Origin of the sequence: Arthrobacter sp. NtRootA1 (assembly GCF_019976975.1) — a bacterium.
GTDB classification, from domain to species: Bacteria; Actinomycetota; Actinomycetes; order Actinomycetales; family Micrococcaceae; genus Arthrobacter; species Arthrobacter aromaticivorans.
In genome coordinates this window covers 1-112,610 of sequence record NZ_AP024630.1, presented here as the reverse complement: position 1 = coordinate 112,610, position 112,610 = coordinate 1, and the positions used below count along the sequence as shown (strand labels likewise).

The 112,610-nt window shown below is 62.3% G+C and carries 109 protein-coding genes, 3 tRNA genes and 1 pseudogene (1 of these 113 running past the window's edge); 49 read left to right on the top strand and 64 right to left on the bottom strand.

The features are described 5' to 3' along the window. The 4 genes from hpt to dacB all read right to left on the bottom strand — a co-directional run. A protein-coding gene (hpt, locus tag LDN90_RS00565; protein WP_216924216.1) for a hypoxanthine phosphoribosyltransferase crosses the window boundary here: on the bottom strand, window positions 1-279 show its 5' portion. The gene continues 273 nt to the left of window position 1, outside the view; the window shows 279 of its 552 coding nt (coding positions 1-279); its start codon is at window positions 277-279; its stop codon lies beyond the left edge, outside the window. 31 nt (window positions 280-310) lie between these two features. Further along, a complete protein-coding gene (gene tilS / locus LDN90_RS00560) occupies window positions 311-1,381 on the bottom strand; it encodes a tRNA lysidine(34) synthetase TilS (RefSeq protein WP_346347011.1) in 1,071 nt (356 codons plus the stop codon). Window positions 1,382-1,518: 137 nt separating this feature from the next. Continuing rightward, a complete protein-coding gene (locus LDN90_RS00555; RefSeq protein WP_223947512.1) occupies window positions 1,519-2,640 on the bottom strand; it encodes a zinc-dependent metalloprotease in 1,122 nt (373 codons plus the stop codon). A gap of 82 nt (window positions 2,641-2,722) precedes the next feature. Next, entirely contained in the window at window positions 2,723-4,174 is a 1,452-nt protein-coding gene (dacB, locus tag LDN90_RS00550; RefSeq protein ID WP_223947511.1) for a D-alanyl-D-alanine carboxypeptidase/D-alanyl-D-alanine-endopeptidase, read from the bottom strand. 143 nt (window positions 4,175-4,317) lie between these two features. Between dacB and LDN90_RS00545 the strand changes: the two genes are divergently transcribed. The 6 genes from LDN90_RS00545 (at window position 4,318) to LDN90_RS00520 (ending at window position 8,791) form a co-directional block, all read left to right on the top strand. Beyond that, window positions 4,318-4,806: an inorganic diphosphatase gene (locus LDN90_RS00545; protein ID WP_144663396.1), complete on the top strand. Its 489-nt coding sequence runs from the start codon at window positions 4,318-4,320 to the stop codon at window positions 4,804-4,806. Between the two features lie 279 nt (window positions 4,807-5,085). Further along, window positions 5,086-6,066, top strand: coding sequence for a hypothetical protein (locus LDN90_RS00540; RefSeq protein ID WP_223947510.1), 981 nt, complete (start codon window positions 5,086-5,088; stop codon window positions 6,064-6,066). Continuing rightward, on the top strand, window positions 6,063-6,839 hold the full coding sequence (locus LDN90_RS00535; RefSeq protein ID WP_223947509.1) for a hypothetical protein: 777 nt from the start codon (window positions 6,063-6,065) through the stop codon (window positions 6,837-6,839). The genes LDN90_RS00540 and LDN90_RS00535 overlap by 4 nt, the downstream gene beginning before the upstream one ends. Before the next feature lie 3 nt (window positions 6,840-6,842). Then, complete coding sequence (locus tag LDN90_RS00530; protein ID WP_223947508.1) at window positions 6,843-7,478, top strand: RDD family protein; 636 nt, start codon at window positions 6,843-6,845, stop codon at window positions 7,476-7,478. Between the two features lie 202 nt (window positions 7,479-7,680). Continuing rightward, window positions 7,681-8,100, top strand: coding sequence for a hypothetical protein (locus LDN90_RS00525; RefSeq protein ID WP_223947507.1), 420 nt, complete (start codon window positions 7,681-7,683; stop codon window positions 8,098-8,100). A gap of 91 nt (window positions 8,101-8,191) precedes the next feature. Then, window positions 8,192-8,791 carry a hypothetical protein gene (locus tag LDN90_RS00520; RefSeq protein WP_216924227.1) on the top strand — a complete coding sequence of 200 codons (600 nt, stop codon included), beginning with the start codon at window positions 8,192-8,194 and terminating at the stop codon, window positions 8,789-8,791. Window positions 8,792-8,896: 105 nt separating this feature from the next. Here the strand turns inward: LDN90_RS00520 and LDN90_RS00515 are convergent, their stop codons facing one another. Genes LDN90_RS00515 through LDN90_RS00505 form a run of 3 tightly spaced genes read right to left on the bottom strand, consistent with a single transcriptional unit; the run spans window position 8,897 to window position 10,928 of the window. Then, a complete protein-coding gene (locus LDN90_RS00515) occupies window positions 8,897-9,472 on the bottom strand; it encodes a DUF3618 domain-containing protein (RefSeq protein WP_223947506.1) in 576 nt (191 codons plus the stop codon). Beyond that, complete coding sequence (locus LDN90_RS00510; RefSeq protein ID WP_216924230.1) at window positions 9,469-9,900, bottom strand: phage holin family protein; 432 nt, start codon at window positions 9,898-9,900, stop codon at window positions 9,469-9,471. Before LDN90_RS00510 ends, LDN90_RS00515 begins: the two co-directional genes overlap by 4 nt. Beyond that, window positions 9,897-10,928: a hypothetical protein gene (locus LDN90_RS00505; RefSeq protein ID WP_223947505.1), complete on the bottom strand. Its 1,032-nt coding sequence runs from the start codon at window positions 10,926-10,928 to the stop codon at window positions 9,897-9,899. The genes LDN90_RS00510 and LDN90_RS00505 overlap by 4 nt, the downstream gene beginning before the upstream one ends. A 162-nt stretch (window positions 10,929-11,090) precedes the next feature. Here LDN90_RS00505 and LDN90_RS00500 point away from each other — a divergent pair, with 162 nt between their 5' ends. After that, window positions 11,091-12,173 carry an aromatic acid exporter family protein gene (locus LDN90_RS00500; protein ID WP_223947504.1) on the top strand — a complete coding sequence of 361 codons (1,083 nt, stop codon included), beginning with the start codon at window positions 11,091-11,093 and terminating at the stop codon, window positions 12,171-12,173. Between the two features lie 16 nt (window positions 12,174-12,189). On the opposite strand, the gene LDN90_RS00495 is transcribed toward LDN90_RS00500, so the two are convergent. Both LDN90_RS00495 and rfaE2 read right to left on the bottom strand, forming a co-directional pair. Next, window positions 12,190-13,224 carry an NAD-dependent epimerase/dehydratase family protein gene (locus LDN90_RS00495; protein ID WP_223947503.1) on the bottom strand — a complete coding sequence of 345 codons (1,035 nt, stop codon included), beginning with the start codon at window positions 13,222-13,224 and terminating at the stop codon, window positions 12,190-12,192. 33 nt (window positions 13,225-13,257) lie between these two features. After that, window positions 13,258-14,835 carry a D-glycero-beta-D-manno-heptose 1-phosphate adenylyltransferase gene (gene rfaE2, locus LDN90_RS00490; RefSeq protein WP_223947502.1) on the bottom strand — a complete coding sequence of 526 codons (1,578 nt, stop codon included), beginning with the start codon at window positions 14,833-14,835 and terminating at the stop codon, window positions 13,258-13,260. Window positions 14,836-14,949: 114 nt separating this feature from the next. On the opposite strand from rfaE2, the gene LDN90_RS00485 reads away from it, so the two are divergent. Continuing rightward, window positions 14,950-16,116: a glycosyltransferase family 9 protein gene (locus LDN90_RS00485; protein WP_223947501.1), complete on the top strand. Its 1,167-nt coding sequence runs from the start codon at window positions 14,950-14,952 to the stop codon at window positions 16,114-16,116. Here the strand turns inward: LDN90_RS00485 and LDN90_RS00480 are convergent. The 7 genes from LDN90_RS00480 to LDN90_RS00450 all read right to left on the bottom strand — a co-directional run bounded on the left by LDN90_RS00480 (window position 16,082) and on the right by LDN90_RS00450 (window position 23,023). Then, on the bottom strand, window positions 16,082-16,777 hold the full coding sequence (locus LDN90_RS00480) for an SDR family oxidoreductase (protein WP_223947500.1): 696 nt from the start codon (window positions 16,775-16,777) through the stop codon (window positions 16,082-16,084). The genes LDN90_RS00485 and LDN90_RS00480 overlap by 35 nt on opposite strands. A 41-nt stretch (window positions 16,778-16,818) precedes the next feature. Then, complete coding sequence (locus LDN90_RS00475) at window positions 16,819-18,246, bottom strand: PfkB family carbohydrate kinase (protein WP_223947499.1); 1,428 nt, start codon at window positions 18,244-18,246, stop codon at window positions 16,819-16,821. After that, complete coding sequence (locus tag LDN90_RS00470) at window positions 18,243-18,860, bottom strand: SIS domain-containing protein (RefSeq protein ID WP_223949376.1); 618 nt, start codon at window positions 18,858-18,860, stop codon at window positions 18,243-18,245. Before LDN90_RS00470 ends, LDN90_RS00475 begins: the two co-directional genes overlap by 4 nt. Window positions 18,861-18,958: 98 nt before the next feature. Next, window positions 18,959-20,230: a glycosyltransferase gene (locus LDN90_RS00465; protein WP_223947498.1), complete on the bottom strand. Its 1,272-nt coding sequence runs from the start codon at window positions 20,228-20,230 to the stop codon at window positions 18,959-18,961. Beyond that, window positions 20,227-21,363, bottom strand: a complete 1,137-nt coding sequence (locus tag LDN90_RS00460) for a glycosyltransferase (RefSeq protein WP_223947497.1) — start codon at window positions 21,361-21,363, stop codon at window positions 20,227-20,229. Before LDN90_RS00460 ends, LDN90_RS00465 begins: the two co-directional genes overlap by 4 nt. Continuing rightward, on the bottom strand, window positions 21,360-22,448 hold the full coding sequence (locus tag LDN90_RS00455; RefSeq protein ID WP_223947496.1) for a glycosyltransferase family 9 protein: 1,089 nt from the start codon (window positions 22,446-22,448) through the stop codon (window positions 21,360-21,362). The genes LDN90_RS00460 and LDN90_RS00455 overlap by 4 nt, the downstream gene beginning before the upstream one ends. Beyond that, a complete protein-coding gene (locus tag LDN90_RS00450) occupies window positions 22,445-23,023 on the bottom strand; it encodes an HAD-IIIA family hydrolase (protein ID WP_223947495.1) in 579 nt (192 codons plus the stop codon). Before LDN90_RS00450 ends, LDN90_RS00455 begins: the two co-directional genes overlap by 4 nt. A gap of 108 nt (window positions 23,024-23,131) precedes the next feature. Between LDN90_RS00450 and LDN90_RS00445 the strand changes: the two genes are divergently transcribed. After that, a complete protein-coding gene (locus LDN90_RS00445) occupies window positions 23,132-24,082 on the top strand; it encodes a glycosyltransferase family 9 protein (protein WP_223947494.1) in 951 nt (316 codons plus the stop codon). Window positions 24,083-24,117: 35 nt separating this feature from the next. Here LDN90_RS00445 and LDN90_RS00440 read toward each other — a convergent pair whose 3' ends face one another. Further along, the gene (locus tag LDN90_RS00440; protein WP_223947493.1) at window positions 24,118-24,891 is read right to left on the bottom strand and encodes a sigma-70 family RNA polymerase sigma factor; all 774 of its coding nucleotides are present in this window, start codon (window positions 24,889-24,891) and stop codon (window positions 24,118-24,120) included. Between the two features lie 142 nt (window positions 24,892-25,033). On the opposite strand from LDN90_RS00440, the gene LDN90_RS00435 reads away from it, so the two are divergent. Both LDN90_RS00435 and LDN90_RS00430 read left to right on the top strand, forming a co-directional pair. Beyond that, a complete protein-coding gene (locus tag LDN90_RS00435; protein WP_223947492.1) occupies window positions 25,034-25,774 on the top strand; it encodes a GAF and ANTAR domain-containing protein in 741 nt (246 codons plus the stop codon). Window positions 25,775-25,816: 42 nt separating this feature from the next. Next, window positions 25,817-26,266, top strand: coding sequence for an SRPBCC family protein (locus LDN90_RS00430; protein WP_216924254.1), 450 nt, complete (start codon window positions 25,817-25,819; stop codon window positions 26,264-26,266). 33 nt (window positions 26,267-26,299) lie between these two features. On the opposite strand, the gene LDN90_RS00425 is transcribed toward LDN90_RS00430, so the two are convergent. The 3 genes from LDN90_RS00425 to serS form a co-directional block, all read right to left on the bottom strand. Further along, complete coding sequence (locus LDN90_RS00425) at window positions 26,300-27,145, bottom strand: HAD family hydrolase (RefSeq protein ID WP_223947491.1); 846 nt, start codon at window positions 27,143-27,145, stop codon at window positions 26,300-26,302. Between the two features lie 158 nt (window positions 27,146-27,303). Next, window positions 27,304-27,915, bottom strand: a complete 612-nt coding sequence (locus tag LDN90_RS00420) for a hypothetical protein (RefSeq protein ID WP_223947490.1) — start codon at window positions 27,913-27,915, stop codon at window positions 27,304-27,306. A 611-nt stretch (window positions 27,916-28,526) separates the two neighbouring features. Next, entirely contained in the window at window positions 28,527-29,807 is a 1,281-nt protein-coding gene (gene serS / locus LDN90_RS00415) for a serine--tRNA ligase (RefSeq protein WP_223947489.1), read from the bottom strand. Between the two features lie 112 nt (window positions 29,808-29,919). Here serS and LDN90_RS00410 point away from each other — a divergent pair, with 112 nt between their 5' ends. Continuing rightward, window positions 29,920-30,981 carry a diacylglycerol kinase family protein gene (locus tag LDN90_RS00410; RefSeq protein ID WP_223947488.1) on the top strand — a complete coding sequence of 354 codons (1,062 nt, stop codon included), beginning with the start codon at window positions 29,920-29,922 and terminating at the stop codon, window positions 30,979-30,981. Here the strand turns inward: LDN90_RS00410 and LDN90_RS00405 are convergent. The 3 genes from LDN90_RS00405 to LDN90_RS00395 form a co-directional block, all read right to left on the bottom strand. Beyond that, window positions 30,978-31,208: a hypothetical protein gene (locus LDN90_RS00405; RefSeq protein WP_216924263.1), complete on the bottom strand. Its 231-nt coding sequence runs from the start codon at window positions 31,206-31,208 to the stop codon at window positions 30,978-30,980. The genes LDN90_RS00410 and LDN90_RS00405 overlap by 4 nt on opposite strands. Before the next feature lie 119 nt (window positions 31,209-31,327). After that, on the bottom strand, window positions 31,328-32,257 hold the full coding sequence (gene pheA, locus LDN90_RS00400; protein ID WP_223947487.1) for a prephenate dehydratase: 930 nt from the start codon (window positions 32,255-32,257) through the stop codon (window positions 31,328-31,330). 46 nt (window positions 32,258-32,303) lie between these two features. Beyond that, a complete protein-coding gene (locus LDN90_RS00395; RefSeq protein ID WP_216924267.1) occupies window positions 32,304-32,630 on the bottom strand; it encodes a rhodanese-like domain-containing protein in 327 nt (108 codons plus the stop codon). A gap of 141 nt (window positions 32,631-32,771) precedes the next feature. Here LDN90_RS00395 and LDN90_RS00390 point away from each other — a divergent pair, with 141 nt between their 5' ends. The 3 genes from LDN90_RS00390 to LDN90_RS00380 all read left to right on the top strand — a co-directional run bounded on the left by LDN90_RS00390 (window position 32,772) and on the right by LDN90_RS00380 (window position 36,501). Beyond that, entirely contained in the window at window positions 32,772-33,515 is a 744-nt protein-coding gene (locus LDN90_RS00390; protein WP_223947486.1) for a peptidase E, read from the top strand. Then, window positions 33,508-34,938 (top strand): amidase, encoded by a 1,431-nt coding sequence (locus LDN90_RS00385; RefSeq protein ID WP_223947485.1) that lies wholly within the window; start codon window positions 33,508-33,510, stop codon window positions 34,936-34,938. Before LDN90_RS00390 ends, LDN90_RS00385 begins: the two co-directional genes overlap by 8 nt. A gap of 63 nt (window positions 34,939-35,001) precedes the next feature. Further along, window positions 35,002-36,501, top strand: coding sequence for a peptide MFS transporter (locus LDN90_RS00380; protein WP_223947484.1), 1,500 nt, complete (start codon window positions 35,002-35,004; stop codon window positions 36,499-36,501). A 167-nt stretch (window positions 36,502-36,668) separates the two neighbouring features. Here LDN90_RS00380 and LDN90_RS00375 read toward each other — a convergent pair whose 3' ends face one another. Further along, window positions 36,669-37,307 (bottom strand): DUF4190 domain-containing protein, encoded by a 639-nt coding sequence (locus LDN90_RS00375; RefSeq protein ID WP_223947483.1) that lies wholly within the window; start codon window positions 37,305-37,307, stop codon window positions 36,669-36,671. A 256-nt stretch (window positions 37,308-37,563) separates the two neighbouring features. Here LDN90_RS00375 and pgm point away from each other — a divergent pair, with 256 nt between their 5' ends. Then, window positions 37,564-39,225 carry a phosphoglucomutase (alpha-D-glucose-1,6-bisphosphate-dependent) gene (pgm, locus tag LDN90_RS00370; RefSeq protein ID WP_223947482.1) on the top strand — a complete coding sequence of 554 codons (1,662 nt, stop codon included), beginning with the start codon at window positions 37,564-37,566 and terminating at the stop codon, window positions 39,223-39,225. 16 nt (window positions 39,226-39,241) lie between these two features. On the opposite strand, the gene LDN90_RS00365 is transcribed toward pgm, so the two are convergent. Beyond that, on the bottom strand, window positions 39,242-39,760 hold the full coding sequence (locus LDN90_RS00365) for a 2'-5' RNA ligase family protein (RefSeq protein WP_216924279.1): 519 nt from the start codon (window positions 39,758-39,760) through the stop codon (window positions 39,242-39,244). 177 nt (window positions 39,761-39,937) lie between these two features. Continuing rightward, window positions 39,938-40,543, bottom strand: a complete 606-nt coding sequence (locus LDN90_RS00360; RefSeq protein ID WP_223947481.1) for a malonic semialdehyde reductase — start codon at window positions 40,541-40,543, stop codon at window positions 39,938-39,940. 254 nt (window positions 40,544-40,797) lie between these two features. Between LDN90_RS00360 and LDN90_RS00355 the strand changes: the two genes are divergently transcribed. After that, window positions 40,798-42,150, top strand: a complete 1,353-nt coding sequence (locus LDN90_RS00355; protein WP_216924282.1) for a solute carrier family 23 protein — start codon at window positions 40,798-40,800, stop codon at window positions 42,148-42,150. A gap of 4 nt (window positions 42,151-42,154) precedes the next feature. Here the strand turns inward: LDN90_RS00355 and LDN90_RS00350 are convergent, their stop codons facing one another. Together LDN90_RS00350 and LDN90_RS00345 are read right to left on the bottom strand one after the other, a co-directional pair. After that, complete coding sequence (locus tag LDN90_RS00350) at window positions 42,155-42,385, bottom strand: helix-turn-helix transcriptional regulator (RefSeq protein ID WP_223947480.1); 231 nt, start codon at window positions 42,383-42,385, stop codon at window positions 42,155-42,157. Continuing rightward, window positions 42,385-42,876, bottom strand: coding sequence for a DUF2975 domain-containing protein (locus tag LDN90_RS00345; RefSeq protein WP_216924285.1), 492 nt, complete (start codon window positions 42,874-42,876; stop codon window positions 42,385-42,387). Before LDN90_RS00345 ends, LDN90_RS00350 begins: the two co-directional genes overlap by 1 nt. Window positions 42,877-43,087: 211 nt before the next feature. On the opposite strand from LDN90_RS00345, the gene LDN90_RS00340 reads away from it, so the two are divergent. Further along, window positions 43,088-43,654 carry a type 1 glutamine amidotransferase domain-containing protein gene (locus tag LDN90_RS00340; protein WP_223947479.1) on the top strand — a complete coding sequence of 189 codons (567 nt, stop codon included), beginning with the start codon at window positions 43,088-43,090 and terminating at the stop codon, window positions 43,652-43,654. 76 nt (window positions 43,655-43,730) lie between these two features. Next, complete coding sequence (locus tag LDN90_RS00335) at window positions 43,731-44,282, top strand: dihydrofolate reductase family protein (RefSeq protein ID WP_223947478.1); 552 nt, start codon at window positions 43,731-43,733, stop codon at window positions 44,280-44,282. 76 nt (window positions 44,283-44,358) lie between these two features. On the opposite strand, the gene LDN90_RS00330 is transcribed toward LDN90_RS00335, so the two are convergent. The 4 genes from LDN90_RS00330 to LDN90_RS00315 form a co-directional block, all read right to left on the bottom strand. Further along, a complete protein-coding gene (locus tag LDN90_RS00330; protein WP_223947477.1) occupies window positions 44,359-45,657 on the bottom strand; it encodes an MFS transporter in 1,299 nt (432 codons plus the stop codon). After that, the gene (locus tag LDN90_RS00325; RefSeq protein WP_223947476.1) at window positions 45,654-46,739 is read right to left on the bottom strand and encodes a TIM barrel protein; all 1,086 of its coding nucleotides are present in this window, start codon (window positions 46,737-46,739) and stop codon (window positions 45,654-45,656) included. The genes LDN90_RS00330 and LDN90_RS00325 overlap by 4 nt, the downstream gene beginning before the upstream one ends. 111 nt (window positions 46,740-46,850) lie before the next feature. Beyond that, window positions 46,851-48,347 (bottom strand): PLP-dependent aminotransferase family protein, encoded by a 1,497-nt coding sequence (locus LDN90_RS00320; RefSeq protein ID WP_223947475.1) that lies wholly within the window; start codon window positions 48,345-48,347, stop codon window positions 46,851-46,853. A 22-nt stretch (window positions 48,348-48,369) separates the two neighbouring features. Beyond that, window positions 48,370-48,813, bottom strand: a complete 444-nt coding sequence (locus LDN90_RS00315) for a YdeI/OmpD-associated family protein (protein ID WP_223947474.1) — start codon at window positions 48,811-48,813, stop codon at window positions 48,370-48,372. Window positions 48,814-48,907: 94 nt separating this feature from the next. Between LDN90_RS00315 and LDN90_RS00310 the strand changes: the two genes are divergently transcribed. Beyond that, entirely contained in the window at window positions 48,908-49,165 is a 258-nt protein-coding gene (locus tag LDN90_RS00310) for a DUF2630 family protein (RefSeq protein ID WP_223947473.1), read from the top strand. Window positions 49,166-49,186: 21 nt separating this feature from the next. Here the strand turns inward: LDN90_RS00310 and LDN90_RS00305 are convergent, their stop codons facing one another. Both LDN90_RS00305 and LDN90_RS00300 read right to left on the bottom strand, forming a co-directional pair. Beyond that, window positions 49,187-50,329 carry a glycerate kinase gene (locus tag LDN90_RS00305; RefSeq protein ID WP_223947472.1) on the bottom strand — a complete coding sequence of 381 codons (1,143 nt, stop codon included), beginning with the start codon at window positions 50,327-50,329 and terminating at the stop codon, window positions 49,187-49,189. Window positions 50,330-50,383: 54 nt separating this feature from the next. Next, window positions 50,384-51,346, bottom strand: a complete 963-nt coding sequence (locus tag LDN90_RS00300) for a D-2-hydroxyacid dehydrogenase family protein (protein ID WP_223947471.1) — start codon at window positions 51,344-51,346, stop codon at window positions 50,384-50,386. Window positions 51,347-51,489: 143 nt separating this feature from the next. Between LDN90_RS00300 and LDN90_RS00295 the strand changes: the two genes are divergently transcribed. Next, complete coding sequence (locus LDN90_RS00295) at window positions 51,490-53,316, top strand: sugar-binding domain-containing protein (protein ID WP_223949375.1); 1,827 nt, start codon at window positions 51,490-51,492, stop codon at window positions 53,314-53,316. On the opposite strand, the gene LDN90_RS00290 is transcribed toward LDN90_RS00295, so the two are convergent. Next, window positions 53,313-54,110, bottom strand: coding sequence for a glycerophosphodiester phosphodiesterase (locus tag LDN90_RS00290; protein WP_223947470.1), 798 nt, complete (start codon window positions 54,108-54,110; stop codon window positions 53,313-53,315). The two genes, LDN90_RS00295 and LDN90_RS00290, sit on opposite strands and share 4 nt — an antisense overlap. Window positions 54,111-54,123: 13 nt before the next feature. Further along, window positions 54,124-54,393 carry a hypothetical protein gene (locus LDN90_RS00285; RefSeq protein ID WP_223947469.1) on the bottom strand — a complete coding sequence of 90 codons (270 nt, stop codon included), beginning with the start codon at window positions 54,391-54,393 and terminating at the stop codon, window positions 54,124-54,126. A 133-nt stretch (window positions 54,394-54,526) separates the two neighbouring features. Here LDN90_RS00285 and LDN90_RS00280 point away from each other — a divergent pair, with 133 nt between their 5' ends. Beyond that, on the top strand, window positions 54,527-55,387 hold the full coding sequence (locus tag LDN90_RS00280; protein ID WP_223947468.1) for an NAD-dependent epimerase/dehydratase family protein: 861 nt from the start codon (window positions 54,527-54,529) through the stop codon (window positions 55,385-55,387). Between the two features lie 10 nt (window positions 55,388-55,397). Here LDN90_RS00280 and LDN90_RS00275 read toward each other — a convergent pair whose 3' ends face one another. The 4 genes from LDN90_RS00275 to LDN90_RS00260 are packed head-to-tail and all read right to left on the bottom strand — an operon-like array spanning window position 55,398 to window position 58,635. Next, window positions 55,398-56,207 carry an HAD family hydrolase gene (locus LDN90_RS00275; protein WP_223949374.1) on the bottom strand — a complete coding sequence of 270 codons (810 nt, stop codon included), beginning with the start codon at window positions 56,205-56,207 and terminating at the stop codon, window positions 55,398-55,400. Between the two features lie 40 nt (window positions 56,208-56,247). Then, window positions 56,248-56,775 carry a YbhB/YbcL family Raf kinase inhibitor-like protein gene (locus tag LDN90_RS00270; protein ID WP_223947467.1) on the bottom strand — a complete coding sequence of 176 codons (528 nt, stop codon included), beginning with the start codon at window positions 56,773-56,775 and terminating at the stop codon, window positions 56,248-56,250. A gap of 55 nt (window positions 56,776-56,830) precedes the next feature. Beyond that, the gene (locus LDN90_RS00265; protein ID WP_223947466.1) at window positions 56,831-57,772 is read right to left on the bottom strand and encodes a carbohydrate kinase; all 942 of its coding nucleotides are present in this window, start codon (window positions 57,770-57,772) and stop codon (window positions 56,831-56,833) included. A gap of 41 nt (window positions 57,773-57,813) precedes the next feature. Beyond that, a complete protein-coding gene (locus LDN90_RS00260; protein ID WP_216924308.1) occupies window positions 57,814-58,635 on the bottom strand; it encodes an alpha/beta hydrolase in 822 nt (273 codons plus the stop codon). A 109-nt stretch (window positions 58,636-58,744) separates the two neighbouring features. On the opposite strand from LDN90_RS00260, the gene LDN90_RS00255 reads away from it, so the two are divergent. The 4 genes from LDN90_RS00255 (at window position 58,745) to LDN90_RS00240 (ending at window position 63,813) form a co-directional block, all read left to right on the top strand. Beyond that, window positions 58,745-59,851, top strand: coding sequence for a RelA/SpoT domain-containing protein (locus LDN90_RS00255; protein ID WP_216924310.1), 1,107 nt, complete (start codon window positions 58,745-58,747; stop codon window positions 59,849-59,851). A 7-nt stretch (window positions 59,852-59,858) separates the two neighbouring features. Then, window positions 59,859-61,355 carry a SulP family inorganic anion transporter gene (locus tag LDN90_RS00250; RefSeq protein WP_223947465.1) on the top strand — a complete coding sequence of 499 codons (1,497 nt, stop codon included), beginning with the start codon at window positions 59,859-59,861 and terminating at the stop codon, window positions 61,353-61,355. 93 nt (window positions 61,356-61,448) lie between these two features. Continuing rightward, on the top strand, window positions 61,449-62,444 hold the full coding sequence (locus LDN90_RS00245) for a bile acid:sodium symporter family protein (RefSeq protein WP_223947464.1): 996 nt from the start codon (window positions 61,449-61,451) through the stop codon (window positions 62,442-62,444). A gap of 112 nt (window positions 62,445-62,556) precedes the next feature. Next, entirely contained in the window at window positions 62,557-63,813 is a 1,257-nt protein-coding gene (locus tag LDN90_RS00240; protein ID WP_223947463.1) for a D-arabinono-1,4-lactone oxidase, read from the top strand. 61 nt (window positions 63,814-63,874) lie between these two features. On the opposite strand, the gene LDN90_RS00235 is transcribed toward LDN90_RS00240, so the two are convergent. Genes LDN90_RS00235 through LDN90_RS00220 form a run of 4 tightly spaced genes read right to left on the bottom strand, consistent with a single transcriptional unit; the run spans window position 63,875 to window position 69,489 of the window. Next, window positions 63,875-65,650 (bottom strand): biotin carboxylase N-terminal domain-containing protein, encoded by a 1,776-nt coding sequence (locus LDN90_RS00235; protein ID WP_223947462.1) that lies wholly within the window; start codon window positions 65,648-65,650, stop codon window positions 63,875-63,877. Between the two features lie 7 nt (window positions 65,651-65,657). Continuing rightward, window positions 65,658-67,325 (bottom strand): 5-oxoprolinase/urea amidolyase family protein, encoded by a 1,668-nt coding sequence (locus tag LDN90_RS00230; RefSeq protein ID WP_223949373.1) that lies wholly within the window; start codon window positions 67,323-67,325, stop codon window positions 65,658-65,660. 18 nt (window positions 67,326-67,343) lie between these two features. Further along, on the bottom strand, window positions 67,344-68,678 hold the full coding sequence (locus tag LDN90_RS00225; protein ID WP_223947461.1) for an MFS transporter: 1,335 nt from the start codon (window positions 68,676-68,678) through the stop codon (window positions 67,344-67,346). Between the two features lie 52 nt (window positions 68,679-68,730). Further along, complete coding sequence (locus LDN90_RS00220; RefSeq protein ID WP_223947460.1) at window positions 68,731-69,489, bottom strand: 5-oxoprolinase subunit PxpA; 759 nt, start codon at window positions 69,487-69,489, stop codon at window positions 68,731-68,733. Window positions 69,490-69,599: 110 nt separating this feature from the next. Between LDN90_RS00220 and LDN90_RS00215 the strand changes: the two genes are divergently transcribed. Beyond that, window positions 69,600-70,298 carry a GntR family transcriptional regulator gene (locus tag LDN90_RS00215; RefSeq protein ID WP_223947459.1) on the top strand — a complete coding sequence of 233 codons (699 nt, stop codon included), beginning with the start codon at window positions 69,600-69,602 and terminating at the stop codon, window positions 70,296-70,298. 105 nt (window positions 70,299-70,403) lie between these two features. Here the strand turns inward: LDN90_RS00215 and LDN90_RS00210 are convergent, their stop codons facing one another. Next, the gene (locus tag LDN90_RS00210; protein WP_223947458.1) at window positions 70,404-71,129 is read right to left on the bottom strand and encodes a LysR family transcriptional regulator substrate-binding protein; all 726 of its coding nucleotides are present in this window, start codon (window positions 71,127-71,129) and stop codon (window positions 70,404-70,406) included. A 33-nt stretch (window positions 71,130-71,162) separates the two neighbouring features. Here LDN90_RS00210 and LDN90_RS00205 point away from each other — a divergent pair, with 33 nt between their 5' ends. Further along, window positions 71,163-71,612, top strand: a complete 450-nt coding sequence (locus LDN90_RS00205; protein ID WP_216924330.1) for a DUF5997 family protein — start codon at window positions 71,163-71,165, stop codon at window positions 71,610-71,612. Window positions 71,613-71,662: 50 nt separating this feature from the next. Here the strand turns inward: LDN90_RS00205 and LDN90_RS00200 are convergent, their stop codons facing one another. Continuing rightward, a complete protein-coding gene (locus LDN90_RS00200) occupies window positions 71,663-72,055 on the bottom strand; it encodes a VOC family protein (protein WP_216924331.1) in 393 nt (130 codons plus the stop codon). Window positions 72,056-72,168: 113 nt separating this feature from the next. Here LDN90_RS00200 and LDN90_RS00195 point away from each other — a divergent pair, with 113 nt between their 5' ends. Next, window positions 72,169-72,732, top strand: a complete 564-nt coding sequence (locus LDN90_RS00195) for a hypothetical protein (protein ID WP_223947457.1) — start codon at window positions 72,169-72,171, stop codon at window positions 72,730-72,732. Window positions 72,733-72,800: 68 nt separating this feature from the next. On the opposite strand, the gene LDN90_RS00190 is transcribed toward LDN90_RS00195, so the two are convergent. Next, the gene (locus LDN90_RS00190) at window positions 72,801-74,228 is read right to left on the bottom strand and encodes an NAD(P)/FAD-dependent oxidoreductase (RefSeq protein ID WP_223947456.1); all 1,428 of its coding nucleotides are present in this window, start codon (window positions 74,226-74,228) and stop codon (window positions 72,801-72,803) included. Window positions 74,229-74,284: 56 nt separating this feature from the next. Here LDN90_RS00190 and LDN90_RS00185 point away from each other — a divergent pair, with 56 nt between their 5' ends. The 3 genes from LDN90_RS00185 to LDN90_RS00175 all read left to right on the top strand — a co-directional run bounded on the left by LDN90_RS00185 (window position 74,285) and on the right by LDN90_RS00175 (window position 76,962). After that, window positions 74,285-75,031 carry a TetR/AcrR family transcriptional regulator gene (locus tag LDN90_RS00185; protein WP_216924337.1) on the top strand — a complete coding sequence of 249 codons (747 nt, stop codon included), beginning with the start codon at window positions 74,285-74,287 and terminating at the stop codon, window positions 75,029-75,031. Between the two features lie 94 nt (window positions 75,032-75,125). Beyond that, on the top strand, window positions 75,126-76,253 hold the full coding sequence (locus tag LDN90_RS00180; protein WP_223947455.1) for a mandelate racemase/muconate lactonizing enzyme family protein: 1,128 nt from the start codon (window positions 75,126-75,128) through the stop codon (window positions 76,251-76,253). Window positions 76,254-76,263: 10 nt separating this feature from the next. Continuing rightward, window positions 76,264-76,962, top strand: coding sequence for an FCD domain-containing protein (locus tag LDN90_RS00175; protein WP_223947454.1), 699 nt, complete (start codon window positions 76,264-76,266; stop codon window positions 76,960-76,962). 130 nt (window positions 76,963-77,092) lie between these two features. Here the strand turns inward: LDN90_RS00175 and LDN90_RS00170 are convergent. Further along, window positions 77,093-77,175 (bottom strand) — tRNA-Leu (locus tag LDN90_RS00170). Window positions 77,176-77,561: 386 nt separating this feature from the next. On the opposite strand from LDN90_RS00170, the gene LDN90_RS00165 reads away from it, so the two are divergent. The 7 genes from LDN90_RS00165 to pknB are packed head-to-tail and all read left to right on the top strand — an operon-like array spanning window position 77,562 to window position 87,130. Then, complete coding sequence (locus LDN90_RS00165) at window positions 77,562-78,311, top strand: DUF3662 and FHA domain-containing protein (RefSeq protein ID WP_216924342.1); 750 nt, start codon at window positions 77,562-77,564, stop codon at window positions 78,309-78,311. Window positions 78,312-78,316: 5 nt separating this feature from the next. After that, window positions 78,317-78,796 (top strand): FHA domain-containing protein, encoded by a 480-nt coding sequence (locus tag LDN90_RS00160; RefSeq protein WP_216924646.1) that lies wholly within the window; start codon window positions 78,317-78,319, stop codon window positions 78,794-78,796. Between the two features lie 3 nt (window positions 78,797-78,799). Further along, a complete protein-coding gene (locus LDN90_RS00155) occupies window positions 78,800-80,491 on the top strand; it encodes a PP2C family serine/threonine-protein phosphatase (RefSeq protein ID WP_223947453.1) in 1,692 nt (563 codons plus the stop codon). After that, on the top strand, window positions 80,488-81,918 hold the full coding sequence (locus LDN90_RS00150; protein WP_223947452.1) for an FtsW/RodA/SpoVE family cell cycle protein: 1,431 nt from the start codon (window positions 80,488-80,490) through the stop codon (window positions 81,916-81,918). Before LDN90_RS00155 ends, LDN90_RS00150 begins: the two co-directional genes overlap by 4 nt. Next, window positions 81,915-83,372: a penicillin-binding protein 2 gene (locus tag LDN90_RS00145; protein ID WP_216924348.1), complete on the top strand. Its 1,458-nt coding sequence runs from the start codon at window positions 81,915-81,917 to the stop codon at window positions 83,370-83,372. The genes LDN90_RS00150 and LDN90_RS00145 overlap by 4 nt, the downstream gene beginning before the upstream one ends. Next, the gene (locus LDN90_RS00140; RefSeq protein WP_223947451.1) at window positions 83,369-85,219 is read left to right on the top strand and encodes a protein kinase; all 1,851 of its coding nucleotides are present in this window, start codon (window positions 83,369-83,371) and stop codon (window positions 85,217-85,219) included. Before LDN90_RS00145 ends, LDN90_RS00140 begins: the two co-directional genes overlap by 4 nt. Window positions 85,220-85,228: 9 nt before the next feature. Continuing rightward, window positions 85,229-87,130, top strand: coding sequence for a Stk1 family PASTA domain-containing Ser/Thr kinase (pknB, locus tag LDN90_RS00135; protein ID WP_216924350.1), 1,902 nt, complete (start codon window positions 85,229-85,231; stop codon window positions 87,128-87,130). A gap of 31 nt (window positions 87,131-87,161) precedes the next feature. Here the strand turns inward: pknB and LDN90_RS00130 are convergent, their stop codons facing one another. Beyond that, window positions 87,162-87,803, bottom strand: a complete 642-nt coding sequence (locus LDN90_RS00130; RefSeq protein ID WP_216924352.1) for an aminodeoxychorismate/anthranilate synthase component II — start codon at window positions 87,801-87,803, stop codon at window positions 87,162-87,164. A 170-nt stretch (window positions 87,804-87,973) separates the two neighbouring features. Beyond that, window positions 87,974-88,750, bottom strand: a complete 777-nt coding sequence (locus tag LDN90_RS00125) for a class E sortase (protein ID WP_223949372.1) — start codon at window positions 88,748-88,750, stop codon at window positions 87,974-87,976. Window positions 88,751-88,956: 206 nt separating this feature from the next. Between LDN90_RS00125 and LDN90_RS00120 the strand changes: the two genes are divergently transcribed. From LDN90_RS00120 to LDN90_RS00090, 7 genes are all read left to right on the top strand, one after another. After that, complete coding sequence (locus tag LDN90_RS00120) at window positions 88,957-89,211, top strand: cell division protein CrgA (RefSeq protein ID WP_216924354.1); 255 nt, start codon at window positions 88,957-88,959, stop codon at window positions 89,209-89,211. A gap of 45 nt (window positions 89,212-89,256) precedes the next feature. Next, a complete protein-coding gene (locus tag LDN90_RS00115; RefSeq protein WP_216924356.1) occupies window positions 89,257-89,766 on the top strand; it encodes a methylated-DNA--[protein]-cysteine S-methyltransferase in 510 nt (169 codons plus the stop codon). Next, window positions 89,766-90,344 (top strand): RNA polymerase sigma factor, encoded by a 579-nt coding sequence (locus tag LDN90_RS00110; RefSeq protein ID WP_223947450.1) that lies wholly within the window; start codon window positions 89,766-89,768, stop codon window positions 90,342-90,344. Before LDN90_RS00115 ends, LDN90_RS00110 begins: the two co-directional genes overlap by 1 nt. Then, window positions 90,341-90,970, top strand: a complete 630-nt coding sequence (locus tag LDN90_RS00105) for a methylated-DNA--[protein]-cysteine S-methyltransferase (protein ID WP_216924360.1) — start codon at window positions 90,341-90,343, stop codon at window positions 90,968-90,970. The genes LDN90_RS00110 and LDN90_RS00105 overlap by 4 nt, the downstream gene beginning before the upstream one ends. Further along, complete coding sequence (locus LDN90_RS00100; protein WP_223947449.1) at window positions 90,967-91,680, top strand: alpha-ketoglutarate-dependent dioxygenase AlkB; 714 nt, start codon at window positions 90,967-90,969, stop codon at window positions 91,678-91,680. The genes LDN90_RS00105 and LDN90_RS00100 overlap by 4 nt, the downstream gene beginning before the upstream one ends. A gap of 121 nt (window positions 91,681-91,801) precedes the next feature. Then, window positions 91,802-92,419, top strand: coding sequence for a DNA-3-methyladenine glycosylase I (locus LDN90_RS00095; protein ID WP_223947448.1), 618 nt, complete (start codon window positions 91,802-91,804; stop codon window positions 92,417-92,419). A gap of 755 nt (window positions 92,420-93,174) precedes the next feature. Next, window positions 93,175-93,813, top strand: coding sequence for a GyrI-like domain-containing protein (locus tag LDN90_RS00090; protein WP_223949371.1), 639 nt, complete (start codon window positions 93,175-93,177; stop codon window positions 93,811-93,813). Here LDN90_RS00090 and LDN90_RS00085 read toward each other — a convergent pair. Together LDN90_RS00085 and LDN90_RS00080 are read right to left on the bottom strand one after the other, a co-directional pair. Continuing rightward, window positions 93,800-94,654, bottom strand: a complete 855-nt coding sequence (locus LDN90_RS00085) for a rhomboid family intramembrane serine protease (RefSeq protein WP_223947447.1) — start codon at window positions 94,652-94,654, stop codon at window positions 93,800-93,802. The genes LDN90_RS00090 and LDN90_RS00085 overlap by 14 nt on opposite strands. 9 nt (window positions 94,655-94,663) lie before the next feature. Beyond that, window positions 94,664-95,206, bottom strand: coding sequence for a peptidylprolyl isomerase (locus tag LDN90_RS00080; protein WP_216924370.1), 543 nt, complete (start codon window positions 95,204-95,206; stop codon window positions 94,664-94,666). A gap of 153 nt (window positions 95,207-95,359) precedes the next feature. Here LDN90_RS00080 and LDN90_RS00075 point away from each other — a divergent pair, with 153 nt between their 5' ends. Both LDN90_RS00075 and LDN90_RS00070 read left to right on the top strand, forming a co-directional pair. Next, window positions 95,360-96,325 (top strand): hypothetical protein, encoded by a 966-nt coding sequence (locus LDN90_RS00075; protein WP_223947446.1) that lies wholly within the window; start codon window positions 95,360-95,362, stop codon window positions 96,323-96,325. Between the two features lie 143 nt (window positions 96,326-96,468). Next, window positions 96,469-97,344, top strand: a complete 876-nt coding sequence (locus LDN90_RS00070; protein WP_223947445.1) for a glycosyltransferase family 2 protein — start codon at window positions 96,469-96,471, stop codon at window positions 97,342-97,344. Window positions 97,345-97,376: 32 nt separating this feature from the next. Here LDN90_RS00070 and LDN90_RS00065 read toward each other — a convergent pair whose 3' ends face one another. After that, on the bottom strand, window positions 97,377-98,285 hold the full coding sequence (locus LDN90_RS00065) for a DMT family transporter (protein ID WP_223947444.1): 909 nt from the start codon (window positions 98,283-98,285) through the stop codon (window positions 97,377-97,379). 161 nt (window positions 98,286-98,446) lie between these two features. On the opposite strand from LDN90_RS00065, the gene LDN90_RS00060 reads away from it, so the two are divergent. After that, on the top strand, window positions 98,447-100,411 hold the full coding sequence (locus tag LDN90_RS00060; RefSeq protein ID WP_223947443.1) for a beta-N-acetylglucosaminidase domain-containing protein: 1,965 nt from the start codon (window positions 98,447-98,449) through the stop codon (window positions 100,409-100,411). Between the two features lie 55 nt (window positions 100,412-100,466). Here the strand turns inward: LDN90_RS00060 and LDN90_RS00055 are convergent. The 11 genes and pseudogenes from LDN90_RS00055 to dnaA all read right to left on the bottom strand — a co-directional run bounded on the left by LDN90_RS00055 (window position 100,467) and on the right by dnaA (window position 112,610). Then, a tRNA-Ala gene (locus LDN90_RS00055) sits at window positions 100,467-100,542 on the bottom strand. A gap of 70 nt (window positions 100,543-100,612) precedes the next feature. Continuing rightward, on the bottom strand, window positions 100,613-100,732 hold the full coding sequence (locus LDN90_RS00050; protein ID WP_223947442.1) for a DLW-39 family protein: 120 nt from the start codon (window positions 100,730-100,732) through the stop codon (window positions 100,613-100,615). Between the two features lie 46 nt (window positions 100,733-100,778). Continuing rightward, a tRNA-Ile gene (locus LDN90_RS00045) sits at window positions 100,779-100,852 on the bottom strand. 113 nt (window positions 100,853-100,965) lie between these two features. Then, the gene (locus LDN90_RS00040; protein WP_216924384.1) at window positions 100,966-101,670 is read right to left on the bottom strand and encodes a DUF3566 domain-containing protein; all 705 of its coding nucleotides are present in this window, start codon (window positions 101,668-101,670) and stop codon (window positions 100,966-100,968) included. Then, the gene (gyrA, locus tag LDN90_RS00035) at window positions 101,667-104,336 is read right to left on the bottom strand and encodes a DNA gyrase subunit A (RefSeq protein WP_216924386.1); all 2,670 of its coding nucleotides are present in this window, start codon (window positions 104,334-104,336) and stop codon (window positions 101,667-101,669) included. The genes LDN90_RS00040 and gyrA overlap by 4 nt, the downstream gene beginning before the upstream one ends. Window positions 104,337-104,397: 61 nt before the next feature. Next, window positions 104,398-106,476 (bottom strand): DNA topoisomerase (ATP-hydrolyzing) subunit B, encoded by a 2,079-nt coding sequence (gene gyrB / locus LDN90_RS00030; RefSeq protein WP_216924388.1) that lies wholly within the window; start codon window positions 106,474-106,476, stop codon window positions 104,398-104,400. 338 nt (window positions 106,477-106,814) lie between these two features. After that, window positions 106,815-107,369, bottom strand: coding sequence for a DciA family protein (locus LDN90_RS00025; protein WP_216924390.1), 555 nt, complete (start codon window positions 107,367-107,369; stop codon window positions 106,815-106,817). Next, window positions 107,356-108,549 (bottom strand): DNA replication/repair protein RecF, encoded by a 1,194-nt coding sequence (recF, locus tag LDN90_RS00020; protein ID WP_223947441.1) that lies wholly within the window; start codon window positions 108,547-108,549, stop codon window positions 107,356-107,358. Before recF ends, LDN90_RS00025 begins: the two co-directional genes overlap by 14 nt. 23 nt (window positions 108,550-108,572) lie before the next feature. Further along, window positions 108,573-109,478: pseudogene (gene gnd, locus LDN90_RS00015) on the bottom strand (phosphogluconate dehydrogenase (NAD(+)-dependent, decarboxylating)); the annotation flags it as partial. 21 nt (window positions 109,479-109,499) lie between these two features. Further along, window positions 109,500-110,624 carry a DNA polymerase III subunit beta gene (dnaN, locus tag LDN90_RS00010; RefSeq protein WP_216924394.1) on the bottom strand — a complete coding sequence of 375 codons (1,125 nt, stop codon included), beginning with the start codon at window positions 110,622-110,624 and terminating at the stop codon, window positions 109,500-109,502. 564 nt (window positions 110,625-111,188) lie between these two features. Then, window positions 111,189-112,610, bottom strand: a complete 1,422-nt coding sequence (dnaA, locus tag LDN90_RS00005; protein ID WP_216924396.1) for a chromosomal replication initiator protein DnaA — start codon at window positions 112,608-112,610, stop codon at window positions 111,189-111,191.

The following is a 112,610-nucleotide window of genomic DNA, read 5'->3' as shown; positions in this document are numbered from 1 at the left end:
GTCGGTATCGAGGTCCTTGAGGATCCGGACAACGCCCGAGGACTGGGTGCCGGAGCCATAGGAAGAGACTGCCATCCAGTCCATGCTGACGTGGCTGTGCAAGGCCCGCGCCAGGTCCGCCATGACCATGACGGCACCCTTGAGGACACCGACGATCAGCAGTTCGCGGCCTTCGTAGTCTTTGTCGATCTGCGCCGCCAGTTCAGCGATTCGCGTTTGGATCTGCTCTTTGGTGTAAAGAACGTGCTTGAGATCTGCCTGGACGTCGTTTGAATCCACCAATGGCTCCTGTTTTGATGCTCGGGTGCGGCTACTGTTGGGGCGATTTCTGATGCCGGAATACTAGCTTCCCACAGGGTGCGGCTTCCCGGGGACCGCCGGTGGTCGAATCACCCGTCCCGGCAGCAGGCGACGCAATGGAAGAACCCGCCCGTTCCTGCTCCAAATCACTCAGCGACAGGCGATAGACACTGACGTGGCCGGGAAGTTCCACAGGACCGGCAGAACCCTGGCGGCGAAGCAGCGCTTCCGCGGCCTGGAGCCGTCCGTAACCGGGTTGTTGGCCCCCGACGTCGGCAGCTGCCTTGGCGATGACTCGGAACCTCAGCGCTGCAGGAAGTCCGCGGACGGCATCCTCTGGCAACCACGCGCCGTCGTCGGTTCGCTGGACCAGCGAGAGATACGTCTCGTTTGCGAGATCCTCAAGGAAATCCGCGTCCTGCTGAAGGATTGCGGCTGTCCGTGCCAAAGACTCGGCAACGCCCGGCCCCAGCTTTTCTTCGAGGACCGGCATGACCTCGACGCGTGTCCGCGAGCGCGCGAAGGCAGAGTCACTGTTGCTCGGATCATGCCACGGCTGCAGTTCCTCGACCTCGCAGATTTCCAGGGTCTCTTCCCGCCGCAGGCCAAGGAAGGGCCTCATCAGGCGTCCCCGGATTGGCCTCATGCCGGCCAAAGAACGGGTGCCGGAACCACGGGCCAAGCCCAGGAGCACCTGTTCGGCTTGGTCGTCCAAGGTGTGCCCCAGCAGGATGTGATCGCAGCCAAGGTCATCCGCAGCCGCCTCGAGGGCTGCGTGCCGGGCATCGCGGGCCGCAGCTTCGGGCCCGAACCCAGTGGACGCGACCTCCACCGTACGGACTTCCACAGGTGAGAGGCCCAGTTCCCCCAGGACAGCTGCCGTCCGGGAAGCTACGTCTGCCGAGCCAGCCTGAAGTTGGTGGTCGACAACCACGCCGGCCACCGAAATAGGATGCCCGTCCACGTGGCCGCGCCGGGCGAAGTATCCAGCCACCGCGGCGAGCGCAAGCGAATCCGGTCCTCCGCTGCAGGCTACGAGCACACGTTCCGGGTAACCCGCAGCGGCCAAGGCGTTTTGCAACTGCTTCCGCGCCTTGCCGACGACTGGCGCCAAACGGCCGGGCCGGCGTCGGCCCTTGCCTGTTGCTGCATGCTCGGAACCGTTGTCAGAACCACTGCTGGAACCGCCATGTGAGGGGCCATCAAATACGGGTGCGCTCAAAGCCCCATCCGCTCGAGCCACATCCTGGAATTGTGGATCTCTTCCTCGGTGGGGAGGTTTTCGGCCGAGTTCCACACCCGGTTGAAGCCTTCCATGCCGCCTACCGCAACAACCTCGCGCACGAACTTTGCACCATCTGTGTACTGGCGCATCTTGGCGTCGAGACCGAGGAGGTTACGGATGAACTTCTCGATGATGCCGCGGTCCTTGCCGCGGTCATTGAACCGCTGGCGGATCGTCTTCACGGACGGGACGATGCTGGAATCCACCGCATCCATCACCACATTGGCATGACCTTCGAGGAGGCTCATGACGGCAGTGATGTGGGATAGGGAAGCCTTCTCCTCGGGATCCTGCAGCAGGTCCAGAATTGCGCCCCGGCTGGGCACGTTCCCGGATGCAGCACGGTCCTTCAGGGATTTGGCCACCGCGGCCGCCCGTTCAACCAGGGAATCCATGTTGCCCAGCAGATGGCTGCTGAGCTTTTCGATTTCGGCGAGCATGTGGTCCCGCAGCCACGGTGCTGCGGCGAACTGAACGCGGTGCGTTTGCTCGTGAAGGCATACCCAGAGCCTGAAGTCGTCCGGGTGCACGTTGAGTTCGCGTTCGACGGAGATGATGTTGGGTGCAACAAGGAGTAGCCGCCCGCCCGAAGGAACGCGGGCGCCCGGGGCCAGGGCCGCGAACGGATCGTATTGGCCCAGGACTTTACTGGACAGGAAAGCAAGGATGGCGCCGAGTTGGCTGCCGGTGATGGCTCCGCTGGCTGCAGCCGCAGCAGGTGTCATGGACAGGCTGCCACGGGACTCCAGCATTTTCTCCAGAATAGGCTGGAGCATGACGGAGAAGCTCTGGGTGTTGGCCTTGGACCATGAGGCACGGTCCACCACGAGAACGTGCGAGTCCCGCAGGTCCCGCGCCGCTTCAAGCCCCGTGATGTCATGGACATGTGGCACGGAGATATCGGCGTTGAAGCGCAGGTTCTCCACCGCCTTGCCGATTTCCCCGGCGCTCAGCGCTGGACCGGGCGGGGTAAGCCGGGCAGCCGTGGAGGCGGCCAGGTCCCAATTGATCAGGGACGGGGCCCCTGCTGACGAATCTCGGGCAGATGACACCATACGGTCCATCACACCACATGAGGCTGGCAATGGGCCTTTAAGTTCGCTCCGCGCTGACCCTCACTCCACCCGAGTAGGTGAGCTAGCGGCAGCCGCACGAGGCCAGCACCGATGCCGAACGGTCCATCGCCTCCTTGTTTCCAGCCGCACCCGGTTCCAGGCCATTGCCGATGAACGAGAACACCAGCAGGCGTCCATCAGCGTCCACTACGTACCCGCTCAGCGCGATGACAGTGTTGAGCGTCCCCGTTTTGGCGCGGACAAGGCCCGCACCCTGGGCTGTACTCGGATCCACGTACCTGTCGTCCAGGGTGCCCGTAAGGCCCGCCACCGGGAATCCGTCCAGGGCCGCCCGAAGACTCAGGTCCGGTCCGCTGGTGATGGCACGGACTACCTCGGCAAACTGGCGGGCAGTGACCTGGTTCTCCAAGGCAAGGCCCGAGACATCGGCCAACTGCATCTGCTTGGGATCAGTGGCGATTCCCAACTCTCCCAGCCGTTGGCGCACGGCTGAAGTGGCGCCGTCGTACGTCGCTTCCTGTCCGGACGCAATGGCGGTCATCCGCCCAAGCGCCTCAGCCAGGAAGTTGTCCGAGGTCTCCAGCATGAGGTCCACCTGCTCGCTCACAGTCGCGGATTCAGCGGCGGCCAGCACCTTGGCGGGGACGCCCTTGCCGCGTTCGACGCCGGGACGCACCTGCACGCCGACAGCGGCCAATTGTTCGGCGAAAGCCTGGGCGGTGGTGACGGCCGAATCCTGCGGACGCGGCCCAGTGGTAAGCGTGGGTGAGTAGCGCCCGGAATTCAGGGCAAGGGAAAACAAGGGGGCAGTTTCGCCAGCCGCGACGTCGTCCAGGCTCCACGCAGGATTGAGGGGCGCACCGCTGAACAGCGAATCATCCACCTGCACCGTCACGGGCCCTTTGACCCCGGCGGTAGCCAAGGAAGCGGCAGTATCGGAGGCCAGGGTTGCAAGTCCTGACCTGCCCATCACGGCCTCAGGATCCGAGGCACCTGCGCCGAGGAGCACGTCCCCTCCCCCCGTCAGCACCACGGTTGACGCATCGGAACCGGCCAGCACACGGGTGGTAAAGCGGGATTCGGGACCGAGCGCCTTCAAAGCAGCGACGGCGGTCAAAAGCTTCATATTCGACGCCGGGATTCGGTTGGCGTTGGCATCGCGGTCGAACAGGACCGTGCCTGTGGAGGCGTCCATGACAATGCCAGTAATGCTGCCGGCGCCGGAAGGTTTCAGGGCGCCATTCAAAAGGCGCGAAAGCTCAGCCGGTACGGGCACAGGGGCATCGGGATCCAAAGGAAGCACGCCGTTGGCCTCGGAAAGGTGGTCAGGCTCCTGCTGCCATGGCGGCGCGGATGGTGACGGCTTGGGTGCGCTGAGGAGCCCTGGCACCATGCCGGCCACCACGATCGCCCCCAGACACAGGAGGACCAGCGTCAACAGCATCGGCCATTTCAAGCGCCCCCACGCCGTGGACACCCACTTCCGGGCACCCCCGTTTTTAACGCCCTTCATGCAGTTGCTTGGTCCTGTCAGTCCTGAAAATGTCCCGCCGGTTCAAGAAACCCGGGCCTCTCGCTATATCCTCAATAGTAGTCGGCGGCGCTGGCTGCACTTTCGCCTGCCGCGCCCCACCCACACCCGTCAAGGAGCACGCCATGAAGCACGACGTGACCATCGAGATCCCCAAGGGATCGCGCGTCAAGTACGAAGTTGACCACGAAACCGGCCGCGTCCGCCTGGACCGCGTCCTCTTCACCTCCATGCAGTACCCCACGCACTACGGTTTCTTCGAGAACACCCTGGGCGAAGACGGCGACCCCCTGGACGCACTGGTGCTCCTGCAGGACTTCGACCTCCACCCGGGCGTCATCGTTGAGTCCCGCCCCATCGGCGTTTTCAACATGACCGACGACGGCGGCGGAGACGCCAAGGTCCTCTGCGTCCCGGTTGATGCACGTTTCGACCACATCCAGGAAGTCAGCGACGTCAGCGAATTCCTGATCAAGGAAATCGAGCACTTCTTTACCCGTTACAAGGACCTGGAGCCCGGCAAGTGGGTCAAGGCTGAAGGCTGGGGCGATCGCGCCGCTGCCGAAGCCGAGCTGGAAGCTTCCATCAAGCGCTTCTCGGCCGAAGGCCACTAATTCCCATCTGAGTAGCACTTAAGCGCGTTTTGAACGCTCAAAACGCGCTAAGTGCGACCTAGTTGGGCTCGACGGCGGCTGGTGCTGTTCCCTGTGAACCGCACCAGTCGCCGTCGTGCTTTAAGCAACGCGGGGTCAGATACGGCCCATTGTTGGCTAAAACATGGGCCGTAAGTGACCTCGCGTTGCTTTGATGGGCACTGCTCCCCATCGCGCCACCTTCAGGGTCCGCCTAGGCTTGGACGAGACTTTACGACGCATGTACACAGGGGGTTCCACATGGCTGGGTTCTACGGCGCGGACATTGCGCAGCTTCGCAGTCTGGCCGGCGTCATGGGCAAGGCTGCTGACGCCATCAATATGCAGAGCGCACAGTTGTCCAACGCCATCAACTCTGCAACGGCGTGGCAGGGGCGCGATGCCACAGTCTTCAAGAGCGATTGGAACAGCCAGCACAGGCAGAGCCTTATGAAGGCCGCCAACATGCTGAGGGACAACGCGGGCCAGCTCAAAAATCACGCCAACCAGCAGGAATTTGCCAGCCACAATGACGGCTCAGGTACATCGGTGGGCGTCCTGAAAGACGTCTATGACACAGCAACGGGCGTCAAGGAATTGGGCGCGCAGCTCTGGACTGCCTACAAGTACGGCAAGCTCGGTCATGCCGAATGGGTCAAGACCCGCGAGGTACTCACCAACTGGCGGGCTGGCGGTACGGTGCTGCGGGATGCTTTGAGCGCGTTGCGCAGCGGTGAGAAGGTCACTGACGTCATCACCGACCTCAAGGCGAACATTCCCTACAGCCAGGCTTTCCAAGACGCCACAAAATTCTCCAAGGGCCTTCGAATCGCGGGGGCCTTGGCGGCGCCGTTGAACATCGTTGGCGGTATCAGCGACATGATCAGCCCGGAGCACGACGGCTGGCGCGGTACAGGCGACCGGGTAGCCGGCGGCCTGTCCGTAGTGGGCGGGGTGGGCAGCATCATGCTCATGACGGCCGGTGGCGCCGCCTTGCTGGGGCCCATTGGCGCCCCGATCGTGATCGGCGCGGGCATCGTTGCCGGCGCCTGGGCATTGGGCAACCTGGTGGCGGACAACTGGGATTCGATCAGCAACTTCGCCCGGAACCCTGGCAGCTACATCGCCGACGGCGCCCGGGAAGTAGGCAATTTCGCCAAGGATGTAGGCAGTAAGGTGGCAGACGGGGTCGGTAATGCCGCCAAGTCAGTCGGGAACTTTGTCGGAGGGATATTCGGATGACCACCAGCACCATGAATTGGACCGAGCGGGACGTACAGGCTGCGGCAAAGGTCCTGGCGTCGGCCAGCGCCACAGGCAAGGCCTTGCCGACGTTGACCGATGAAGAGGTTGTTGCCTTGGACGGCGTCCAGCACGAGCAAATCGTGGCCCTTCCGTGGCTCACAGCGCAGGACGCCAGCAAGGAGCTGATGTGTGCTGTGGCCCTGCGTGGACTGCTTGCCAAGGAACTCGTCTACCCCGTGATCTTTGAAGGCGAGACCGAACCCACCCGGCTGCACGCCACCGAGGAAATAACCGGTGCCCTGACACTGCGCCGCAGTGGCAGCAGCGTGGTCTCCGTGGAACGCACCGTTTCCACTGGCAAGCGCTGGCTCTACGGCTACCTCCACGACGACGGCGTGCTGCTGGAGGAAGTGGACGAAGGCGGGCTGCACGGCTTCACCGTTGTCACCCGGGATCAGTTGGCTCCGCGCCTGGCTGAATTCGTTGACCCGAACACAGCGGCCAACCGCGACACCGATCCCACTGTTTACTCTGAGGCCGGGTTCGAAGAATACGCCGCAACGGCCCTGGCCGATACCCAGGCGGCCAGCAACGTGGTGGTCTTCAATTCTGATAAGAACGACTTTCCAACTGTCACCGTGTACACCGGCCCCACCAGCGTGCACGTGCTTACCCCCCGCGTAGAAGACGAATCAGTCTCCCTTGAGCTGAAGGAGACGTCCGCCCCCACCCTTGCCCGTGTCCTCGGCGGGCTGGCTGGGCTGGCCTGATCCATGAGCAATTCGAAGTCCCAAACCGCTACTGGCTTGGTTGATGCCCTCAATGGCCGCCCTGTACGCCGCCATCCCGAGACCGGCGCATACTTCGTGAAAGCATCCGGAGGAGCCCACTTCTGGGGTCGCGTACTTGACGCAATCGTGTTCCTTGCCGGATATGGCATCCTGGCCGCGATGGTGGCCGTTGCACGCAATGCCCTGATGAACAGTGGCTCGCTTCTGGCCTTTAACGACGGTTTTTGGCTGACGCTCTACGCTGTTCTCTGGTTCGTTGCTTTGTTCGTTTACGGCATGATCTGGGGTACTGCGGGCAGCGTTGGCGATGCTGCCGCGGGCATGCGTTCGGTACGGATCAAGGACGGTACGACGGCGGGCGCCTGGCTGGGCGGCTGGCGTGCCATCTGCTGGTCCTTCTTCCCGTTCTTCGTGGTGATGCTGATTCTGGCGGCGTTCAGCGGGAGCTCGGGCGATACGTGGGATCCAAAGTTTGCAGCTTTTGATCGGCGATCCGGGATGGCGCAGGGCCGCCAGCCGGTCCCGGACCCCAAAGTGGTCGCCGCACACCAAGCCGCCGAGGCAGAAAGGCAGAACCTGCCAAATCTCTACGGCCAGCGCCCTGATGCGCGGCCGTAACTGGCTGGTAAGGCGCACTGAGCGCAGGCTCGGACCCGAGCTTGGACAGCTACGTCATATTGCGTCCTCGCGCCGCATCTTTTGGAAGCTCCTCATCCCCTGCTTAGCGGTTGGATTCCTTTTCGGCGCAATAGGTGAGTTCATCAGTCCCGCCACCTCCACGCGGGAACCCGGCCGCTTCGAGGATCCAGTCCTGTTCATCGTGGCAAGCACTCTTACAGGCCTGGTCCTCTGGTCAATGACGCTCTTGGGCAGCTTCCGCAAACTCCTGGTGTTCGACGGCGGGATCGTGGCCAGGTATTCCCAGCAGTACACCACTTTGGAGTTTCCGTGGGCGGAGATCGCACCTGCCTACATCAAGGCGGTGACCACGGCGGATGGCACTGATCCTGACCGCCGTTTGGTGGCTCGGCAAAAGACATCCCTGGGAGTGGCCGGAAAGAACGCGCTGGTTTTTCAGGCACGCGATACATTCTGGGTATTCTCCACCAATGAAGATCCCGTCCCTCTGGTGGAAGCCATCCAGGCGGCGATGCGCGACGCCGGAATACCCGACGCGCGCCGGTTGGCGGCAGGTGCGCTGCCCGCCGTCGTCGTAACCGGACGCACCGCACTGGACTAGCTGAAGGTGGATTGGATCAAGGGAAGGGCGAAAGAAATAAGAAAAACAAGCCCTTGCACAGCGGCTACCAGCCGGTAGCATGTGATCCACTATGTTCACTCTGACCATCAACCAACGCGACAGCCGCCGCGACGGCGACCTCGTGCCCCAGCTCCTCAAGGACTTGCGGCACGTTCCGGCACGGCTCGACTTCGACCGTTCGGTTGAGGACGAGGTGCAAGGCATCGTCGAGTCCGGCCACCACGCTGTTGATACAGCGCTGATCGCCCTCCGAACCGGTCAGTGGTACGTGGGAATCGGTGTGGGGCCCATCAACGAACCCCTTCCAAACCTTGTCAAAGACGCTTCCGGGCACGGTCTGGTCTATGCCCGGCGGGCTGTCGATCGTCTCCGCAGCGGGAAGGAACGAGTCCCTGTTGCCGTTGATGGTCCCTTCACGGCTTTGGCAGCAGAAGCCGAAGCGGTCCTTCGACTCCTCGGACACATCGTGCAGCACCGCAGCGTGGCCGAGTGGCGGGTCCTGGACCTCCTCACCCCCGGCGTCCGCGGGCAGCAAAAGGCTGTGGCCCAGGAACTCGGCATCACCACTCAGGCTGTCAGCAAAGCACTTGCCCGCGCACAGTGGGTGGAAGAACATGCTGCCCGTCCCGCCGCAGCACGTCTACTGCAAATGATCCTCGAAGTGCGCTAGCCAGCAGCCGCGAAACAGCCCCGCGAACCCAACTGAGTCGCAGTTAATGCCGTTCTGAGATCTCAAAACGGGCTTAACTGCGACTCAGTTGGGCGGGTAACGCGATTACTGGTTGCCGAGGTTGTCCTTGGCCATCGCGGCGCGGTCCTGCACATCTGCAGCAGCGGCCTGGCCTTCGTCCTTGACGTTGGCGGCTGCTTCAGTGGCGCTGTCTTTTACGTTCTGGACAGCGTCCTGTGCCGGCTCCTTGAGGTGTTCGGCCATCTCCTGGGCGGCGTGTCCCAGTTCCTCGGTCAGTGGCTGGGCTGCTTCCTTGATTGCGTGGGCAGCCTCGCGTTCCTTGTCCGACGGCGGAATCAGGGCGGACACCAGCAGACCGGCACCGAAGGCGATCAAGCCGGCAGCAATGGGGTTGCCTTGGGCTTTTCGTGTGATCACCTGTGGTGCGTCGCCAATGTCATCGACCACACCGGAAACAGCGTCCTGGGCCTGGTGGGCTACGTGGCCCGCCCTGTCCTGAACGTCGTCGCGGGCGCCAAACACCGCCGTCTTGATCCTGTCTACCCTCCGGTTGACGATGTGCGAGGGCGTGACCTTGTCGGCAACGGCGTCAACGTTGGTACTGAGCCGCCTGCGAGTTTGTTCGATGTCGGCGCGCAGGGCGTCGGGGTTCTGCGTCATCGTGTCTCCTCAGTATTCGGTTTGAAGGTTGGAGGTATTTCCTTGACTGTCTCGGCGGTGCGCGGCATGCCTTTGATGGTGTTCAATTCCTTGCGTCCCATCGAGGCCAGCACCGCTGCGACTATGCCCCAAATGACCGCCACAACAACTGCGGACCATCCCAGGCCTATGAGCTGACCCAAGGCCCACCAAAGCGCCAAGGACAGGAACAGCACGGTTAGATGCCCGGCCCAAGCGGCCCCGGCCATCATCCCTGCGCCCTTTCCGGCCTTGGTGGCCGATTCCTTGAGCTCTACCTTGGCCAGCTCAACTTCCTGCCGCATCAAGGTGGAGACATCGCGCGTCAGGTCGCTCAGCAGTTCGCCGAGCGGTACGGATTCGGCTTTGAGATGGGCTTCGGTGGGAGGAAGGTCGGCAGGACTACTCATCGGGGACCTCCATATACGGGATCATCGGGATCGCTGGGATCATCGGGACGGGCGAGCGGATCTCCTTGCGCCTTTACCCCACCGGCGTCGGTTTCCGGGTAGGGCATGGTTGATCCTTCCAGGCCACCAGTGGTGCCCGCGTCGTACCCCGTGTCAGTTCCGGCACCTGTCGCAGATGTTCCAGCGGCTGTCGTTCCGTATCCGGCACCCGTCGTTCCGTATCCAGTGTCCATTCCGGCACCCGTCGTTCCGTAGCCAGCGGTCGTCGTCTGGGGACCTGGCAGATCTACTGCCGGAGGTGACACAGCGCCGCCCTGGGTTGGGTAGTACATGGCGCGAGGGGTCTGGGTGGTGGCATCCGAAGTGCCCGTCCCGGTCATGGGCGAGTTGTCCGCCATTCCGCGGCCCAAACGTCCGGCGAGGACACCCGCACCGGCAGCCAACAGCAAGAACGTGCCCGGCTTACGGCGGGCAAAGCTCTTGACCTCATCCAGGAGTGAACCCGGATCCCGGTTCTCCAGCCACCGGGCAACCGAGGAGGAGCGCTCGGCCGCTTGCTGGACCAGATCCGTGGCCACGCCACCGTTTTGGGTCGAATTGGCCATGGTGGACAGTTCGTCGGAAATGGACCGCAAGCCCTCGGCAACCCTCTGCTGTTGGGTAGCAGCCTGATCCGCCAGCTCGCCCTTGGTTTGCGTTAGCAACTGCCGGGCGTTCATCTTGACCTCTTGGGCCACATTTCCGGCCTCGGCCTTTGCGGTTTCGACGACGCCGCCAGCCGCATCGCGCGCTGTGCCGGCGACTCCGGCGGCTTCGTGCTTGGCCGAATCGATGGTTCCCGCGCCGGATGTGGTCCCGGTAGTGCTTCCGTAACCGGTAGTCCCCGCGCTGGCATCGGTTTCCATGCCAGTGGTGTCGGTTTCAACCGGTGAGTCCAGGTAACTTCCCGAGTATGGATCGGTCCCGGCGGGGACCCCAGTCCGTGGCGCCGCGAAGCTTCCGTCCTGCGGCGATTGGCTCTCAGTCATTGTCGCTCTCTTTCCACAGTTGGCAGGCTGCGGACAGCAGCCGGGATAGTAAGTATCGTTACTATCAATGGGTGTGTACCCGCTTGCCGCGGATTCAATCGCCACATATTGAAACGAAATCCCAGCTCGACACGCGGAGCAGGACCCGTCTACGTTGGACCCATGAGCCACAAGCCCACCCGGCGGCGGCTGATTCCCGCGCTTCGAAAAACTGTCACGCGTCACCGACTCCTGTTCGCCGCCAAAACTGCGGCGGCGGCAGGATTGGCCTGGTATCTCGCGCCCTTCATGCCTGGTCCTGCCGCTTCCTACCCCTACTACGCACCGCTCGGCGCACTCGTGAGCATGCATCCCACGGTGGCAGACTCCGCAAGACATGGCCTGCAGAGCCTCATGGGCCTGGCCCTGGGTATAGGCATGGCTTTTGCGGTGACCACGGTGGCAGCGCCGACGGCGTTGGCAGTCGCCGTGGTGGTGGGATTGGGCGTGATCGTCGGCGGCCTCCCCCGGCTGGGCAGCGCCTCCGAATGGGTTCCGATGGCGGCCTTGTTTGTACTCGTCCTCGGGGATTCCAATGCGGAGGGCTTTTCCTTTGCCTACGTCCTGCAGATGGCCATGGGCGTTGCCGTTGGCTTCGCTGTGAACTGGCTGGTTTTTCCGCCGTTGCATCTTGAAGGAATTGACCCCGCCCTGGCCGGGCATCAACGGGCTTTGTCCCAACAATTGAAGGACATGGCGCGCGCGATGGAGGAATCCTGGCCGCCCAACCACGAAGCGTGGGCAAGCCGTAGCGGCGAACTGTCAGCAACCGCGGCAGCCGTGCGCACTGCCGTTCATGAAGCGGAACTGAGCGCAAAAGCGAACCCCAGGTCCCGGCGTCGTGCTGGCCGGCTACCCAGTGATTTGGCTGGACTGCGGATAGTGGAACGGCTGACCTTCCATGTCCAGGACATCACCGACGTCCTGGCAAGCGTGATCTGGGAAGAGGATGCGGGAACAGTCATACCGGACAGCGTCCTGGCCAACCTGTCCGAGGCGCTGGAGGCAGTGTCCCGGGTGATTGATCAGTGGCGGGACGGGGATGCCGGGGAGCTGAAGAGCCGTTTGGCGGAGGCGAAGGACAGCGTCTCGGAACTTGGGGACGCGGTCACGGAAGCTGCAGCCGGCCAGGCATCGGTGAACGCGGCGGCGTCGGTGGCCATGAGTTTGCGCAGGATTATCACGGTTGTATCCCCTGCGGATTAGGCCATCAACGCCAAAATTAGCGTGGCGTCAACGGCGGTGAGGCTTTCCGCCCCTTACCGGCACCGAGTCCGTCCAGCACTTCAGTCAGCGCCTCCAACGATGATCGGTGGGGCATCCAGCCCAGGAGGCTGTGGGCGCGGCTTGTGTCCATAATGGGTGCGCCGGCGGCCATGTCCACCCAGCCGCCGTCGGTTACCTGCAACCGCAAGCGCCAACTGACCTCGACGACGGCGCGCAGCACCGGAAGCGGTAAGGGCAGCTGCCGCCGGGCGTTGAGGATCCAGGCGAGGGCGTTGGGGTCCAGCACGGGCTCCGCTGCGATGTTGAACGCGCCTTCTGCCCGACGTTCCAGCACGCGCCAGTACGCGTCGGCGACGTCGTCGGCGTGAACGGCTTGAAAAACCAGCTCCTTGGGGATGGGGAGGATGGGCAGCCATGGCTTACGGGGAATGAGCCGCGGGAGAACGCTCCCCAGGAAGTAGCGACCCACTTCACTGCCCGCCTCGGCGCTGAAGATCAGTGCCGGGCGCAGCCGAGCCACTACGATGCCCGGATTTTCCTTGGCAAAGCCATCCAAAAGCCGCTCCTGGGCTGCCTTGTCCACGCTGTAGTGGGAACGCTTGATGCCCCCTGCCGGCCAACCTTCCTTGGTCCGTTGATCCTTGGGGGCCGGCGAATAGGCACCAACGGATGAAGCACAGACGACGTGCTTCACGCCAGCATGCTTGGCCGCGCCAAGTACGTGGGCCGTTCCTGCCACGTTTGTCCGGCGCAGAAGTTCGCGATCGTGATTTGGCTGGATCTGCCAGGCCAAATGCACCACGGCGTCGGCACCTGCGAAGGCGTTCTCCAGTGCTTCCCTGTCCCTGTAGTCGCCGACGTCCAGCGTGTGCCACTCCACTGCGTTGTATGGGGCTGCGTTCTTGTCAGGTTCGCGTCGGGCTATTCCCACGAGGTCAAGATCCGCGCCCTCTTCAGAACGCGCAGCCTGCAACCGTTTCAGCAATGCCGTGCCTGCGTTACCCGTGGCTCCCGTGATGACTATGCGCATGAAACTCTCCCTTCCCCATCCTGCAACGCCCGATCATGCATGCGGGTTCTCTCCCGTGGAGCGAATACGCTCCAGTACCGCCGTCGTGGAGTGTTCGGGGACGTAATCCAAAATCGTCACCGTGCCCCCATAGTGCTCCACAGCCGCGGTCTCGGCCAGCATTTCCGGCGTGTAGTCGCCGCCTTTGGCGTACACATCGGGCTGCAGCAACTCGATGAGCGGGATAGGAGTCGGGGTGTCGAACACCGTGACGTGGTCCACGCAGCTGAGCGCGGCGATCACCGCAGCACGGTCCGCTTCTGGATTCACAGGCCGGTCTTGTCCCTTCAGCTGCCGCACTGAGGAATCGCTGTTAAGGGCCACCACCAGGACGTCACCGAGTTGCTTGGCCTGGTTCAGATAGCGGGTATGGCCACGGTGCAGGACATCGAAGCACCCATTTGTCAGCACGATCCTCCGGCCCTCCCTGCGATGCGCCTCCACCTGCCGGGCCAATTCATCGGCAGTCAACGCAGTATCGGCGAACCCTCCGAGGTGCCGGGCAAGTTCCTCGGTGGTGCAGACGGAGGTGCCGGGCCGGTGGACCACAACATCGGCCGCGGCCTGGGCTAGGTCCACGCTGGTAGTCAGGGGCAGCCCGGCCGCCCGTGCCAAGGTCAGCGCGGCAACAAACGTATCGCCCGCACCGGAGGCCTGCTTCTCGGCTTCAGGCCTGGCCCAGGTTCGGTGGGTGGCGCGGGATCCGTTCGTATCGTCTCCGCTTGCGTCCGGATCGCTGGAACGCAGCGTCAGCGTCCCGTCACGGTCCAAAGTCACGACGACGGCGCCCGCACCTGAGGCGCGAAGGAGCTGGTCAGCGTGGGCCTCAACGAAGGGGCAACGTGCAGCGCCACCGGGGAGCTCTGTTCCGAGCAGCCCGGCAGCTTCCTGGGCGTTCGGGGTGGCAAGGTCCGGCTTGAGTTCGGCCCACCGGGCAGGATGATGGGCATCGACCACCAAGAGGGTGCCCTGCCTGTGGCTGGAGTCGGGGTGAGAACCAGTCTGAGGACTACGGGTGGGTCCAAGGGCATCCATCAAGGCGTCGCGGACCGGCCCCTCCAAAGCGCCGGCCTCGTAATCGCACACCACCACGGCGTTGGAACCCGCGAGCGCTCCCGGGATGGCGGCCGCCAACTCCTGGAGGCCCGCCGGGGGAACGTCGGTGGCTGCGTCGTCAAGGCGAAGCATCACCTGGCCGGCGCTGCTTATCCGGAACTTCGTGGTGGTGATCATGCGGGGATGCTGCACCACGCCAGATATGTCGATGCCGGCAGCCACGAGTCTCCCAAGGAGCTCCTGGCCGGCAGAATCCTTACCGACCAACGAGACAAACCTGACGTCGGCCCCAAGGGCCGCCAGGTTCATGGCAGTATTGGCGGCTCCTCCAGGGGCGAAGTCGCGGCGCTTGACCTGGACCACTGGGGCGGGAGCTTCGCGGCAAAAGCGCTCAATCAGCCCATCCCACCAACCGTCCAGGATGGCGTCGCCGACGACTGTCATAACGGGCCGTTCCTCGGCCAAGCGGCGCGGCAGCCATTCGGCCAAACCTTCTTGATTGGAGAGGCGTGCCATTGGGTACCTTCCGGTAGAGGCGGCATGTTCCTGCTCCCCTCAGGTACCCAACAGCCCGCGGTTCACACGCCGGCTCCGGTAGTTTTCCAGCACCTTTGACGAAGGGACATCCAGATGGTCGTTCAACCGAATTTTGGCGTTGGCCCGGTGCTGGAGAAGTTCGCGAATGTGGAACGGATCGCGGTCCTCCGGGGAGGCGGTTTAGGCGATGTGATCTACACATATCCCGCGCTGCATGCCCTGAAAGTGGCCTACCCTGAAGCAACTATCACGCTCCTCGGCACGCCGATCCACGCCGCGTTGACCGCCGGGACGGATGGGCCCGTTGACGGCGTCGAAATTCTCCCGTTCGCCAAAGGCGTCCGCGACGCCGGCCCTGGGGACGGCGATCAAGTAGACGAAACCGAAGACAGACTTGCCCAAGAGGAATTCTTCTCCGCCATGCGCGCCCACAGGTTCGATCTCGCGCTGCAAATGCATGGCGGCGGCCGGTACTCCAACCCTTTCCTGCTCCGGCTGGGAGCACGGCACACCGTGGGCACACGAACCAAGGACGCCGAGCCCTTGGAGCGGAATCTCGATTACATCTACTACCAAAACGAGCCTGATCGATGGCTTGAGGTTGCGGGACTGGCGGGCGCGCCAACCATCATTTCTCCCCCCTTACGGCCCCTGCCCGAACACCAACAAGCCGTGCAAAGCCTGCTCAACCCCCAACGGAGTCCCCTCCTGGTGGTCCACCCAGGTGCCACCGATCCGCGACGGCGATGGCCGGCGTCGTACTTTGCCGAAGCTGCGGCGACCATCGCCCAGGAAGGCGCGCAGGTGTTGGTGGTGGGTGACCGCGCCGAAAAGGCGCTGGCCCAGGAAGTGGCAGAACTCGTGGCAAGGCAACTGCCCGTCGGGCACAAGAATGCCGTGCGATCAGTTGCCGGCGAACTGGAGATTGGTGAACTCGCGGCGCTCTTGGACGCGGCCACCGTAATGCTTGCCAGCGACAGCGGTCCCCGACATTTGGCGCAAGCCCTTGGAACTCCAACCGTGGGGATCTTCTGGGTAGGCAACGTCTTCAACGCGGGGCCCCGAGGCCGGAGCCTGCACCGGATCCACATGTCGTGGGTGACCGAGTGCCCGGTGTGTGGGGCCGATGTTACGCAAGTGGGCTGGTCAGCACAGCACTGCGGCCACGACGACACCCTGATCAGGGGCATCGCCGTGGCCGAGGTTGTTCAGGACGTGCATGACCTTATGGCCACGAGCCTTCTTCTGCGGGGCAAATAAGGAGCTCACGGACCTCGCTACCAAACGGCTGCGACAACGCGAACACCACGGCTTGCGCCACGTTCGCAGGATCGTTGAGTTTGGAGTCGTCCTGCGGCTTGTATTGTTCGTCGCGGTCATCAAAGAAATGTGTCTTCATGCCTCCCGGAATGATGGTGGTGACACCAATGACTCCCCCGGTTTCGGCGGCCAATGCCCGGCTGAATCCGATGACGCCGAACTTGGAGGCGCAGTACGCCGTAGCGTCCGGCAGTGCCCGCAAACCGAGGGTTGAGGCGATGGTGATGGCCCGGCCCCGGGATTCCTTCAAGTACGGCAACGCCGCACGGACCACGGAAACGGTGCCCAGGAGATTCACTCCAATCACCTTTTCCCACTCGGCTGCGGGAACGTCGGCCAGTTTGCCACAGCGGTCGATGCCCGCGGCCGTCACCACCCCATCCAGGCCGCCGAGGCTTTCGGCCGCCTCTTTCACGGCGGCTTCAACTGATTCACGGTTGGAAACGTCGACTTCAAGGGCTTTAGCGCCGGACACGTTGCTGATATTGCGGTCGAAGACGAAGGGAGTGCCTCCGGCATCGCGGATGGCATCGACGATTGCAGCGCCGAGGCCGGAGCCGCCTCCAGTGACGATGACGCGGCCGGGAGTTTGCGTGTTCATGCGATTCCTTTCGGTGGTCGATTCTTTGATGGCAGCTACGGTCAGCTGACTTTGGCCAGTGCTTCAGCCAGGCCGCTGGTGGAGCGGGCCGGATGGAAGGGCACCGTAACGCAACGCCCTCCCCATACAGCCACGAGGCTGGCTTCCGGCAATTCGTGGGGTTCGTAATCTCCGCCCTTGACCCAAATATCGGGCCGGAGCTGGTTCAGGCAGGCTTCGGGGGTGTCCTCGTCGAAGACCACCACGGCATCAACACAGGTCAACGCGAGCAAGAGCTCTGCCCTGTCCTCCATGCTGACGATCGGCCGGTGCGGGCCCTTGAGCCGCCGCACAGAATCATCGGAATTCAAGCAAACAATGAGGCAATCACCCATGCTGCGGGCCGCAGCCAACGTCCTTGCGTGGCCGGCATGGAGGAGGTCGAAGCAGCCGCCGGTCGCCACGACGGTCCCACCACTCGCGCGGACTGTCCGCGCGAGTTGGATTCCGGGTTCCAGGCCCTGAAAGCGGCCAAAAAGCTCGACGACGGGACTCGCCTTTGCCCTGACCGGCTGGCTGTTCCCTGCAGCGTCCGGGGTCCTTGTATCCATGACCAGGGAGGAGGCTCCGCCCTTCGCGAGGAATGCAGAGGCATCCTCAACAGCTCTGGCCGCGGCACCCGGCAGCGCGAGCCCCAGACCCAAATACACGGCAAGGCTCCCAGCCAAGCGGTCTCCGGCACCGCAAGGATCGTCCACGGTTGTTTTGGGAGCGTGGATGATCTTGCCCGGTCCCCCACGTTCCACTAAAACCGCACCATCTTCGCCGGTCGTGACCAGGACGGCATTGCTGCGCCAGCGATCCAGCAAATGTTTTCCTGCGTCCTCCGCAGCAGTCTTGGACTGATCCTGCCCGCCCACCTTCGCAGCGGCCCGGGCCTCTGCGAAGTTGGGCGTCACGACGGCGACACCCGGCACCGGCTCCGAACCGGCAGGGTGCGGATCCCACACCACCGGGACGTGGCGGGCAGCGTCGGCGAGCGCAGTGCGGATGTCGGGGTTCGCCGTGATTCCGCGGCCGTAGTCGGCCACGATCACCGCTTCCGCGGAGGCAATGGCTGCGAGCATCTCTTCGGTGCACGACGGGGATGGGGCAGGTGCGCATCCTTCGTCGAACCGGACCACGGGGTGGGTCCCAATGCGCACGCGGGTCTTGGTGGGCGTTGGGGCGAGCGGGGCTCCGGCGAGTATGGCGACACCGGCCAGGGCGCGCCTGAGGTGGCTGGCGCCGTCGTCGTCCGACACCGCGGTGACCAGGGCGACGTCGTGACCGTCGCGCGCAAGCAGTGTAGCCACGAGACCGGCCCCACCTGCCCGACGCCGGATATGGGCAACGTCCACTACGGGCACGGGTGCGTCGGGGCTGAGCCGTGTGGCGGTGCCGTTGATGTCCACGTCCAGGAGGACGTCACCTACAACTGTCACTTTCATGGCTGGGCTCCGTCCCCGGCCAGGCGAGGCCCCGTCCTCCTCGCGACCTCCGCATCGAAGGCCCGGCACACAGCGTGGACGGCAATGAGGTGGCCTTCCTGGGCGTTGGCTGCGATGGCGTCCACTGTGATGGCTTGATCGCAGGCGTCGGCCAGCGGGTTGGGACCCGCGCCCGTCAGCGCCCACGTTGTGACGCCGCGTTCCCTTGCAGCCCTGACAGCGTTGAGAAGGTTGGGGCTGCGTCCGCTCGTGGAGAGAAGGATGAGGACGTCCCCTGCCCGGCCGTGTGCCCTGACCTGGCGGGCGAAGACTTCCTCGTAGCCGTAGTCGTTTGACAGTGCCGTGAGGGCGGAAGTCTCGGCGTGCAGGGAGATCGCGGAAAAGGGGGCGCGTTCAGCATCGAACCGGCCAACGAGTTCGGCGGTGAGATGCTGGGCTTCGGCAGCCGATCCCCCATTGCCGGCGGCCAGCAGCCGTTGGCCGGACAAGAGCCGGTGGGCGAGTTCCGTTCCCCACTCCGACAGGCGGGGGGCCTGCGAGCGCAAGGACTCGAGCGCAGGCAGAACGTTGTCCAGGTGTGCGGTGACCTCTGATGCAATCTGTGGTTCACGGATGTTTGTTGGCCTTCTGGATCCGCTCCAGCCAGTGGGCACAGTATCCGGGACGGGCCGGGTGTTTGGCGCGATTCTCTTGGGAACTGTCGATTCTGTAGTCACAGTGCTGTTCCTTCCAGTGGTTCCGCCAGGCCTTCTCCGGCTTGCCGGGACAGCCCGGCGGCCAAGACGGACCGGTACGCTTTCTCGGTATCTGCGGCGATGCGGTCCCAGGAGTAGCGTGAGCGGGCGCGGCGGCTTCCGGCCCGGCCCATTTCGGCACGCAAGGCGGGGTCGCCGAGGAGCCGCGCCACGGCGTCGGCGATTGCTTCCGGGTCCCGCGGCGGTACGTGCAGCCCGGTTTTCTGGTTGACGACGGTCTCCCGGAGTCCCCCGACGGCCGCGGCCACTACGGGCACTCCGCACGCCATGGCTTCAAGGGGAACGATGCCGAACGGTTCGTACCACGGTGCGCAGACCACGGCGTCGGCACTGCGGAAAATTCCGGGCATTGCGTCACGCGGAACCTGTCCGCGCATGGTGACCTTGTCCTCCACGCCAAGTTCCTTGGTCAAGGCGCGAAGTCTCTGGGCTTCCGGATCCTCTTCGAGGTTCAGGGCGTCGCCGGAGCCTCCGACTATGAGGAGCTCGACGTCGTCGAAACCGGCCTCAGCCAGGAGGGGCAGTGCCTGGATCACCAGATCCACGCCCTTCCTTGGAACCAGGCGGCCCACACTCAGGATGCGGTGCGTGCGGGCCTTACTCTCTGGCTCTCCAGTGCCCGGGAATAGGTTGAGATCCACCCCGCATGGTGCGATGGAAATTCTTGACCGGCCAATGCCCAGCGCTTTGAGCTCAAAAACCTCGTCAGGGCAGGTGGCGATCACCCAGTCCGCTGTGCGCCCTACCCACGGTTCCAGCCATGCACGTGCCGGTGGGCTGGTGTCCGCTGAACCTTGGTGCCTGCGCTTGACCGAACCCAGTGCGTGGAAGGTCTGGACCACGGCTACGTGCTCGGCGGCACCGGCCCGTCTGGAAGCTTGGATCGCCGCCAGCCCGGACATCCAGAAATGCGCGTGGACAACGTCCGGGACCGAGTCCGCCCAGTCCCGGCAGATGCCGTCTGCGAGCTCACCCATGAAAGGAAGCAGCTCGTCCTTGGGGATATGGCAGGCCGGGCCAGCGTCAACATGTACTACGGAGAGTCCCGGCGCAACCTGCACCTTTGCAGGAAGATCCGGGTCATCCCGCCGCGTGTACACGGTGACTTGGTGGCCGCGGCTGGCAAGGCTCGATGAAAGGGCGGCCACGTGGACGTTTTGCCCCCCGGCGTCCACACCTCCCAAGGCGGCCAATGGACTGGCGTGTTCGGAAACCATGGAGATTTTCATGGGTGCGTCCTCTCTGTGTCATGGCTGACGGACTCCGAACCTGGTTGCGGGCGGCGTTCCGTGTTGGGGAGCTGTTTATTCGGGACCTGCGTTTCAGGGACCTGCGTTTCAGGGATCTGCTTTTCGGGAAGACGGCTATTGGCAGTCGAGGGGCGTGATGTTGGGAGATCGGCCAGGAGTTCGTCCCAGTCCTGGTGAAATCTTGCGAGCCCGTAGCGTTCCAAGGCTGCAGACCGGGCCACCATCCCCATCGCATAGGCGTCGTCGGGATCGTCCAGCAGCTGCCGGGCGAACCGTTGGAGCTGGTCAACATTGTTTGAGACAAGGCCGGCTTCCGGCGGAATAGCGCGGGACGCCTCCGTGGTCGCCAGTGCCAGGACGGGCATTCCCAGGTGCATGGCTTCGAGCAAGGCCAACCCGAGGGATGTCCAACGCAACGGGTGCAGGTAGAGCCGGCAGCGGGCGAGTTCTTGGTGCAGCCTGGGCGCGGGTACGTCCCCGGAAATCCGCAGACGCTCCTCGCTCAGGCCGAACCCCTTCAGGTTCAGCGCTTCCGGCAAGGCTTCCGTCCCCATTCCGAACGCCCTCAAAGGCCCTACCCCGGCGAAGCCAGGGAGGAGGTCCGTGCCCGTCACCCGGCCGCGGCGCACGGGTTCATTGACCACCACCCCCATCTCTTCGCGTTCACCGGTATAAAGTCGGCCCGGATCGGGGATGCCGTGCTCGATCACAACTGTTGGCGTGGATCCGGTGTCCCAGAAGAGCTGGTTGAAGTACGTCACATGAACCACGGGGATAGTGTGCTGATCGGCCAGCGGATGGAGAGTGAACGGGACGTCGCCTTTAGGCGTGTTGTGTTCAAGGTAGACGGCGGGCAGGTCCACGCCGGGCCTTCGACCCAGCTTCCGGGCAACGGCGGCGATCTCCTCCGGACGTTGCAGGACCACCACGTCCACGCTGTCCGGATCGAGGGTGTCCAGGTCAATCTCCTGCGCGGCGACCGGCCACTCCCTGCCACCTCGCCCCAAACCCCACGGACCGCCGTCGGGCTCTACCGGAAGGAGGTACTCGTGCTGGCCCCTGACGAAGGCCTCCATCCATCCTCCGTGGATATGCCACACCAGGATCCTCATGGTTTCCACACCTTCCTTCGGGTGCTGAGGGAGGAGACTCCCCCCAACAGCCGTTCCACCGCCTCAAGGACTTGTTCCGGGGTGACTGAGCTAAGGCACGGGTGGCCCGGTACCGGGCAGATGCGTGCCCGCGTATTCCTGCATGCTGCTTCCTGGTCGCCGAGCAATTCCATCGGAACGCCGTAGGGCGCCCAGCGGATGGCAGGAACCACAGGGGAAAACAGGCACACCACCGGCGTTCCGACCGCTGCGGCCAGGTGGGCGGGCCCAGTGTTGCCGGTGACCACGACGGCGGCGCCCGCGAGTACCGCTGCCAGGGTCCGCAAGTCCGTTGTGCCGCCGAGATTGTGTGCCGAAGGTCCTGCCACGGTTGCCGTCAGCGATGTTTCGCCCGGCCCTCCCGTGACCACCACCTGGTGTCCATACGCTTCAAGGAGTTCCACGGTGGCTGCGTGGTGGAGTGCCGGCCACGCCCTCGCGGGAGCCGCTGAGCCCGGGTGGACCACGATGTACGGGCCTTTTTGGGTGAGTTCGTCCACCAGCTCCCCGGGTTCGTCCAGCGGGTTGATGTGGAGCTTGCCATCGTCGCCCCGGGGAAGCTGGAAGCCTGCTGCCTGCGCAATCCCCAGGGCCCGCACCACTTCAGGCTGGTCTTCGGGAAAGTCTTCCCCGGGTTTCAGCCGGACGTCCAGGAGGGAGCCGGCGAAGTCAGTGGAGGCGCCGGTGATGCGCTTGACGCCTGCCAGCCGCAGCAACAGTGCCAACGGAAGCGGGGACTGGTGGAAGGACGTGAGGATCACGGCTTCCTCAATCCTGGAGCTGCGGACGAACTCGATCAGGCCAGCGGTCAGCTCAGCCGTCACGTCCGGCGCCGGATTGACGATCCATGGGCACGGCCACGTGTGGACCTGGGTCACTCCGGGGAGCATTTCCGCAGCCCCGGCGCCTTCGGGGCCGCACAGGAGGACGACGTCGTTGGGCCGGCTGCCGTCCGGCCTGCTTCCGTTCGCCACGGCACGCAATGCCGGTCCAGCGAGGAGGACATCGCCCATGCTGTCCAGTCGGGCTACCAGGACGCGGCTCATACAGGTGGGTCCTGCCTGGCGTCGGGTTTCCCGGATGCCCCTCGTGCACCGGTATCAAGCAACAGCTCGACGGCGGCCAGCAGGTTCTCCGCAACCATTTCTGCCGCCTCAATTTCCTCGGTCCGCGTCACGTGAGTGGGCACCAGTATCGACTGCGAGCCGGCCGCCGTCGCTGCTTCCACGTCGGTACCGATGTCCCCAACAAAGGCCACCTGGAACGGCTGCAGCCCCAGTGTGCTGCAGGCTGCGAGAATCATTCCCGGCGCAGGCTTACGGCAGTCACAGCCATCGGCCGGGCCGTGCGGGCAGATTTCCCACACATCGAACGGGCCCAGAAGCTCATCCACGCGCTGGTTCACGGCGTGGACTTGATTCAAGGTCAGCAAGCCACGGGCAACGCCGGACTGGTTGCTCAGCACCCCTGTTGCCAGTCCCGCCCGGCGTACCAGGTCCAGGGCCGAACGGGCGCTATCCATGGGCCGCACCAGTTGCGGGTCGCCGTTATAGGGCACGTCAACGACGAGCGTTCCATCGCGGTCAAACAGGACCGCTTTCAACGTTCCAGTTCCTCCCATATCCGCAACGTTCCCCAGTTCTCCCGACACTAAACAGCGTGACGACGAGAAGTTTCCCTGCGGCGTTGGCGTCCGCGTTGGCCGCTAGACTCCTAGCGGGAGGCCACCATGGACATCGTCGAAATGAACGGACAACCCCTGCTGCTTGCCTTGCGCGCCTTGAAACTAGGGGACCTCCTTGTTGCCGTTCCGGCGCTTCGCGGCCTGCGCCGGGCATTTCCCGAGCACCGCATTCTGTATGCGGCACCAGCCTGGATTGCCGAGGCCTTGGAACTGGTGGGCGGCATCGACCACCTGCCCACGCCGGGCCTTGATGATCCACTGGACATTCCCTCGGGCGCCGTGGACATCGCCGTGAACCTGCACGGGAACGGACCCGAAAGCCGCCAACGCATCGACGAACTTGGCGCAAGGCGGGTGCTCGCGTACCAAGCGCCGGGGTTGGACGGGCCCGAATGGATCACCGGCATTCCTGAGCGCGAGCGCTGGACACGACTCCTCAACTGGCACGGCATCGACGCCGATCCCCTGGATTATCGGCTCAACAGGCCAAGCGTTCCCCCACCCCGTCCAGGCTCCACGGTCATCCATGTAGGTGCGGCATATGGCAGCAGGCTCTGGCCCATTGAGCGATTCGCCGAAGTGGCGGTCGAGCTCTCCCGGGCAGGGCACGACGTCGTGCTGACCGGGGGCACGTCCGAGCGCGGGCGGGCAGTGGAGACTGCCGCCTTGGCAAACCTCAAAGGAGCAAACCTCGACGGCGGCGTGCTGGCCGGGCGGCAGGGCCTCGCAGAGTTTGCAGCGACCATTGCAGATGCTCGGCTCGTCGTTTCCGCGGACACCGGCGCGGCCCACCTGGCGTCCGCCTACGCCCGGCCCTCCGTGGTCCTGTTCGGCCCCGCTCCTGCTGAAGAATGGGGTCCGCCGCCTGGACCGCATGTGGTGCTTACCGCCGTCGAACTTCGCCGCGGTGACGTTTTCGCCGCCGATCCCGATCCCGCGCTCCTTGCCGTGACCGTCCGTGATGTGTTGGATGCGGTGGACGGGTTGGGCTGCTGAGTCCTGGGCACTTGGTGGTTTCGGCTGTTGTTTGCCTACTGAGCCGCCGTTCCGTCCTGGAGGTGCGCTTCCTCATCCAGCAACTGTGTCTGCAGGGACACCAGGATCTTGGAAAGCCGCCGCGAGACCTGCATTTGGGACATGCCCAGTGCCTCCGCGATGGTGGACTGCGTTTCCTCTCGGTAGTAGCGGCGATAGAGGAGGTGCCTGTCCTCAGGGCTCAGGCCCCGGATCGCATTGCGCAGGGCGAGCACGTCCTCCAGCCGGTCGGTCGGACATCCGAAAGCGGAAAGGCTTCCTTGGAGTCCGTCGCGGCCTTCCGCAGCGGGAGCATCCAGGGAATCCGGCCGTTTGCTGGTGCCGGCCATCAAGGCTTCCCTGACTTGGCAAGGTTCCAGGCGAAGGTCCGCCGCCACTTCCTCGGGGGTCGGAGTCCTCTGCAGGCTTTGCGTCAGTTCCTCCGTCCTGGCGAGCACTTGGCGCCGCACATCCTGGATGGGCCTCGGTGGGCGCACAACCCAGCAGTGATCGCGGAGATACCTCTTGACCTCGCCAGCGATGGTCGGAGCGGCGTAGGCGGGGAAGCTGACGCCTTTACTTTCGTCAAATCCTCGTGCCGCCTTGATCAAGCCCATGTACGCAACCTGCCGGACGTCGTCGAGGTCGTGCGTGTGGGCGGAATACCGGGCGGCAATGGATTTCGCGAGATTGAGATGGTCCAAAACCAAGCCGTCTTGGAAGCTTTGACGGATGGTACTCTCCGGCGCAGAAGGCCGGGTTTGGACGTCGTGTGGTCGGGTTTGTCGCATGTGGCTTCAATCCTTAGACCTGCTGGGGTGGGTGAGCCCACGGCAAGACTCCTTAAAAAGAGAAGCACACTTACTATTAGCTTTCAACGGGTATTCAGGACTACGCTCGAAGAGTAGCCTCATCCAGGGATCGGAGATCCACGTGGAAAACCAACAACTCACCGAACCGCATCTTGTAGCTGCGGAAATCCAGGATCTGCTTCTGGATACACCCGATGTGGAGGCCTTCCTCGGCGAGCTGGCGCGCCACTCAGCGGCGCTGTTCACCAAACCTGACAACGAAGTATTTTGCGGTATCACTCTGCTTCGGCATCGGGCCGCAGCCACAGTGGCAAGCAGCAGCGAACGGGCGCAGATGCTCGACGAACTCCAGTACCAATTCGCCGACGGCCCGTGTATCCATTGCTGCAGGCACGGCACACTGGTGCATATTCCGAACTTCGAAAAAGACAACACTTGGCCGGAGTACAACGACCTCGCCCTGGCGAATGGTGTTCATTCTGTGCTCGCCGTTCCTTTCCCGCTTACGGATGACACCGCCCGGGCAGGCTTGAACCTCTACTCCGAACGCCCCAACGGCTTCGACCAGGCCGCCGTTCAACGCGCCACTGATTATGTCCAGCAGGCATCCAAGGGCCTGCAACTGGCAGTGCTGATTGCGCAGCACAGCCAAACCGCCGCCAACCTTCGTGCGGCCATGGCATCCCGGACGGTCATCGACGTCGCCACAGGCATCATCATCGCCCAAAACAGATGCAGCCAAGCTGAAGCCGTTGAGCTCATCAAAAAAGCCTCCAGCAACCGGAACGTCAAGCTCCGGGACGTTGCACAGGCAATCGTCGACTCAGCCGGCGGCGGCCCGGTTCAATCCCATTTCACTTAACCCCCCACCTAGCCCACAACAATCCAAATCGAGGTGTCTCTCATGCAAACCGTCACGAAAGCCATCGAGGTAGAGGTACCAGTTTCGGTCGCCTACAACCAGTGGACCCAGTTCGAGAAGTTCCCCGAGTTCATGAGCGGCGTGGAGAACGTCCGCCAGATCAACGATTCAACGCTGCACTTCTCAACCAAGGTGGGCGGAGTCCGGCGCGAATATGATGCCCGCATCACCCAACAAGTTCCGGATTCCGTCATTGCGTGGGAGAGCATCGACGCACCACGTAACGCCGGCACAGTCCGCTTCGACAACCTCGGACCCCAGCACTGCGGCGTCAACGTGACACTGGAATGGGAGCCCGAAGGATTCGTGGAGAAGGCAGGCGCCGCGCTTTCCGCCGACGAGATGCAGGTGGCCGCGGACCTGGAGAAATTCAAGGAATTCATCGAGGACCGCGGCCAGGAAACGGGTGCTTGGCGGGGCCGGGTGGACTAACGCGCCCCGCCTCCGGGCTTAGCCGTGCGGCTGTTACAGGAGGCTGCGCAGTACCAGGGCGGCGCCGTCGTCGAATACTGACGCAGTGACCTCGTCCGCAACGGCGATCACTTCTTCGGGAGCCTGGCCCATGGCCACTCCCCTGCCGGCCCATGTCAGCATCTCGATGTCGTTGCGGCCATCGCCCACTGCCACCGTGTTGACCTGTTCCGTGCCGATCCTCTGGCGCAGTGCCTCCAGCGCACTGGCCTTCGTCACGCCCTCCGCTGCAATGTCCAGCCATGCAGTCCAACCCACCGAGTACGTCACGCCGGAAAGGCCGATGTGACGGATGGCGTGGTTGAAGTCGTCCGAGGTGTTGTCACTGCTGAAGACCACCACGCGTACGGCCGTGGCCTCCAACATGGTCTGGAAGTCCACGCCGATTGCCTCGACGCCAAAGCTGGCATCCTGGAAGCGCTCCGTGGAGAGGAAGTTCCCGTCTTCATCCTCCAGCGCGTACTTGGCGTTGGGGAGGCGTTCGCGCAGGGCCTTCAGCGCGGGAGCGGGATCGAACGTTGCCTTGTGGATGATTTCGTAGCCTGCGTTGAGGCCCGGATCCAGCCGGAGAGTAACGCCGCCATTGCAGCACACCGCGTAGCCACGTTCCAAGCCGATTTGCTCAATGATGGGGAGCGTTGCATTCAGCGACCGGCCGGTGGCGATCATGACGTCGTGTCCGCTCGCGACTACCTCCTGCGCAGCCGCCCTAACCTCTGGAGACATGTGGCCGTCGTGGTCCACGAGCGTGCCGTCAACGTCCAATGCGATCATGAGTTTGTTGTTGTTATTTGGCTGGTCATCGATGCCAGCAACTGGAGTGTCAGTCAAAATAGTCATGGTTCCAGTAGAGCAGACACCTCTGACACCGCACTAGGACCGGGGACACAGCACCGGATTAACGCCGCGTGAACACTCCGCGCGGCCCCCGCTGCCAGATCCCGCCCTTGTTCGCGGGTCCCTGCCTACAAGGTTGGGCGTTGCGAACAAGATGGGGCTCATCCTGGCCTGGGCAGGTTCCAGGGAATCCGTCCAGCATCTCGAGCCGGAGACAGGCCCCCTTGCAGCAATTTTCGGCGGAGCCTCTCCGGATTCTCCACATGAGGCCAACCCCAACGCACGAAACCGAATCCGAGGGCGCGAATCCGGTCCTCCCTCAGCTTCTCTTTGTAAAGGACCTCTTCAGGGGTTGCGCCGTTTCTGAGCTCGGCGTCAAGGTACTTCCCCTTGCCGTCAAACTCACCCACTACACCCCTTCGCCCACTGGACGGAGGCCACCAAAAGTCAGCCCTGCCAATGAATCCGTTGGCATCAGTGAAGCGGTGTTGAAGCTCGGGCTGTTGGAAGCCGAGGTAATGGAAGGCCGCCCGGCTGTAAGACTCACCGGCTGACTCGGATAACGGCGTGGCCAAGGACAAGGCAACTTCCGCACGACGACGGGCACTCGCGTTCTGATTCCCACGCACTGCGATCGCGATGCCGTCCACATCCATGAGGCTTCCATGAAGGTCCAGCCTGCCCTGTTTCCACATTTCCCGCGCAGCTCCGTCGGCCACCACGAGGGACTGACTAAGGCGTGACGTAAATGCTACGTCCAAGACAGTTTGCACCAGGGCAGTGCACGCATACCCTCCCACCATGTCAGGATTTCGCTCTTTGCCCAGGTGAAATCGCAGAGGAAACCCACCCTCTTGGCGGATCTTCCGCGCCGCCGGGCTCTGCCCAAGGACAGACAGGGTGGGCCGGCCGCGACCCGATCTGCTGGAAGCTGCCGTTATACATTCCACATGGGTCGGCGTACGCAGAACGGGTATTCCCATCGCGAAAGCCGCAGTTTCACGGCACAGTATCAAGCCAGGTACAGCCCGGGATGCTGCGGCCAACGACCACGCGAAGCGGTCCCAGGGTTTGGCTTCGAGCCAGCGGGACGTCTCCACGTAGTAGCCTCGCCGGACCCGCACCAATTCGCCGGCGCGGAATTTCCGATGGATGGAGTCCGTGGTGATTCCCGTTCGCAGCAGTGCAGGCGTCTCAATGAGGCCAGGGGGTATGTTCATCGCTCCACTGTGCCTGCAACGATTCCCTGCCTCTGGACCGGAAAACCCCTATGTGGACAACGGGACCTGTGGAGGACAAGTGGCAGCAAAAATCCCGCTCTTGTTCGCTGCTCCCGACCTACAAGGGCGGGTGAAACGAACAAGGGCGGGATCCGCGGAGAGAACTACAGGACCGGCAGAACCTCAAGCCCACCAATGTACTTCTGCAGCGCCTTGGGAACGTTGACCGAGCCGTCCGGGTTCTGGTGGTGCTCCAACAGCGCAACGATCCAGCGGGTGGTGGCAAGGGTGCCATTCAGGGTTGCCACAGCGCGGGTACCCTTGGCAACGCCTTCCTCGTTGATCACGCGTTCGCGGATGTTCAGGCGGCGGGCCTGGAACGTGGTGCAGTTGGAGGTGGACGTGAGCTCGCGGTAGGCGTTCTGGGTAGGAACCCAGGCTTCGCAATCGAACTTGCGTGCCGCGGACATGCCTAGGTCGCCCGCAGCTGTGTCGATCACGCGGTACGGAAGCTCGCACTTGGCCAGCATTTCCTCTTCCCAGGCAAGCAGGCGTTCGTGCTCTGCCGCTGCTTCTTCAACCGTGGTGTAAATGAACATCTCCACTTTGTTGAACTGGTGCACACGGATGATGCCCCGGGTGTCCTTGCCGTGCGAACCGGCCTCGCGACGGTAACAGGAGCTCTGGCCGGCGTAGCGGATGGGGCCGGCGGAGAGGTCCAGGATCTCGTCTGCGTGGTAGCCCGCGAGGGCCACCTCCGAGGTTCCCACAAGGTAAAGGTCGTCTTCAGCGAGACGGTAGATCTCGGCGTCGTGCTTTACGTCAAAGCCCGTGCCCTGCATGGTCTCCGGGCGCACCAAAGTGGGCGTAATCATCGGGACGAAGCCTGCCTCGATGGCCTGGTCCATGGCCATCTGCAGGAGCGCCATTTCCAGTCGGGCGCCAACGCCGCGGAGGAAGTAGAAGCGCGCGCCCGAGACCTTGGCGCCGCGTTCCATGTCGATCGCGCCGATAAGTTCGCCGATTTCCAGGTGGTCCTTCGGCTCGAAATCCGTGAATTCGCGCGGCGTGCCCACCGTCTTGACCACAACGTAATCGTCCTCGCCGCCCTCGGGAACGCCATCCACGATCAGGTTGGGGATGGTGCGGAGCAGCTCTTCCTGCTTGGCTTGGGCAGCAGCGGCTTCGGCGGAAGCGGCCTTCACCGAGTTGGCCAGTTCCTTGACCTCGGCCAGCAGGGCCTGCTTTTCCTCGCCCTTTGCCTGGGCAACCTTCTTGCCGAAGGCGTTCTGCTCGGCGCGGAGGGTCTCATGGCGGATCAGCGCGGCGCGGCGATCGGAGTCTGCGGAGATGATCGCGTCCACAACAGACTCGTCGGCGCCACGGGCGCGCTGGCTGGCACGGAACTTGTCCGGATTTTCGCTGAGGTCTTTTACGTCGATCACCACACAAGAGTATCGAATGGGCCGCTGATTTCCCGTGCGGACGCTGCAGCGCGCAAGCGCCGAGAGAACATCGTGAAATCAGCACTACCCGGGACGATAGTGTTGGAGCACCATGAGCGACTGGATCCTGTACGTGATTCTCGCTGGGGGCGTGGCGTTTGCCGTCTCCAGTTGGTGGGGTGTGCGCCGATTGAGAGCCCGTCACGTCAGGAGCGCGGTCCGGGAGGACACCCACAAGCCGGAGCCAGGGCACCAGAAGGTTGCGGTCATCCTCAACCCGGTGAAAAACAAGTCTCTCGAGGCCCGGCAAGCGATCATCGACGCCTGCGACCTCGCCGGTTGGGACAGCCCGAAATTCTTTGAAACCACTGTTGAGGATCCCGGGTACGGGCAGTCCCGCCAAGCGCTGGAGTACGGGGCCGACGTCGTTCTTGCGTGCGGTGGCGACGGTACAGTGCGTGTGGTGGCTGAGTCGCTGGCGCATAAGGGCGTGGCGATGGGCCTCATTCCGCTGGGCACCGGCAACCTCCTGGCCCGCAATGTCGATCTGGACGTCAACGACATCGCCGACTGCATCCAGATCGCCCTCTTTGGGCATCAGCGCTTTATTGACACCGCCAGCATGGCCATAGACAACGGCATTACCGGAGAATCGTCCACCCATACGTTCCTTGTGATCGCCGGAATGGGCCTGGACGCCGAGGTTTTGGGCGATACCAAGGAAGACCTGAAGAAGAGCGTGGGTTGGCTGGCCTACACAGAGGCGGGAGTCCGGCATCTCCCCGGCCGCCGCAAGCGCGTCACCATCACCATGGATGACCAGCCGGAACAGGCCCGGAAAATCCGCAGCGTGCTTTTCGCCAACTGTGGCCTGATTCCGGGAGGTATTGATTTCATCCCGGAAGCCATGATCGACGACGGCATGCTGGATATCGTCGTCATGAGCCCCCGCAGCGCCCTCGGATGGATCGCCATGTATGCGAAGATCCTGTTCAAGCACAAGCGGAATTTGCCGGTGATGAATTTCTATCGCTCCGGCAAGGTCACCATTCGCAGCCAGGAACCCATGGCGACGCAACTCGACGGCGACCCCGCGGGCGAGGCCACGGAGGTCACCGTTCAGGTCCAGCCGGGTTCACTATTGGTGCGGGTACCGAAGGCTCAAACCCTCTAGACTGCGCCCTTCTCCGGTTGCGCCGCATTCGCTGCGGCTGCTTCGGCCGCCGCCTTCGCTGCAGCCCGGGCCTCGGCCTGCTCACGGATCATCGCTTGTTCTTCTTCAAAACGGAGTCGATCCGCGCGGTCAGCTTCGTCGCCGTCCCAGTCGTCCTTGTTCTCGCCGGAGGGCTTGGGATTGACGATCATGCCCTGGCCGTCTTTGTCATCTCGGTGGACAGACATGACCGCTCCCTTCTTTTTGGCATTCATCCATCGTTTATGGATCAGGCAAGCATACGCACACTTGCAGCAACGCGAAAGGGGTTGAAGGTTCAATAATTTAGTGCCGGCAACAGCGCAGCCTAGCCCTTAAGAATCGACTGGACCCACGCATGAGCAGAGGCAAAGGCGGCGTCAGAAGTGTGAGGGGCAACCACCGCAGCTTGCTTATCGGCGCGCGCGTACGAGCCCAGGAAACGGGTTGCCGGGCTGATTCTGTGAAGACCCGCCAAGGCATCAGCAACACGGGAATCCGACGCATGGCCGTCGGCATCGATGCTGAAGAAATAGTGGCCAAGGTACTGGCCGGTGGGGCGTGATTCGATCCGGCTCAGGTTGACCCCTCGCGAAGCGAACTGGTCCAGGATTTCCATGAGTGCACCGGGGTGGTCTTCCGGCAGCGGGACAACAACCGTGGTCTTGTCCGCACCCGTGCGTTCGGGCAAAGTACCCGGCCGGCTCACCAGGATAAAGCGGGTGACTGCGTCCGGGTTGTCGCCGATGTTTTCGGCCAGAACGTTGAGTCCAGGCTGCTCCCCCGCAATTAGCGGTGCGCAAATGGCGGCGTCGTAGTGGGCATCTCCTTCCAGGAGGCCCATGGCCGATGCAGCGGTAGAGGAACCGGGGACATAATCCGCGTTCGGAATGTTTTCCTCCACCCAGAGGCGGCATTGGGCCCACGCGTGGCCGTGGGTGGAGATGCGCTTTATGTCAGAAACCACGACGCCGGGTCTCGCCACGAGGACGAACGTAATAGGAACGAGGGCCTCGCGGATGATCCGGAGTTCCGGGCCGGTGGCAATGGCATCCAGGGTGGCAGTCACGCCACCCTCCACCGAGTTTTCGATGGGAACCATGGCGGCGTCGGCCTCACCGTTGCGCACCCGCTCGAGCGCCGTGTTCACGTTGGTGCAAGGAATGCGGGAGGCATCAGCGGCGCCGGGGACCTGCATGAGGGCGGTCTCAGTGAACGTTCCCTCCGGCCCCAGGAACGTGTAGGTGAGTGCTGACATTGAATATTCCTTGCTGGTTATATGCGCGGGACGGGCGTGCCGAATGTTAAAGCACCACTGGTTTGAGACCGTTGTCCGAGACCATTGGCCGGCCGGCTTCGAACCACATGTCCATCCCGCCGGCTACATTCACCGCTGAGTAGCCCTGGCCCACGAGCCACTGGACTACGCGGAAGGAACGGCCACCGGTTCGGCAGATGACGAAGAGATCGTCATCGGGATCCAGTTCATCCAGGCGGGCCGGCAGCTGGTCCATAGGGATATGCCGTGCGCCCTCAGCGTGTCCGGCAACCCATTCATAGTCCTCACGAACGTCCAGGATGCTGGCATCAGCCGGAATATCGCCCACAGGCACGGTTTCGAAGTCGCTCATGGCGGTTCCTTCCCATCGATTCAGGTCATCATCCAGCCTAGTCGCAGCAGCCACGAAGCGGGACGCCGCTTGCGCCCCGCGGTTGCGACACTAAGACTGGGACGCAAAGACTCCCATGAATCGGCTGTTAGGAGCAGGACCATGGCGGCTGGCCAACCCACCATCCTCGCAACATCCGGCGGTTACAGGCCAGGCAGCCGGACCCGCATCGAGTTCGACCACCTCATGCACTACGCCGTGGAGTTATCCGGGGTAAGTGGCCGCGCACCCCGCGTGACCCACATTGGTACTGCATCAGGTGACCAACGCTGGTGGGCGGCAGAGATGGATCAGGCGGCCCGCATTGCCGGATTTGATTTCGCTCATCTCAACCTCTTCACCATGCCCAATATTGAGGACCCCGAAGCGCATCTTCTGGAGCAGGACGTGGTGTGGGTCCACGGTGGTTCGGTGGTCAACCTGCTTGCCGTATGGCGGGCACACGGCCTGGATGGAATTTTGCGGAAGGCTTGGGAAAGCGGCGTGGTCCTGGCCGGGGTTTCCGCGGGTTCCATCTGTTGGTTCAAGAGCGGCGTGACGGATTCCTTCGGCCCTGAATTGCAGCCCGTGACCAATGCGCTTGGCTTCCTTCCCTATGCCAACGGCGTCCATTACGATTCCGAACCACGCCGTGCTCCTGCCATCCACAAGCTCGTGGCCAACGGCACGCTGGGCGAGGCGCATTGCACGGACGACGGCGTGGGCCTGGTTTACCAGGGCACCAAGCTCGTGGAGGTGGTGTCCGAAGTCAAGAACAAGGCCGCTTTCCGGGTTACTGCCGGTGCTGGCGAAAGCGTTGACGCCATCGCTGTGGAGGAACGGTTGGAGTCTCGTTTCCTTGGTTGATCTCTCCCCGCAGGCCCTCACGGCTGTGGCGCTTCGCGATGCCCTCGCAGCCGGCGAGCTCTCGGCACGGGATGCCGCCGACCATTTCCTGTCCGTCATCGAGGCCCGCAACAAGCATTTGGGCGCTTTCATTGCAGTCACAGCAGAGCAAGCGATGGCCGATGCCAGCACCGCGGACAACCTCCGTTCGAAACTGCGCCGCGAGGGCCGCCTCTCCGAATTGCCGCTGCTGCATGGCGTGCCCTTGGCGTTCAAAGACCTTACGGACGTAGCCGGCGTTCCCACCACCCACGGCAGCGCCGCTTTGGAGCACAAACCTGCGCCGGAGGACGGCGCCCTCGCAGCCACTTTAAGAGGCCAAGGCGCCATCTCGCTGGGCAAGACGCAAGTTCCGGAGTTCGGACTCACCGCGTACAGCGAAAACCGCATTGCACCGCCGTCGCGCAATCCCCATTCCCTAAGCCGAAGTTCGGGCGGGTCGTCGGGCGGAAGCGCTGCGGCCGTGGCAGCTGGGATGGTTCCGTTCGCTCCCGGGACCGACGGCGGCGGTTCCATCCGGATTCCCGCCGGCGCCTGTGGACTGATGGGGCTCAAGCCGGGGCGCGGCGTGGTGCCATCGGGAGCGAGCGCGGGCGATGCAGCTAAATTGGTGGTCGCCGGACCGTTGGCACGCACGGCGGCGGACGCTGCCCTGCTGATGGACGCGCTGGTCCCCCGCGAACAAGCGCCCGACGGCGGTTATCTCGCCAACGTTGATCACGCTCCAATGCCACTCAAGGTGGGCGTGAGCCTGGATAGCCCATGGGCCGGAGTGTTCCCTTTCGAGGTGGAACAGGAAGCATTGGACGCCCTTGCGCGGGGAATCAAGCTACTTGAGGAGGCGGGGCACCGTGTTGCGGAAGCGGAGGTCCGCTACGACAACCGCTACCCCGAGGCGTTCACCGCAGCCTGGACTGCCGGCGTCGGGAATGCCCGAATAGCACCCCAGCGGGAGGCCTTGCTGACCCCGCTCACGCGGACATTCCGGCGTCGTGCGCAGCAGCGCAGCGCGTTGAAGGTCAATGAAGCCCTCGGTTTCCTGCGACAGTTCGAGCACGACACGATTGCGCAATACGCAGAGTGGGACGTCATCCTCATGCCCACGCTGGCGCAGACACCGCGCCCGATCGGCTGGTTCACGGGCGGCGGCCACAGCAGCGAGCCTTGGCCGAGCGAGTGGGCCGGTGACGCGGACGAGGACTACAGAAGACAGTGCGAGTACGCGCCTTGGTCCTCCATGGTCAATGTGTGCGGATTGCCGGCGATAAGCATTCCTGTGTTTCTTACGGAGAGCGGGCTGCCGATGGGTATCCAGCTCATTGGCAAAATGGGATCTGAGCTGCAGCTTCTTCAGCTCGCCGCGATTCTGGAGGCCTTTCAGTAAGCGGGTTTGAGTGGTTGTCTACCATATGGAAAGTGGTTGCCATGGGCATCCATCGATGTGACAATGCCCGCAGTCAATGCCAGCATTGAGGAAATGAGCACACCTCTAACCACGGCTACGCCCCAAAAACCATCGGGCGATACGTCATTCTTCGGCCACCCAAAGATGCTGGCCAGCCTCTTCTCCGTGGAGATGTGGGAGCGATTCTCCTTCTACGGCATGCAGGGCATCTTGCTTTACTACATGTACTTCACCGCGGACCAAGGCGGGCTTTCCATCGACAAGGGCCTCGCCGCAGGCTTGGTCGGCGCGTATGGTGGCGGCGTTTACTTGTCCACGATTCTGGGCGCCTGGCTCGCCGACCGTCTCTTTGGCTCTGAAAAAGTCCTCTTCGGCTCCGCCCTCATGATCATGGCCGGCCACATCGCACTGGCCCTCCTGCCCGGTATTCCCGGATTGATCGCAGGCCTGGTGCTTGTGGGGATCGGCTCCGGTGGCCTGAAGGCCAACGCGACGGCGCTGGTCGGCAGCCTGTACGGCGAGAAGGACGAACGCCGCGACGCCGGTTTCTCCATCTTCTACATGGGCATCAACATCGGCGGGCTCATCGGCCCGCTGGTCACCGGCTGGCTCCAGGAGAGCAACGGCTTCCACTGGGGCTTCGGCGCAGCGGCAGTGGGCATGGCGATCGGCCTGGTCATATACTCGCTGGGCCGCAACAAGCTTCCCGAGGAAGCCCACCGCGTTCCCAACCCGCTCCCGGCTGCTGACCGCACCCGGTACGGGCTGATTTTCCTGGGCATCCTGATCGTGATCGGCGTACTGCTCGGCACGGGCACCGTTAACGCTGACAACCTGGCACGCAGCATGGCCTACGCTGCCATCGGGGCCTCGGTGATTTACCTTTTCCTGATCTTCCGCAGCGCCAAAGTCACAGGCTTGGAGCGCAAACGCGTGCTGGCCTTCATCCCGCTGTACATCGCATCGGCCGCGTTCTGGGCACTGTTCCAGCAGCAGTTCACGTTCATCGCCGTCTACTCCGAGGAGAAACTGGACCGCAACCTGTTCGGTTGGGAAATGCCAGCCGCATGGGTCCAGTCCATCAACCCTGTGTTCATCATCATCTTCGCCGGTGTCATGGCAGCCCTGTGGACCAAGCTTGGTTCCAAGCAGCCGAGTTCCCCGCTGAAGTTCTCGGCAGGCCTGCTCATCATGGGACTGGCGTTCCTTGCGTTCATCCCGCTGGCTGGCGAGGGCAAGACACCGCTGCTGGCACTGGTAGGAATCCTGTTCCTGTTCACCCTGGCAGAGCTCTTCCTCTCCCCCATTGGCCTATCCGTGAGCACCAAACTCGCCCCGCAGGCTTTCCACACCCAGATGGTGGCGCTGTTTTTCCTGTCCGTCTCCCTGGGCACCACGCTGGCAGGCATCCTTGCGGGCCTTTACAACCCCGACGACGAACTCCCGTACTTCCTGGGCATCGGCGGTGTGGCTGTGGTGTTGGCTGTGGCCCTCGCCGCTGGATCCCCGGCCATCAAGAAGCTAATGGGTGGGGTGAGGTAGCTGGCTTTAGGGCCTTCGAATTCCGGCGTCGCTCACGGCAACTGACCGACCCGGTTTGCGCTTAACAACGACGGCGACCCTTACGCTCGGTGGGATTCCCACCCGACGTAAGGGTCGCCGTCGTACGCGTTTATGCACAGCTGCCCCCGCGAGGGGCGCAGTGAGCGTTAGTAGTTGTACCTGCTGGTTGATGCCCCGATCGCGGCGAAGAAGAAGATCAAGACCACCACCGTGATAGCCACGCCGACATAACCCATGATCAGGCCGGCAAGCGCCATGCCCTTGCCAGCCGGTTCGCGGTTGAGGGCAAGGTGGCCCAGGACCACTGCTGCGATTTGCGGCAGGATGAAGAACCCAAAGCCCACAAACGTTGCAATGCCGCAGCACATGCTCGCGATGCTCAGGCCCTTGGGCTGCGTGGGCATGGCGTAGTAAGCGGGCTGGCCGTACGGGTTCTGCTGCCCATAGGGCTGCTGCTGGTACGGGGTCTGGTTGTACTGGCTCTGGCCGTAAGGGCTCGGCGGCTGGCCATAGGGCGATGGGGCCGGCTGGCTGTAATCACCGGGTGTGTATGAGGCCTGGCTTGCGCCGCTCTGGCCGCTGCTCTGGCTTGTGGGCGGGAGCGGCTGCGTGTAGAAGTCGTTCTGGCCCTGGGCGTTCTGCGTGTACGCGCCCTGATCGTACGGCGGAAGCGGCTGCGTCTGTGAGCTCTGCTCCGGTGCGCTGAATTCGGCGGGCGGGATGTACTGCGGCGGTTCGTAGCCCGCCGGTTTGTCCTCGTTGCCCTTGGATGGTTGATCTGACATGGGAATCCCCCTCGCTAAGTCTTCGTTTCCCACCCTACCGCCGCGACGTTCGCCGCATAAGGCGACCCGCTTTCCGGGTTTGGCCCATTATCTGGAACGCCGACGGGGCGGAATCCTCCCACTAAAGCCGCCGCTCGTAAACGCGAGGTAAATCTTTGGCTCATCCGGCGCCACATCGCCGCCATTCTGCGTCACAGGGGCGGCATCCCGGGACATTTCCTGTCAGGGGGCGCGGTGGTCTGGCATGCTGGACGACATGGCTAGCCGAGCGGGCACAGTTGCCCTTCCCCAGGACCTTGTTGACATCACAGCCCTGCTGGACGCGTACTTCGACGTCACCCCGGATTTGGGCGATCCCGCGCAACGCGTGGCGTTTGGAACGTCGGGCCACCGCGGATCCAGCTTGAAGTCGTCGTTCAACGAGCCGCACATCCTCGCGATCACGCAGGCAATCGTTGAATACCGCGGCCGCCAGGGCATCACCGGGCCGTTGTTCATCGGGCGGGACACCCACGCCCTGAGCGAGCCCGCGCAGAACTCCGCTTTGGAGGTGCTCGCGGCCAACGGCGTCACGGTGCTCGTGGATGCGCGCCACGGCTACACGCCCACGCCCGCACTGAGCCACGCCATCCTCAAGTACAACCGCGAAGCCGCACCGGGAACGCCGCAGGCTGACGGCATTGTTGTCACGCCCAGCCACAACCCGCCAGGCGACGGTGGCTTCAAGTACAACCCCCCGCACGGCGGACCGGCCGACACGGACGCCACAGGGTGGATCGCCGAACGCGCCAACCAGCTCCTTGAGAACGGCCTCCGGGGCGTCAAGCGCATTCCCTTGAATGATGCCTTGAATGCGGACACCACCGGAAAGTTCGACTTCCTCAGCAGCTACGTTGACGATCTCCCGTCCGTCCTGGATCTTGACGCGATCCGCAACGCCGGTGTCCGCATCGGTGCCGATCCCATGGGCGGCGCGTCCGTTGACTACTGGGGCGAAATCGGTGAGCGTCACCAGCTCAACCTGACGGTCGTGAACCCCACCGTCGACCCCCAGTGGGCTTTCATGACCCTGGACTGGGACGAGAAGATCCGCATGGACTGCTCCTCGCCGTCGGCTATGGCATCACTCATCAAGCGCATGTCTGTGGGCGCCGATGGTACTGCCGCCTACGACGTCGCCACGGGTAACGACGCCGACGCTGACCGTCACGGCATCGTCACGCCGGACGGTGGACTCATGAACCCGAACCACTACCTCGCTGTCGCCATCGACTACTTGTACCGGAACCGCAGCGGCTGGAATCCCGAATCCGTGGTCGGTAAGACGCTGGTTTCGTCCTCGATCATCGACCGCGTAGCCGCAGGACTCGGCCGCAAGCTGGTTGAAGTTCCCGTCGGATTCAAGTGGTTCGTTCCGGGCCTGCTGTCCGGCGAGGGTGCGTTCGGTGGCGAGGAATCGGCCGGCGCTTCCTTTAACAAGCGCGACGGCAGTGTGTGGACCACGGACAAGGACGGCATCCTTCTGGCCCTGCTGGCCTCGGAAATCACGGCTGTCACGGGTAAGTCGCCGTCGCAGCTGTACAAGGGACTCACCGACCAGTTCGGCGCACCCGTCTACGCGCGCATCGACGCCGCCGCCACCCGTGAGCAGAAGGCCAAGCTTGGCAAGCTCTCCGCGGCGGACGTCACGGCTACTTCACTGGCCGGCGAAGACATCATCGCCAAGCTCACGGAAGCACCCGGCAACGGCGCTTCAATCGGCGGCCTGAAGGTTGTTACCGAGAACGCATGGTTCGCTGCCCGCCCCTCCGGCACCGAGGATGTGTACAAGATCTACGCGGAGTCCTTCAAGGGCGCCGATCACCTGGCCAAGGTGCAGGAGGAAGCCAAGGCTTTGGTGGATGGGGTCATTGCCTAGGCTCTGATTCGCGTCCTTATGCGGTTTGCGAGTCCTCAGCCTCTGCGGCGTCCTGCGTCCAGAGCCTGAGGATGCGCCGGATGGTGTGGTTGCCTTCCGGCGCCATGTCCACCAGCGCCACCTGGTCAAGCACGACGACGTCTCCCGGCTTTGGGCGTTTGCCGTCGTGATGCGAGATGTGTGGTCGGTAACGTTCAAGGACGTAATTCGGCGTAGCGATGCGCCCGCCCACGCTGACCACGGCGTCGAAGAGCTCCTCGTGCAGGCCTTGGAGCAACGGGTTTTGTTCCACCAAGCTCACGGGAATCGATCCCATGTGGCCGAAGCCCGCTTCTTCCCCAATGGTCAGTTGCGTTCCGAGGGCTCCCTGGACCGGCGCCTCGGCCAAGTCAGCGAGGACATCGGCGACGTCGGCACTCACGTCAGTTCCGACGTCGAACCTTAACAACGTGATGTGGAGGGGCCAGTCGCTGCGCGGAAACACCAGCCCTGGCCGCACGGGCTCCGTAAATGCCACCCAGATGAGGTTCCGCATAGGCATAGTTTGCCACTCAGCGGGTCAGAACTGACGGGATCTGCGAGAGGGATGCCGAAATAGCCGCAGGATGTGAGAGAGCATCCAAACCCCCGGATCCTCGCTCACATCCTGACCCTTAAGCGCCGATGCTCTCGCACATCCTGTACGAGAGCATCGGCGGAAAAGTTGGAAAGACTAAACGGTGCGGACAACCTCTTCGTACGCAAACTTCGGCTTGGCTTCGCCCCAGGCGTCCGGGCCGGGCTGGCCGATGTTGACCACGAGGAAGCTCTTCTGGTCGCCGGCGGGGAAGAACTCAGTATCGATGGCGGCGAAGTCAGCGCCGGTCATCGGGCCAGCAGCGAAACCGAGTGAGCGCACGGCCAGAATGAAGTAGCCGGCCTGCAGGTGGGCGTTGTTGTTGCCGGTTGAGGCAGCGAAGGCGGGATCGGCGTCGTACATTGCCTTGGGGGCGCCGTAGGCGGGGAGGAACTTGTCCCACTGGCCCTGCCAATCGGTGTCGTAGGACAGGATGGCGACCAGCGGAGCCGAGGCGGTCTTGGCCTGGTTGCCCTTGGAGAGCGCGTCAACCAGCTTGGCGCGGGCCTCGTCCGAACGCACGTACGTGACGCGGAGCGGCTGGGAGTTAAAGGCAGTGGGGCCAAACTTGGTGAGCTCGTAGATGGCGCGGGCCTGCTCGTCGGTGACCTCACCGGCAAAGCTGTTTGCGGTGCGGGCTTCGGCAAAAATGGCGTCGACTGCTGCGGCGTCAATGACTGCTTCTTCGTGGGCGATCGTCATTCGTAAACCTTTCGCTGGGCCCTGGCCCTGGGGTGGCCGGGCACTTCTGCTTTCCATGGTTGCAACTTCAACTTCACATGTCCTCTTCCCGTGACGGCCCGTGACGTTGGGCACAGTGAATGACTCCGCGTGTCGTTTCCTTGCGTTGCGGGGCCTGATTTGCGCGCCATTCCGAGCGCGAGGCGCGTAGAGCAGGCCCCACAATGGCGGTAATGTTGCACCGAATCCCAACATTCTTCTGAGGAAGGCCCGCCATGAGCATGCTCGGCACCAAATGGAAGCTCCACGGCAACGGGAAGTCGGTCCGGCCCGGCCACGTGGTCTCGCCCGACGAGCGGCTTGCTTGGCCCCTCACCATTGGCATCGGCATGCAGCACGTGGTCGCGATGTTCGGTGCGACGTTCCTGGTACCGATCATTACCGGCATGCCGCCCGCCACCACATTGCTCTTCTCGGGCATCGGCACGCTGCTTTTCCTCATCATCACCAAGGGCCGCGTGCCCAGCTACCTGGGTTCCAGCTTCGCTTTCATCGCCCCGATCATGGCGTCCCAGCAACAGTACGGCGTTAGTGGCGCTTTGGGCGGCGTGGTGCTTGCCGGCGTCGTACTGGCGCTTATTGGGGCCGTGGTCCAGAAGTTTGGCGCCGAATGGATCAACCGGCTCATGCCGCCGATCGTCACAGGCGCGATCGTCGCGCTGATCGGCCTCAATCTGGCGCCGGCCGCGAAAAACAACTTCGACCTCGCACCGGTAACCGCCTTGGTAACCCTGGTGACGATCATCCTGGTCAGCGTCCTTTTCCGCGGAATCCTGGGGCGCCTGAGCATTCTGGTGGGCGTCGTGGTCGGGTATCTCGTGGCGATGATGCGCGGCGAGGTCAGCTACGAAAAGATGGATGCGGCCGCGTGGGTGGGCCTGCCCCTGTTCCAGACGCCCGAGTTCCACATCGGGGTCGTGGGCTTGTTCGTGCCGGTGGTGCTGGTTCTGGTGGCCGAGAACGTGGGACACGTAAAGTCTGTGGCTGCGATGACCGGTCAAAACCTCGACGGCGTCTCCGGACGCGCGCTGATGGCCGACGGCGCCGCGACCGTACTTGCCGGCCTCGGCGGCGGTTCCGGTACCACGACGTACGCGGAAAACATTGGCGTCATGGCCGCCACCAAGGTCTACTCGACGGCGGCCTACTGGGTTGCCGGTATCTTCGCCATTCTGCTGAGCTTCTCCCCGAAATTCGGCGAACTGATCGCAACCGTCCCGGCCGGCGTCCTCGGCGGCGCTGCGACCATGCTGTACGGCATGATCGGTGTGCTCGGCGTGAAGATCTGGGTGCAGAACAAGGTCAACTTCTCCAACCCGATCAACCTGACCACGGCTGCTGTTGCCCTGATTATCGGCATTGCGGATTACACGTGGACTATTGGCGAGCTGAAGTTCACGGGCATTGCCTTGGGGTCTGCCGCCGCCCTGGTGATCTACCACGGCATGAAGGGCTTGGCTCGCTGGCGCGGCACGGTTGCGGAGCCCGAGACGGAAACGGCTGGGTTGCCTCCTGCCGTGAAGTCCGCGATGAACGCTGCGGCGAAGAGGACCGGGAAGAAGAAATAGGGGGTTAGGCCGCCCCGGCGTCCTCCTCTACCTCAGCTTCCCACCGCAGCAGATCCCCTGGCTGACATTCCAGCACCTCGCACAGCGCTTCGAGCGTAGTAAACCGCACTGCCTTTGCCCGCCCATTCTTCAGCACAGCCAAGTTGGCAGGTGTGATTCCAACCCGTTCAGCGAGCACGCCCACGGGCATCTTCCGCTTGGCCAGCATGACGTCGATGTCCACGATGATGGGCATCAGATCACCTCGTCGAGCTCGGAGCGCAAGCGTGCCGCTTCCACGTCGCGTTCCACAGCTTGGGCAAGCAGCGCCCGCATCACCAAAACAAGAAGCGCCACACCGCCGATCATCAGCGAAGCCCCGCAAATCAACAGCACAATCCCGGGCGCAATATCGCCCGGAGCCAAGATCACCGCGATGCCGAACATCAACACTGCGGCAATGGAAACAGCTCCGAAGATCACGTCTACGAACCGGAAGGCCGCGTGGGAGAAGACCGTTCCCCGGCGCACCATCGTGAGCAAACGCCACACGCAGACTGCAACAACCTGAACACAGAGAATCCCCAGGACCACGATCACCAGCAGTGCGATACGTGGACCGTCGGGGGCGCCAGCCTCAACAAGGTCGGCAGAGAACAGCGGCACCATCCACACCTGAACGAACAGTGAGCCAGCCAAAACCATCGCAATAACTACCCGCAACGCGAGGATTGTTAGCTTTCCCATGTGAGCTCCTTTTTATCGAACAACAATGTGATTCTATCGATATTCGATCGTTAAGCAATCAGCATCCCAGCGTTGGTCAATAGTCAGGTTGCTTACTAAAACGTCCTCCCCTAGGCTTGAACAGGTCAGACAAACAACTCTCACAGCGGCGGCTAACGCCCGCGCGCAATCGCAAGCGAACGCAAATCCGCCGCGCAATGGAGGAGGAACGATGTCAGAACACAGCATCACAGGCAAGAAGATCGCATTTCTGCTGACCGACGGCGTGGAGCAGGTTGAGCTCACCAGCCCGTGGCAAGCCGTGAAGGACGCTGGCGGCCAGCCAACGCTCGTGGCACTTTCAAAGGGAAAGCTGCAGGGATTCAACGGCGTGGAGAAGGGCGACACCTTCGACGTCGATCTCGCAGTAGCTGACGCCAACCCATCGGATTTTGACGCCCTGGTACTCCCAGGCGGCGTGGTAAATGCAGATCATCTCCGCGTGGACAAGGATGCGCAGAACTTCACGCGCGCCTTCTTCGAGCAGCACAAGCCCGTAGCCTCGATCTGCCACGGGCCGTGGATCCTCATCGACGCGGGCGTCATCAGGGGCCGCAACGTCACTTCGTACCACACGCTCCAGACGGACCTGAAGAACGCGGGCGCCAACTGGACCGATGAGGAAGTCGTCGTGGACCAGGGCCTTGTCACCAGTCGGAACCCGGACGACCTCCCAGCGTTCAACAGCAAGGTTGTAGAGGAAATCTCCGAGGGCCAGCACGCTGGCCAGACTGCTTAGCGCCACGCTCCCAAGGTCCTTCCCAAGCACGCCGTCACAACATAGCGTGATGCCTGAGAACCCGATGGAGGTACGTATGCGTAAAATTACCGCTGGGCTGTTCCACTCCGTGGATGGCGTAGTTCAGGACCCGTTCAAGTTCCAGTTCGATAGCTTCGACGAAGAGCTGGGCAAGGGCCTGACCAAGATGATCAACACCGTGGACACGGTGGTTCTGGGCCGCGTCAGCTACCAGGAGTGGGCCGGATATTGGCCGAATGCGTCGCAGGACGAAGATTTTGCCGCATTCATCAATCCCGTGGAGAAGTTCGTCGCGTCCCGCACGCTCTCCGAGCCCCTCGGGTGGGAAAACTCGCACCTCATCGACGGACCGCTGGAGCAGTTCATCACTGACCTGAAAGGGCGTGACGGTGGGGAGATCGCAGTCTGCGGCAGCATCTCGGTTGTTCGCCAGCTGCTGTTCGCGGGGATCCTGGACGAGCTGACGCTCATGACCCACCCTGTGGTGGCCGGCAGCGGTCGGCGGCTTTTCGAAGACGGCGACCCCCTGAACAGACTCGTCCTGGAAGACCAGTACGCCACGAGCAAGGGCAACGTTGTGAGCACGTACAGCCTGCGAAGGGATTGACCTGCTGCTGCCGTAACGACGACGGAACCCCCGCGGTAGGCGGGGGTTCCGTCGTCGTGTGCGTTTAGGAAATTGTTTACGTCCAGGAGTTTGAAGGGACCTCGACGGCGGCGCGCCGGGCCCGCGCGACCCGCACGAGACCGCTGGAGACGAGCGCCCCCACGAGGGCAAGTGCCGCGAGCACGATGAACACGATGTGGTAGCCGGCAGCTCCCGGGTTGGCATCCAGGATGGAGCCGTAGACGATGAAAGCGAACATCCCCGGCGCATAACCCACGAGGCATGCGATCCCGAAGGCGGTGCCGCTGGTCTCCTCGGGGATTCCAACCTCGTCCATCGGGGCCCAGAACACGCCGCGCATGGTGAAGATGATGAGTGAGAACAGCAGGGTGACGATCATGGCCGGAATCTGGCTGCCCGGATCAGCCGGGAGGAGCAGCAGGACCGCCACCACCGGGATCAGGCACAGGAACGCCAGGCGGATGTACCTGCTGGCACCCTTGAATACCTTGTCCACCAGGACGCCGCCGATGGGGCCGCCGAGGATCTTCAGGCCGTACTGGTTGATGATGCCGTAAGCGCCGACGAGCGCGACGGGAAGTCCGTAGACGTAGGTCAGATAGGGGATGAAATAGGTGAGGCCACAGTAGACCACGTACACCATGAACACGGTGAAACTGACCCACCAGAGCTGAGGCAGCTTGGCTGCGCGCCAGATTTCAGCGAGACCAGCCTTATGCTTCCTAGGCGTTGGATTCTCACTGGCCTGGTTGCGAAGCAGCAGGAACAGAAGCACACCGACGGCAATGTCAAGGATCGCATAGAAGGCGATGGCCGCTCGGAAGCCACCAACCCCCGAACCGAGCCAAACGAAGATTCCCAGGGCGGAGAAGGCCACCGCAGTGTCAACGACGCCGCGCCCGCCCTCGAGCAGGCCGAAGAGCCGCCCCTGCTCCTTGGAACCACCGAGCTGGCGGATGCTCTTCAGCAGCGCCGGCCAGACCAGGCAGTCTGAGCACACAGCGAGCAGCGCGAAGACCACCAGGAGCGTATTGAATCCGGGGAAGGTGCTAAGGAACAGTCCCAGCGCTCCGCAGCCTACGAGTCCGAGCGGGATGAGGACCCGCGTGGAGAAGCGGTCCGCGAGGTAACCGCCCACAACGAAAAGGGCCGTTGCGACGATCGAGTTTACGCTCAGCAGCGTCCCGATCTCGGTATGGCTGAGGCCCATGGCCTCCTGCATGGGAACGTAGAACGCGTCCTTGAGGTTGGAGAGCTTATAGATCGTACCGCCCGCCATGACGAGCAGAGCGAAGCGGATCCACTTGCTCCAGTCGATGCTTTTCGTCGTCTTCTCGGGGGCTATCGCGCTCATCGTGCACCTTCCAAGGTCTTGTTTGCTTCCAGGTGCGACACAGCGATATCGCGTAATGAGGCGAGCAGGCCTTTCACATACTTCACTTGGTCGTGGGCCCACCCGGGTTCGGCAGCGAGCAGATCCTCCCTGGTCCACCCTGCAGGGATTCCCGTTGTACTGAAATCCCGGTATGGGATGAAGGGGTCCTCTCCCTCACCGGCGTGCCGGAATGCAGGCGCGTAGTACAGGTTCTCCTGCTCAAGAGCCAAGGCGATCACCTGGGGCTCGTCCTTGCCGAGCATCAAGAGCTCGAAGAGCATCCGCGCGCCGGGGAGGTCGTCGTCCGGACTTCCCTGGAGCACGCCGCGGTGACCATACCCGTCCCCCTCGGGGAGAACGTGAACACCTTTCAAGTGTGCCTGAAGAATGTGCGGTGCGAGCGTCGATAGGGCGTCCATCGGTCTCTCACAGGCATTGACCATGTTCCCGAAATCGAACATGGCGTGAAGTCGCGGGTGGGAGATGCGGCGCAACAGCCCGGCAATCTCGGTTGATCGCAGCTCCTCGTGCTGCTCGAAGGAAAAATGCAGGCGGTGCTCGTCGGCCAGCTCAGCGAGCCAGCGCAGGTCTTCCTCTATCCGAGCTAAGACATCGGAGAGTACGCCTTCGAAACGCGAGTAGACGCGGATGTTTTGGACGCCGAGGAGCCCGGCAATGCGGACTGCTTCCTCCACGTCCGGGCGTGCGGTGGTGCTGATCTCCAGATGGATGCTGAGACCCAGGCTGCGGGCGCGGTCCGCGAACTGGCGCAAGCCGTCATCGCTCATCCGCCCCAGGCTCCGCTCCTCGCCGTCGAGGACGTGGATGCACACACCCGCCAGGCCATGGCGATCCGCGAAGTCGAGGACATCGTGCGGCGAATAATCTCCGTACGTCAGGTTGCCCAGGAGGGCGTAAGCATGGCCGAACAGTCGGGCGCCATCGATTCGGTCGATCAGGGTTCGGGCAAGCTCGTCGGTCAGTCGCGGCAGCGAGTCGATTTCCTCTTCATTGAGGCGAGGTTTCAGGAGCTCCTGAAATCGGGTGTCGGAAGGGGGCATGGCTGGCTCCTTGGGAGGCGTGCGAAGGGCGGTGAGGATTGTCACACACCATTTGTACGCGGGTAATGGACGTCGAAAAAGATCCATTATGGGCATTGCTGTTAAGTCCATTCAGGACCTTGCGCCGAGCTGCTCCCATCGATCCCAAGCTGCGGCCATCCTGCCCACCGCCTCAGGCATATGATCTTCAGCGGTCCCCGCGAACCCGATCAACAGGGCGGGCGGAAGGCGGCGGGTTACCCGGTATTCGCCGAGTGGGTAGGTGTACACGCCACCCGCAGCAAGCCCTCGCGCCACCTCGATGTCATCCAAAGGTTCCCGAAGCCAGCCCATGACGTGCAGGCCCGCGTCCACCTGTTCCGCTTGGATCCTGCGGCTTAGGCGCTGATCGATCGCTTCGAGCAGGGCGTCCTGACGGGCCGCATACAGACGCCGGGTCCGGCGAAGATGCGCATGCAAATGCCCTTCTGAAAGGAAATCCGTAAGGGCCGCCTGGAGGACCGTCGCGGGCGGGCGGCCGATGATGGATGATGCGGAAGCGAACGGCTCCACCAAATCCTCCGGCAGCACGCAGTAGCCGAGCCGGATGGATGGCGCGAGCACCTTGCTGAACGAACCCACCGTGATGACATGCCTGCTCAGATCGAGTCCGAACAGGGTGGGAAGAGCCTTACCGCGGTAGCGTAGCTCGCTGTCGCAGTCATCCTCGACGATCCAGCTTCCGTTTCGTTCCGCCCAGGCGATCCACTCCGCCCGCCGTGCCGGACTCATTGCTATGCCGAGCGGATGCTGCCGGGCTGGAGTCAGGCAGGCAAGACGAGCCGGGGACTCGCCGTCGTTCTCGTCCGGAAGGACCGCCCCCTCCGCGTCAACGGGGACGCCCCGGACCGGGCAGCCTTGGGACTGGAAAGCGAGCCGTCCGGAGATATGGCCCGGGTCCTCGACGACGACCGTGTCGCCGGCGTCGAGCAGGAGCACCGCGAGCACATTGAACGCCTGCTGGGCGCCGGAGGTAACGATGACCTGGTCCGGCGTGCAGCCCAGACCCCTGACGTCGTTGACGTAGTCCGCGATCGCCTCCCGCAAGGGACGGTGGCCATGCGGGTCGCCGTACCCGTTCATGAACTGCTCGGTGCTGCCGGCATGGCGCCCCAGGAGGCGTTTCCACGTAGCCGCGGGGAAGGCCGACGCCGCGACCTGGCTGGCGACGAATGATTCCGACTCGGTCGGCGCCCAAGCCTGCGGCGCCTCACCGGACAGATCGGAGCCACGTGAAGAGGTGGCCGCTCCGCGTTCGGACAGCGGTGGCCGGGACAACGGCTGCCGCGGAGCGTTGTCACTCCATAAGGTGTCCACGTACGTGCCGTCGCCCGCGCGCGAGCGTAGGAAGCCCTCGGCGGTGAGTTGCTCGAACGCCGATACCACGGTGATCCTGGAAACACCGAGCTCAGCGACCAATGTGCGGGTGGAGGGCAGGCGGGTTCCGCTTGGCAGTGAGCCCGTCAGGATCTGCGTGCGCAATTGCGCGTAGAGTTGCCGGTGCAGGGGCTGGGCCGCGTCGCGGTGGAGTTCGAGCCCGGCAAGGAGACGGCCGCCGGCGCTCTTCATCCCGCGGACCGCAAAGCTGATTTCACTTCTTCCCCGCCCTCAAATCCGATACGACCTTTGCGATCCGCCGGGCACGGGTCTCCTCCGTTTTGGCGTCCCTAATCGGCTCCACGTATCGGCGTTGGGCACTGTAGTTCAACGTTCCGTAGAAGGCCTTGGCCTCGGGCTCAGCCTCAAGGGCCGCTGCCAGATCGTCCGGAACCTCGATCACCCGCGGTTGGGTGTCCACTTCCAGATCCACGTCCACGGTGTCGCCAGCGGACGCCCCGGTCAGGTCCCTGTTCGCGGAGCTGACACCCACCATGTATTTCCCACCCATTACGGCAATGCTGCTTCTGTAGCTCTGGCCGTTGATGGTGACAACTACTGGGGGCCGCTTGCCGGCATCGAGCGCACTAACGATTTCCTCCGGAACCTCAATGCCGGCCTTGTTGCCATCGCCGATGATGGTCGTGGTGAATTTCATGTCCCAAGTATGCCGTCGGCCACCCGTAGACGCATCCCGCCAGCCAGACTACGTTCGTATAAGCAACTATCCAGTGAACCAAGGAGAGCAGGCCATGGACGAACAGGATCTTCTGGAACGGATCCAGTCACTCGTGGAAGAGGAGCACCGGCTGCGGGATGCAGCGACGGGCGGCGGAACGGAGGACGCTGTGGACAGCGACGGCAGCCGCGCCCGCTTGGCCCAGCTCGAGGCTCAACTCGACCAGTGCTGGGACTTGCTCCGCCAGCGCCGGGCCAAGAAGCACGCTGGTGAGGATCCCGACGACGCCGAACCGCGGCCCATCAGCGAAGTCGAAGGCTACAGGCAGTAGTCTCGCCCAGCGACGAAGAAGCTATGCCCCCTCAAGTACCTGACTGGTAGCCCAGGCAACATACTTGGCCGCGTTGGCAACGGCGTCGGCGACATCCGGAACACCGTCCTTGCGCTGAGCGACGTCCAACAACTGGGCGGCAGCTACTATCCCGTGCTTGGCGAGATCCTCAGGCGTCACTGTGATTCGGCCTGCCACAGCCACAACGGGGATTCCGTGCAGGCTTGCGGCGTCTGCCAAGGCGATGGGCGCTTTACCGGTGAGTGACTGCTCATCCATCGAACCCTCCCCCGTAATCACGAGGTCCGCCTCGCCAAGGTGGGACGCCAGGCCGGTCAGCCCTGCGACCAGTGCGAAGCCGCCTTCGAGCGCGGAGTCGGTAAAGGCAAGGAACGACGCCGGGAACCCGCCTGCCGCTCCAGCTCCCGGAACGTTTACGTCCCGGCCCGTGGCTTCCCGAAGGAGCGACGCCCAGTTACGGAGGCCGGCGTCGAGCCGTTCAACAGCATCTTCGTCCGCTCCTTTCTGGGGGCCGAAAACATGAGCGGCACCGTCCGCGCCGAACAGCGGGTTCTGGACGTCGACGGCGATCCGGAACTTGGCTTGCGAAAGCCGCGGATCCAGCCCGGAAACGTCCAGGGCAACCACGTCCGCAAGGAAACCTCCGCCGAGGGGCACCACATTTCCGGCACCGTCCACGGGCTTGAGCCCCAGCGCACGCAAGGCGCCACTACCGGCGTCCGACATGGCTGAACCGCCAAGTCCTAATACGATCTCGGTGGCCCCGGCGTCGAGCGCCGCAGCGATGAGCTGTCCGCAGCCGTAACTGTGGGCGCGCAGCGAATTCTCCGGGGTGGGCTCCATGAAGGCCAAGCCGGAAGCCTGGGCGGTTTCGATGACGGCGGTGGCTCCGCCGAAAGAATCTTTGCGGATGGCCCACGAAGCTCCCACCGGCTTGAGAATTGGACCCACAACGGCGTGGTTCCTCTCTTCGTAGCCAGCGGCAATGGCGGCGTCGAGTGTTCCTTCGCCGCCGTCAGCTACGGGAAATTGGGTGGTTACAGCGTCCGGATAGACGCGCAGTGCGCCCTCGGCCATGGCTGATGCGGCTTCCGCGGCGGTCAGGGACCCCTTGAATTTGTCCGGGGCGATGAGGATACGCATGGATCCATCTTGCCAGCTTTGCCCGGAAAGCGATTCCCGGTTACGAAGATTGCGTCACTCGTTCAGTAGGCGAATGGGGGCACCCTCGAGCCAGCCCTTGACGTCCTCGAATGCGCCACCGTAAAACTGCCGGTAGCTCTCGTGCGTCACGTAACCGATGTGTGGCGAGAGCACGGTTCGCGACGAATGAAGCAAAGCATGTCCAGCGGGCAGCGGCTCCTCGTCAAAGACATCCATGGCAGCTCCACGAATCCAGCCTTCCTCCAGCGCCCGAATCAACGCTGCCTCATCCACCAGTGGCCCCCGCGCGGTGTTGACGAGCACCCCTTCGGGACCCAGGAGCCTCAGCTCTTCCGCTCCTACGATGCCCTCGGTCCGCTCAGAAAGCCGCAGGTGCAACGTCACCACATCGGACTCCCGGAACAGCTCCTCTTTGCTCACCTTCCGGGCTCCGGCGGCCTCGGCCGTGTCCGCCGTAAGGTTCTGGCTCCATGCCAAAACATCCATGCCAAAGGCTTTCGCGTAGCCCGCAATGCGCTTCCCAATCTTGCCCAGGCCGACGATTCCCAGCGTCTTGCCTTCGAGTTCAAACCCGACGGCGGTCTGCCAGCCGCCTGCCCGCAGCGAGTTTTCCTCCACCCCCAGGTTGCGGGCAAATGCGAGCAGCAACGCCCACGTCATCTCCGGTGCCGCTGCTGGCGAACCGCCAGTTCCGCACACCAGGATGCCACGCTCCGACGCTGCCTCAAGATCGATCGCAGCATTGGCCATGCCCGTGGTCACAAGCAGTTTCAGGTTGGTCAATGACTCAAGCACACGGCGAGGGAAACGCGTCCGTTCGCGCATCGCCACAATGATGTCGAACGGTGCCAAAGCTGCCACAGCCTGCTCTTCCGAAACAAAAGGTGCGCTGAAAACGCTGACCTTCACGCCGTCGTCGAGCAGTGAATCCCAAGGTGCGTAGTCGCTGGCGACCTGCTGATAGTCATCAATGATGGCCAAGCGGAAACTCGTCACGTCAATCTCCTCGCGCGGCGGCTAGTGGTAGAAACACCATCTCACGTGCGCTGGCGGGTGGGTGCACATTTTCCGGTGATGCGCTTGACTGGAAATCGAACCCCTCCACTTTCGAAGGAGATGCGTTGACACAGCCAAACTCGATGCCGGCCCTTCCCAAGCCCGAGCATCCCCGTCCCCAATTTGTCCGCGAAAACTGGATCAACCTCAATGGAATCTGGGGTTTTGAGATCGACGCCGGTGACTCAGGTTTGGAGCGCGGCCTCGCCAAGCGGGAGCTCACCGGTGAGATTCTGGTGCCGTTCGCGCCGGAATCGGTCCTTTCCGGAATTGAGCACGTGGATTTCATGGAAGCGGTTTGGTACCGACGCACCGTGACCATTCCCCAGGAGTGGGCTGGCCACAACGTGCTCCTGCACTTCGGCGCCGTGGATCACGACGCGACTGTCTGGGTCAACGGCATTGAAGTGGCCCGCCACAGGGGTGGTTTCACCCCCTTCACTGCCGATCTTGGTGGAGTGGCCGAGCCCGGCACGGAAGCGGTCATCGTTGTCCGGGCACGTGACTCGCGGCACGAGATGCAGGCACGGGGCAAGCAGGCAACCTGGTACAACAACACTCATTGCCAGTACACCCGCACCACTGGAATCTGGCAGACGGTCTGGATGGAAGCCGTCCCGGAGGTCCACGTTAAACGCCTCCGAATGACTCCCAACCTGGCCGGGTCAAGCATCACGATTGAGGTTCCGATCAGCCAGAACCGCGCGGGGCATACGGTGACTGCTGTCCTCAGCGATAAGGGCGACGTAACTGTGGAAACCACGGCCAGGGCCGACTTGGATCTCACGCCAACATTGCGGCTGAGCATTCCCGCCGAGTCACTGCGCCCTTGGTGCATCGAGGACCCGTTCCTTTACGACCTTGAGGTGACAGTCCGGGACACTGCCGGAGCCGTCGTTGACCGCGTCAGCAGCTACGCAGCCGTTCGTTCAGTGGCCCTTGACGGCAAAGTGGTTCGTGTCAATGGCAAGGCCGTGTTCCAAAGATTGGTGCTGGACCAGGGCTATTGGCCGGAGTCGCTGATGACCGCGCCGGACGAGGCTGCGTTGGTCAAGGACATCGAGTTGTCCATGGCGGCAGGATTCAACGGTGCACGACTCCACCAAAAGGTGTTCGAGGAGCGTTTTCTCTATCACGCAGACCGACTCGGCTACCTGGTCTGGGGTGAGTTCGGCGATTGGGGCGTCTCCGGAGGAGGAACCATCGGCCACAACCAGAAGCCGACAACGAGTTTCGTAGCCCAATGGCTTGAGGTTCTGCAGCGGGACTTCAACCATCCTTCGATCATCGGATGGTGCCCGCTCAACGAAACGCACCAGATCCTGCACGATCGGCTGACTGTATTGGATGACGTCACGCAGGCCATGTTCCTTGCCACGAAATCAGCTGATCCCACGCGGCCGGTCATCGACGCATCCGGATACTCCCACCGCATCCGCGAAACCGACATTTACGATTCCCATTCCTACGAGCAGAACCCGGAGCAGTTCCGGATCGAGCAGCAGGGTCTTTCGGACGGGAAGCCGTTTGTTAACAGGAATCCACAGGGTGAGGAATACTCCGTGCCTTACGCCGGCCAGCCGTATTTCGTGTCCGAATTCGGCGGCATTTGGTGGAACGAGAAGGAGGCGCGCCAAGCGGCGGCGGAAGCTGGCCTCGGATCGGATGTATCGACGTCGTGGGGTTACGGCCAGCGCGTCAGCAACGAGGAGGAGTTCTACGCCCGTTTCGACGGATTAAGTGGCGTACTCCTGGATAACCCTGACATGTTCGGCTACTGCTATACGCAGCTGACGGACGTTTTCCAGGAAAAGAATGGGATCTTCACTTTCGATCGCAGAAGCAAGTTCGATCTCGAGCGGATCCGGGCCAGCCAAGTCCGTACGGCAGCCATCGAGATGGCCCCCTAAACCCAGTGCCCCCTGCGCACCATAAGGTCCTTCAGCAGGTCCAGCCTGTCGGACACGATGCCGTCCACACCCAGATCCAGTAGACGCCCCATTTCAGCGGGCTCGTTGATGGTCCAGACGTGAACTTGAATGCCCAAGCGATGGGCGCGACGAACAAAACCGGAAGTCACCACGGGGACTCGCCCGTAGCGGACCGGCACTTGGAACGCATCGACGCCGGTGAGCACCTTGCGGGCCAAACGCGCCGGCAGTACGGGTCCAAGAAGTACGAAAAGAGCGGTCAGGCTGCTGCCAGCCGAAGAAGCCGTCGGCTGGCTGAGGAGTTTCAAGACTGCACGACGACGCCGGTCGGAGAAGCTCGTTACCAACACCCGCCTATGGATGCCGTGCTTCTCGATAGCCTCGGCCATCGGTTTGACGGAATTCCAGTCCTTCACGTCCAGGTTCAGGCGGGCATCGGGGAAAGCTGCCACCAACTCGTCAAAGGTTGGCACAGGCTCCACTCCCCCGATGCGGGCCTGCGCCACCTCGGCCGCTGTGAGCTCGGCGATCCGGCCAGAAGAATCGGTGACCCGATCCAAGGAAGAATCGTGGAAAACGAGGAGGACCCCATCGGAGGTGGTGTGCACGTCAGTTTCAAGGTGAAGGTTTCCCAGCTCAACGGCGGCACGAAAAGCAGCCATGGAGTTCTCCAACCCATTCATGGAGAATCCGCGGTGAGCCAGGGCCAGCGGGCCCACGGTGCCGTCCTTGCGGAGGAAATATGGCAGCGTCACATCCGAAGCGTAGCCCATTGCGCATAGGCGCCTATGACTCCTCCGTGACCGTCGCCTTCTCCAGGGGGACCACTGCCACGTCATCGCTGATGTGCACCAGCGTGCGGCCCCGACCGCCGTCGAGCTCCACCCAAACTGCTGTTGCATCGCCGGTAATGGCATCCACTATGCCAGCCGATTGGTACCCCGGCGTCAGGGTTACGCTCACGCGGTCGCCCTGGCGAAGCGACCTCCAGTGGTGATCCGGCTCGATCCGCCGCAATGGAGCGGTGTTGAAGTCGTTGATCCTACGCTTGGCCATGATTCCCCTACATCCAAACAAGCTAAACGGGTCTGTGGCTGAAAGCCTATGGGCGCAAGTTGAACGCGGGTTGTATGGAGTCTGGGAAGTTGGTGACAGCTTGGCGGAGCATTGGGGCTGCGAAACTAGTGGCATGACTGTGTTGATTGCCGGGTGCGGCGACCTTGGGACCGAAGCCGGATTGCGATTCGCAGGGCTGGGCCATGACGTGATCGGGCTGCGCCGCTCCCCGGAAAAACTTCCCGCCGAGATCCGGGGCATGCAGGCGGACCTCGCCCGTGGAGTCCCGGTCATCCCAGCAGATGTGAACATCGTTGTGGTCGCAGTCGCCGCCGACTCTTCCACCGAGGAGGCATACCGGGCGGCGTACATCAACGGGTTGCGAAATGTTCTGGACGCCCTGGACCGTGATTCTGTTGAACCGGAACGTATATTGTTCGTCTCCTCGACAGCCGTCTACAAGGATTCCGACGGAGCGGTGGTGGACGAGACCACACCCACCGAGCCCACACGGTTCAGTGGCAAAGTGCTGGTGGAGGCTGAAAATATGTTGTTCGCCCGCACCCAGGGAACAAATATTCAACCCATCTCCCTGAGACTCGGCGGCATTTATGGTCCCGGGCGAACGCGCCTGATCGACCAAGTCCGGTCAGGCCAAGCCGTGATTCCAGCGCGACCCCGGCACACCAACCGCGTTCACAGGGACGACGCCGCGGCCATGATCGTCCACCTCACCACTATGGATCAGGACCCGGATCCGGTCTACGTAGGCGTAGACGACCATGCGGCCGAGATGGGTGACGTCATGCGGTTTCTTGCTTTGGAAATGGAAATCCCCGAACCACCGACGGCGTCGGAAGACGCCCACGCTGGCCCCGGAGACAAACGCTGCTCCAATAAGAGGCTGCGCGGGACTGGCTTCGAGTTCGCCTTCCCCACATACATGGAGGGCTACCGTGCAGTGCTGGCAGGTCGCGGCGTCCGGCATCCGTGATGCAGGGGCTTTAGACCGTTTGCTCCGCCAGTATCGCTTCCAGGATCTGGGCCACGCCGTCGTCGTCGAAGTGTGGCGCCTGCTGCCCCGCAGCGAGGATGGCTTCCGGGTGGCCGCTGGCCATCGCGTAGCCGTGACCGGCCCAGCGGAGCATCTCGATATCGTTGGGCATATCCCCGAAGGCCACGACGTCGGCAGCCTCGATGCCCAACGACTCGGCGTACTTCGCCAGGGTGACGGCCTTGTTGATGCCGGGCACGGACATCTCAAGCATTGCGGTGCGCGGTGCCGAGTGCGTGGTGCTGACCAGATGGGCAACGGCAGGCTGAACTTCGGCAAGGAATTCGTCCGGGGTGCCTCTACGGGTTATCGCCAGGAACTTCACGACGGCGGCATCCGCCGTCAGCGTCTGATCCAGCGGTGCAGGGGTGAACTCGGCGAGCAGTTCGCTTGTTTCGTTCTCGAGGAAGCCCGGCTCCAGTTGAAAACCAGTCAGCGTTTCCGCGGCGAACAAAGCGTCCGGCCGCAGGGACTTGATGATGCGTCGGGCTTCAAAAATGGAGGTGATATCCAACGTGCAGGAAGAAATGGGCTTCTCAGTTTCAAGATCCCAGACCACGGCCCCGTTGGAGCAGATCACGATACCGCTGTGTCCGAGTTGTTCCTGGAGCGGGTACAACCAGCGCGGCGGACGGCCCGTGACGAACACAAGCTCCACCCCAGCGTCCCGGCATGCTTTGAATGCCTTGACGGTCCGATCACTGATCTTGCCGTCATGACCGAGGATGGTGCCGTCAATATCACTTGCTACGAGGCGCATCATGTCAGTCTACGTGGCTGTTGGAACCCAAATGCCGCCGCTAACGCTCGAACATGCCCGTGATGGTGCCGCGCGCCAACGTGTGCGCAGGAAGGGCTGAAGCAAGTATGCGTGCATCGGAATCCTTTTCGATGCCCAGGTCCTCCACGTCCAGCGCATGCACGGCCACTATGTACCGATGCGGTCCGTGCCCTCTGGGTGGCGCCGCCCCAACATAGCCGCTGCGGCCGCCGTCGTTCTTTAACTGGAAGGCACCAGCAGGCAAGGCGTGGCCGTCTTGGCCACCGGAACCGGCCGGAAGGCTAGATACCTCAGGTGGAATATTAAGCACCGCCCAATGCCAGTAGCCACCAGGATCGGGAGCATCGGGATCCCACATTGTGACAGCGAAACTCCTTGTCCCCTCCGGAGCTCCGCTCCAGCTCAGCTGGGGAGACATATCTTTGCCGCCCGCACCCAGAATCCCGCTCCGCTGATCGGGACCCAAGGTGTCGCCGTCGTTGAACGACTCGCTCGCGACCTGTAATTCCGGCGCGGGCGTCACAGCGGAAGGATCGTGGTCTTTCATAACGCACCTCCTCTTGGCCGGAAATCACCGGCAACGGTTCTGGCTGGCAACAGTTTTAGCTTGCAACAGCACGATGGTTGAGCTCAGCCCGCGTGGGCGGATTAGCCCCTGCCCGCGACACCGTGACGGCGGCAGCACGGGTCGCGTGGTCCATGATGGCGGCAAGGGTCTCAGCCGGCATGGCCCTGAGAACCCCGCGGTTTTGCGCACCGTCCAGACCGTGGTCAACGATCGCTGACAGCAGCCCCGCCATGAACGAATCGCCGGCACCAACGGTATCCACCACGGTCACGGAAGGCGCCGGGACCTGGGTCTCACCGACGGCCGTGATTCCCCACGGACCGCGTGCCCCCCGCGTTACCACCACAAGGGCGGGGCCTTCCGTACCTCCCAGCGACAACCAGCGGCGCGCCGACTCCAGCGGATCAACGCCCGGATACAGCCATTCGAGATCTTCGTCAGAAGCTTTGACGACGTCGGAGAGCACTACGAAGCGTTCGGCCTGCCTCCGTGCGTAATCACGATCGGTAATGATGCTGGGGCGGCAGTTGGGATCGAAGCTGATGGTGCTGCTCGGGTGGGCATGCTCGACGGCGGCAAGCACGTCCGCGGCACCAGGCTCCAAGGCGGTGGCTATTGAACCCGTATGCAGCAACGTGGCGCCCTGCAGCATGAGCGGCAACCGCTCTCCGAGTCCCGGCAAATCCCAGGTGAGATCGAAGGTGTAGGTGGCGGCGCCGTCGTCGTCGATCACTGCCGTGGCTATGCTGGTGGGTTTGCCGTCAGGCGGAAGGGGGACCATCACGGAACTGGACCGGAGGTGCGCCGCAACGGAATCGCCGTACGCGTCCTTGCCAAACCGCCCGATGAACTGCACTGGGTGATCCAAACGCGCCAAGCCAACCGCGACGTTGAGCGGGCTGCCGCCAACGTGCGCCTCGATTCCACTGGGGCGCTGCACGACGTCAACCAAGGCTTCGCCAATCACAGTCAGCATGGGACCACTCTGCCAGAGGAAGGGCGGGCGCTACCAGTGATTCAGGAGAGCAGGCGTTGTACCAATTCGCGGCACTTCTTGTAGGCCACGGCCTTTGGGTCTATGAGATCGAAGTGATCCCCAGGGACACGCAGCAATTGCGCTGCGCTGCCGGCAGCCGTTGCTGCGGCGACATAGGCCTCGGACTGACTGGCTGGAACGTCCTCGTCCTCGGTGGCATGGACGGCAAAAACCGGAACATCAATGGGCAGGGAACTCATGGGATCTGCGTATTTATGCCGTTTGGGGTATCTGGCAGAATCGCCGCCCATGAGATTGCAGACTGCACCATTGCTGAGGTTCAGTTTTTCGGCCGCGGCCAGGTTCAGCAAGCCGGACTGGCTGACGACGCCCGTCAGGTGGACGGCGTTATCCTCCGGTCCGCGCACCAGTTGGCGGTCGGCGTCGGGCGCTCCGATGGCCGAGAGGCGCTGGCGTCCGGCGGCCCACACAGCCAGGTGACCGCCAGCGGAGTGGCCCAAGGCCACTACCTTGCCCAGCTGGAGCTCGTGCTTCCCGGCGATCTCGGCGAGATGGTCAATGCCGGCCAGGATGTCTTCGAATGTATGGGGCCAACCACCGCCGTTGCCGGCCCGCCGGTATTCAAGGTTCCAGGCGGTAATTCCATGCGCCGCGAGGTCGCGGGCCAGGGGCTCACCGAGCTCGGCGCCGTACTGTGAGCGCCAGTAGCCGCCGTGGATTACCACCGCAACACCACCCGCGACGGCTGACGCGCCGCGATGGTTTCCGTTGTTCGGTTCCGGTATGAAGAGTTCGCCCCATTGGCTGGGGTGTTCGCCGTAGCTGTACTTGTGCCGCAACATTGCGCCCTCCTTTGTACCGAGCCTATCGTGACGTCCCGCAACTTTGGCTAGGGCACCCCGACGGCGGGTGGCCCTCCGCGGTGTCGGACCCGCCCCGTAAGCTGGGGGCATGGCAAGCAATTGGGACAGCCTGGACCAGGACCAGCGCGATGCAGTGGATGCGAACGTGGCGCTCTATGAGCGTGTTCGCCCGGCCCTGAAGCGGGTTACACGGGATGTGCTGCTAACCCTAAGGGACATGCTCAACGACGCCGAAGTCACTCCCCTGTTTGTCACCGGGCGAACCAAAACCGTGGAGTCGTTCCGCGAAAAGATCTCACGCACGGATGATCCTTTGGAGCCGGGCGGCCCGCGGGTCCTCAAATTCCCGGACCCGTTCCGCACCTTGAATGACATGGTGGGCATCCGCGTCATCACCAAACTGCCTGCCGAGAACGCAGCCGTAGCCAACATCATCAAGCGCCAACGCCAGCTCTTCGATTGCCGTGGAGACCGCGAGAAGGACATCGGATCCATCGAATCGGGCACGTACGGCTACTCCAGCCGGCACTTGATCCTGCGAACCATCCAGAATGAGGCCGTCAAGGAGTATCAGCACGTCTTCAACCCGGACATGCCTGCCAACGGCAGCTACTTCTTCGAGTGCCAGATCCGCACGGTTTTTGCGCACGCCTGGAGCGAGATCGAGCACGATATCCGGTTCAAGGCGGAGGATCCGCGCGCATGGACCCCGCATTTTGATCGCCAGTTCACAGCCACTGCGGCCATGTTGGAAACAGTGGAAAGCGCCTTCGCGGACCTCCATGAGCGGTACGAAGAGGTTAGAAGCTATTGGGACCTGCATGGCGAGGGCGCTTCCCCGCTGACTCCCAACCGCGTTCGGGATGTCTGGCGTACGCTACTGCCTCACGTTGACCGTAAAGTTGATGACGACTGGGGGTGGGCTGCCGAACTTCTGGCCGCCCACGGACTCACCAAAACCGTGGAACTCGCGGGGCTCCTTAGTGCCAACCGGATCACAGAGGTCCGCAAAGCCCTGGATCACCGCTATTCCCCGGGCCCCGACCGCCTCCTGGATGACCTCCTGCTGTGGCAGTACGGAACCGAACACATTGACCTCACCGCTGAGGCGCCCGACGTCGTACCGCACCCGCGGCGCGATAGCCTCCAGCGGCGTCTAAAGCAGATTGAGCGTTACCGCCAGACTGCACTGTAAGGACGCCATGACTCCCGAGCAACTCATGTCACTGCGGGCAACCTTCCGCTCGCCCCGCCGCCTGCTGACGGAATCCCTGGCTGGACTCGTGGTTGCACTGGCGCTCATTCCAGAGGCCATCGCGTTCTCGGTCATCGCGGGCGTCGATCCCCGGGTCGGGTTGTTCGCTTCCTTCACCATGGGTGTGGTCACGGCCCTTGTTGGTGGCCGTCCAGCCATGATCTCTGCAGCGACAGGGGCTGTGGCCTTGGTCATCGCTCCCGTGATGAAGGAGCACGGACTGGACTACCTGATCGCCACGATCATCTTGGCGGGTGTCTTCCAGATCATCCTCGCTGTCCTCGGTGTCACCCGGCTCATGCGCTTCATTCCGCGGTCGGTGATGATCGGCTTCGTGAACGCACTGGCAATTTTGGTGTTCATCTCGCAGATGCCGGAACTCTTCAATGTCCCGTGGATGGTCTATCCAATTGTTGCCGTGGGACTCGTCATGGTCTCTGGCCTACCCCGCCTGACCACGGCCATTCCCGCGCCCCTCGTGACGATCGTGGTCATCACTCTGGTGACGGTTCTGGGGCATATCGATGTTCCGACGGTCAGTGACAAAGGCGAGCTCCCCCACAGCCTGCCCGGGTTCTTCCTGCCCAATGTCCCGCTGAACCTGGAAACGTTCCAGATCATTGCGCCCTTCGCATTGTCCATGGCCCTCGTGGGCCTCCTCGAATCACTGCTGACGGCCAAGTTGGTGGATGACATCACGGATACCCGCTCCGACAAAACACGGGTTTCCTGGGGTCAGGGACTGGCCAACATCGTCACGGGATTCCTTGGTGGACTGGGTGGGTGTGCAGTAATCGGACAGACAATGATCAACGTCAAGGGATCTGGAGCCCGGAGCAGGCTCTCAACGTTCCTGGCCGGCGTCTTCCTGCTGGTCCTGGTGGTTGTCCTGGGCGACATTGTGGGGATGATTCCCATGGCTGCCCTTGTTGCCGTGATGATCTTCGTTTCCCTGATTACCTTCGAGTGGCATTCTGTTCGGCTATCCACCCTGAGGCGCCTTCCCAAATCAGAGACCGCCGTCATGCTGATCACTGTTGCCGCTGTTGTGGCGACGCACAATCTGGCGGTGGGTGTCGGCGTCGGCGTCTTGACCGCGATGGTGCTGTTTGCGCGCCGCGTGGCGCATTTCGCGACTGTCGAGCGCACCGAACTGGAGCTCAACGGGGAAACCGTGGCTACTTACACAGTGGACGGAGAACTCTTCTTTGCCTCATCCAATGATCTGTACACCCAGTTCGACTACGCAAAGGATTCCTCGGAGGGCATAGATCGCGTGGTGATCGATCTCCATAACTCGCACCTTTGGGATGCATCCACTATTGCCGTGCTGGACTCGGTCACTGAGAAGTACCGCAATCACGGGCGCGAGGTGGAGTTCATCGGACTCAACGAAGCAAGTATCCTCATGCGCGAGAGGCTCGCGGGAAAGCTGAACAGCTGACACACGCAGCCGAAACAGCGGTCATCTGACATATATGCCGCGGTGGGAGTAACGAACTCGGCCATGCGCGCGGACCAATGTGAGCATGGATAAATGCTTGAGGCAACGAATTCCCAGACAGAGACCTCAGGGTCCACGGCTCCCGTCAACGCAGCCCTCGCCGCAGAGGCCAAGATCGCGCGGATAGCCGTGACGGTTTTCCCGCTCCTGGTTGTGCTGGCTGGCGTGCTCGGGTTCCTCCTTCCGGAAATGTTCAAGCCCATGGGCGTCGCCGTTCCTTACTTACTGGGCGTCATCATGTTCTGCATGGGCCTCACCCTGACGCCGCCCGACTTCGCTTCTGTGGCGCGCCGTCCGTGGGCTGTGGCACTCGGCATTGTGGCGCACTACGTGATCATGCCTGGGGCAGGCTGGTTGATTGCCGTGCTGCTTCAGCTTCCACCCGAGCTCGCCGTCGGCCTTATTCTTGTAGGCTGCGCACCGTCCGGTACAGCGTCCAACGTCATGGCGTTCCTGGCCAAAGGTGACGTGGCCTTGTCGGTCGCTGTTGCCTCGGTTTCCACGTTGATCGCTCCCATCGTCACGCCGGCACTTACTCTCTTGTTGGCCGGTTCATTCCTGCACATTGATGCCGGCGCCATGGTCCTGGACATCGTGAAGACCGTGTTGCTTCCGGTCATCGCAGGCCTGCTCGCTCGTCTCTTCCTATCCAAGCTCGTCGCAAAGGTGCTTCCGGCACTTCCGTGGGCGTCCGCCGTCGTGATTTCTCTGATCGTGGCGATCGTCGTGGCCGGCAGCGCCAGCAAGATCGTTGCAGCAGGCGCCATCGTGTTCCTGGCAGTTGTCCTCCACAATGGCTTTGGGCTGGGCCTTGGCTACTTGGCCGGTAAGCTCGGCCGCCTGGATGACAAGGCCCGCCGCGCCCTGGCATTCGAGGTTGGCATGCAGAACTCCGGCTTGGCGGCGACCCTTGCCACGGCGCACTTCAGTCCGCTGGCTGCGCTGCCCTCCGCCGTCTTCTCGCTGTGGCACAACATCTCCGGCGCGATTGTCGCGGCATGGCTGGCTCGCCGTCCACTGAAGGACTAGCGTCCCGCGGCTCCAGCTCTGCTCCAGCCAAGTTGGACACCTCTTGACGCAATTAGTTGTGAACGTTAACAATTACGGAAGCCGATAAGTAACCAAGCGGGAAGATCATTCAATGAAGAACTGGGCAGGAAACCTTGAGTATTCGTCCGCTGACGTCCAGCGGCCCACCTCCGTGGACCAGCTGCGCGGGCTTGTGGCCAACGCGCCGCGGATAAAGGCCCTCGGTTCCCGCCACTCCTTCAACAAGGTCGCAGACACCGATGGCATGCACGTTCTCCTGGATGCATTGCCGCAGGAAATCTCACTTGATGCCGGGAAGGGCACCGTCAAAGTCAGCGGCGGTATCAGCTATGGCGCACTTTGCCGGGCGGTCGAGGAACAGGGTTATGCCATCCACAACCTCGCTTCGCTCCCCCACATCTCGGTAGCCGGAGCTATCCAAACCGGGACGCACGGCAGTGGTGTCGGCAATCCCTCCTTGGCTGGCGCGGTCGTAAGTATCGACCTGGTGCGAGCAAATGGCGAGCTGGTAACGCTTAGTGCGGACGACGACGAGTTCCTCGCCAGCGTTGTGGGAATCGGCGCCCTGGGAATCGTCACAGGACTGGAACTGGCCGTCCGGCCGAGCTATCAGATGCGGCAGCGCGTGCTCACGGGCCTGCCGTGGGAGAGGGCGTTGGCGGACTTCGCGAACATCGCGTCGGCCGCGTACAGCGTCAGCTTTTTCACCGACTACACCGGCGGGTCCATCCCGCAGGTATGGTTCAAAGCCCTGGATACCGAGCCGGCTCTGCCGGAGCTCTTCGGTGCAACCGCCGCTACTGCCGCTCTCCACCCGCTGCCCGGGATGTCGGCGGAGAACTGCACGGGCCAGCTGGACGAGCCCGGCAAATGGCTGGACCGCCTGCCGCACTTCCGCCACGAATTCACGCCGAGCAACGGTGAGGAACTGCAGAGCGAATTCCTCCTGCCGCTTGAGCACGCGCCCGCGGCTCTTCAAGCTGTCCGAGAGCTCGCGGACAAGCTGGCGCCGCTGCTGTTCATCTCCGAAATCCGCACAGTAGCCGCGGACGAGTTCTGGCTCAGCCCGTTCTATGAGCAACAGAGCGTGGCCCTCCACTTCACATGGAAGCCACTGCAAGCCGAGGTGGAAGCGGTACTCCCCGAGCTTGAAGAAGCACTGCGTCCCTTCGGCGCCAGGCCGCACTGGGGCAAGCTCTTCACGCCAAGCCTGTACGACTTCGCGGCCCTCTACCCACGCTTCGAGGACTTCTGCAGCCTCGCCATCACCAACGACCCCTCGGGCAAGTTCCGCAACGGCCTATTGGACAGCATTTTGGGAGCCAAAACCTCGTCGCTTGGCCGCTAATCCGTTGCTGCCCCACCACGGGAGAGCAGGTTAGCGACGTTCCAGCGGCCCTCCTGACCCACTACTGGATGTGCGCCAGCACGGCTCCGGCGGTAACCACACCGCCGGGTGCCGAGAACACCTCGGAGAGCGTGCCTGCTCGGTGGGCTGCAACCTGCGTTTCCATCTTCATGGCCTCGACCACCAGCAAGGGGTCGCCTGCCGAGACCTCGGTGCCGGGCTCCACCAGCCACTTCACTACGGTGCCGGCCATGCTGGAGACCAGGGCTGACTCCGCTGGCGAGGCTCCCGTTGAATCGGACGCTCCCAGGGAATCACCCTGCAGCCCCGTGACCACCGAGCCTGAGGGAAGTCCCTGCCCTGACCGGGCCCAACCCTCCAGCAGATCAGCCGGGAGTCCCACTGCGAGCCGCTTGCCGTCGACATCCACGGTGATGGTGCGCCGCACGCCACCGGGTGCGACCACGTTGTATTCGGAATCAACGGGGATCTGATCTGCAAAGTCGGTCTCGATCCAACGCGTGTGAACGCGCAGCCCGGCTACGGAGGTAAAGTCATCGGACTCCACAACCGCTCGGTGGAACGGCAACACGGTGGGCAGTCCGGTGATCTCCATTTCCGCAAGTGCACGGCGTGCGCGGCGCAGCGCTTGCTGGCGGTCTGCACCAGTAACAATCAATTTGGCTAGGAGCGAATCGAACTGCGGTGCAATAAACGAGCCGGCGCGCACGCCGGTGTCCAAGCGAATGCCGGGACCCGTGGGCGCTTGGAACGATGCGACTGTGCCCGGGGAAGGCAGGAATCCGCGGCCAACGTCCTCGGCGTTGATGCGGAACTCAAAGGAATGGCCGCGGGCGATGGGATCCTCGGAAATGCTCAAGGACAGGCCGGCTGCAATACGGAACTGCTCCTGAACGAGGTCTATCCCCGCCGTTTCCTCGGTAATGGGGTGCTCCACCTGCAGGCGCGTATTTACCTCAAGGAAGGCCACGGCCCCATCTGCGGAGACCAGGAATTCAACAGTCCCAGCGCCGTAATAGCCGGCCTCGCGGACGATTGCCTTGGCGGCGTCATAGATCTGCTGCTGCTGGGACTCGGTAAGGAAAGGCGCGGGCGCCTCTTCCACGAGCTTCTGGTGACGGCGTTGGAGGGAGCAATCGCGCGTGCCCACCACAACGACGTTGCCATGGGTATCCGCGATGACCTGCGCCTCAACGTGCCGCGGCCTGTCAAGGTACTGTTCAACGAAGCATTCCCCCCGCCCGAACGCTGTGATGGCTTCACGCACTGCGGAGTCGAAGGCCTCCTCCACTTCGGCCAGTTCGCGGACAACCTTGAGCCCGCGACCACCGCCGCCAAAGGCCGCCTTGATGGCCACCGGCAGTCCGTGTTCCTCGGCAAACGCCCGGGCTTCAGCAGCAGTGGCAACCGGCCCATCGCTACCGGCCACAAGGGGGGCTCCAGCCCGGACGGCGATCTCGCGGGCTGTAATCTTGTTGCCCAACTGGCGGATCGACTCCGGCGACGGACCGATCCACTCAAGTCCGGCGTCGAGGACTGCTTGCGCAAAGTCAGCGTTTTCCGAGAGGAAGCCATATCCGGGGTGGACGGCGTCAGCCCCCGACTGCTCGGCAATGGAGAGCAGCTTCGCGACGTTGAGGTATGTGTCAGCAGGGCTGTTTCCGACCAGGCTATAGGCTTCATCCGCGGCGCCCACGTGCATTGCGTCGGCGTCGATGTCCGCATAGACGGCCACGGACGAAATGCCGGCGTCATCGCAGGCTCGGGCGACTCGAACAGCGATTTCTCCGCGGTTCGCAATCAGGACCTTTCGCATCAAATACTCACTTCTCTGGGGTCTTGGTGAAGTCGGGGGAATCGGGGACCATCCGGAACCGGATCCGTCCGCCAATGGGGACCTGCCCGGCAAGGTCAAGGTGTTCGTCGCGAACGACGCCGATCACGGGGTAACCACCGGTGATGGGGTGGTCGGCCAAGAACAGCACGGGGAGGCCCGCGGGCGGGATCTGGAGGGCACCAGCCATAGTCCCCTCACTGGGAAGTTCACCCTCGCGGGCGCGCTGGAGAGGAGTCCCGTCCAGTCGCATGCCAACGCGGTTGGATTGTGGCGTGACCACCCATTCCTGGCTTGTTAGGGACTCGATGGCCGATTGATCGAACCAGTCAGCGCGCGGTCCGGGAACCACATCGAGCACAGTGACGCCCGTACCTGGGAACTCCGGTTGCAGCTCCGGGCTTCCAACGGCAGTGGAGGCCGTGGCGTCGCCCGCCAGAAGCTCCTGCCCAACCACCAGTGGGGCCGGTCCAATCCCGGACATCGTATCGGCCGAACGACTCCCCAGGACTTCGGGGACCGCTATGCCGCCGCGGATTGCGACGTAGTTCCGGAACCCGGCCTCGGGCGGTCCGAGCGCAAGAACTTCGCCGTCGAGCAATGCGAATGGAGCAGCCATCGGGACGGTGCGCACTGCGTCCTGGGCGTCTCCGTCAGGCTCCTCGGAATCAGCCGACGACGGCGACTGGACAGTTAGGGTGGTGGGCGCACCTGTCACAGCAATCACTTGATCGCCGACCGCTTCCACCGTAAGCCCGCCATTGACGGTTTCGATGGCCGCAGCCGACGAACTGTTGCCGACAAGACGGTTGGCCCGGCGGAGCGATGCCCTGTCCAACGCACCGGCCGCCGAGACACCCAAGGCACCGTAGCCTCTGCGGCCCAGGTCCTCGATGAGGCTTTGCGCGCCGGGGTTTAGTACCCGCAGGCCGGAGTCCGTGTGGTGATCCGCGTCGGGTTCGACTTGATGCTCCGCACTGGCCGTGACAACCTCGCGAACAGCCCGGTACTGCACCCTGTCCCCGGGCCGAACCAGGGCCGGTTGCGAGCGGTCCAAGTCCCACATCCGGGCTCCCGTTCGGCCAATCAGCTGCCAACCGCCGGGAGAACGCCGGGGATAGACAGCGGAGTACTGGCCGCCCAGAGCCACAGAGCCAGCGGGAACTGCCGTGCGCGGCGAGGAGCGGCGGGGAACCGTTAAGACGTCATTCTCGCCCACCATGTAGCCAAATCCGGGAGCGAAGCCAGCGAATGCAACAGTCCAAATCTGGCCGGTGTGAGCCGCAATCACGCCCTCCACGCTAAGCCCGGTGAGCCCCGCGACATCGGCAAGGTCATCGCCGTCGTACACGGTATCGATGACCACCAGCCCGGAGTCGGTCGACTTCGTCGCGATGAGTTCCAGTTCGAGCAACCGGGCACCGATGGCCCGGGTTGCCGCTGCGGATTCGCCAACGACCATCACGGTTTCGGCTGCTGCCAGGACGTCTACCTGGCCAGGAAGCGGAGACTTGTAGAGCATGTCCTGCAGGGCCAGTACGTCCTGCAGCCCATCCAGCTCCGCAAGGACGGCACGGGTGCCGACGGGTCGCACCGAGCGGACCCTCTTCGCAGTGCTCGATTGCGTCGGGGTGGTCGTTTGCATCACGGTCTCCATCATCCGCTTCGTCGCCAGTTAGGCGGCCGACTCCTGCAGCAGGCGAAGGTCTTCTTCGGGCTTCGGATCCCGGCCCAAGAGCATTCCCACGATCGTGACAACGGCTGTCAGGACGAGGTATCCGGCGATCAAATACCAGCCGCCGGATGCCGCGCCGTAGAGAGCAGTGAAGATGATGGGCGCAACGGCTCCACCAATCACGCCCGCCAGGGTGTAAGCCAGTGAGCTGCCGGCATAGCGCAGGCGGGCTGGGAACTGCTCAGTGATGAAGGCGGCCTGTGGGCCATACATGAACGCGTGGAGCGCCAAACCGATCACTGTGCCGATGGTCAGCATAACCACTGACTTGCCCTGGATCATGAGGAAGAACAGGGGAATGTATACGGCTGTAGCGGCCGCTGTAACGCCGTAGACGAGGCGGCGGTTGAAGCGGTCTGTAAGTGCGCCGGCCAACGGAATGAGAAACAGCTGGAATGCGGATCCGATGAGGATGGCTGCCAGGACATTACCCGTGGTCATGCCAAGTTGCTTGGTGGCGTAAACCGCTACAAACACCGTGAAAAGCGCGTAGAGGACGTCCGGGCAGACCCGGGAGAGCGCTGCCGAAACCAAGGCCTTGGGTTCGGTGGTGAAGACTTCCTTGATGGGTGCTTTGGGTCGTTCGCCGTGGGCTTGGATTGCCTTGAAGACCGGGGTTTCTTCGAGCTTGAGGCGGATGATCAAGCCGAAGACCACCAGGAGCGCGGAGGAGAGGAAGGCTACGCGCCAGCCCCAGGAGAGGAACGCCTCATTGCTCAATGAAGCAGCAAGGATAGCCAGGACGCCGTTGGCCATGAGGTTGCCCGCGGGCGGACCGATCTGGGCTGCCGAGGACCAGAAGCCGCGCTTGTTGGGGTCTCCGAATTCGCTGGACAGCAGGACCGCTCCGCCCCATTCACCGCCTACACCGATGCCTTGGGCGAGGCGAAGAAGAACCAGGATGGTGGGCGCCGCCACGCCGATCACTGAGTAATCAGGCAGCGCACCTATGAGGACGGTCGCGACGCCGATAAGCACCAGCGTGAATACAAGGACGTACTTGCGACCAATCTTGTCGCCCAAACGCCCGAAGATGACGCCGCCGATCGGGCGGGCCAAGTAGCCCACCGCGAAAGCTGAGAAAGAGAGCAACAGTGCAACGAACTCATCGTTGCCGGGGAAGAAGATCTTGGGAAAGACGAGGGCCGAAGCCACGGAGTAGATAGCGAAGTCATAGTATTCAAGCGATGTGCCGGTGAGGCTGGCTATGTATGCCTTGAGGGCGCCGGCCGGTGGCTTCCTTGTCACGGCCTTGGCTGCGTTGGTGCTGGTCATGGTTTCCTCCGGGGGGATGAGGGGTGTGCTGCGGGGCCTGGTTCAAACAGGTCTAGAGGAACGAGCCGATGCTGACGCCGGCGTCGTCGAGAGCGGACTTCACTGCAGTGGCCATCGCGACGGCCCCCGGTGAGTCACCATGCACGCAGATGCTCTCTGCGCGGATCTTCAGGATGGAACCATCGATAGTCCTGACGGACTGTTCGACGGCCATCCGCAAAACGTGCTCCGCCACTTCAGCGGGGTCGTGCAGGACGGCGCCTGCTTGGGTTCGTGGGACGAGGGTTCCGTCCGGGTTGTAGGCGCGGTCCGCGAAAGCTTCGGAAACTCCACGAAGTCCGGCTGCGTCTGCAAGACGGAGGACTTCGGAACCGGGGAGACCGAGGATCGGAAGGTTGGGATCAACTGATTTCACTGCCTCAACCACGGCCCGTGCCTGCGCAGTGTGCTTAACTATCGCGTTGTAAAGTCCGCCATGGGGCTTCACGTACTGGACGCTCCCACCCGTCGTGGCAGCCAGCGCCTGCAGGGCGCCGATCTGGTAAACGACATCGTCGGCCAACTCCATGGGATCAACGTCCAGGAAGCGGCGGCCGAATCCAGCAAGATCCCGGTAGCCGACGTGGGCGCCAATCACGACGCCGGCCTCAGCCGCCTTCTTGCAGGTGCTGCGAATAACACTGGGGTCGCCAGCGTGGAATCCGCACGCAACGTTGGCACTGGAAACGGATTCGAACATGGCTGCGTCGTCGCCCAGCGTCCAACGTCCGAAAGACTCTCCGACGTCGCTGTTCAGGTCGATGACTGCCATGGTGTGATTCCTGCCTCGTGATGTGCGTTACATCAAGGATGCATCAAATTACCGGATTGTTCAACAATCCAGCGATCTTAATTTTTGAGCAATCGTGTAATTTTGGTGTCATGGCCAGTGCAGATCAGAAACCGCAGCAAAAAGCTGGCATCGACGGCGCCGGCGCGCGGATGCGCCTACGCGTGCCTTCGGTTGCGGAGAGAGTTGCGGAAGAGCTGCGTTACCAGCTGGCCGAAGGCTTCCTCGTGCCAGGTGCCAAGCTCACGGAAGCCACCATCGCCGAGGACCTGGGGGTTTCGCGCAACACCGTCCGTGAAGCCTTCGCAGAACTGGCCACTGAACGTCTCCTGGTCCGCCACCCCAACCGCGGTGTGTACGTCGCCACCTTGGAAGCAGGGGATATTCACGATGTCTATACAGTCCGTCGCGCCATAGAGGTCAGTTCCATCCGGGCCGGCGGTTCTCCTGAGCGCATTGCCGCCGTCAGGGCCGCAGTCGAGGAAGGCAAGCGCGCAGCAGCAGCGAATGACAACGAGGGCCTGGGCAGCGCCAACCAGCATTTCCACGGGGCCATCGTTGCCCTGGCCGAAAGCGGGAGGCTGAACACGATCATGGCCCAAGTGCTCGCCGAGATGCGTCTCTACTTCCACAAGGCCACCATGAACGCGCACTTCTACAGCGACTGGCTGAAGGAAAACGAGCAGATTTGCTCGGCACTCGAATCCGGCGACTTGGAGCGCGCCGGGGACCTTCTGCTCGCATACCTCAACAGGTCAGAGCAGCAGCAGACCACAATCCACGGCCAATAGCCGGGATTCGCTGCACTCCTTCCCACTCGCCTCAGTCCGTAGCCCGAATTTCCGCCGCTTGCAGCGCTCCAGGCCGCAAAATCGCGGAGCAACCGGGCAGGAGCGTCAGCGCTTGCCCTTCTTGCGGGAACCCTTGCCACGGCCCTTGTCCGGATTCGGAGCATAGCGCTGCGCCACCGCGGGCTTCTTGGGCCCGCTGCCTCGACGATCCGGTTTGGGAGCCTTCTTCGGCTTCTCCTGCTGGGCGGACGGCTGGCGTGAACTCTGCGCCGTCCGACCGCGCACGATCCCGATGAATTCCTCAATCACCGGGCTATCTGTTCCAGCAAGCCAAGCGAGGCCAATCTGCGTGCCGGGAGCTCCTGTCAAAAGCCGCATCACGGTCTGCTTGTTGTTCAGGTGCCGGGCCACTGACATGGGCAGGATGGCCAACCCGGCTCCGGAAGCCACCACCTGCAAGGCCATGTCCGGCCCGCCCATTTCCTCCACGTCCAGGAAGTTCTCCTCGGACAGGTCCTCCAGCGCTACCTCTTCAAACACGGAAATCTCGTGCCCCTTCGGAGCGACCACCACGGACTGCTCTTCATAGAGGGGAATGACGTTCAGGCCTTCCCGTTCCACGGGCAGCCGAACAAAGCTGAGGTCAGCGGAACCGTCACGCAAAACCGAAAGCTGCGCACCGTCGTCGGACATGAACGCGTGCAATGGGACGTCCGGCATCCGCTCTTCCCACCGCCGGATCCATTTCCCAGGCGTCACTCCCGCAACATATGCGAAGCGAAGCTCGGTGATGGGCTCGGTTATTTGGGCGGATTCGTCAGTGGCTGGCACACACTCACAGTACCGGCCAGATACCCTTGAAGCATGACGTCCTCGAACTCCCAGTCCATGAAGCCGGCCACCGTTGCCAAGAAACTCGGCATCTACCTGCCCGCGACACCCCAGGAGTTCCAGGATTCGTCCATCTCCCGCGAAGAATTCGCCGAACTCCAGGCCAACCCGCCGGAGTGGCTCGCCGAGCTCCGCCGCAACGGCCCGCACCCGCGCCCGGTGGTGGCACAGAAGCTGAACGTCTCCATCAGCGGCCTCGCCCGCGGTGGCGTCGAAGAAGCACTCACGACGGCGGAAATCACGGAGCTGCTGCAGGCTCCCCCGCAGTGGTTGGTTGTGGAGCGCGCCACCCACGCTGCAGTCCGCGCCGAGGCCCAGCGGGTCAAGGAGGAAGCTGCGAAGAAGGCAGCCACGAAGGAAGCCAAGGACAACGCAGCAGCAAAGCGTGATGCCCCGAAGACGTCAAAGCGCGATCACGCATAGTTTGAACGGGCTATGGCCGGGACCAGTTGGTCCCGGCCATAGCTGTTTAACTAGTCTTGGTGTAGTTGGACGAAGTTCCCGCACCCGTCGTCGAAGACCGCGCTGATCCCGGAGAAATCCTCAGTGGGTTCGCTCTGGAACGTCACGCCGGCAGCCAGCAAACGCTCGTACTCAGCCTGTACGTCAGGCACACCAAAGGTGATCGCTGCCAACCCGGCCTCATGCAACGCGTTCATGTAATTAGCGCCGATCGGGTTGTCGCTGGGCTCCAGCAGGAGGCCCACTGAATTCTTGTCTGCGCCGGTGTCCGCCCCGGGATCCTTGATGATGAAGAGGTTGTATTCGGGCATGGCCATCAAAGTCTCGAAGCCAAGCGTTTCCGTATAGAAAGAGTGGGCCGTAGCGGGGTCCTTGACGTGGATGCTGCACATTTTCAGTCTCATGGTGCCTAGGCTACGCCCGCAAAGCGGTGAATTGTCCGTACGGAGGTGTCGCCCGGAAACACTCTGGCGCATACTGAAATCACAGCATCGCGTACTCGCCTGGAGGTGGTCAAATGCCCGCCATGATGCTCCTGTGGGGCGTAGCCCTGGTGCTCGCAACAGCGGCAACCACGTTCGTCCTCCACAGAAAACTCACGCATGGGCGCGGCCCGGAACCGGACACGATCTTCTGGGACCTCTTCGCGGGCCTGGTGGTGATTCTTCCGGCCATCCTCGTTCCCGCAGTGGAATGGGCGCCAGCCGGACTGATCATGGTCTTTGTCGGGATGACCACTGCAGCAGCAACACTGGCGACCAGCCGCAGGGTGGACCGTCTCCACGCAGCTGAGCCCCGGCGTCGTCCTGGTTTTGCGGAAGCTGCTGCCCGCCACGCGAGCGTCCTCCAGCAGTGGCAGCGCTACGAACTCGATCCCGGGCAAGCAATAGACTTCCCGGCAATGACGGACATCAGAACGGCCGAGACGGCTGCACTTGCCCGCGCCATGCGGGAGGCTGAGCGCTGCCGGGTGACACCCGGGACCGACTACCAGGCCGCCGTCGAGTGTCTGGCCCAAGCACTCATCGAAGCGGAGCGGGCGGCAGGGGTGCCGACGGCCGGACAACGCGCGCCGAGGTGACACTTAATGCGTATCCCACGCTGGAACATTGTCATCCAGTGCCACCTCGGCGGACGTCTGCGTAATGGTTAGCCGACCGGCAGCGCGCTCAACTTGTTGGCCTCGACGATGCGGGCAGCGGTTGCCTGCCCCATCCGGACCGCGCCGTCCACGTGCTGGTAGCCCTCGGCCGCGAGGTCGGACGAGGACCAGTAGATCGGTCCCACGTTCGCGTGCTGGTCCTTGCCGTAGCGGTGCAGGCCGCCGAGATCGTAGCTGGATGCGTACGCGCCGCGGGTCCATTCCTCGGAGCCCCAGTCCGATTCGTAGTAGACCTCGGGAGTCAGGGCCTTGTCGCCGAGGAAGCCGGCGATGGACTTGAGGACGGCCTTCTTGCGGTCTTCTGCGCTGAGCTCGAACACGGCGTCCGCTTTTTCATCGGAAATGAAGCCCACCAATGTGCCGCGGGAGTCGCCGTGGTTGGTGTTGTCGTAGACCTCCTGCACCAAGGCGCCGGCGCTGAACCCGGTGCCGGAGAGGCCTTCTTCGCGCCAGAACGGCGTGCTGTACACAGCGTGAACCTTGATGACCAAGCCCAGTGACTGGTGCTGGTGCATTTGGTGCTGGCGGCGCGGCAGCGGCGGGTTGAAGGAAACGCGTGAGTACAGGTTGGGCGGCACTGCCATGATCACATACCGCGCGTTCACCGTGGCCCGCTCAGATTCAACCGTCACTCGATCGACGTCCCAGTTGATGGTGCGAACCGGGCTGTTAAGCACGACGTCGGAACCCAGCTCGGCTGCCTGGAGCAGCGAAACCTGCTGCATGCCACCAATGACGCGCTTGTCCAGGATGAAGTCTTCGTCCGTCAGGTGTGTGAAGGACCCTGCGGAAGCGGCCATGAGGACGGCCTGCAGCGCAGAGAAGGCGTGGGCAGGCTTGGTCAGCATGCCGCCGGCGATGAAGAGCCCGATGTTATTGCAGGCTTCCTCGTCGTTGGAGTTCTGGCGGAGCCAGTGGTGGAAGGAGATGGTGTCCAGTTCGCGGGCCTTGGGGTGCGCCCAGGGCTCCGTGGGCCCGATCTCCGCGGCGAGCCCGTCCAGGATGGCAACGAGCTTGTCCATCTCCGCCTTGGTGTGCTCGTTTACCGGGAAGGTGTCACCCGTGTACTGCACGCGCTTGCCGTCGGCACCGATGTAAACGGACTCGCCGTCGCGGTAGCGCGGGTACATTTTCAGTCCCAGCTCGTCCAGCAGGTCCATGAGGGCCGTCTGGTCCGGGGAAACCCACTGGCCGCCGATTTCCAGCATGGCGCCGTCGATGGTGTCGGTCCAGGTGCGGCCGCCCACGCGGTCGCGTGCTTCAAGCACTGCAACGCTGAGTCCGGCCTTCTTCAATTCGCGTGCCGCCGTCAACCCTGACGGTCCGGCACCGACGATCACAACGTCGCGATCAAGATTCTGCATGATGTCCTCTCCGTGGCCGTCCGTGGTGGCTGACCAATAAATGAATGCCATTCATTTATATTCGATGATAGCGGCCAAGTCCGCGACTGGGAAGACCCGATGGAATAATGCTGGAGATACAGGCAGCAGAAAGGCTTCCGATGCCCGCACCCACACCCGCTCCAGAACCCGAGCCGGGCGTTGCCCCTTCTCCTGCCAGCAAGGCGCGGCGCCGCGCCGGACGGCCCATGGCACGCATCCTGGACCAGAACGGCATCACGACGGCGGCCCTGGAGTTAATCAGCAGCAAGGGTTACGACGGACTCACCATGGCAGCGCTGGCACGTTCGCTGGGCGTGGCGCCATCCGCCCTTTACAACCACGTAGCATCCAAGGACGACGTCCTCTTGCTGGTAGAGGACCACTTGGCCGCGATGGTTGATGTCTCTGCCTTTGGTGTGGAGCCGTGGGATGTGGCTGTGCGCCGCTGGGCGTGGTCCTACCGGGACGTGTTCTCGGAGCACACGCCACTAATCCCCGTCATTGCGGTGCTGCCGGTTGCGAACGCCCCGAAGACCCTGGCGATGTACGAGGCCGTGACGGCTGGATTCCGCGACGCCGGCTTCCCCGAGGAGAAGATCATTTCCGCCATTGTTGCCCTGGAGGCCTTCGTCTTTGGGGCCGCCTATGACGTCACCGCGCCTGAAGACATCTTCGACGCCGGCTCGCTCGCGGACCAGGTACCCAACTTCACCGCCGCTGTGGACCGACTTGCCCTTGAGCAGCATCCGCGGCCAACGGACGTTGCTTTTAGCCTGGGGCTGGAGGCTCTGATCGGCGGGTTCGGGGCGCTGCGACAAGCTGTTTCCGACTGACGCGACTGACTGGGAGTTTGAGGAGTTCTTGTAGTACAAGTTAATAACTTGTATCCTAGGTGTCAGGCAAAGATGCCCACCCCTTAGGAGAACCATGAGCCCCGTAGATCTCATTCGACACATCAAGCTGTCAACGGCCCGCTTGCCCCTCGTAGTGCCCATCAGCGATGCCAAGGTCTTTACGGGCCGCCAGAAACCGATGACCGAAGTCGTCTTCCTCTTCGCGGAGATCACCACCGAGCAGGGCCACAGCGGCATCGGATTCAGCTATTCAAAACGTGCTGGTGGTCCGGCCCAGTACGCCCACGCGAAGGAGGTCGCGGAGAGCGTCATCGGCGAGGACCCCAACGACATCGGCAGGATCTATACCAAGCTTCTCTGGGCCGGGGCTTCCGTGGGCCGCTCGGGCGTCGCAACCCAGGCCCTGGCAGCAATAGACATCGCGCTCTACGATCTCAAAGCCAAGCGCGCCGGACTCCCCCTGGCCAAACTGCTGGGCTCCTACCGCGACTCGGTGCAGACCTACAACACCTCCGGCGGCTTCCTCAACGCCACGTTGGAAGAGGTCAAGGCACGCGCAACGCAGTCCATCGAAGAAGGCATTGGCGGCATCAAGATCAAAGTGGGCCTCCCGGATTCCAAGGAGGACATCCGTCGCGTGGCGGGCGTCCGCGAACACATCGGCTGGGACGTACCGCTCATGGTAGACGCAAACCAACAGTGGGACCGGGCAACCGCCCTGCGCATGGGTCGCCAGCTTGAGGAATTCAACCTCATCTGGATCGAAGAGCCGCTGGACGCGTATGACTTCGAAGGGCACGCACACCTTGCCCAGGTCTTGGATACCCCCATCGCCACAGGCGAGATGCTGGCCTCCGTTGCGGAACACAAAGGCCTTATCAACGCCAACAGTTGCGACATCATCCAGCCCGACGCACCACGCGTTGGCGGCATCACCCAGTTCCTGCGCCTCGCAGCCCTCGCCGACGAACGTGGCCTTGGCCTGGCTCCGCACTTCGCCATGGAGATCCACCTCCACCTGGCTGCCGCCTACCCGCGCGAGCCGTGGGTGGAGCACTTCGATTGGCTGGATCCATTGTTCGAGGAACGCCTTGAGACCAAGAACGGCCGGATGATCGTTCCGGACCGCCCCGGACTCGGCGTAACGCTGAGCGGGCAGGCCCGTGCCTGGACCACCGAATCCGTGGAATTCGGCGCGTAATCTTGAACCCATGAGCCGAAACCTGACAGCGGATCTCGCCGCCGACCTTCGCAGCCGCATCGTCGACGGCGTCATCCAGCCAGGTGAGAAGCTCCCCAGCGAAAATACCCTCATCGGCGAATACGGCGTCAGCCGGACAGTGGTCCGCTCCGCCCTGACCCGTCTGCAGGCAGAGGGACTTGTCGAAACCGAACGTGGGCGGGGCAGCTTCGCGTTGACCCCGCCATCGGACGGCCCACTTCAAGCGCCGGGCACAAGGCCGGTTGTGAGTATGGAAGACCGGCTGCAGATGCTCGACTTCAGGATCGGCGTGGAGACTGAAGCCGCAGCGTTGGCGGCCTTGAATCACACTGAGCATCAATTGAAGGCAGTCCACGGTGCCCTGGAGCAATTCACGGCAAGTTCCGGCCACCCGGCCCACTCCATGAAGGCTGACTTCGAATTCCACCGGGCCGTTGCCGCGGCGTCAGGCAATCCCTTTTATACGGACTGCATCAGTGCGTTGGGCCAAACCATGATCACCATGCCCCGCACGCGCCTCCTGGCCAGCGACGAGGAAGACTCCCGGGAACGCTTCGAGCAGGTGGTCCACGAGCACTCCTCTATATACGCGGCCATCGCCGATGCCGACCCAGCGGCTGCCTCGGCGGCCATGCGCCTGCACCTGAGCAATTCGCGACGCCGGTTCAAGGGTTCGCGGCGCGGCTGACCTCCCGCTTCGCAGCCCAACTAAGTCGCATTAGTGCGCGTTTAGAGCCGTCTAAACGCGCACTAATGCGACTGAGTTGGGGGAAACAACAAAAGAGCCCCGATCCTAAGACCGGGGCTCTTTCTATGCGTGCGCGAGGGGGGATTTGAACCCCCACACCCTTTCGGATACTGGCACCTGAAGCCAGCGCGTCTGCCGTTCCGCCACTCGCGCGCAACTTCTTTTTCAGGACTTCCACCGGTCTCCCAGCTTCGTTTCCTTCAAAAGCAGCGAGATCAAGCATAACGGACATTCCAGACAAAACACCAATCGAGCCCCTGTGGGGGTGTGGACAACGCGGAGGTAAGGTTCCCACGCCGTACAACTTCTGCTTAACGGCACGGAAATTTCACATCCTCCCTACCCCGCCAGAACAGGCAAGAATCGAACTTTTCCGCGTCGTAAGGCGTTGTGGATTAAGGCCATTCCCAGACACTCCCAGTAGTATCGGGAAGTGGAAGGGCCGTTTGGCGCTCACTTTGCTGTGTGCATGGACGGGTCGAAGCACCGAGTATTGAACCAGGCGCAGTGGGTGCCGCGACGAGGAAGGGAGAAGGACCATGGGTTTGCTGGACAAAGTCGAGCGCGGCATTGAAAAGGCTGTCCGCAACGTCTTCTCCACGGGGTCGCGGGCACGTGTTGAGCCGGTGGAAATCGCGAGCAAGCTACGGCGCGAGCTGGACAACAAGTCCATCACCATCGCGGCCGGGCGCACTCTCGCCCCCAACGTGTTCGATGTCCTCCTCAGCGACGAAGATTTTGGACGCGCCCAGGAGTGGGGGACTCCGCTGGCAGAGGAACTGTGCGATGTGGTCATCCAGCACGTTCGCAGCCAGGGCTACACACTCCAGGGTGCCGTCCGGATTTCGTTCCGTCGAAATGAAGAGGAACGCGCCGGACACTTCGAAATAACTTCCCGGACCGAGAAATCCTCCGACGACGCCGCTGCCGCGCCGCAGGCCCCTCGGCCAAATGTTCCAGCTGCACCAGCCCGGCAGCCAACCCGACTCCAGCCTGTCCTGGACATTGCCGGCCAGCGGTATTCACTCAATGCCCAGTCGGTGGTGCTCGGCCGCTCTTCGGAAGCGGACATCCTGGTGGATGACACCGGCGTCTCCAGGAAGCACCTTGAGGTCCGCACCCAGAACGGCACCACGTGGGCCGTTGACCTCGGTTCCACCAATGGCAGTTACGTCAACGGTCACAAGGTGGACGGTAGCGTGGAGCTCACTGACGGCTCAACCATCACGATGGGACGTACAAAGATCATTTTCCGCCTCCTCCCCCAAACCCTGGGTGGCCACGCGTGAACGACATCAGCGAACTGACCATCACGGCACTTCGCTTCGGTTTCCTGCTGTTGCTGTGGGTCTTGATCTTCAGCATCGTGTCCACCATGCGCCGCGACTTCCAGATCGGCCGCAAGGCCGTGACCGGAGCCCCTACGGCGCGCGAAGTCCGCAAGCACCCCGAATTGGCCGCTTCCCCAACGCCCGCCATCCAGCATGCGCGCAATCTGGTGGTGACTGAGGGACCTCTCAAAGGCACCACCCTTCCTTTGGCAGCAAGCCCTATCCTGTTGGGCCGCGCCCAGGAAGCCACGCTGGTCCTGGAAGACGACTACGCTTCCGGCCGGCATGCACGCTTGTTCCCGCAGGGCAGCCGCTGGTTCATTGAGGACCTCGGGTCCACCAACGGCACCTACCTGGCCGATCAACAGCTCACCCGTGCCCTGCCGGTGGAGCTTGGCGTTCCCGTGAGAATCGGCAAGACGGTTATTGAATTGAGGCCGTAGTCCATGGCCTCTCCCGAGACCCCGGAAGGCAAGGAAACGCCTGCGGAGCGCCCGCTCATCATGCGCTACGCCGCGCGATCCGACGTCGGACGGATCCGCTCCAAGAATGACGACTCCGCATATGTGGGCCGCCATCTCGCAGTCGTTGCCGATGGCATGGGCGGTCACGCAGGCGGAGACGTCGCCTCGGCCTCCACGGTGCTGGACATGATCCACCTCGATCATGATGACTACCCCGACGGCGCCGACACGATCCTCGCCGATGAGATCCAGACCGCCAATTCACTGCTGTCCGAGCTGGTGCATCAGAATCCCAAGCTATCCGGAATGGGCACCACCGTTACTGCCCTGCTCCTTGAGGGCCGCAAACTGCATTTCGCCCACATCGGCGATTCCCGGGCCTACCGCCTGCGGAACAAGAAGTTCGAACAAGTCAGCATTGACCATACGTTCGTTCAACGCCTTATTGACGAAGGCCGGCTCCGCCCCGAAGAAGCCGAAACACATCCCCACAAAAACGTTCTGATGCGCGTCCTGGGTGACGTCGATGCCAGCCCTGAGCTGGACTTGGATGCCCTCGACGTCGAACCGGGCGAACGATGGCTGCTGTGCTCGGATGGCCTCAATTATGTGGCAGGGCACGTGGTGGAGCGGGTATTCCGGGAAACCAAGGACCTGCGGGAATGCGCGGAAATCCTTGTCAATCTCACGTTGGAAGCCGGCGCCCCGGACAACGTCACCGTGGTCGTGCTGGAGATTGCTGAGGAGACCGACGACGACGTCAATACTGCCGCCGTCGACGTCGTTCCTCCCGCGGCACTTGCCGCGCTCGACGAGCCGGAATCCTCTGCCACAGATAAGCCGGCGGAAGGTCCCTCCGCTACCAAGCCCGCAGATGCAAGTCCGGGCGAGCTTAAGGCAGCGGCGCCCGATGATGGCAAGGTTGCTGAAGCCGGTTCCTCCTTCAGCACCGGCGACCCAACTGCGGAGAAGGCTGAGTCCGCCGACGAAGCCGGAACCTCCAAAGAGCCGCCAACCACTACCGACCCCCATCTCGGTGAGCATCTTTCCGCTGAGGTCCTCCGCGAGGAACTCGCCAGCCGTCCCCACGAGCTTGTCGGTGCTGCGGCTACAGCGGCCGAGACCGGATCCATCCCCACTGTGGCAGGCCGCACCGTTGCTCGACGTGCGGCTACTGTGCTCACCCACAAGGCCGAACAGGACCGCCTGGAAGCCGAAGAACCGGCACGCCGCCGCATTCGCTGGCTCATGCCTGCCGTCGCAGCTGTTGTTGTGCTCGGCGTCGTGGTGGGCCTGTGGCTTGGCTACGCTTGGACGCAGACCCGCTATTACGTTGGGGAATACGACTCCCGTGTAGCAATCTTCAACGGCATATCGCAGCGGCTCGGACCCATCCAGTTGTCCCGGCTTGAAACTGTCACTGACCTCCGTGTTGCGTCTCTTCCCGAGTATGGTCAACAGAGCGTTCGGCAGACTGTTCCTGCCGGAGACCTTGATGATGCCCAACGTATTGTGGAGAACTTGAAGAACTACGGCAGTACCTCTGGAACCTGCCCCAGCACCGCACCTTCCCCCACTCCGTCAGCGACAACAAGTGTTCCAATTCCCAGTACAGCGGCCATTGCCAGCCCCACGCCTTCGCCCGTACCGACTCCCTGTGAGGCGGCAAAATGATCCAGACTGAGACCACGCCCAAGCCGCGCCGCAACGTTGAGCTGGCGCTCATCGTGCTTGCGCTTGTCGTTGGCATCGGCGCCAGCGCTTTGGTGAGCATCAATTCCGAAAGTGGACTGGACAGCGACTTCTGGTTCCAATCGAGCCTGCTTGCTGTCGCTGCCTTTGCCTTCCACGTTGTTCTGAGGTTGCGCGCTAAGTATGCCGACCCAGTAATACTTCCGATCGTTGTTGCCTTGAACGGGCTCGGCCTCGCTTTGATCCACCGCATGGACGGGCCTGGGGACGATACCGGTAATAATCAGCTCCGTTGGACGCTTATTGCCATGGCAGTATCCATCGCTGTGATTTGGTTCCTCAAGGACCACCGCATCTTGCGCCGGTTTACCTACATTTCCTTGGCAGCGAGTGCTTTCCTTCTGGTTTTGCCGCTCGTTCCGGGCATTTCAGCCGGTGAGGTACTGGGTGCGAGCGTGTGGATCCGGATCGGCCCGATGACGTTCCAGCCCGGTGAAATTGCCAAGATCACGCTGGCAATATTCTTCGCCGGGTATCTTTCCTCCAACCGGGACCTCATCCTGCTGGCCGGACGGAAAATCGGCCCCATGCAGTTCCCACGGTTCAAGGACCTGGGTCCCATGATCACGGCCTGGTTGGTGAGCATCGGCGTCCTCGTATTCCAGCGCGACCTCGGATCGTCAGTCCTCTTCTTCGGCCTCTTCATTGTGATGATCTACGTCGCCACAAGCCGCATCTCCTGGGTGGTGATCGGCCTTGCCCTGATCCTTGGCGGCGGCTTCATCGCTTCCAAGATCTTCTCGCACGTTGCCTTCAGGATCGACAGCTGGATCAACGCCTTCACACCCGAAGTCTTTGGCAGGTCGCCCGGTGGCAGTGGGCAGATCGTCCAAGGCTTGTTCGGCATGGCTGACGGCGGGCTGGTGGGCACGGGCCTTGGCCAGGGCCGGCCGGACCTGGTGCCCTTCGCCAATAGCGACATGATCGTGGCACTCATCGGCGAAGAACTCGGCCTGATTGGTCTGTTCGCCGTCGTGATGCTCTACCTGTTGCTTTTTACCCGCGGTTTCCGTGCCGCATTGGGCACCCGTGATGCTTTCGGCAAGTTGTTGGCCTGCGGGCTCTCCTTCGCTATCGCGCTCCAGTGCTTCGTGGTCATTGGCGGCGTCACCAGGCTTATCCCGCTGACGGGCCTCACCACGCCGTTCCTGGCCGCCGGTGGATCCTCCCTTCTGGCCAACTGGATAATCGTCGGCCTCCTGCTCATGATCTCCAACACCGCCCGCGGGCCCATAGATACCACTCCGATGGTCAACAAACCTCCTGCAAGCAGCACCAACCCGGCCGCCCGCAAGTCGTCCGCCGTACCCACACCGGGCGCGCCCACGGAAGCGGTGAAGCACCCGTGAACCAGGCAATTAGAAGTTCGTGGATGGCTGCCGTCGCCATGTTCGCGTTGATTTTCGGCGCCATTAGCTACGTCCAGGTCATTGGCGCTGACGATCTCAACGCCAATCCATGGAACCAGCGGGCCATCCTTGCAACGTTCTGCAATGACCGCGGGGCGATCATCGTCGCAGGTAAGCCGATTGCAGAGTCCGTTCCGGGAAACGAGTCCTGCGCGTTCCAACGCAAGTACACGCAGCCTGAACTTTATGCGGGCATTACCGGATACTTCTCCAGGGGATTTGGTTCTACGGGGCTCGAGCAGTCCCTGAGTGATCAGTTGGCTGGAAACTCTGACCAGCTGTTCCTGGATCGCGTCAGCCAGATGTTCCTTGGGAATGAGCCCAAGGGCGCCTCCGTGGAACTCACGCTCGATCCCGCCATCCAGCAACTTGCCTACGACCTCATCCCGGAGGGTCAGCGTGGCTCCATCGTTGTGACCAACCCGAAAACCGGCGCCATCCTGGCCATGGTTTCCAAGCCGTCTTACGACCCCAACCTGATCGCTACCCACGACACCGCTGCCGCAGCGGCCAATTACGCCGAGCTGAACAAGATTCCCGGCATCAACTTGAACCAGAATGTCAGCGGGCCCACGGGTAACCTGTTGTCCCCGGGCTCGGTGTTCAAGCTTGTCGATACTGCGGCCGCCCTGAATTCCGGCAAGTACAACAAAGACAGCGAACTGCCGAACCCCAGCAGCCTGCCATTGCCTGGCTCCAGTGCGAGCCTGCCCAACTACGCCGGAGGCAACTGCAACGTCCGTGAAACGGCAACGTTCTCCTTCGCCCTGGAACAGTCATGCAACACTCCCTTTGCGAGCATCGCCCTGGATCTTGGCCAGGACGCCATTCGGGACCAGGCAGAGAAGTTCGGATTCGGTGACACCTTCGGCGATCAGCTCAAGCTCCAGCAGGCCGTCAGCGTCTTCCCGAAGGATCTTGACCAAGCGCAGCTTGCCCAGTCCTCGGTGGGTCAGCGCGACGTCAAGGCAACTCCGCTGCAGATCAACCTGATGACTGCGGCAATTGCCAACGGTGGTGTGCAAATGAAGCCCAACCTGGTCAAGACAGTCCGTGCACCCGATCTCCGGGTAATCAGCGAGTTCAAGCCCGAGGCCCTCCGTACAAGCACCACCCAGCCCATCGCGAACCAGATCACCCAGTGGATGAGCAGCGCGGTCTCCAACGGCATCGCCAGCGGCGCTGCCGTTCCGGGAGTCCAGGTAGCCGGTAAGACCGGTACTGCCGAGCTCGGCGATTCAGGTTTGAACAACTCTTGGTTCACCGGGTTCGCCCCGGCGAACGATCCGCAAGTGGCCGTCACCATCGTCATGGAAGGTGTGGATGTGCTCACAGGCGCCAAGCTAACCAGTCCGAACGCAAAGAAGATTTTTGAGGCGGTGTTGAATAAGTGAGACCTACTTCGGGAATCACACTCGGCGGCAGGTTCCAGCTGACCAGTCGCATTGCGATTGGCGGCATGGGCGAGGTCTGGAAGGCCAAGGACCAGATCCTGGGCAGGATCGTTGCCATTAAGGTGCTCAAGGAGGAATACACCGGGGACCCCGGCTTCCTCCAGCGTTTCCGCGCCGAAGCCCGCCATACAGCACTCCTTAACCACGTGGGTATTGCCAACGTCTTCGATTACGGCGAAGAAGCCGGCTCGGCGTATCTGGTCATGGAACTGGTACCCGGCCACCCCTTGAGCGGCATCCTTGAGCGCGAGCAGGTCCTGTCGCCTGACATGACTCTTTCGATCATCTCCCAGACGGCGCGCGCACTGGCGGTGGCACATGCCCAGGGCCTGGTCCACCGCGACATCAAGCCGGGCAACCTCCTGATCACGCCTGACAACCGCGTCAAGGTCACCGACTTCGGTATCGCCCGCCTGGCTGACCAGGTGCCGCTGACCCAGACCGGCCAGGTCATGGGCACCGCCCAGTACCTTGCTCCAGAGCAGGCAACAGGTCAAACTGCCACCGGCTCGTCTGACATCTACTCGCTGGGCGTCATCGGCTACGAATGCCTCACCGGCCACCGTCCGTTCTCCGGTGAATCCCAGATCGCCATTGCCCTTGCGCAGGTTAACGATGCCCCGCCACCGCTTCCGGAGACGCTGCCTACTCCGGTGCGTGCCCTCCTGATGTCGATGCTCGCCAAGGATCCCAAGAACCGTCCAGCCAACGCCATCAAGCTTGCGGAGGCCGCCGAGGCTATCCGCAACGGCGATATCACCACTGCCCACGCCGCGGTGCCCGGAATGCTCCTCTTCGAAGCCGCTACTGGACCCATCACGGCACCGGTCAACACTGCCACGGCCCCAACCGGCGTCGTTACCTCGCCTTTTGGCAAGGAGCATTCCACGACGTCGACTTCCGCGCTTCCGGTGCTCGGTGCAAGCGCCGCTGTTGGAGGCGCAGCCGGTGCGGCTGTTGGAGCTGCCGGCGCTTCCGCGGACAACCATTTGGCTCGCGCGAATGCACTTGAGGCAGAGCGGCAGCTGAACGACGATGAAGAAGTCATCTACAGCGATGACGACAACTACGACGACGTCGAGCCTGAGCGTAAGAAGCGCAGCCCCTGGACCTGGCCGCTCGTTGCCCTGATCCTGCTGGTGCTCTTCGCACTGGTTGGTTTCCTGATTTCACAGTCGGGCTTCTTCTCACCGAATCCGGGTCCGAGCGAGTCCCCATCTGCAAGCACAAGCCGGAGCGCAAGTCCAACGTCGCAATCGGCCACCCCAACGCAGACGTCCCAGGCCCCGTCTCCGACACCGACGCAGTCCACCCCCCAGAAGATCAACCTGATCCCTGAGGAGTATCTCGGACAACCATTTGAGACTGTCCGCAGCCAGCTCGTTGGGTTGGGCCTGCAGGTAAACGGGCAGGAAGTATTCAACACTGCTGCGGTGGGCACGGTAACTGACCTTAACCCCACGGGACCTGTTGATCCAGGGGAAGTTATCACTGTCCAGTACTCCAAGGGTCCGGAAATGGTCTCCGTGCCCAGCATCGGCGTGGGGCTCAGCGAGGACGAGGTCCGGGGACTGATCGAAGCAGCGAACCTGCGGTGGGTCCCGGGCGATCCCGTCAATGGTGCCGTCGGCCAGAAGCCAGGCACGTTCGTACGTTCCGAGCCAGCCCCTGGAACAAAGGTTGCCGCCGGTTCGGTAGTCACGTACCACCTGTCCAAGTCGCTTGTACCGAGCAATCCGACATCCCCGAGCGCCAGCCCCAGCGGCTCCGGCAGCCCGAGTAACTAAGTAGCCGCCATGTCTACGCCACGGCCCGGTCCAGCGCACCGAGAGGAGAGTACACCTGTCTCTTCGCAGCGCATCCTCAATGGTCGCTACGAACTCGGTGACCTGATCGGCCGTGGCGGCATGGCAGACGTCTACCGTGGTTCAGATACGCTCCTGGGACGCACCATTGCAGTCAAGGTCCTGCGTGCTGACCTGGCCCGCGATCCGCAGTTCCAGGCCCGTTTCAAACGCGAGGCCCAGGCTGTCGCAGCACTGAACCACCCTTCCATCGTGGCCATCTTCGATACAGGTGAGTACTCTGTCCCGGGCGGACCAGGTGAGGACGTGCGTGTCCCATACATCGTGATGGAGTTCGTCGCAGGACGGACGCTGCGGGACATGATTAAAGCGCACGAACTCGGTGTCGAAGACTCCATCGGCTACACCCTTGGCGTCCTCGCGGCGCTGGAGTACAGCCATCGTGCGGGCATTGTGCACCGCGATATCAAGCCCGCCAACGTCATGGTCTGTGCTGATACCGGGGACGTCAAAGTCATGGACTTTGGCATCGCCCGGGCCATGGCTGACTCCGCTGCCACCATGACGCAGACGCAGGCTGTGGTGGGAACGGCTCAATACCTTTCCCCCGAACAAGCACGGGGAGAGACCGTTGATGCCCGCAGCGATCTCTACTCCGCAGGCTGCCTTCTGTACGAGCTGCTTACGGGCCGGCCACCCTTCGTAGGCGACAGCCCGGTTTCGGTGGCCTACCAGCACGTGCGCGAGACGCCAGACCTTCCCAGCGCCCATAACCCCGAGGTTTCCGAGGCTTTGGATTCCGTGCTTGCCAAGGCGCTCCAAAAGAACCGTTCGGACCGATTCCAGGATGCGGCTGCCTTCCGGCGGGCACTCAGGGCCGCGAGCAATGGCATCCCCGTTCCCGTTCTTCCCGCCAGCGAGGCACCCACCGACCCCAACGACCTCATTTCATCCGAAGACCCGGACACGCAGCTCTTGAGCGCCACGGCCGTTGGATTCCTTGACGTCGAGCACTACAACGGCGTGACCCAAGACCCCATTGAGGAACCGCTGGACGAAGCACTTCCCTTGGACCTCCCACCCGAACGTGAGCGGACCTCCCACCAGAAGTCCCGCCGTCGCACTTGGGCGGCGACGCTGGCAATCTTCACTATCCTTGTTCTCGCAGGCGCCGGATTCTGGATCTACAGCCTGGTCAATGCGCCCCCCGCGGCGCCGGCCAAGGTGGCGGTTCCCTCGGTGACCAACATGTCGGAGTCCCAGGCGCTGCAAGAGCTCTACTCAGCAAAGCTGGTTCCCAAAACGGCACGTGTGGCCAGTGACAAGGTTGCCAAGGACATGGCGATCGGCACGGCACCCACTGCGGGCTCCATGCTTGAACAGAACGCCGAGGTCATCCTCAACATCTCCAGCGGTCCCAGTTCGGTAACCATCCCTGCAGACATTGTGGGCCGCACCGAGTCAGACGCCCGCGACACCCTTCGGCGCCTGGGAATCACGGGCAACATCTCCAGCGTGAGGACGCACAGCCCCACGGTTCCCATCGGACTCGTCATCACCACGGGTCCTGCCCCCGGGGCGCCCATAGCCGCAGGATCCAACGTTGAGCTGCAGGTCTCCTCCGGCAAAGTCCTGATGCCCCAACTTATCGGTCTTACCCAGCCGGAAGCCGAAGCGCTGCTGAAGGAGAACGGCCTCGTCATGGCCGTGGTTGAGCAGGAAAATTCCCAGGTCACGCCCGGCAAGGTCACGGCGCAAAGCGAAACCTTCAATACGGAAGTGGATCAGGGCAAGACGGTGACGGTAACGGTAGCCAAGGCGCCGGCTCCGACTCCCACACCCACGCCGACTGACACCTCGAGCCCCAAGCCGACGCCCACCAAGAAGGACTAACGGGTCGGGTCCCCTCAGCCGCCGCTACACCTCAGTGCTGGATCAGCGGGCTCAGCTTCGAGGCTCGTTCGGCTGCGCCGGTCATGCCGAGGGACTCCAGCCAGTTGCCCAGCATTTGGTAGCCGCCTTCGGTGAGGACCGATTCCGGGTGGAACTGCACACCGCAGAGGGGAGCGGTCTTGTGCTGCAGGCCCATGACCACGCCGTTCGTGGTCTCGGCTGTGATCTCCAGGACGTCCGGGATCGAGTCGCGAACTGCAGCGAGTGAGTGGTACCGCGTGGCCGTAACGGGCGACGGAAGCCCGACAAAGACGCTCTTGCCTTCGTGCTGCACCGGCGAGGTTTTGCCGTGCATGAGCTCAGGCGCATGGGTGACAACGCCGCCATAAGCTTCGGCAAGGGCCTGGTGGCCGAGGCACACTCCGAACATCGGCTTGGCGGCCTCGCCGCACCACTTGATGAGCTCGATGCAAACACCAGCTTCCGCCGGCGTTCCTGGACCGGGAGAGATGAGGACTCCATCACGGGCTGCGGCAAGCTCTTTGGCTTCTGCGAGTGTCACGTCGTCATTTCGGACCACGGTTGTCTCGGCGCCGAGTTCTTGCAGGTAGCCCACCAGCGTGTAAACGAAGCTGTCGTAGTTGTCCACGACGAGGATTTTTGTTGAGCTCATGGCTGCTGCACTAAACCAATCGTTGAGTCGGTCAAAGAAGTGAATTGGGAGAACCACGGGAAGAGGAACTCCACCATCAGGACGAGGGCTACGGCCACAAGCGCCACGGATATGAGTATCCGCAGCCACAAGGGGCCGGGCAAATTCCGAAAGATCCAGGCGTACATCCGTTACCCCTTTCCTTGGGCTTGGGCTACTTGGGTAGCGATTTCCGACGGCGGTCCGGCTGAGGACGGTTGCCAACCCTCAAGGACGGAGTAGGCGATGATGCGTTCCTGTGATCCGAAGCGCGGGTTGCAGCTGGTCATGGTCAGGATGCTTTCACGGGGCGTGACTCCGGGTTGGGTGGGGACCGGCATCAGGACGTCGGTTTGGCTGGGCAACACAATCTGGTTGTTACGGAAGACATAGGTGTAATAGCCGTCCGGCGTCTGGACGTAGATTTTGTCACCGGGGACCAGGGTGTGGATGTTATCCAGGACAGCGCCGTGTGTTTGCCGGTGCCCCGCGACGGCGAAATTGCCGAGTGCTCCGGGCATGCTGGTGTTTCCGTAGTGTCCCAGGCCCAGTGTGTCCAGGACATCCTGGTCTGTTCCTTCGATAATGGGCCGCGTGTAGTCCGGACCGAATCGCGGGAGGTACATGATCCCGATCGTTTTCCCATGGGCAGGAGCCGTCCCTACGACGGGCGGACCGTAGTCAGTAGCCTGGCTGACGGCCGGCGTTACCGGTCCCGCAAATTCCTGCGCAAAACTCTTCACGGCTTCGGTCTGCTTGGCGTCGGCCTCCACGTTGGTCCACCACAGCTCCCAGCCCACAAAAAGCAGGAGGACAATGCCTGCGGTGATGAGCAACTCGCCCAGTACTTGGCTGATTTTGCGCAGAATGTCCGAGGCTGTGAGCCGGCCGCGGGGAGGTTTTCGCTGCGTCCCGCGGGCGGACGGCACGGCTGCAGCCGCCGTCGTCTGCTGGTCCGCCACAGGGTCTCCTCGAATAGGGCGCGGGCGGCACTGGCCTACCCTGGTTGCGGCTAGACTTGACAGCTAGTAACAACCCGGAGCATCGCGTGGCCGTTGACCGCTGGAATTTTTCCTTCCTGCAGGATACCAAGGCCGGCAGCATCGGGTTTCAATCGAACAGCCAAGGAGGATCCGTGCCCGAGTCCAAGCCCCGCAAGCGGCCTGCCCGTCAGGCCCAGCAGACTTCCGCCGCGCAGCAGTACAAGCCGAATCCCGTTTGGTACAAGCCGGTCATGTTTGGCCTCATGATCATTGGCCTGATCTGGATCATCACGTTCTATATCACCGAGGGCCGGTTCCCAGTTCAGGAATGGGCTTCGTGGAACATCGTGGCTGGTTTCGGCATCGCAATCGTCGGATTCCTGATGACCACGCGCTGGCGCGCCTAGGAATCCCACACCTCACATTCCGGTGCCCGCGAACGTCTACAGGATATGAACACCAGGCACACCACCATGGATTCCCCGCTGGGGCAGCTGACGCTGACCGCCCGTGGGGAGTTCTTGACGGGCATCTTTTACGAAGGCCATTGGCACATGCCTCCGCCGGACTACTTTGGCGTCCCGGCAGTGATCGAGGAACCACTCTTCGAGCAGACCCGTAGCGAACTCCACGAGTACCTCGAAGGAAAGCGCACCGACTTCGAGGTTCCCTTTGAAGCCCGGGGCAATGCCTTCCAAGAGAAGGTCTGGCATCGGCTCCAACACATTCCTTTTGGGGAAACCATCAGCTACGGTGAACTGGCTCTCGAGATGGGCGATCCCCACCTGGCCCAGGCTGTCGGGTCCGCAGTAGGGCGAAACCCCATAAGCATCATCATCCCGTGCCACCGCGTGGTGGGGCGCAACGGGCAACTCACCGGCTACGCGGGTGGCCTGCGCAACAAGCGCTTCCTCCTCGAGCTCGAAGAGCCTGCCGCCGTGAAAGAGAGCAAGCTCTTCTGATGCAGCGTCGGCAGCCGGTCCAAACCAAGAGGCCGTTCGAAGCAGTCGCACAGGAACATGGCGGCACTGTGCTCCGTGTGTGCCGTGCAGTGGTGGGCCTTCACGATGCCGATGACGCATGGTCCGAAACCTTTCTTGCGGCTTTACAGGCTTATGGCGCCCTCCCTGCGGATGCCAACGTTGAGGCCTGGCTCGTCACTATTGCGCACCGGAAATGCATCGACCTCATCCGTTCCGGTAATCGCCGCGCTGTGCCTGTGGACCAGCCGCCCGAGCGGCCTTCGAAAATTGGCATTCCGGGTGACAACCAAGCAGAGTTACTCAACGCCATCGGGCAGTTGCCACCTAAACAACGCCAGGCAGTGGCCTACCACTATTTGGCGGGTCTCCCATACCGGGACATTGCGTCACTTTTGGGCGGGACACCAGATGCTGCACGACGTGCGGGATCCGACGGTGTGAAAGCCCTCCGTGCCATGCTCCGCGAAGAGCCCGAATCCGTCCGGGCGTTCCTGGTTCATTCCACGTCCATGACTGCATCATCCGTCCCAGCATCGGCGAAAGGAGAAATCCGATGACTCTTGAATCTCCTTCGGACCATGCCGCGGTGGCCGTGCTCCTTCAACCCCTCGACGCCGGAATCGAGCCTGCTCTGGCCAGCCTCCATGCGCGGCTTGTCCGCTCTGCACAAGAAAGCCATTCCCTGGACATCGCCTACACAGTGGTGGACTCTCCTGTGGGCAAGTTGCTTTTGGCAGCTACGGAACATGGCGTGATACGGGTAGCGTTCGAGCGTGAAAACCACGAGGCCGTATTGCAGTTGTTGGCCAACACCGTGAGTCCCCGCATCCTGTATGCACCTTCGCAACTTGAGTCCGCTGCCCGCCAGTTGGACGAGTACTTCAGCGGCACGCGTAAGGATTTCAACCTTCCCCTGGACTTCCAGCTAGCACGCGGGTTCCGCCTGAACGTCCTCCATCACTTGCCGCAGATCGCCTACGGCAGGACCGAAAGTTACGCACAGGTGGCCCAGGCTGCCGGGAGTCCCAAAGCCGTCCGTGCCGTTGGAACAGCCTGCGCTACCAATCCGCTTCCGGTCATTGTTCCCTGCCATCGCGTGGTGAAGTCCGACGGCACTTTCGGCGGTTACCTCGGTGGAACCGAAGCGAAGCGAAGACTCCTCGCGCTTGAGGCTGCCGCATGAGCGAGGACGCCCTGTTTCCGTTGACGCTTATCCAACCTGACACCCACGACGCCGGCCCTCGGGTTATAACTCCAGGCGCTGTGCATGTGCCGGGCTGGCTCAGCCTGGAGCAGCAGAGGTGGATCGTCCAACGCTTCCGCGATTGGACGCACGGGCCGGTGCCCCTCAGGGCAGCTACATTGCCGGGCGGGCATCAGATGTCCGTCCGGACCGTTTGCCTTGGATGGCATTGGCAGCCCTACCGCTACTCGCGCGAAGCCACAGATGTGAACGGGAGGCCCGTACTCGAATTCCCGGAGTGGATGGTTCGCTTGGGCAGGAAGGCCGTATCCGATGCTTACTCGGCGGGGGTCGAAAATGATGCACTGGCCCAACTTGCCAGTGACTACACACCGGATGCCGCGCTCGTGAACTACTACGACCACGGCGCGGCCATGGGAATGCATCAGGACAAGGATGAACGCTCCGATGCTCCAGTGGTCTCCCTCAGCATCGGGGAGACGTGCAACTTCCGCTTCGGCAACACCCAAACGCGCAGCAAGCCGTATACGGACGTCGAACTTCGCTCTGGAGATCTGTTCGTTTTCGGCGGTCCGTCAAGGTTTGCCTATCACGGCATCCCCAAGGTCTTTCCCGGAACGTGCCCCGAGGGGTGTGGACTCGCCCATGGACGAATCAATATCACCATGCGTGTCACCGGATTGTCCTAGGGACCGACTCGCAGCGCCAAAGTGTCATGGGCGAGGGCAAAATGTCATAGCCAACGGGCAGAATGTCCCTGATGGCAAATAGCAAGGGTGGGCGCCGCGTGCCGGCCGCAGAGGAGCATTCATGACCCCGGAAGAAATCGGCATCATCATCGGCGAGGACGGCTTGGCTCGGCCGCTCTGGGCTGCCTCGGACCCGCTGATGCAGGCTTACTACGACCACGAGTGGGGCATGCCGGTCCGCGACGAGCAAGGGATGTATGAGCGCATCAGTCTCGAAGCGTTCCAAGCCGGCCTGTCATGGGCAACCATCCTTCGGAAACGGGATGCCTTCCGGAAGGCTTTCCTGGATTTCCACCCTGAAAGCGTCGCTGCTTTCACAGACGCGGATGTCGAGCGGCTGATGCTGGACGCAGGTATCGTCAGGAACCGCCTGAAGATCCAGGCAGCCATCACCAACGCCAAGGCCACCATCGCTCTTCGGGCAGAAGGCGGGCTGGTGGACTTCGTGTGGTCCTTCAAGCCGGAAACCACCCCTGCGCCCCGATCCTACGCAGAAATCCCCACAACTTCGCCGGAATCCATTGCTTTGTCCAAGGCTCTCCGGAAGAAGGGCTTCGCATTCGTTGGCCCCACCACGATGCATGCGCTCATGGAAGCCGTAGGGATCATCGATACCCACTTGGTGGACAGCCACAGACGCGGTACTTCCGGCGTTTGGCTCGAGCAAGGTCAGAAGTAGGGCCTCGGCCTGCCCACAGACGCCCATAATCCTTTTCCACAGAAGTGCGTAACTTTATCCACAGGAGTGGATAAGTTCTGTGGACATCCATGCACTTTTCGCAAAAACCCTTGCGCCGGTGCTGATTCCGGACCCCGCACTGAGCGGCGCGAAGTTATACCCACTGTGCATCGCGTTGTGGATAGTGGCCGCATCTTCACCGAACGTTCATGGCTCGGGCATTGCTGGATTTACCCACCGGCGTTTTCACCGGCGGAGCCGGAGCCAAAAATCATCCCTCAGCGGGCTTTCCGCCCTCACTGGTCACTTTCACGCCTCTCACGGCCTGGACAGTTACCCACTTAACAACAGCCCCCTACCCACAAGTTATCCACAGGTGGGGAAAACTTGTGGGTTTCTCAGCGGAGATCCGCGCAGTTACAGCCCTGAGGGGGCCACCAAGCACATGAACTACACCTGTGTAAGTTATTAACATTGTTGATAAGGCTGTTGATAGGTGCCGTGCTGAGGCGTAATTAACAGTTTTATCCACACATGGCCAGGAATTGGCTTAGTTGTCCACAATGGACTTAGAATCTGGGACAAAGTTATCCACAGGTGTGGATGAACGCATGCCTTTCGGGGGATATCTGCCGCCCTGACGACCCGTACGAGGGGTTGGCGAGCTAACTACACCCATGTAAGTTACACACATTGTGGACAACCGCTGTGGATAACCTAGTCAGTCAGCGCAGAAGGGGAGGGGATTGCCAGTCGTGAAAGTCGACCTCAAAAGACAGATCGAAACATACAAGGCTTCGTGTGGCAGGTTTTCCGTGGTGACGGTTCCAGCCCTCCGGTTCCTCATGATCGACGGCCATGGCGATCCAAATACCTCGCAGGAGTACAAGGACGCACTGGCCACCCTTTACCCTGTCGCTTACAAGATGAAGTTCTTCAGCAAACAGGAGCTGGGCCGCGACTACACCGTGATGCCCCTGGAAGCGCTCTGGTGGGCAGAGGACATGGATACGTTTACAAGCGCCAGGGACAAGTCGCGCTGGGACTGGACCCTGATGAATATGGTTCCTGGCTGGATGACCCAGGACCACTACGAGGAGGCACGTAAGATCGTCGCGAACAAAGGCTCCGCGCCGGCAATCGACGGCCTTCGCTTGGAAACACTGGATGAAGGACTAAGCGTCCAGACACTCCACATCGGCCCCTACGATGACGAAGGTCCCGTGCTGGAGGCAATGCATAACAGCTTCATCCCCGGGGAGTCACTGATGATGACGGGGAAGCATCACGAGATCTACCTGAGCGATCCTCGCCGTACTCCACCGGAGAAACTGAAGACGATTCTGCGGCAACCGGTCACGGATGCAGAAAGAGTTGCATCTAGCCCGCAGTGATGCGGAACCACGCGACCACGGCCAGAAGGCCTGCCACGAGGATGAGGCCGCCTGCTTGCAGCAGGGCTTGGTTCTTGCCCCGCGGGGCATAGGCGATGGCGGCGGCAGCGAGGGCGCCGGTGATCAGGCCACCCAGGTGTGCCTGCCAGGCGATGCTGGGAACAAAGAAGCCAATGGCGCCATTGATCGCAATGAGGATCCACAGTTGTTTGGTTTCACCGCCGCGGTGACGCTGCACTACGAGCATGGCACCGAACAGACCGAAGATGGCGCCGGAAGCTCCCACAACGCCCACCACGGGAAAAGTGGGAGTCAACAGCAGATAGCCCACGGATCCGCCAATGGCGGAGAGCAGGTACACGGCGAGGAACCGGACCCGCCCGAGCAAAGGCTCAAGGGCTTGTCCGAAAATCCACAGCGTGTACATGTTCAGGACGATGTGCAGCAGGAACCCTTGCGAATGAAGGAAGGCCGCCGTAAGCATCCGCCAAGGCTCGCTGGCAGCTGCATAATTTGCGAAGGCAAAATTCTGGAATACAGCGTCGCCAGGAACAATCCATTGAAGGATGTATACCAGCACGCACAACCCGATGATCGTAAACGTCACCAAAGGACGGCCGGTCGCCAAGGCACCGCCATAGGGAGAGCGGTAGCTCGGCGTCGTACGTTTTTGTTCGTTGACGCAATCAACACATTGGAACCCGACGGCGGCCGCCCGCTGGCACTCGGGGCACGCTGGGCGCCCGCAGCGCTGGCACCGCACGTAGGAGGGCCTGTCCGGGTGCCTTGGGCACACCGGGATGGTGGCGGACGGCTCTGCCGACGGGATTCCGTAGCTCATGAATGCAGGCTAGAGCTGTTCGATGTCGATGCTGTTGATGACGACGTCCTCAACGGGGCGGTCGCCCATGCCGGTGCGGACGCCCTCAATGGCGTCAACAACCTTGCGGGATTCCTCGTCAGCTACTTCACCAAAGATGCTGTGCTTGCCGAACAGCCAGTCCGTGTTGACCGTGGTGATGAAGAACTGTGACCCGTTGGTGCCCTTGCCCATCTGGATGCCGGCGTTGGCCATGGCCAGTTTGTAGGGAGCGTTGAAGGTCAGCTCAGGGTGGATTTCGTCGTCGAACTTGTAGCCCGGTCCACCAACGCCGCGGCCCAGGGGATCGCCACCCTGGATCATGAAGTCCTTGATGATGCGGTGGAAGATGGTGCCGTCGTAAAGGGGCGTGCCGGTTTTGTCTTCGCCGGTTTCCGGGTGCGTCCAGGACTTTTCGCCTGTGGCGAGGCCAATGAAGTTGGCGACCGTCTTGGGGGCGTGGTTACCGAAGAGGTCAACCTTGATGTCGCCGAGGCTCGTGTGGATCGTTGCTTTTGCGGTTGCGATGGTCATGGCCCCATTCTTTCATGCAGGGTCAACGCCGGCATGGCTGTAATGCCGGTTCCGCGCTGGGTGAAATCCGGGAAGAATCCTGCAGATGAATAGCCGCTGTTCCTCAGGGCACGTAGGCTAGCTTCAAACGAGCATGTGTATCGGGAGGTAGTTGTGAAGAAATCAGACCGTATTGCCCGCGACCTTGAACACTCCGTTGCGGCTGGTGTGGATAACGCCCGCGACTGGGCGGCGCCCCGCGTGGAAGCAGCCGTCAATTGGGCTGTTCCCCGTATTCAGCACGGCATTGATACCGCTTCCCCGAAGATCCAGGAGGGACTGAAGTCGGCGGCGCACAACCTCGCCGACGGCGTGGCAACAGTTACGCCGCGGCTTCAGGATGGACTGGCGCACCTCGCGCCGAAGATCCATGACGCTGTGGAGGACGCCACGCCGAAGATCCAGGAGACCCTTAATAAGGCAACTCCGGCCCTTGGAATCGCCCGGGACAAGGTAGTTGAGGAGTACCTGCCCAAGCTGTCCGAGCAATTGGGCCAGGCTTCCGTAGTTGTCCATCATGTCCTTGAGAACGCGCCAGCCCAGGTGGATGCCGTTGCGCAGAAACTGGTGGACTCGGGTGTGGTTCACAGCGTGCAGGAGCAAGCGCAGGCCACCAGCAAGCAAATCAAGGCAGTGGCGGACCAGACCAGCAAGGCTGTTTCCCAGCAATTGGCTGTCCAGCAGAAGCCGAAGAAGCGCGGATGGTTGGTTGTCACAGTTGTTGCAGCCGCGGTTGCTGCCGGTGTCGCTGCGTGGAAGGCCTCCAAACCTGTGGAGGATCCTTGGAAGACGCCGGCCCCGGTCAATCCAACCCCTGCCCCAACGCCTGCACCGGCTCCCGCAGACACTGAAGCATCAGCTACGGCGACGTCAACCTTGCCGGCCGAATCCAAGACTTCTGACATTACGCCCGAGGAAGCGGCTGCAGAAGTGGAGCAGGCAACCAAGGACGCGTTCGAGAAGGGCAAGGATTCCAAGGCCAACGTCGCTACGGATGCCAAGACCGCTGTGAGGAACATTGCCGCAAGCGGCCAAAAGGACCACGACACCACTTCCACGTCCAAGGACCCTCAGCTCTAGGGTTCTGATTGGCCTGGTTCATAGAGGCCGTCACTGAAACATCATCTGAAGGGATCCCGGCTGGCCGGGATCCCTTCAGTGTTTGCCACCTTGTAACCCAATGGTCCGCTGGGGACGCTATGCCGGGTGTTAGATTTGAACTGATGTCAGCCGATAGACCCATTGCGGGTGCCCTCAAGGAAGTCCCGGAGCCTCCGGGGGTTTCAATCGTCATCCCGGCGTATAACGAGGAAAGCGTCATTCGCCAGTGCCTTATCGCGGCCATCTACCAGTCTGTTCCTGCTGAGGAAATCATCGTGGTGGACAATCTCTCCACTGACCGCACCGCCAGGATCGTGCGCCAGATGCAGCAGGAATACCCGGAAAGCCCCATTATCCTTTTACGGCAGGACGCCACGCAGGGGCTCATTCCCACGCGCAACTTTGGCCTCAACAGCGCCAAAGGAGAGATCGTGGGGCGCATCGACGCCGATTCTGTCTTGGAACCTGACTGGGTTGAGCAAGTCCAGAAGGCCTTCATGGACCGGTCCGTCCAGGCTGCTACCGGACCTGTGGTCTACTACGACATGCCAATGCGCCGCTTTGGACTGAAGGCAGACGACAAAATGCGCCAGCTGATGCTGCGTCTGGCCAAGCACCAATATCACTTCCTGTTCGGTTCAAACATGGCCCTCCGGCGCACTGCCTGGGAGACCATCCGGGACGAAACATGCCTCGATGAGAAGGATGAGATGCACGAGGACATCGACCTCTCACTGCACCTCGCCGAGCACGATCTCCACGTCCGGTATTGCCCGCAAATGGTGTCCGGCATGTCCGCCCGACGCCTTGAGGACTCTCCGCGGGACTACCGCTATTACGTCACGCGCTTCGACCGGACGTACAAGGCGCACAACGTTAAGAAGATGGCCCTGAAGGCGCCCATGGTGGTGTTCTTCTCGGTCTATTTCCCTGCCAAGCTCCTGCGGGCCATTCATACGGCCAACACGGCGCAGGGCATTCGGCGCAGCAGCCTGTAAGCCCCCGGCAGTAGAAGCCCGACGGCGGAAGCTCAGTCAGTTCCCAGCTCGGCCTCCCGCTGGTCTGCTTCGCCCTTGCCACGCCGTTGCCCGGAGACCACCACCGCGAGTCCAATGAGAATGAGCGCAAGGCCGGCGTATGTCCCAGCGGGGAGTGTCTCGTTGAGGAAAATGCCCGCCAGGATCGCTGCCCCCGGAATTTCCAGCAGGATGATCATGGAAACCAACAAGGGGCTCATTGTGGCCAGCAGGTGGTTGAAGGCGGTGTGCCCTACCAACTGTGCACACACGGTGATGGCGAGAATCCCAAGCCAGCCTCCGGCGTCGAACCCTGCCAACGGTTGGCCACTGAGCAAAGCCAACACGGCAACAATCGCAGCACACATTCCATAGCAGAGCGTGGTGTACGTGCCCGTTCCCATGGACTGGCGGGCCTTGCCGCCAGCCAACGTGTACAAGCCGGCCAGGGCTCCGCCCGCCAGCGCGAGGACGTCGCCCAGCAGGGCTTGCGGTGAGGAGCCCATATCGAATCCTGTAATGGCCACGACTCCGACAAAGGCTATCCCCAGTCCCAACAGAACCGGCCAGCGATGGCGGGCGCCCCTGAACAACTGGAAGACCGCGATCCATGCCGACTGAAGGCAGACCAAGGCAGTGGCTGCAGCTACCGAGGTCAGCTGCAGCGCCGTGATGAAGCAAGCGAAGTGAAAGGCCAGAGCGACGGCGGCAACCGTGGACCAGCCAAACTCGCGCCGGTTGATCTTCCCAAACTGTTTGGGCTCCCGGATGGCCACCGGTGCGGCCATCACGACTGCGCCGATCGCGTTCCGCCAGAAGGCGATCGCCAACGCCGTCACGGACGTGGCACCCAAGGTGCCGGCGATCAGTGGTCCTGAGGAAGCCACGCCCAGGACTCCCAGCGCGGAAATGAGAAGGTTCACGGATCAACCCTAGTTTGGTGAGGCGCACGTCCCGCCCTCTATGTGCGGCGCGGACAGTGTGGTTGTCTTGAGTCAACATTCCAGACAGTCGGCGACGGCTTTCCCAAGGGGACATCTGATTGAACACAACGCCCGTCCGTGGAGCTAGACCGAGGCGATCAGTGCTGCTGCTGATCGCAGTTGCGGCTCTGGCTGTCGCTCTGGTTGTTACGGGCTGGTTGGTGGTTTCCCGGGAACGGTCCGGGGGCCACGGGACGGGCAAGATCGATATCCCAAGCATCTTCCCGGTCCCACAACGTCTCCAGGCCGGAGTGGGGGATCCCGTACCTCTGAACGGCCACGTTTACATCGTGGCTTCCCCTGGCACAGACCAAGCGTCCATCACCGCCCTCCAAGACCTGGTGACAGGAGCGGGGGGTACTGCAGAAGCGGTGACAGCCCTGAACGGCCCAGCGGCCGGCAGTTCGGCCGTCTTCCTTGGCACCGCATCGGATCCCACAGTAAGCCCGGTACTCAAAGAGCTGGGGAAGGAAAGTGCGGCGGACAACCAGAACGCAGTCAGCCGAGCCGAAGGCTACGCCATAGCCACCGGAAAAACTTCAGGGATTCCGACGGCGGTACTCGCCGGAACGGATGCCGACGGCGTTTTCCATGCCGTGCAGACCGCACGCCAATTGCTCAAGGATGGGGCAATGGCCGCCGCACGCGTCAGTGACTGGCCGTTGATGGAGACCCGTGGCGTCATCGAAGGTTTTTACGGGACGCCTTGGTCCCATCAGGCCCGTTTGGATGTCCTCAAATTCGCAGGACGCCAAAAAATGAATACCTACATCTATTCCCCAAAGGATGATCCACAGTTGCGGGAGAAGTGGCGGGAACTGTACTCGAACGAGGACCTCAAAGAACTGCAGGAGCTGGTGGATACCGCCACGGCCAACCACATCCGCTTTACTTACGCGCTGTCCCCGGGCATCGATAGTTGCTACTCCAGGGAGGCAGACCTTAACTTTGCAGTGGCCAAGCTCGAATCCCTGTATTCGATCGGTGTCCGTTCGTTCGTGATTCCCCTCGATGACATTGCCACGAAGGTCCAATGCGCCGAAGACCTCAAGGAGTTTGGCGCAGGCCAAGCCAATCTAGCCAAGGCACAGGCTTCGTTCCTGAATGACGTCAATGACCGGTTCATCTCTGCGAAGGCGGACATCCAACCCCTCCAGACGGTTCCTACGTTCTACAACGGTTCCGCCAGCAATGCGTACAAGAAGGAGCTTGGCCGGGCCCTGAACCCCGGGATCGTGGTCCAGTGGACCGGTGAAGACGTGGTCTCCCACAGGATCAGCGCCGACTCAGCCGAGACCGCCCGGCGGACATACGGGAGTCCGGGTTCTCCACGCGACTTGGTCATTTGGGACAACTACCCCGTGAACGACTTTTCGCAGGACCACCTGTTCATGGCACCGGTGATCGGACGCGACTCGGAGCTGTACAAATCTGTCCGTGGACTAGTCACCAATCCGATGATCGAGCCCTACCTGTCCTTCCCCGCCATCTTCAACTACGCCGATCTCTCATGGAATGGACCGGCGTACGATCCCGGCAAGTCCATGGATGCAGCCCTGAAACAGGTTTCGGGGCCAGATCCGGAGGTCCTCGCGGCCGTGAAGGCCTTCGTGGACCTCAACCAAGACTGGCAGGACGATGAGCTCACTCCGTCCGCTCCTGAGCTCCGGCGGGATATTGAGCAGTTCTGGTCTGATTACGACGCCGGAAGGTCCCCTTCAGGCGGCTTGAAGGCCCGAGCTGAGCTGCTGCAGAGGCTGCCGGAACTGTTACCCAAGATGGCAGTGCCGGGGTTCGCAGCGGACGCCACCCATTGGGCAACTGCGGCAGCCAATTACGGACGAGGCGTGGAAGAAGCCCTGATCATGCTCGACGCTGCCAAGCGCGGGGATTCCCCGGCCGTGGCCGAAGCCCGCCGGAATCTCCAGGCAGCGTTGGCGGCCGCCGGCGCCAAGACGCAACCGACGCTGGAGCTCGGGGTGGTGACTCCTGTGCTGGGGGATAGTGAACTGAAGACATTTCTGGAGCGGGCGCTGAACACCGTGGCTCAATCAAAACTCAGTTGAGGCCAGCTGAGTTAAAAGCAAAAGTCCCGGTCATTTCTGACCGGGACTTTTCTTATGGTGGAGGCACGGGGACTCGAACCCCGAACCCCCTGCTTGCAAAGCAGGTGCGCTACCAATTGCGCCATGCCCCCATAAGAAGCAACCCGTCAATCATACCCCATGTCAGGACCGGCTTTTACCAGTCCCGGACCTGGCTCCGGGCTAGTCGACCTTGTCGGTTGACTTGCTCCAGAGATCTTTCCGGGCTTCGGATTCCTGCGTCTTTTTATAGACCAGGACGCCTGCGACCGCCGCTGCGACTACTACCAGCAACTTCTTCACAAGCACCTCATTCCGATTCAGTGTTACCTGAACCTGTTAGGTTCCGTGGGCGTACCAGGACTTGAACCTGGGACCTCTTCGTTATCAGCGAAGCGCTCTAACCGCCTGAGCTATACGCCCCGATGCCTCATCGGGCCGAGATATGACTGTACAGCACATCCCGACCCGATCTCAAATCGAGGCATTCTGACCGCTGAATCTCACCGTTTTCGGCGTGAATCCGCGGTTTTTTGCTAGTCGTCCGTCAGTGTGACGCCAATGCCGCCAACCAACGTTGCCGAAATGTTATAAAGCACGGCAGAGAGCATCGACAGGGCGGTCAGCAGAACTACGTTCACCACGGCAATAATCGTCGCGAAGGAAGCCACCTGACCGAGCGAAGCAATCTTCTTCAACTCGAAACCACTGCCTTCAGAACCTGCCAAAGTCCCCAGCAGGCTGTCCACCTGGTTGAAGATACCTGTGAGATCCAACACGGTCCACAGCACGATGGCGGCGACAACGGTGACGATGCCCAGCGCCACAGACAGCAGGAACGCCATCTTCAGTACTGACCAGGGGTCAACCTTGCTTACCAGGAGGCGCGCACGGCGCACCTTCGCCTTGGGGGCCGGCTTTACAAGTCCCGGGCTTCCCTGGGTGGGGCGTTGACCGGGCGCACCAGTTGGACGCTGCCCGGGTTGTGCGGGCCGCTGGCCAGGCGCTCCGGCGGGGCGTTGCCCGGCAGAGGCCGGGCGTTGTCCAGGAGCTCCTGCTGGCCGCTGGGCCGAATTGGTGGTCGTTGCCGGCCGGGCCCCGGTAGCTCCGGCGCCGGCGGAACCGGCTCCAGGGCGTTGCTGGGGCCTTGCAGGCGCTCCTGCCTGCGGGCTGCCCGAGGGCTGCCGGAGTCCGCCGGGGACACCTGTGCTCGGCTTGGGATATGAGTCGGAATTACTCACTCGTTACCTCCGGTGTTGTCTTCGTTCAGCTCCGCGCCCGATTCTGTATCCGGGTCCGCGTCGTTTTCCGTTTCTGACGTGACGGTCGCCTCAGTGGCTCCGTCTTCTGCAGCCAACGTTACGTCATCGTCCTGTCCGTCCTCGGACTCTTCGCCTTCCAAACCGCGTTCGCTGTTGCGGGCGACCTCAATAATGCGGTCATTCTTGTCCGGTTTGGCAAAGATGACGCCCATGGTGTCACGGCCCTTTGCGGGGACGCCACTCACGGCAGAGCGGACCACCTTGCCGCCCTCCATGACCACGAGGACTTCGTCTTCTTCCTGCACAATCAAGGCGCCTACAAGGTCACCGCGATCCTCCGCGAGCTTCGCCACCTTGATGCCAAGGCCGCCACGGCCCTGCAGGCGGTACTCATCCACGGCTGTCCGCTTGGCGTAGCCACCCTCAGTCACGATGAAGACGAAGGAGCCGTCCTGGACCACATCTGCGGCCAGCAGTTCGTCATCTTCACGGAACTTCATACCCGTCACACCGGACGTTGCCCGGCCCATCGGACGAAGTGCATCATCCGTGGCGGTGAAACGGATCGACTGGCCCTTGCGTGACACCAGCAGGAGGTCATCGGTCTCACTGACCAATTGTGCAGAGACCAGCTCGTCACCGTCGCGCAGGTTGATGGCGATAACACCAGCCGTGCGGTTGGTGTCATAGTCCTCAAGCCTGGTCTTCTTGACCAAACCGTTCTTTGTTGCGAGAACCAAGTAGGGGGCTTGCTGGTAATCGCGGAGATCCAGGACTTGTGCGATGTGCTCGTCGGGCTGGAATGCCAACAGATTTGCAACGTGCTGTCCCTTGGCGTCACGTCCGGCTTCTGCCAGTTCGTATGCCTTGGCACGGTACACACGGCCGAGGTTGGTGAAGAACAACAGCCAGTGGTGCGTGGTAGTCACAAAGAAGTGCTCAACGACGTCGTCGCCGCGCAATTGGGCACCCTTGATACCCTTCCCGCCGCGTTGCTGGGAGCGGTAGTTGTCACTTCGGGTGCGCTTGACGTAACCACCACGGGTAATGGTGACAACCATTTCCTCTTCGGGGATCAGGTCCTCCATGGACATGTCGCCGTCGAAGCCCATGAGGATGTGCGTACGGCGGTCATCGCCATGCTTGGCCACAATCTCTGCGAGTTCCTCGCTGATGATCTGGCGCTGGCGCTCTTCCGAGGCCAGAATCGCGTTGTACTCCGCGATCATGGCTTCGAGTTCGGCGTGGCGGTCCTGGATCTTTTGGCGTTCCAGGGCGGCCAAACGGCGAAGCTGCATGTCCAGGATGGCTCGGGCCTGGAGTTCATCGATCTCCAAGAGCTCCATGAGTCCCTCGCGGGCTGCCTCGGTGGTGTTCGATGCGCGGATGAGGGCGATGACCTCATCCAGCATGTCCAGCGCCTTGAGGAGTGCACGCAGGATGTGCGCTTCTTCCTCAGCCTTGCGCAAGCGGTAACGCGTCCGGCGGGCGATGACGTCCATCTGGTGGGTTACCCAGTGCCGGATAAAGGCGTCCAGGCTCAAGGTGCGGGGAACGCCGTCGACGATTGCCAGCATGTTCGCTGAGAAGTTGTCCTGAAGCTGGGTGTGCTTGTACAGGTTGTTCAGGACAACCTTGGCCACAGCATCGCGCTTCAGCACGATCACGAGTCGCTGGCCGGTACGGCCCGAAGTTTCATCGCGGAGGTCCGCGATGCCTTGGATCTTGCCGTCCTTGACCAGTTCGGCGATCTTGATGGCCAGGTTGTCCGGGTTGGCCTGGTAAGGCAGTTCGGTGACCACCAGGCAGGTGCGGCCCTGGAGTTCTTCCACGTTGACCACGGCGCGCATGGTGATGGAGCCACGACCGGTGCGGTAGGCGTCCTCGATGCCCTTGTGGCCGAGGATGGTTGCACCCGTGGGGAAGTCCGGTCCCTTGATCCGCTGGAGAAGCGCCTCAAGGAGTTCCTCACGTGAGGCGGTGGGGTTGTCGAGGGCCCACTGCACGCCCTCGGCAACCTCGCGCAGGTTGTGCGGCGGAATGTTGGTAGCCATGCCCACCGCGATACCAGAGGAACCATTCACCAGCAGGTTCGGAAAACGCGCCGGCAGGATGGTGGGTTCCTGGTTCTTGCCGTCGTAGTTGTCCTGGAAGTCGACGGTTTCTTCGTCGATGTCGCGGACCATTTCCATGGCCAGTTGGGCCATCTTGGTTTCGGTATAACGGGGAGCAGCAGCGCCATCGTTGCCGGGGGAACCGAAGTTGCCTTGGCCCAGGGCCAGCGGGTAACGCATGGTCCAGTCCTGGATCAGGCGGACCAGGGCGTCGTAGATCGCCATGTCACCGTGTGGGTGATAGGTACCCATGACGTCACCCACAACACGGGCGCACTTGTTGAAAGAGCGGTCAGGACGGTAGCCGCCGTCGAACATCGCGTACAAAACGCGGCGGTGCACCGGCTTGAGGCCGTCGCGGACGTCCGGGAGGGCGCGTCCTACGATAACGGCCATGGCGTAGTCCAGGTAGGAGCGCTGCATTTCAGTCTGCAGGTCCACCTGCTCCACGCGGTCAGTCAGCACATCGCCTTCAAGGATGACGTCATCGACAGTGGGTTCCGCCGGGACTTCGGGAGTTTCGTCACTCATAATCTAAGTTTTCCGTTTCAGGTATATGTCAGCTCTGGAATATCTATCGCCTTGTAAGGCACTAGATATCCAGGAACCTGACGTCCTTGGCGTTCTGCTGGATGAAGTTACGGCGCGATTCCACGTCTTCGCCCATCAGTACCGAGAAGGTCTGATCGGCAGCCAGGGCATCGTCCATGGTGACCTGCAAAAGAGTGCGGCGGTCCGGATCCATGGTGGTGTCCCACAACTCGGTGTAGTCCATTTCACCAAGACCTTTGTAGCGCTGGATGCCGTTGTCCTTGGGAAGGCGCTTGTTCATGGCCGCACCCTTACGGATGGTGTCGTCCCGTTCGCGATCGCTAAAAACATAATCGTGGGCGGCATTGGACCACTTGATGCGGTACAGCGGCGGCTGGGCAAGGTAGACGTACCCGTTCTCGATCAGCGGGCGCATGTAGCGGAACAGCAATGTCATCAACAGAGTGGTGATGTGCTGGCCGTCAACATCGGCGTCTGCCATCAAGACGATCTTGTGATAGCGCAGCTTGGCGATATCGAAATCTTCGCCAATGCCGGTGCCGAAGGCCGTAATCATGGACTGGACTTCGGTATTACCGAGTGCCTTGTCCAGGCGTGCACGCTCCACGTTAAGGATCTTGCCTCGCAGCGGCAGGATGGCTTGAGTTTCCGGGTTGCGTCCCCGCTTGGCCGAGCCACCTGCGGAGTCACCCTCCACCAGGTAGACCTCGCAGCGCGAAGGATCCTTGGAAGAGCAGTCGGACAACTTGCCGGGCATGCCGAAGGATTCCAGCGGACTCTTGCGTCGGGCATTGTCGCGCGCTTTGCGGGCAGCCATACGTGCCTGCGCAGCGGAAATGGCCTTTCGGATGACATCCCGGGCGGGACCCGGGTTGCGCTCCAACCAGTCGCCCAATTGGTCCGTGACAACGCGCTGGACGAAGCCCTTGACCTCTGAGTTGCCCAGTTTGGTCTTGGTCTGGCCTTCAAACTGGGGCTCGGACAGCTTGACCGAGATGACGGCCGTCAGACCTTCACGGATGTCATCACCGGTCAGGTTGTCTTCTTTTTCCTTGATGATGCTTTTCTCCCGTGCGTAGCGGTTGATCAGCGAGGTCATCGCGGCACGGAAACCTTCTTCGTGGGTTCCACCCTCGTGGGTGTTTATGGTGTTCGCGTATGTGTGGACGCTTTCGGAGTACGCGGTTGTCCACTGCATGGCGACCTCGACGGCGATGTGCCGCTCCGTGTCTTCAGTTTCGAACGCGATGACGTCCTCGTGGACGATCTCCACCTTCTTGCTCGAGTTCAGGTGCTTGACGTAGTCCAACAAGCCGTCCGGGTACTCGTAGACCACCGTGCGGTGCTCGGCAGCGACTTCGCCTTCGGTAGCGACGGCGTCGAGATCCAGATCGTCCTCGCCTTCCCGGGCGGCGGGACGTTCGTCAGTCAGGGTGATCCGCAAGCCCTTGTTGAGGAAGGCCATCTGCTGGAAGCGCGCACGAAGCGTCTCGAAGTCGAATTCGGTGCTCTCGAAGATGGTGCCATCAGGGTAGAACGTCTGTGACGTCCCTGTTTGGTCAGTCTCTTCTCCCTTGACGAGTCCGCCTTGGGGCTTGCCGCCGTCGGCGAATGACATACGCCAGACGTGGCCCTGGCGCCGGACTTCCGTGTTCACCCGGCGGGACAGTGCGTTCACCACGGAGATACCCACGCCGTGGAGACCACCGGAAACCGCGTAACCGCCGCCGCCAAACTTACCGCCGGCGTGCAAGATGGTCATCACGACTTCGACGGTGGGCTTGCCCTCGGTGGGGTGGATGTCAACAGGGATGCCACGGCCGTCGTCAACAACCTGGACACCTCCGTCTGCGCGGAGCGTGACTTCAATGTGGCTGCAGAAGCCGGCCAGAGCTTCATCTACAGAGTTGTCCACCACTTCATAAACCAAGTGGTGCAAGCCGCGGGGACCGGTAGAACCGATGTACATGCCGGGGCGCTTGCGTACTGCTTCGAGGCCTTCAAGAACGGTGATATCGCTGGCACCGTACTCCCTGGGGGTTTCCGCGGGCGTGTCAGGCTTAGGAACAGTGTCCTCTTCGGGCTCTACTGCCAAGGTCTCTGCATTGTCGTTAGCCACAGGCGCTTTCGACTCCTCTGTATTCGATGACGGCCGTTCCCGTTGAAGGCCGCGGCAAACCGAGTCCTTCAACGAACACGTGACTGATTGCGCCGTTTACTCCGACGAAGAGGGTCCTGGAAGCCATGAAAGTGCTTCCAGGACCCCGACGACGTTTCACCGGCGCTCAGTGATCTACGCCAATTCTATCGTGGAAATGCGGGAATCCTTGCAAATACGGGGGCAGCCGAGAGCTGAATATGCCTATGGGAAGCCACTGGCCCTATCTGAAATGGCCCTACGGTGGTCCTGATGGGGGCCTATACGACTCGGGGGCGTTGAATCGCCCTGCACGCCGTTCAGCCGTACGTGTCCCGGGGTCCCCGGCCGTTGACGCTGCGCCCACCTTTTCGCCAACTTGGCGCAGACGGACCCAGCACGTGGATGCTGGTCACCACGCCTTCCCCCAGTTCATTCCGGAACATCTCCAACAGGCTTGTACTCAGTAACCGCAGTTGGGTTGCCCATGCCGTGGAGTCGCAACGGACATGAAGTGTGGTGTCAGTAAAGCTCTCAGGCGTGCAGTGTGCAGAAATGTCCGCGCCTACCAACGTTTCCCACTCGGCCATGACCGAGCCAACGGCCACGGGAGACGTCCAACCACGTTCTGCCACCAACCGGCCAACGACTTTCCCCAAGCCCAGCGGGTCACGTCCGGTCCCATGAAACTGGGTAAAACCCCTGGTGTCGCGAAGGCCCTTGCGTTTTGGCGCGGATCCGGGCCGGGGCGCCCGCTGCCGGACTTCGCCTCGAGCCGCTGCGGCCTCCCGCATCCGATTCAGCGCGGCTTGGGCAGCATCGATTTCGTCCGGATCGCGGCCGGGTTGAAGTCCGTCGTGGCTATCCTTCACCATCGTTGCCTCCCGGAACAACGGTTATGCGCCGCCCGGCCAGTTCCTCGGGAATATCGGCGATGACGGCGGCCGTGACCAGTACCTGTTCGGCGCCGGCCACTATTGCTGCCAGTTTACGCCGGCGCTGGACATCGAGTTCTGCAAAGACATCGTCAAGTATGAGGATCGGGGCGGTACCGCCGGTGCGGGCATCATCCAGCATGACGTAGTAGGAAGCGAGGCGCAGTGACAAGCACATGGACCACGTTTCACCGTGCGAAGCGTAGCCCTTGGCCGGTGCTTGACCGAGCACGAGCTCCAATTCGTCCCGGTGCGGGCCCACCAGGGAGATGCCCCGCTCCAGTTCCTTCTTGCGGGATGCGGCGAAAGCCTGGACGTAACGCTCGGTGAGTTCGTCCACCGACAACAGCCTGAGGTCCTCGCCCGACGCCGAAGGTTCCGTTGGGCGATCGCCTGGCCCGCCGTCGTCGTCGAGTACGCCCTGGATGGTTGAGCGGTACACCGCGCCGGCATCCTTTGAAGCGTCAGTGAGCTGCGCGTAGGCACTGTTCAGATGAGGGCGGAGCCGTTCCACAAGTTCGAGCCGTGCATACAGGAGTTCGGCACCGGCGCGGGCCATATGCTGATCCCAAACATCCAGGGTGGCCTCATGGCCTGCGGTAAATTTGCCCGTCCGCGCGGATTTCAGCAGGGCGTTTCGTTGCTTCAACACTCTGTCGTAGTCGCTGCGGGTGGCAGCATGGCGCGGAATCAGGCTGACAAGGAGCTCGTCAAGGAAGCGTCTGCGGTTGGAAGGATCGCCCTTTACCAAGGCCAAATCCTCCGGCGCGAAGAGGACCGTCTGGCAAATGCCCAAGATGTCCCTGGCACGAACTGGGTTTCCGCGATTAATCCGGCCACGGTTCGCACGACCCGCGTTGATTTCCAACTCGATAACAGTGGACTGCTCGCCACGGACCAACTTGGCCCTGATCATTGCACGTTCCGCGCCGAAGCGAAGAAGTGGAGCATCGGTGCTGACTCGGTGCGAGCTCAGGGTTGCCAAATATCCGATGGCTTCCATGAGGTTGGTTTTACCGATCCCATTGGAACCCACCAGGACAGTAACCCCGGGACCAAGCTTCAAGTCAACTTGGGCGTAGCTCCGGAAATCGGTTAGCGAAAGATGTTCGAGGTACACGCCGTTTGCTGGACTCCTGCAGCCTAGTTGGAAGGACGGGTGGCGTGTCCGCCGAACTGGTGGCGCAGCGCGGAAACCATCCTCATAGCCGGCGAGTTGTCTTCGCGGGAAGCGAACCTGGCAAAGAGTGCTGCGGTGATGGCAGGCACCGGCACAGCATTGGCGATCGCTTCCTCCACCGTCCAACGGCCCTCGCCGGAGTCCTCAACGTAGTCGTCGATGGAGGCCAGTCCCGGATCTTCGTCGAGTGCTTTGACCATGAGATCCAGGAGCCAGGAACGAACGACGGTTCCTTTTTGCCAGGCTCGGAAGGTTCCTGGAAGGTCCTTCACGATGTCCTTGGCTGCCAGCAATTCATAACCTTCGGCATATGCCTGCATCAGTCCATACTCGATACCGTTGTGCACCATTTTGGCGTAATGGCCTGCACCCACTCCGCCGACATGGACGAAGCTGTCTGCTCGTTCTCCCTCGGGACGCAGGGCATCGAAAACGGGCAACGCCAGTTCGATGTCTTCGTCAGCGCCCCCGGCCATCAGTCCGTAGCCGTTCTGCAATCCCCATACGCCACCGGATACACCGCAGTCGGCGAAGCGGATGCCCTTCTCTGCAAGTGCTGCAGCGTGCTTCTGGTCCTCGGTGAAACGTGAGTTCCCGCCATCTATCACTAAATCACCGGGGCTGAGCTTTTCGCTGAGTTCGGTGATGACAGCATCTGTGATCTCGCCCGATGGAACCATGACCCATACGAGCCTCGGAGAGGGTAGGGCAGCGATGAGTTCGTCGACGGAAGCGACGTCCGTAACGTCGGGATTCCGGTCAAATCCGGTTACCTCAATGCCGCCATTCCGCATGCGCTCCCGCATGTTGAAACCCATTTTTCCGAGGCCGATCAGTCCGATGTGCACGGGATGAACTCTTTTCTGCGCTAGTGGATATGTGGCGGATCGCTAGTTTGGCAGGCGAACCGGCATCACGAGGTAGCGGTAATCGTCCTGGTCATCGCCATCAGCTTCAGCCTGGGCCGTGATCATGGCCGGTTTGGGAGCAGTGGTGAAGGAGAACCGAACGTATTTGGTCTCGATGACGCTCAAGCCTTCAACGAGGTAGTGCGGATTGAATGCGACGGTGATGTCTTCGCCGGAAAGCTGGGCTTCCAGTTCCTCAGACGCCTGAGCATCTTCACCGGTACCGGCGTCGAGGTTCAGCAGACCCTGGCTGAAGGCCAGGCGGACCGGTGTGTTGCGCTCAGCCACAAGCGAGACACGACGCACTGCTTCAACGAGTTCCTGTGTTTGGACCGTTGCGTGGATGGGGGTGGAATCCGGGAAGAGCGAGCGGATTTTTGGGTAGTCGCCATCCACCAGCAGGGATGTGGTGGTACGGCCTCCGCTTTCGAAGCCGATCAGGCGGCTGTCGTCGTCAGCGAGGGCAAGGTTGATGTCGCCACTGCCACCGAGGGTCTTTGCCACCTCGTTCAGGGTCTTCGACTTGACCAGCGCGCTGGTGGAAATGCCCGGAGTGACAGGCTTCCACGGGACTTCGCGCATCGCGAGGCGGTAGCGGTCGGTAGCCAGGAGGGTGATCATGTCATCCTCGATTTCCATGCGCACGCCGGTGAGGATCGGCAGGGTGTCGTCCTTGCTGGCGGCGATGATCACCTGGGAAACAGCCTGCGCGAACGCGTCACCTGGCAGAGTGCCACTGATGGCCGGCAATGCCGGAAGAGCCGGGTACTCAGTTTCAGGCATCGTAGCCAGGTGGAAACTGCTTCGGCGGCAGGTGAGAGTGACTTTGCTGCCGTCGGTCTCAACTTCCACTGGAGCCGAAGGCAGGCTGCGGCAAATGTCTGCCAAGAGACGCCCGGACACCAAAATGGTGCCTTCCGTAGCGATATCCGCAGGGATCTCGAGGCGGGCGGAAGTCTCGTAGTCAAAGCTCGAGAGGCTTACCGTTCCAGCCTCGGCTTTGAGGAGGAGACCGGAAAGCACAGGTACGGGCGGCCGCGGAGACAACGACCGCGCGGTCCACGTAACGGCTTCTGCCAGGACGTCGCGGTCGACTCTGAACTTCACGGAAGGGTGCCGCCTTTCATTGCTGCTGCCAAGTAGTAGCTGCGGATTCCTGCTTGGAACCCGCCAAACCTTCGCTGTCCGATACCGGAACCTGCATGGTCCGCACTCAAGCGAACTACAAACAGACCCAAGGATGGGAGCGCTGCTGACAGCTTAGCCGGAAGATCCGCGATTAACCCATCCCCGGCAGCACTCACCTCTCGTATGTGGACAGCCGCAGGCTGGCCGCGGCCTGGCTGTTTGGCAGGCGTTGTGTGGGGCAGAACGAGATTGTTATTTGAGGGATTTCAATTTTTTGGGATTCGTAGTGTTAATAACTGCTGTGGAAACTGTGGATAACCGGATCTGGCCGCGCAGTTTCGGGGTTAAGCCCTGTTCATGGATTGTGCGTTAACTGGGTTTTAAACAGGGTGTGGATGGGGACAACTCCCAACCCGGTTTTTAACGATCCACAGATGCCTTAAGGGTTTTAAGCCCATTAACCGCGCTTGTCCCCTTAAGTATCCACAGGGTTATCCACACGCACCTGTTAATAAGGTATGTAGTGCGCGGAGGAATGTGGATTCAGGAGTCGCGCTGCTGCTGTTTGATGCGGTTTGTGAGTTCAGTGACCTGGTTGTAAATCACACGACGCTCGGCCATCAGCTCACGGATCTTGCGGTCGGCGTGGATCACGGTGGTGTGGTCGCGTCCGCCAAGTTCCTGCCCGATCTTCGGCAAGGACATGTCCGTGAGCTCGCGGCAGAGGTACATGGCGATCTGTCGCGCCGTGACGAGCGTGCGCGTACGGGACTTGCTGCAAAGCTCTTCCATGCTGAGCTTGAAGTAGTCAGCGGTCTGGTCCAGGATCTGCTTTGCGGTGATCTCCTGGGCGCCGTCGTCAGTGATGAGGTCCTTGAGGACCATCTCGGCCAGAGCCACGTCCACAGGCTGACGGTTCAGGCTGGCAAAGGCGGTGACGCGGATCAAGGCACCTTCAAGTTCCCGGATGTTGCTGGAGATCTTGGAAGCGATGTACTCCAGGGCGTCGTCCGGTGCAGACAATCCTTCGCTGAGGCCCTTCTTGCGGAGGATGGCAATGCGTGTTTCCAGTTCCGGCGGCTGGATGTCCGTCAGGAGGCCCCACTCGAAACGGGAGGTCATCCGGTCCTCGAAGCCCGCCAACATCTTGGGAGGCTGGTCGGAGGTAATGACCACCTGCTTGTTGGCGTTGTGCAGGGCGTTGAATGTGTGGAAGAACTCCTCCTGGGTCCGGTCTTTGCCCGCCAGGAACTGGATGTCGTCGATCAGCAGCACATCCACGTTTCGATAAGTGGTCTTGAAGCTGGTGCCTTCGTCATCGCGGATCGAGTTGATGAAGTCATTGGTGAACTCTTCGGAGTTGACGTAGCGTACGCGAATTCCGCTGTACAGGCGTCGGGCGTAGTGTCCGATCGCGTGAAGAAGGTGCGTCTTGCCGAGTCCGGAGTCGCCGTAGATGAACAACGGGTTATAGGCCTTGGCAGGGGCTTCGGCTACTGCAACGGCGGCCGCGTGGGCAAAGCGGTTGGAGGAACCGATTACGAAGGTGTCAAAGATGTACTTCGGGTTCAGCCGGCCGAATTCATGTGAGGTGCTGGGCGGTGTCGGCTGAGGCTTCGGCTCTGCGGCCAGGTCCGGCATCGCGGAAAGCTCGACGGCGGGTTCCGGCTCTTCGTGGATGGGCACCAGATCGGTGTCGACGTCGATCGCGCAACGGATGTCATCGGAAAAAACGCCGCGCAGGGCGTCGTCAAGTGCGTCCTTGACCTGCGTCTGCAGGACTTCCCGGGTGAGTTCGTTGGGAACGGCGACCAAGAGAGTGGAGCCGATGAGGCCTTGGGCCTGGGCGAGGATGACGAAACCGCGCTGGCGGGGTGTGACCCGGTCGTCTTGTTCGAGAAGGCTCAGCACCCTGCGCCAGGAACTTCCGACAGTATTGGCGTGGTTGGCTTCGTCTACTGTCAT

Bases quoted from the DNA above. Each gene is read 5' to 3' on its own strand.
- gyrA (WP_216924386.1), bottom strand. From the start codon at position 104,336: ATGAGTGACGAAACTCCCGAAGTCCCGGCGGAACCCACTGTCGATGAC.
- LDN90_RS00220 (WP_223947460.1), bottom strand. From the start codon at position 69,489: ATGGCAGTCATCGACCTGAACAGCGACGTCGGAGAGTCTTTCGGACGT.
- LDN90_RS00245 (WP_223947464.1), top strand. From the start codon at position 61,449: ATGCTTGAGGCAACGAATTCCCAGACAGAGACCTCAGGGTCCACGGCT.
- LDN90_RS00375 (WP_223947483.1), bottom strand. From the start codon at position 37,307: ATGTCAGATCAACCATCCAAGGGCAACGAGGACAAACCGGCGGGCTAC.
- LDN90_RS00445 (WP_223947494.1), top strand. From the start codon at position 23,132: ATGGACATCGTCGAAATGAACGGACAACCCCTGCTGCTTGCCTTGCGC.
- LDN90_RS00185 (WP_216924337.1), top strand. From the start codon at position 74,285: ATGCTGGAGATACAGGCAGCAGAAAGGCTTCCGATGCCCGCACCCACA.
- LDN90_RS00025 (WP_216924390.1), bottom strand. From the start codon at position 107,369: ATGGTGAAGGATAGCCACGACGGACTTCAACCCGGCCGCGATCCGGAC.
- LDN90_RS00175 (WP_223947454.1), top strand. From the start codon at position 76,264: ATGAGCCGAAACCTGACAGCGGATCTCGCCGCCGACCTTCGCAGCCGC.
- LDN90_RS00235 (WP_223947462.1), bottom strand. From the start codon at position 65,650: ATGCGAAAGGTCCTGATTGCGAACCGCGGAGAAATCGCTGTTCGAGTC.
- LDN90_RS00315 (WP_223947474.1), bottom strand. From the start codon at position 48,813: ATGAAATTCACCACGACCATCATCGGCGATGGCAACAAGGCCGGCATT.
- LDN90_RS00205 (WP_216924330.1), top strand. From the start codon at position 71,163: ATGACGTCCTCGAACTCCCAGTCCATGAAGCCGGCCACCGTTGCCAAG.
- LDN90_RS00255 (WP_216924310.1), top strand. From the start codon at position 58,745: ATGGCAAGCAATTGGGACAGCCTGGACCAGGACCAGCGCGATGCAGTG.
- LDN90_RS00410 (WP_223947488.1), top strand. From the start codon at position 29,920: ATGAGCGACTGGATCCTGTACGTGATTCTCGCTGGGGGCGTGGCGTTT.
- LDN90_RS00450 (WP_223947495.1), bottom strand. From the start codon at position 23,023: ATGGGAGGAACTGGAACGTTGAAAGCGGTCCTGTTTGACCGCGATGGA.
- LDN90_RS00085 (WP_223947447.1), bottom strand. From the start codon at position 94,654: ATGAGCTACGGAATCCCGTCGGCAGAGCCGTCCGCCACCATCCCGGTG.
- LDN90_RS00480 (WP_223947500.1), bottom strand. From the start codon at position 16,777: ATGAACACGCAAACTCCCGGCCGCGTCATCGTCACTGGAGGCGGCTCC.
- LDN90_RS00540 (WP_223947510.1), top strand. From the start codon at position 5,086: ATGGCTGGGTTCTACGGCGCGGACATTGCGCAGCTTCGCAGTCTGGCC.
- LDN90_RS00495 (WP_223947503.1), bottom strand. From the start codon at position 13,224: ATGCGCATAGTCATCACGGGAGCCACGGGTAACGCAGGCACGGCATTG.
- LDN90_RS00070 (WP_223947445.1), top strand. From the start codon at position 96,469: ATGTCAGCCGATAGACCCATTGCGGGTGCCCTCAAGGAAGTCCCGGAG.
- LDN90_RS00390 (WP_223947486.1), top strand. From the start codon at position 32,772: ATGGCGGCTGGCCAACCCACCATCCTCGCAACATCCGGCGGTTACAGG.
- LDN90_RS00460 (WP_223947497.1), bottom strand. From the start codon at position 21,363: ATGAGGATCCTGGTGTGGCATATCCACGGAGGATGGATGGAGGCCTTC.
- LDN90_RS00285 (WP_223947469.1), bottom strand. From the start codon at position 54,393: ATGGCCAAGCGTAGGATCAACGACTTCAACACCGCTCCATTGCGGCGG.
- LDN90_RS00545 (WP_144663396.1), top strand. From the start codon at position 4,318: ATGAAGCACGACGTGACCATCGAGATCCCCAAGGGATCGCGCGTCAAG.
- dnaA (WP_216924396.1), bottom strand. From the start codon at position 112,610: ATGACAGTAGACGAAGCCAACCACGCCAATACTGTCGGAAGTTCCTGG.
- LDN90_RS00165 (WP_216924342.1), top strand. From the start codon at position 77,562: ATGGGTTTGCTGGACAAAGTCGAGCGCGGCATTGAAAAGGCTGTCCGC.
- LDN90_RS00270 (WP_223947467.1), bottom strand. From the start codon at position 56,775: ATGAAAGACCACGATCCTTCCGCTGTGACGCCCGCGCCGGAATTACAG.
- LDN90_RS00250 (WP_223947465.1), top strand. From the start codon at position 59,859: ATGACTCCCGAGCAACTCATGTCACTGCGGGCAACCTTCCGCTCGCCC.
- dacB (WP_223947511.1), bottom strand. From the start codon at position 4,174: ATGAAGGGCGTTAAAAACGGGGGTGCCCGGAAGTGGGTGTCCACGGCG.
- pknB (WP_216924350.1), top strand. From the start codon at position 85,229: ATGTCTACGCCACGGCCCGGTCCAGCGCACCGAGAGGAGAGTACACCT.
- LDN90_RS00510 (WP_216924230.1), bottom strand. From the start codon at position 9,900: ATGAGTAGTCCTGCCGACCTTCCTCCCACCGAAGCCCATCTCAAAGCC.
- LDN90_RS00365 (WP_216924279.1), bottom strand. From the start codon at position 39,760: ATGCGGAACCTCATCTGGGTGGCATTTACGGAGCCCGTGCGGCCAGGG.
- rfaE2 (WP_223947502.1), bottom strand. From the start codon at position 14,835: ATGGCACGCCTCTCCAATCAAGAAGGTTTGGCCGAATGGCTGCCGCGC.
- LDN90_RS00260 (WP_216924308.1), bottom strand. From the start codon at position 58,635: ATGTTGCGGCACAAGTACAGCTACGGCGAACACCCCAGCCAATGGGGC.
- LDN90_RS00475 (WP_223947499.1), bottom strand. From the start codon at position 18,246: ATGAAAGTGACAGTTGTAGGTGACGTCCTCCTGGACGTGGACATCAAC.
- LDN90_RS00150 (WP_223947452.1), top strand. From the start codon at position 80,488: ATGATCCAGACTGAGACCACGCCCAAGCCGCGCCGCAACGTTGAGCTG.
- LDN90_RS00340 (WP_223947479.1), top strand. From the start codon at position 43,088: ATGTCAGAACACAGCATCACAGGCAAGAAGATCGCATTTCTGCTGACC.
- LDN90_RS00195 (WP_223947457.1), top strand. From the start codon at position 72,169: ATGCCCGCCATGATGCTCCTGTGGGGCGTAGCCCTGGTGCTCGCAACA.
- LDN90_RS00455 (WP_223947496.1), bottom strand. From the start codon at position 22,448: ATGAGCCGCGTCCTGGTAGCCCGACTGGACAGCATGGGCGATGTCCTC.
- LDN90_RS00555 (WP_223947512.1), bottom strand. From the start codon at position 2,640: ATGGTGTCATCTGCCCGAGATTCGTCAGCAGGGGCCCCGTCCCTGATC.
- LDN90_RS00515 (WP_223947506.1), bottom strand. From the start codon at position 9,472: ATGACGCAGAACCCCGACGCCCTGCGCGCCGACATCGAACAAACTCGC.
- LDN90_RS00380 (WP_223947484.1), top strand. From the start codon at position 35,002: ATGCCCGCAGTCAATGCCAGCATTGAGGAAATGAGCACACCTCTAACC.
- LDN90_RS00530 (WP_223947508.1), top strand. From the start codon at position 6,843: ATGAGCAATTCGAAGTCCCAAACCGCTACTGGCTTGGTTGATGCCCTC.
- LDN90_RS00430 (WP_216924254.1), top strand. From the start codon at position 25,817: ATGCAAACCGTCACGAAAGCCATCGAGGTAGAGGTACCAGTTTCGGTC.
- LDN90_RS00105 (WP_216924360.1), top strand. From the start codon at position 90,341: ATGACTCTTGAATCTCCTTCGGACCATGCCGCGGTGGCCGTGCTCCTT.
- LDN90_RS00535 (WP_223947509.1), top strand. From the start codon at position 6,063: ATGACCACCAGCACCATGAATTGGACCGAGCGGGACGTACAGGCTGCG.
- pgm (WP_223947482.1), top strand. From the start codon at position 37,564: ATGGCTAGCCGAGCGGGCACAGTTGCCCTTCCCCAGGACCTTGTTGAC.
- LDN90_RS00485 (WP_223947501.1), top strand. From the start codon at position 14,950: ATGGTCGTTCAACCGAATTTTGGCGTTGGCCCGGTGCTGGAGAAGTTC.
- LDN90_RS00425 (WP_223947491.1), bottom strand. From the start codon at position 27,145: ATGACTATTTTGACTGACACTCCAGTTGCTGGCATCGATGACCAGCCA.
- LDN90_RS00440 (WP_223947493.1), bottom strand. From the start codon at position 24,891: ATGCGACAAACCCGACCACACGACGTCCAAACCCGGCCTTCTGCGCCG.
- LDN90_RS00290 (WP_223947470.1), bottom strand. From the start codon at position 54,110: ATGGGCTACGCTTCGGATGTGACGCTGCCATATTTCCTCCGCAAGGAC.
- LDN90_RS00200 (WP_216924331.1), bottom strand. From the start codon at position 72,055: ATGAGACTGAAAATGTGCAGCATCCACGTCAAGGACCCCGCTACGGCC.
- LDN90_RS00505 (WP_223947505.1), bottom strand. From the start codon at position 10,928: ATGACTGAGAGCCAATCGCCGCAGGACGGAAGCTTCGCGGCGCCACGG.
- LDN90_RS00240 (WP_223947463.1), top strand. From the start codon at position 62,557: ATGAAGAACTGGGCAGGAAACCTTGAGTATTCGTCCGCTGACGTCCAG.
- LDN90_RS00215 (WP_223947459.1), top strand. From the start codon at position 69,600: ATGGCCAGTGCAGATCAGAAACCGCAGCAAAAAGCTGGCATCGACGGC.
- LDN90_RS00395 (WP_216924267.1), bottom strand. From the start codon at position 32,630: ATGAGCGACTTCGAAACCGTGCCTGTGGGCGATATTCCGGCTGATGCC.
- LDN90_RS00115 (WP_216924356.1), top strand. From the start codon at position 89,257: ATGAACACCAGGCACACCACCATGGATTCCCCGCTGGGGCAGCTGACG.
- LDN90_RS00305 (WP_223947472.1), bottom strand. From the start codon at position 50,329: ATGCGTATCCTCATCGCCCCGGACAAATTCAAGGGGTCCCTGACCGCC.
- LDN90_RS00465 (WP_223947498.1), bottom strand. From the start codon at position 20,230: ATGAAAATCTCCATGGTTTCCGAACACGCCAGTCCATTGGCCGCCTTG.
- LDN90_RS00500 (WP_223947504.1), top strand. From the start codon at position 11,091: ATGAGCCACAAGCCCACCCGGCGGCGGCTGATTCCCGCGCTTCGAAAA.
- LDN90_RS00095 (WP_223947448.1), top strand. From the start codon at position 91,802: ATGACCCCGGAAGAAATCGGCATCATCATCGGCGAGGACGGCTTGGCT.
- pheA (WP_223947487.1), bottom strand. From the start codon at position 32,257: ATGTCAGCACTCACCTACACGTTCCTGGGGCCGGAGGGAACGTTCACT.
- LDN90_RS00335 (WP_223947478.1), top strand. From the start codon at position 43,731: ATGCGTAAAATTACCGCTGGGCTGTTCCACTCCGTGGATGGCGTAGTT.
- LDN90_RS00345 (WP_216924285.1), bottom strand. From the start codon at position 42,876: ATGGGAAAGCTAACAATCCTCGCGTTGCGGGTAGTTATTGCGATGGTT.
- LDN90_RS00275 (WP_223949374.1), bottom strand. From the start codon at position 56,207: ATGCGCCTCGTAGCAAGTGATATTGACGGCACCATCCTCGGTCATGAC.
- LDN90_RS00520 (WP_216924227.1), top strand. From the start codon at position 8,192: ATGTTCACTCTGACCATCAACCAACGCGACAGCCGCCGCGACGGCGAC.
- LDN90_RS00320 (WP_223947475.1), bottom strand. From the start codon at position 48,347: ATGAAGAGCGCCGGCGGCCGTCTCCTTGCCGGGCTCGAACTCCACCGC.
- LDN90_RS00295 (WP_223949375.1), top strand. From the start codon at position 51,490: ATGCCGGCCCTTCCCAAGCCCGAGCATCCCCGTCCCCAATTTGTCCGC.
- LDN90_RS00310 (WP_223947473.1), top strand. From the start codon at position 48,908: ATGGACGAACAGGATCTTCTGGAACGGATCCAGTCACTCGTGGAAGAG.
- LDN90_RS00100 (WP_223947449.1), top strand. From the start codon at position 90,967: ATGAGCGAGGACGCCCTGTTTCCGTTGACGCTTATCCAACCTGACACC.
- LDN90_RS00405 (WP_216924263.1), bottom strand. From the start codon at position 31,208: ATGTCTGTCCACCGAGATGACAAAGACGGCCAGGGCATGATCGTCAAT.
- LDN90_RS00265 (WP_223947466.1), bottom strand. From the start codon at position 57,772: ATGCTGACTGTGATTGGCGAAGCCTTGGTTGACGTCGTGCAGCGCCCC.
- LDN90_RS00225 (WP_223947461.1), bottom strand. From the start codon at position 68,678: ATGACCAGCACCAACGCAGCCAAGGCCGTGACAAGGAAGCCACCGGCC.
- LDN90_RS00080 (WP_216924370.1), bottom strand. From the start codon at position 95,206: ATGACCATCGCAACCGCAAAAGCAACGATCCACACGAGCCTCGGCGAC.
- LDN90_RS00230 (WP_223949373.1), bottom strand. From the start codon at position 67,325: ATGGAGACCGTGATGCAAACGACCACCCCGACGCAATCGAGCACTGCG.
- LDN90_RS00355 (WP_216924282.1), top strand. From the start codon at position 40,798: ATGAGCATGCTCGGCACCAAATGGAAGCTCCACGGCAACGGGAAGTCG.
- LDN90_RS00360 (WP_223947481.1), bottom strand. From the start codon at position 40,543: ATGACGATCGCCCACGAAGAAGCAGTCATTGACGCCGCAGCAGTCGAC.
- LDN90_RS00130 (WP_216924352.1), bottom strand. From the start codon at position 87,803: ATGAGCTCAACAAAAATCCTCGTCGTGGACAACTACGACAGCTTCGTT.
- LDN90_RS00110 (WP_223947450.1), top strand. From the start codon at position 89,766: ATGCAGCGTCGGCAGCCGGTCCAAACCAAGAGGCCGTTCGAAGCAGTC.
- LDN90_RS00325 (WP_223947476.1), bottom strand. From the start codon at position 46,739: ATGCCCCCTTCCGACACCCGATTTCAGGAGCTCCTGAAACCTCGCCTC.
- LDN90_RS00280 (WP_223947468.1), top strand. From the start codon at position 54,527: ATGACTGTGTTGATTGCCGGGTGCGGCGACCTTGGGACCGAAGCCGGA.
- LDN90_RS00190 (WP_223947456.1), bottom strand. From the start codon at position 74,228: ATGGCATTCATTTATTGGTCAGCCACCACGGACGGCCACGGAGAGGAC.
- LDN90_RS00330 (WP_223947477.1), bottom strand. From the start codon at position 45,657: ATGAGCGCGATAGCCCCCGAGAAGACGACGAAAAGCATCGACTGGAGC.
- LDN90_RS00180 (WP_223947455.1), top strand. From the start codon at position 75,126: ATGAGCCCCGTAGATCTCATTCGACACATCAAGCTGTCAACGGCCCGC.
- LDN90_RS00155 (WP_223947453.1), top strand. From the start codon at position 78,800: ATGGCCTCTCCCGAGACCCCGGAAGGCAAGGAAACGCCTGCGGAGCGC.
- LDN90_RS00350 (WP_223947480.1), bottom strand. From the start codon at position 42,385: ATGCCCATCATCGTGGACATCGACGTCATGCTGGCCAAGCGGAAGATG.